The sequence below is a fragment of the Tessaracoccus bendigoensis DSM 12906 genome, from assembly GCF_900141915.1.
Classification (GTDB): Bacteria; Actinomycetota; Actinomycetes; order Propionibacteriales; family Propionibacteriaceae; genus Arachnia; species Arachnia bendigoensis.
The window spans coordinates 1-95,078 of sequence record NZ_FQZG01000007.1; the positions used below are offsets into that span (position 1 = coordinate 1).

The 95,078-nt window shown below is 66.8% G+C and carries 99 protein-coding genes, 2 tRNA genes and 4 pseudogenes; 55 read left to right on the top strand and 50 right to left on the bottom strand.

Translation table 11 applies throughout. The annotated features are described in order from the left end of the window. Nucleotides 1-142 precede the first annotated feature (142 nt). Nucleotides 143-1,360, bottom strand: a complete 1,218-nt coding sequence (locus BUC15_RS02120) for an NAD(P)/FAD-dependent oxidoreductase (protein WP_073185919.1) — start codon at nt 1,358-1,360, stop codon at nt 143-145. Nucleotides 1,361-1,638: 278 nt separating this feature from the next. Here BUC15_RS02120 and BUC15_RS02125 point away from each other — a divergent pair, with 278 nt between their 5' ends. Beyond that, entirely contained in the window at nt 1,639-2,571 is a 933-nt protein-coding gene (locus tag BUC15_RS02125; RefSeq protein WP_073185920.1) for a hypothetical protein, read from the top strand. Here BUC15_RS02125 and BUC15_RS02130 read toward each other — a convergent pair. Then, nucleotides 2,511-2,948 carry a VOC family protein gene (locus BUC15_RS02130; protein ID WP_073185921.1) on the bottom strand — a complete coding sequence of 146 codons (438 nt, stop codon included), beginning with the start codon at nt 2,946-2,948 and terminating at the stop codon, nt 2,511-2,513. The two genes, BUC15_RS02125 and BUC15_RS02130, sit on opposite strands and share 61 nt — an antisense overlap. A 130-nt stretch (nt 2,949-3,078) precedes the next feature. Between BUC15_RS02130 and BUC15_RS02135 the strand changes: the two genes are divergently transcribed. Beyond that, a complete protein-coding gene (locus BUC15_RS02135) occupies nt 3,079-3,657 on the top strand; it encodes a dihydrofolate reductase family protein (protein WP_245787857.1) in 579 nt (192 codons plus the stop codon). A 347-nt stretch (nt 3,658-4,004) separates the two neighbouring features. Further along, on the top strand, nt 4,005-5,066 hold the full coding sequence (locus BUC15_RS02140) for a LacI family DNA-binding transcriptional regulator (RefSeq protein WP_073185922.1): 1,062 nt from the start codon (nt 4,005-4,007) through the stop codon (nt 5,064-5,066). 89 nt (nt 5,067-5,155) lie between these two features. Here BUC15_RS02140 and BUC15_RS02145 read toward each other — a convergent pair whose 3' ends face one another. Genes BUC15_RS02145 through BUC15_RS02160 form a run of 4 tightly spaced genes read right to left on the bottom strand, consistent with a single transcriptional unit; the run spans nt 5,156 to nt 9,700 of the window. Continuing rightward, a complete protein-coding gene (locus BUC15_RS02145) occupies nt 5,156-6,442 on the bottom strand; it encodes a glycoside hydrolase family 32 protein (RefSeq protein WP_073185923.1) in 1,287 nt (428 codons plus the stop codon). 60 nt (nt 6,443-6,502) lie between these two features. Beyond that, on the bottom strand, nt 6,503-7,363 hold the full coding sequence (locus BUC15_RS02150) for a carbohydrate ABC transporter permease (RefSeq protein ID WP_073185924.1): 861 nt from the start codon (nt 7,361-7,363) through the stop codon (nt 6,503-6,505). A 10-nt stretch (nt 7,364-7,373) separates the two neighbouring features. Further along, on the bottom strand, nt 7,374-8,270 hold the full coding sequence (locus BUC15_RS02155; protein ID WP_073185925.1) for a carbohydrate ABC transporter permease: 897 nt from the start codon (nt 8,268-8,270) through the stop codon (nt 7,374-7,376). After that, entirely contained in the window at nt 8,267-9,700 is a 1,434-nt protein-coding gene (locus BUC15_RS02160; RefSeq protein ID WP_073185926.1) for an extracellular solute-binding protein, read from the bottom strand. Before BUC15_RS02160 ends, BUC15_RS02155 begins: the two co-directional genes overlap by 4 nt. Before the next feature lie 111 nt (nt 9,701-9,811). On the opposite strand from BUC15_RS02160, the pseudogene BUC15_RS21060 reads away from it, so the two are divergent. The 4 genes and pseudogenes from BUC15_RS21060 to BUC15_RS02200 form a co-directional block, all read left to right on the top strand. Further along, nucleotides 9,812-9,910, top strand: a pseudogene (locus BUC15_RS21060) (DNA-binding response regulator); the annotation flags it as partial. Nucleotides 9,911-10,099: 189 nt separating this feature from the next. Continuing rightward, a complete protein-coding gene (locus BUC15_RS02170) occupies nt 10,100-11,281 on the top strand; it encodes an FAD-binding domain (RefSeq protein WP_073186008.1) in 1,182 nt (393 codons plus the stop codon). Nucleotides 11,282-11,434: 153 nt separating this feature from the next. Then, nucleotides 11,435-14,410: an Ig-like domain-containing protein gene (locus tag BUC15_RS18965; protein ID WP_084189292.1), complete on the top strand. Its 2,976-nt coding sequence runs from the start codon at nt 11,435-11,437 to the stop codon at nt 14,408-14,410. A 111-nt stretch (nt 14,411-14,521) separates the two neighbouring features. Next, nucleotides 14,522-14,821 carry a hypothetical protein gene (locus BUC15_RS02200; protein WP_073185928.1) on the top strand — a complete coding sequence of 100 codons (300 nt, stop codon included), beginning with the start codon at nt 14,522-14,524 and terminating at the stop codon, nt 14,819-14,821. Nucleotides 14,822-14,913: 92 nt separating this feature from the next. On the opposite strand, the gene BUC15_RS02205 is transcribed toward BUC15_RS02200, so the two are convergent. Continuing rightward, nucleotides 14,914-15,486, bottom strand: a complete 573-nt coding sequence (locus BUC15_RS02205; protein WP_073185929.1) for a hypothetical protein — start codon at nt 15,484-15,486, stop codon at nt 14,914-14,916. Nucleotides 15,487-15,724: 238 nt separating this feature from the next. Here BUC15_RS02205 and BUC15_RS02210 point away from each other — a divergent pair, with 238 nt between their 5' ends. Beyond that, a complete protein-coding gene (locus BUC15_RS02210; RefSeq protein WP_217652081.1) occupies nt 15,725-16,240 on the top strand; it encodes a hypothetical protein in 516 nt (171 codons plus the stop codon). Between the two features lie 18 nt (nt 16,241-16,258). Continuing rightward, nucleotides 16,259-16,633, top strand: coding sequence for an amylo-alpha-1,6-glucosidase (locus BUC15_RS19275; RefSeq protein WP_073185930.1), 375 nt, complete (start codon nt 16,259-16,261; stop codon nt 16,631-16,633). Nucleotides 16,634-16,692: 59 nt separating this feature from the next. Here the strand turns inward: BUC15_RS19275 and BUC15_RS19280 are convergent, their stop codons facing one another. Continuing rightward, nucleotides 16,693-17,286 carry a hypothetical protein gene (locus BUC15_RS19280; RefSeq protein WP_139280058.1) on the bottom strand — a complete coding sequence of 198 codons (594 nt, stop codon included), beginning with the start codon at nt 17,284-17,286 and terminating at the stop codon, nt 16,693-16,695. Nucleotides 17,287-17,565: 279 nt separating this feature from the next. Here BUC15_RS19280 and BUC15_RS21065 point away from each other — a divergent pair, with 279 nt between their 5' ends. Then, nucleotides 17,566-18,072, top strand: a complete 507-nt coding sequence (locus BUC15_RS21065) for an FAD-dependent oxidoreductase (protein WP_073185933.1) — start codon at nt 17,566-17,568, stop codon at nt 18,070-18,072. Nucleotides 18,073-18,232: 160 nt separating this feature from the next. On the opposite strand, the gene BUC15_RS20205 is transcribed toward BUC15_RS21065, so the two are convergent. Next, on the bottom strand, nt 18,233-18,532 hold the full coding sequence (locus BUC15_RS20205) for a helix-turn-helix domain-containing protein (RefSeq protein ID WP_217652082.1): 300 nt from the start codon (nt 18,530-18,532) through the stop codon (nt 18,233-18,235). Next, nucleotides 18,517-19,008: a DUF6597 domain-containing transcriptional factor gene (locus tag BUC15_RS21165; RefSeq protein WP_425443324.1), complete on the bottom strand. Its 492-nt coding sequence runs from the start codon at nt 19,006-19,008 to the stop codon at nt 18,517-18,519. The genes BUC15_RS20205 and BUC15_RS21165 overlap by 16 nt, the downstream gene beginning before the upstream one ends. Before the next feature lie 77 nt (nt 19,009-19,085). On the opposite strand from BUC15_RS21165, the gene BUC15_RS02240 reads away from it, so the two are divergent. After that, nucleotides 19,086-19,592, top strand: a complete 507-nt coding sequence (locus BUC15_RS02240; RefSeq protein ID WP_073185934.1) for a VOC family protein — start codon at nt 19,086-19,088, stop codon at nt 19,590-19,592. Between the two features lie 66 nt (nt 19,593-19,658). Here BUC15_RS02240 and BUC15_RS02245 read toward each other — a convergent pair whose 3' ends face one another. Then, the gene (locus tag BUC15_RS02245) at nt 19,659-20,486 is read right to left on the bottom strand and encodes a TetR/AcrR family transcriptional regulator (RefSeq protein ID WP_073185935.1); all 828 of its coding nucleotides are present in this window, start codon (nt 20,484-20,486) and stop codon (nt 19,659-19,661) included. A gap of 60 nt (nt 20,487-20,546) precedes the next feature. Here BUC15_RS02245 and BUC15_RS02250 point away from each other — a divergent pair, with 60 nt between their 5' ends. From BUC15_RS02250 to BUC15_RS02275, 6 genes are all read left to right on the top strand, one after another. Further along, the gene (locus BUC15_RS02250) at nt 20,547-21,506 is read left to right on the top strand and encodes an ATP-binding cassette domain-containing protein (RefSeq protein WP_073185936.1); all 960 of its coding nucleotides are present in this window, start codon (nt 20,547-20,549) and stop codon (nt 21,504-21,506) included. Beyond that, a complete protein-coding gene (locus BUC15_RS02255) occupies nt 21,503-22,324 on the top strand; it encodes an ABC transporter permease (protein WP_084189293.1) in 822 nt (273 codons plus the stop codon). The genes BUC15_RS02250 and BUC15_RS02255 overlap by 4 nt, the downstream gene beginning before the upstream one ends. A gap of 469 nt (nt 22,325-22,793) precedes the next feature. Next, nucleotides 22,794-23,231, top strand: coding sequence for a hypothetical protein (locus BUC15_RS02260; protein ID WP_073185937.1), 438 nt, complete (start codon nt 22,794-22,796; stop codon nt 23,229-23,231). Then, a complete protein-coding gene (locus BUC15_RS02265) occupies nt 23,228-23,941 on the top strand; it encodes a hypothetical protein (RefSeq protein WP_139280060.1) in 714 nt (237 codons plus the stop codon). The genes BUC15_RS02260 and BUC15_RS02265 overlap by 4 nt, the downstream gene beginning before the upstream one ends. A 104-nt stretch (nt 23,942-24,045) precedes the next feature. Next, nucleotides 24,046-24,795: an ABC transporter ATP-binding protein gene (locus BUC15_RS02270; RefSeq protein WP_073185939.1), complete on the top strand. Its 750-nt coding sequence runs from the start codon at nt 24,046-24,048 to the stop codon at nt 24,793-24,795. A 1-nt stretch (nt 24,796) separates the two neighbouring features. Further along, on the top strand, nt 24,797-25,549 hold the full coding sequence (locus tag BUC15_RS02275; protein ID WP_073185940.1) for an ABC transporter permease: 753 nt from the start codon (nt 24,797-24,799) through the stop codon (nt 25,547-25,549). Between the two features lie 73 nt (nt 25,550-25,622). Here the strand turns inward: BUC15_RS02275 and BUC15_RS02280 are convergent, their stop codons facing one another. The 9 genes and pseudogenes from BUC15_RS02280 to BUC15_RS21170 form a co-directional block, all read right to left on the bottom strand. Next, on the bottom strand, nt 25,623-26,873 hold the full coding sequence (locus tag BUC15_RS02280; protein WP_073185941.1) for an alpha/beta fold hydrolase: 1,251 nt from the start codon (nt 26,871-26,873) through the stop codon (nt 25,623-25,625). Between the two features lie 76 nt (nt 26,874-26,949). Continuing rightward, entirely contained in the window at nt 26,950-27,705 is a 756-nt protein-coding gene (locus BUC15_RS02285) for a helix-turn-helix domain-containing protein (RefSeq protein WP_073185942.1), read from the bottom strand. Nucleotides 27,706-28,373: 668 nt separating this feature from the next. Next, a complete protein-coding gene (locus tag BUC15_RS02290) occupies nt 28,374-28,976 on the bottom strand; it encodes an NYN domain-containing protein (RefSeq protein ID WP_073185943.1) in 603 nt (200 codons plus the stop codon). A gap of 225 nt (nt 28,977-29,201) precedes the next feature. After that, nucleotides 29,202-29,588, bottom strand: coding sequence for a hypothetical protein (locus BUC15_RS02295; protein WP_073185944.1), 387 nt, complete (start codon nt 29,586-29,588; stop codon nt 29,202-29,204). Further along, the gene (locus tag BUC15_RS02300) at nt 29,581-30,012 is read right to left on the bottom strand and encodes an SRPBCC family protein (RefSeq protein ID WP_073185945.1); all 432 of its coding nucleotides are present in this window, start codon (nt 30,010-30,012) and stop codon (nt 29,581-29,583) included. The genes BUC15_RS02295 and BUC15_RS02300 overlap by 8 nt, the downstream gene beginning before the upstream one ends. Next, the gene (locus BUC15_RS02305; RefSeq protein WP_073185946.1) at nt 30,009-30,347 is read right to left on the bottom strand and encodes an ArsR/SmtB family transcription factor; all 339 of its coding nucleotides are present in this window, start codon (nt 30,345-30,347) and stop codon (nt 30,009-30,011) included. Before BUC15_RS02305 ends, BUC15_RS02300 begins: the two co-directional genes overlap by 4 nt. A gap of 7 nt (nt 30,348-30,354) precedes the next feature. Then, the gene (locus BUC15_RS20210; RefSeq protein WP_073185947.1) at nt 30,355-31,605 is read right to left on the bottom strand and encodes a hypothetical protein; all 1,251 of its coding nucleotides are present in this window, start codon (nt 31,603-31,605) and stop codon (nt 30,355-30,357) included. Continuing rightward, nucleotides 31,577-32,452 (bottom strand): hypothetical protein, encoded by an 876-nt coding sequence (locus BUC15_RS20215; RefSeq protein ID WP_245787858.1) that lies wholly within the window; start codon nt 32,450-32,452, stop codon nt 31,577-31,579. The genes BUC15_RS20210 and BUC15_RS20215 overlap by 29 nt, the downstream gene beginning before the upstream one ends. Nucleotides 32,453-32,480: 28 nt before the next feature. Beyond that, nucleotides 32,481-32,843: pseudogene (locus tag BUC15_RS21170) on the bottom strand (relaxase domain-containing protein); the annotation flags it as partial. On the opposite strand from BUC15_RS21170, the gene BUC15_RS20225 reads away from it, so the two are divergent. Continuing rightward, nucleotides 32,825-33,067, top strand: a complete 243-nt coding sequence (locus BUC15_RS20225) for a hypothetical protein (RefSeq protein WP_073185950.1) — start codon at nt 32,825-32,827, stop codon at nt 33,065-33,067. The pseudogene BUC15_RS21170 and the gene BUC15_RS20225 sit on opposite strands and share 19 nt — an antisense overlap. A 148-nt stretch (nt 33,068-33,215) precedes the next feature. On the opposite strand, the gene BUC15_RS02330 is transcribed toward BUC15_RS20225, so the two are convergent. Together BUC15_RS02330 and BUC15_RS02335 are read right to left on the bottom strand one after the other, a co-directional pair. Further along, nucleotides 33,216-33,689 (bottom strand): GNAT family N-acetyltransferase, encoded by a 474-nt coding sequence (locus BUC15_RS02330; RefSeq protein ID WP_073185951.1) that lies wholly within the window; start codon nt 33,687-33,689, stop codon nt 33,216-33,218. A 19-nt stretch (nt 33,690-33,708) separates the two neighbouring features. Continuing rightward, the gene (locus tag BUC15_RS02335; RefSeq protein WP_073185952.1) at nt 33,709-34,404 is read right to left on the bottom strand and encodes a hypothetical protein; all 696 of its coding nucleotides are present in this window, start codon (nt 34,402-34,404) and stop codon (nt 33,709-33,711) included. Nucleotides 34,405-34,592: 188 nt separating this feature from the next. On the opposite strand from BUC15_RS02335, the gene BUC15_RS02340 reads away from it, so the two are divergent. From BUC15_RS02340 to BUC15_RS02350, 3 genes are all read left to right on the top strand, one after another. Next, entirely contained in the window at nt 34,593-34,817 is a 225-nt protein-coding gene (locus BUC15_RS02340; protein WP_073185953.1) for a hypothetical protein, read from the top strand. Further along, complete coding sequence (locus tag BUC15_RS02345; protein ID WP_073185954.1) at nt 34,814-35,314, top strand: recombinase family protein; 501 nt, start codon at nt 34,814-34,816, stop codon at nt 35,312-35,314. Before BUC15_RS02340 ends, BUC15_RS02345 begins: the two co-directional genes overlap by 4 nt. Before the next feature lie 92 nt (nt 35,315-35,406). Then, on the top strand, nt 35,407-35,751 hold the full coding sequence (locus BUC15_RS02350) for a hypothetical protein (protein WP_073185955.1): 345 nt from the start codon (nt 35,407-35,409) through the stop codon (nt 35,749-35,751). A 72-nt stretch (nt 35,752-35,823) separates the two neighbouring features. On the opposite strand, the gene BUC15_RS02355 is transcribed toward BUC15_RS02350, so the two are convergent. From BUC15_RS02355 to BUC15_RS02375, 5 genes are all read right to left on the bottom strand, one after another. Beyond that, nucleotides 35,824-36,597: a TatD family hydrolase gene (locus BUC15_RS02355; protein WP_175558222.1), complete on the bottom strand. Its 774-nt coding sequence runs from the start codon at nt 36,595-36,597 to the stop codon at nt 35,824-35,826. Next, on the bottom strand, nt 36,594-37,880 hold the full coding sequence (locus BUC15_RS02360) for a hypothetical protein (RefSeq protein WP_073185956.1): 1,287 nt from the start codon (nt 37,878-37,880) through the stop codon (nt 36,594-36,596). The genes BUC15_RS02355 and BUC15_RS02360 overlap by 4 nt, the downstream gene beginning before the upstream one ends. A gap of 1 nt (nt 37,881) precedes the next feature. Beyond that, on the bottom strand, nt 37,882-38,400 hold the full coding sequence (locus BUC15_RS02365; protein WP_073185957.1) for a hypothetical protein: 519 nt from the start codon (nt 38,398-38,400) through the stop codon (nt 37,882-37,884). A 263-nt stretch (nt 38,401-38,663) separates the two neighbouring features. After that, complete coding sequence (locus tag BUC15_RS02370; RefSeq protein ID WP_073185958.1) at nt 38,664-40,679, bottom strand: KAP family P-loop NTPase fold protein; 2,016 nt, start codon at nt 40,677-40,679, stop codon at nt 38,664-38,666. A 209-nt stretch (nt 40,680-40,888) separates the two neighbouring features. After that, entirely contained in the window at nt 40,889-41,239 is a 351-nt protein-coding gene (locus tag BUC15_RS02375; protein ID WP_073185959.1) for a sulfate permease, read from the bottom strand. 217 nt (nt 41,240-41,456) lie between these two features. On the opposite strand from BUC15_RS02375, the gene BUC15_RS02380 reads away from it, so the two are divergent. Then, nucleotides 41,457-42,470 carry a DNA-processing protein DprA gene (locus BUC15_RS02380; protein ID WP_073185960.1) on the top strand — a complete coding sequence of 338 codons (1,014 nt, stop codon included), beginning with the start codon at nt 41,457-41,459 and terminating at the stop codon, nt 42,468-42,470. 81 nt (nt 42,471-42,551) lie between these two features. On the opposite strand, the gene mobF is transcribed toward BUC15_RS02380, so the two are convergent. After that, nucleotides 42,552-46,112 carry a MobF family relaxase gene (gene mobF / locus BUC15_RS20635; RefSeq protein ID WP_073185961.1) on the bottom strand — a complete coding sequence of 1,187 codons (3,561 nt, stop codon included), beginning with the start codon at nt 46,110-46,112 and terminating at the stop codon, nt 42,552-42,554. Between the two features lie 290 nt (nt 46,113-46,402). Here mobF and BUC15_RS02390 point away from each other — a divergent pair, with 290 nt between their 5' ends. After that, nucleotides 46,403-47,515, top strand: a complete 1,113-nt coding sequence (locus BUC15_RS02390) for a DNA cytosine methyltransferase (protein WP_073185962.1) — start codon at nt 46,403-46,405, stop codon at nt 47,513-47,515. On the opposite strand, the gene BUC15_RS02395 is transcribed toward BUC15_RS02390, so the two are convergent. Continuing rightward, nucleotides 47,475-48,539 (bottom strand): flavin-containing monooxygenase, encoded by a 1,065-nt coding sequence (locus BUC15_RS02395; RefSeq protein ID WP_073186011.1) that lies wholly within the window; start codon nt 48,537-48,539, stop codon nt 47,475-47,477. The genes BUC15_RS02390 and BUC15_RS02395 overlap by 41 nt on opposite strands. A 60-nt stretch (nt 48,540-48,599) precedes the next feature. Between BUC15_RS02395 and BUC15_RS02400 the strand changes: the two genes are divergently transcribed. After that, nucleotides 48,600-48,917, top strand: a complete 318-nt coding sequence (locus BUC15_RS02400) for an ArsR/SmtB family transcription factor (RefSeq protein ID WP_073185963.1) — start codon at nt 48,600-48,602, stop codon at nt 48,915-48,917. Here the strand turns inward: BUC15_RS02400 and BUC15_RS02405 are convergent. From BUC15_RS02405 to BUC15_RS02430, 6 genes are all read right to left on the bottom strand, one after another. Next, nucleotides 48,914-49,318: an arsenate reductase ArsC gene (locus tag BUC15_RS02405; protein ID WP_073185964.1), complete on the bottom strand. Its 405-nt coding sequence runs from the start codon at nt 49,316-49,318 to the stop codon at nt 48,914-48,916. The two genes, BUC15_RS02400 and BUC15_RS02405, sit on opposite strands and share 4 nt — an antisense overlap. Before the next feature lie 16 nt (nt 49,319-49,334). Continuing rightward, the gene (locus BUC15_RS20640; RefSeq protein ID WP_073185965.1) at nt 49,335-50,327 is read right to left on the bottom strand and encodes a metalloregulator ArsR/SmtB family transcription factor; all 993 of its coding nucleotides are present in this window, start codon (nt 50,325-50,327) and stop codon (nt 49,335-49,337) included. Further along, nucleotides 50,324-51,439, bottom strand: a complete 1,116-nt coding sequence (arsB, locus tag BUC15_RS02415; RefSeq protein WP_073185966.1) for an ACR3 family arsenite efflux transporter — start codon at nt 51,437-51,439, stop codon at nt 50,324-50,326. The genes BUC15_RS20640 and arsB overlap by 4 nt, the downstream gene beginning before the upstream one ends. Continuing rightward, nucleotides 51,436-51,759, bottom strand: a complete 324-nt coding sequence (gene trxA / locus BUC15_RS02420; protein WP_073185967.1) for a thioredoxin — start codon at nt 51,757-51,759, stop codon at nt 51,436-51,438. Before trxA ends, arsB begins: the two co-directional genes overlap by 4 nt. After that, nucleotides 51,756-52,733: a thioredoxin-disulfide reductase gene (gene trxB, locus BUC15_RS02425; RefSeq protein WP_073185968.1), complete on the bottom strand. Its 978-nt coding sequence runs from the start codon at nt 52,731-52,733 to the stop codon at nt 51,756-51,758. Before trxB ends, trxA begins: the two co-directional genes overlap by 4 nt. 145 nt (nt 52,734-52,878) lie before the next feature. Continuing rightward, nucleotides 52,879-53,253, bottom strand: coding sequence for an ArsR/SmtB family transcription factor (locus BUC15_RS02430; RefSeq protein WP_073185969.1), 375 nt, complete (start codon nt 53,251-53,253; stop codon nt 52,879-52,881). A gap of 89 nt (nt 53,254-53,342) precedes the next feature. Between BUC15_RS02430 and arsD the strand changes: the two genes are divergently transcribed. The 23 genes from arsD (at nt 53,343) to BUC15_RS02545 (ending at nt 76,724) form a co-directional block, all read left to right on the top strand. Next, nucleotides 53,343-53,789: an arsenite efflux transporter metallochaperone ArsD gene (gene arsD, locus BUC15_RS02435; protein ID WP_084189297.1), complete on the top strand. Its 447-nt coding sequence runs from the start codon at nt 53,343-53,345 to the stop codon at nt 53,787-53,789. A gap of 12 nt (nt 53,790-53,801) precedes the next feature. After that, a complete protein-coding gene (gene arsA, locus BUC15_RS02440; protein ID WP_073185971.1) occupies nt 53,802-56,345 on the top strand; it encodes an arsenical pump-driving ATPase in 2,544 nt (847 codons plus the stop codon). Nucleotides 56,346-56,386: 41 nt separating this feature from the next. Next, nucleotides 56,387-57,319: a helix-turn-helix domain-containing protein gene (locus BUC15_RS02445; RefSeq protein ID WP_073185972.1), complete on the top strand. Its 933-nt coding sequence runs from the start codon at nt 56,387-56,389 to the stop codon at nt 57,317-57,319. A 203-nt stretch (nt 57,320-57,522) separates the two neighbouring features. After that, on the top strand, nt 57,523-58,623 hold the full coding sequence (locus BUC15_RS02450) for an ArdC-like ssDNA-binding domain-containing protein (RefSeq protein ID WP_073185973.1): 1,101 nt from the start codon (nt 57,523-57,525) through the stop codon (nt 58,621-58,623). Then, nucleotides 58,623-59,546 carry a bifunctional DNA primase/polymerase gene (locus BUC15_RS02455; protein WP_073185974.1) on the top strand — a complete coding sequence of 308 codons (924 nt, stop codon included), beginning with the start codon at nt 58,623-58,625 and terminating at the stop codon, nt 59,544-59,546. The genes BUC15_RS02450 and BUC15_RS02455 overlap by 1 nt, the downstream gene beginning before the upstream one ends. Next, nucleotides 59,543-60,262 (top strand): DUF2637 domain-containing protein, encoded by a 720-nt coding sequence (locus tag BUC15_RS02460; protein ID WP_073185975.1) that lies wholly within the window; start codon nt 59,543-59,545, stop codon nt 60,260-60,262. The genes BUC15_RS02455 and BUC15_RS02460 overlap by 4 nt, the downstream gene beginning before the upstream one ends. Then, a complete protein-coding gene (locus tag BUC15_RS02465; RefSeq protein WP_073185976.1) occupies nt 60,259-60,642 on the top strand; it encodes a hypothetical protein in 384 nt (127 codons plus the stop codon). Before BUC15_RS02460 ends, BUC15_RS02465 begins: the two co-directional genes overlap by 4 nt. A 423-nt stretch (nt 60,643-61,065) precedes the next feature. Beyond that, nucleotides 61,066-61,578 (top strand): hypothetical protein, encoded by a 513-nt coding sequence (locus tag BUC15_RS20645; RefSeq protein ID WP_245787859.1) that lies wholly within the window; start codon nt 61,066-61,068, stop codon nt 61,576-61,578. Beyond that, complete coding sequence (locus BUC15_RS02475) at nt 61,575-62,594, top strand: ParB N-terminal domain-containing protein (protein WP_139280062.1); 1,020 nt, start codon at nt 61,575-61,577, stop codon at nt 62,592-62,594. The genes BUC15_RS20645 and BUC15_RS02475 overlap by 4 nt, the downstream gene beginning before the upstream one ends. A 50-nt stretch (nt 62,595-62,644) precedes the next feature. After that, complete coding sequence (locus BUC15_RS02480) at nt 62,645-63,313, top strand: hypothetical protein (protein ID WP_073185978.1); 669 nt, start codon at nt 62,645-62,647, stop codon at nt 63,311-63,313. 12 nt (nt 63,314-63,325) lie between these two features. Further along, nucleotides 63,326-64,942 carry a M23 family metallopeptidase gene (locus tag BUC15_RS02485; RefSeq protein WP_073185979.1) on the top strand — a complete coding sequence of 539 codons (1,617 nt, stop codon included), beginning with the start codon at nt 63,326-63,328 and terminating at the stop codon, nt 64,940-64,942. 1 nt (nt 64,943) lies between these two features. Further along, nucleotides 64,944-65,210 carry a DUF6112 family protein gene (locus BUC15_RS02490; protein WP_073185980.1) on the top strand — a complete coding sequence of 89 codons (267 nt, stop codon included), beginning with the start codon at nt 64,944-64,946 and terminating at the stop codon, nt 65,208-65,210. 123 nt (nt 65,211-65,333) lie between these two features. Continuing rightward, the gene (locus tag BUC15_RS02495) at nt 65,334-65,603 is read left to right on the top strand and encodes a DUF6112 family protein (protein WP_073185981.1); all 270 of its coding nucleotides are present in this window, start codon (nt 65,334-65,336) and stop codon (nt 65,601-65,603) included. A 33-nt stretch (nt 65,604-65,636) separates the two neighbouring features. After that, nucleotides 65,637-66,995 (top strand): conjugal transfer protein TrbL, encoded by a 1,359-nt coding sequence (locus BUC15_RS02500; protein WP_073185982.1) that lies wholly within the window; start codon nt 65,637-65,639, stop codon nt 66,993-66,995. 6 nt (nt 66,996-67,001) lie between these two features. Next, on the top strand, nt 67,002-68,465 hold the full coding sequence (locus tag BUC15_RS02505) for an SCO6880 family protein (RefSeq protein WP_073185983.1): 1,464 nt from the start codon (nt 67,002-67,004) through the stop codon (nt 68,463-68,465). A gap of 72 nt (nt 68,466-68,537) precedes the next feature. Continuing rightward, the gene (locus BUC15_RS02510) at nt 68,538-69,365 is read left to right on the top strand and encodes a hypothetical protein (protein ID WP_073185984.1); all 828 of its coding nucleotides are present in this window, start codon (nt 68,538-68,540) and stop codon (nt 69,363-69,365) included. After that, complete coding sequence (locus BUC15_RS02515) at nt 69,362-70,849, top strand: ATP-binding protein (protein WP_073185985.1); 1,488 nt, start codon at nt 69,362-69,364, stop codon at nt 70,847-70,849. Before BUC15_RS02510 ends, BUC15_RS02515 begins: the two co-directional genes overlap by 4 nt. A 42-nt stretch (nt 70,850-70,891) precedes the next feature. Continuing rightward, entirely contained in the window at nt 70,892-71,416 is a 525-nt protein-coding gene (locus BUC15_RS02520; protein WP_073185986.1) for a hypothetical protein, read from the top strand. Further along, nucleotides 71,413-73,224 carry a type IV secretory system conjugative DNA transfer family protein gene (locus tag BUC15_RS02525; RefSeq protein ID WP_073185987.1) on the top strand — a complete coding sequence of 604 codons (1,812 nt, stop codon included), beginning with the start codon at nt 71,413-71,415 and terminating at the stop codon, nt 73,222-73,224. The genes BUC15_RS02520 and BUC15_RS02525 overlap by 4 nt, the downstream gene beginning before the upstream one ends. A gap of 74 nt (nt 73,225-73,298) precedes the next feature. Continuing rightward, nucleotides 73,299-73,784 (top strand): single-stranded DNA-binding protein, encoded by a 486-nt coding sequence (locus BUC15_RS02530; RefSeq protein WP_245787860.1) that lies wholly within the window; start codon nt 73,299-73,301, stop codon nt 73,782-73,784. 13 nt (nt 73,785-73,797) lie between these two features. Then, nucleotides 73,798-74,397, top strand: a complete 600-nt coding sequence (locus BUC15_RS02535; RefSeq protein WP_084189308.1) for a hypothetical protein — start codon at nt 73,798-73,800, stop codon at nt 74,395-74,397. Nucleotides 74,398-74,413: 16 nt separating this feature from the next. Next, the gene (locus BUC15_RS02540) at nt 74,414-74,614 is read left to right on the top strand and encodes a hypothetical protein (protein ID WP_073185989.1); all 201 of its coding nucleotides are present in this window, start codon (nt 74,414-74,416) and stop codon (nt 74,612-74,614) included. 166 nt (nt 74,615-74,780) lie between these two features. Further along, nucleotides 74,781-76,724, top strand: a complete 1,944-nt coding sequence (locus BUC15_RS02545) for a recombinase family protein (protein ID WP_084189299.1) — start codon at nt 74,781-74,783, stop codon at nt 76,722-76,724. 99 nt (nt 76,725-76,823) lie between these two features. Here BUC15_RS02545 and BUC15_RS02550 read toward each other — a convergent pair whose 3' ends face one another. From BUC15_RS02550 to BUC15_RS02560, 3 genes are read right to left on the bottom strand one after another with little or no spacing between them, the layout of a single operon-like run. Beyond that, nucleotides 76,824-77,180: a DUF3021 family protein gene (locus BUC15_RS02550; protein WP_139280063.1), complete on the bottom strand. Its 357-nt coding sequence runs from the start codon at nt 77,178-77,180 to the stop codon at nt 76,824-76,826. 10 nt (nt 77,181-77,190) lie between these two features. Then, nucleotides 77,191-77,826: a DUF2812 domain-containing protein gene (locus BUC15_RS02555; protein WP_073185991.1), complete on the bottom strand. Its 636-nt coding sequence runs from the start codon at nt 77,824-77,826 to the stop codon at nt 77,191-77,193. After that, a complete protein-coding gene (locus BUC15_RS02560) occupies nt 77,823-78,149 on the bottom strand; it encodes a PadR family transcriptional regulator (protein ID WP_073185992.1) in 327 nt (108 codons plus the stop codon). Before BUC15_RS02560 ends, BUC15_RS02555 begins: the two co-directional genes overlap by 4 nt. Before the next feature lie 546 nt (nt 78,150-78,695). On the opposite strand from BUC15_RS02560, the gene BUC15_RS02570 reads away from it, so the two are divergent. Both BUC15_RS02570 and BUC15_RS21175 read left to right on the top strand, forming a co-directional pair. Continuing rightward, on the top strand, nt 78,696-79,250 hold the full coding sequence (locus BUC15_RS02570; protein WP_217652085.1) for a TetR/AcrR family transcriptional regulator: 555 nt from the start codon (nt 78,696-78,698) through the stop codon (nt 79,248-79,250). A gap of 468 nt (nt 79,251-79,718) precedes the next feature. After that, nucleotides 79,719-80,753, top strand: a pseudogene (locus BUC15_RS21175) (recombinase family protein); the annotation flags it as partial. Here the strand turns inward: BUC15_RS21175 and BUC15_RS20650 are convergent. The 4 genes from BUC15_RS20650 to BUC15_RS02590 all read right to left on the bottom strand — a co-directional run bounded on the left by BUC15_RS20650 (nt 80,682) and on the right by BUC15_RS02590 (nt 83,629). Next, nucleotides 80,682-81,302: a hypothetical protein gene (locus tag BUC15_RS20650; RefSeq protein WP_245787861.1), complete on the bottom strand. Its 621-nt coding sequence runs from the start codon at nt 81,300-81,302 to the stop codon at nt 80,682-80,684. The pseudogene BUC15_RS21175 and the gene BUC15_RS20650 sit on opposite strands and share 72 nt — an antisense overlap. Nucleotides 81,303-81,345: 43 nt before the next feature. Then, nucleotides 81,346-81,418, bottom strand: a tRNA-Ala gene (locus BUC15_RS02580). A gap of 60 nt (nt 81,419-81,478) precedes the next feature. Beyond that, a complete protein-coding gene (locus BUC15_RS02585; RefSeq protein ID WP_073185995.1) occupies nt 81,479-82,243 on the bottom strand; it encodes a hypothetical protein in 765 nt (254 codons plus the stop codon). Between the two features lie 81 nt (nt 82,244-82,324). Continuing rightward, entirely contained in the window at nt 82,325-83,629 is a 1,305-nt protein-coding gene (locus BUC15_RS02590) for a molybdopterin molybdotransferase MoeA (protein WP_084189301.1), read from the bottom strand. Between the two features lie 18 nt (nt 83,630-83,647). Between BUC15_RS02590 and BUC15_RS02595 the strand changes: the two genes are divergently transcribed. From BUC15_RS02595 to mscL, 4 genes are all read left to right on the top strand, one after another. Beyond that, nucleotides 83,648-84,238: a 5-formyltetrahydrofolate cyclo-ligase gene (locus tag BUC15_RS02595; protein WP_073185996.1), complete on the top strand. Its 591-nt coding sequence runs from the start codon at nt 83,648-83,650 to the stop codon at nt 84,236-84,238. Between the two features lie 29 nt (nt 84,239-84,267). Beyond that, a complete protein-coding gene (locus BUC15_RS02600; protein ID WP_073185997.1) occupies nt 84,268-84,525 on the top strand; it encodes an FmdB family zinc ribbon protein in 258 nt (85 codons plus the stop codon). Nucleotides 84,526-84,595: 70 nt separating this feature from the next. Beyond that, on the top strand, nt 84,596-85,216 hold the full coding sequence (locus tag BUC15_RS02605) for an SAF domain-containing protein (RefSeq protein WP_073185998.1): 621 nt from the start codon (nt 84,596-84,598) through the stop codon (nt 85,214-85,216). 137 nt (nt 85,217-85,353) lie between these two features. After that, nucleotides 85,354-85,719 (top strand): large conductance mechanosensitive channel protein MscL, encoded by a 366-nt coding sequence (gene mscL, locus BUC15_RS02610; RefSeq protein WP_073185999.1) that lies wholly within the window; start codon nt 85,354-85,356, stop codon nt 85,717-85,719. A gap of 650 nt (nt 85,720-86,369) precedes the next feature. Here mscL and BUC15_RS02615 read toward each other — a convergent pair. After that, entirely contained in the window at nt 86,370-86,717 is a 348-nt protein-coding gene (locus tag BUC15_RS02615; RefSeq protein WP_073186000.1) for a hypothetical protein, read from the bottom strand. Next, entirely contained in the window at nt 86,707-88,086 is a 1,380-nt protein-coding gene (locus BUC15_RS02620) for a UTP--glucose-1-phosphate uridylyltransferase (RefSeq protein WP_073186001.1), read from the bottom strand. Before BUC15_RS02620 ends, BUC15_RS02615 begins: the two co-directional genes overlap by 11 nt. Nucleotides 88,087-88,286: 200 nt before the next feature. On the opposite strand from BUC15_RS02620, the gene BUC15_RS02625 reads away from it, so the two are divergent. After that, complete coding sequence (locus BUC15_RS02625) at nt 88,287-89,141, top strand: FAD:protein FMN transferase (protein ID WP_073186002.1); 855 nt, start codon at nt 88,287-88,289, stop codon at nt 89,139-89,141. A gap of 32 nt (nt 89,142-89,173) precedes the next feature. On the opposite strand, the pseudogene BUC15_RS02630 reads toward BUC15_RS02625, so the two are convergent. The 6 genes and pseudogenes from BUC15_RS02630 to BUC15_RS02655 all read right to left on the bottom strand — a co-directional run. Further along, nucleotides 89,174-89,443: pseudogene (locus tag BUC15_RS02630) on the bottom strand (type II toxin-antitoxin system PemK/MazF family toxin); the annotation flags it as partial. 68 nt (nt 89,444-89,511) lie between these two features. Then, complete coding sequence (locus BUC15_RS02635; RefSeq protein WP_073186003.1) at nt 89,512-89,892, bottom strand: rhodanese-like domain-containing protein; 381 nt, start codon at nt 89,890-89,892, stop codon at nt 89,512-89,514. Nucleotides 89,893-89,984: 92 nt separating this feature from the next. Then, the gene (locus BUC15_RS02640; RefSeq protein ID WP_245787862.1) at nt 89,985-92,576 is read right to left on the bottom strand and encodes a multicopper oxidase domain-containing protein; all 2,592 of its coding nucleotides are present in this window, start codon (nt 92,574-92,576) and stop codon (nt 89,985-89,987) included. After that, complete coding sequence (locus tag BUC15_RS02645) at nt 92,573-93,658, bottom strand: hypothetical protein (protein WP_073186004.1); 1,086 nt, start codon at nt 93,656-93,658, stop codon at nt 92,573-92,575. The genes BUC15_RS02640 and BUC15_RS02645 overlap by 4 nt, the downstream gene beginning before the upstream one ends. Before the next feature lie 55 nt (nt 93,659-93,713). Then, a complete protein-coding gene (locus tag BUC15_RS02650) occupies nt 93,714-93,995 on the bottom strand; it encodes a DUF2249 domain-containing protein (protein ID WP_073186005.1) in 282 nt (93 codons plus the stop codon). A 376-nt stretch (nt 93,996-94,371) separates the two neighbouring features. Then, nucleotides 94,372-94,447 (bottom strand) — tRNA-Arg (locus BUC15_RS02655). 180 nt (nt 94,448-94,627) lie between these two features. On the opposite strand from BUC15_RS02655, the gene BUC15_RS02660 reads away from it, so the two are divergent. After that, on the top strand, nt 94,628-94,966 hold the full coding sequence (locus BUC15_RS02660; protein WP_073186006.1) for a cupin domain-containing protein: 339 nt from the start codon (nt 94,628-94,630) through the stop codon (nt 94,964-94,966). Nucleotides 94,967-95,078: the final 112 nt, after the last annotated feature.

The window sequence follows — 95,078 nt, forward strand, 5'->3', positions numbered from 1 at the left end:
CCAATGGCCGATTTTCCCCAGGGTGAGCAGCCGGTCAGAACCAAGCAGTGGCCAATACTCGACCCCAGACACGGCAGAAACGACCACTGGCCGATTTTCCCCGGGGTGGGCGAGGCCGAAACGGCCGCCGCCACCGCCACCATCAGACAGCGACGGCGTCGAGGGGGACCCCCGGATCGCGCAGCTTCGCCGCATCCGCCGGCCGACCGGCCTTCAGCAGGGCATCGATCGCGTCGCCCTGGTCCCAGACGTTGACGTTCATCACCGCCCGCGGGACGCCATCGCCCCGCAGCCAGAACGAGATGTATCCCTCATCGGTGTCGCGGGTCACGAGGGTGGCGCCGTCGGGGATGACTCCCCGGAACTCCATCCCGAGGTCGTACTGGTCGGTGTAGAAGAACGGCGGCAGGTCGTAATGCGCCTCGTCGCCGACTACTCCGCGGGCGGCGATGGCCGGCTGGCTCAGCGCGGTGGCCCAATGCTCGACCCGGATGCGGCCGCCCACCCACCGGTTCTCCGCGTTCGCGATGTCTCCGACGGCGAAGATCGCGGGATCGCTGCTGCGGAGCGAGTCGTCGACAAGCACGCCGCCCTCGACCTCCAGCCCTGCCGCCTGCGCCAACTCCACGCGGGGTTCAGCACCGACCGCGATCAGGACGGCGGCTGCCTCCACCCGGCGTCCGTCGCCGAGCGTCACCGACTTGACGGCGCCACGCTCGCCGTCCCCGTCGATCGACGCGATGGTCGAGTTGAACGCGAACTCGACGCCGTGTTCCCGGTGCATCGCCACGAAGCGTGGGGCGACCTCGTCGCCGAGCTGCCGCAGTACCCGGTCTTCTCGCACCACGACCGTGACGGGGACCCCCATCGTGCGGGCCACCGCGGCGACCTCGAGCCCGATCCAGCCGCCGCCGTAGACGACCAGCGGCCCACCGGCGGTGAGGACGGCGCGCAGTTGGTCCGCATCCTCGAGCGTGCGCAGTGTCTGCACCCCAGAGCGGCCCACACCAGGCAGGTTCAGGGTGCGGGGCCGGGACCCGGTGGCCAGGATCAGGCCGTCGTAGGCGAGGCTTGAGCCGTCCGAGAGGTGAACCAGCCGACCCGCCGCGTCGACGTCGGTGGCGAAGATCCCGAGCCGCGCCTCGACCTCGTTGTCCGCGAACCATCCTGCCGCCAATGGCGTGAACTCCTCCAACGCCTTCCCACCGACGAGATACTCCTTCGACAGCGGGGGCCGCTCATACGGCAGATGGGCCTCGCCGCCGACCAGGACAATGCGGGCCTCACCGTCAAGGTCACGCAACTCCTCGACGGACTTTGCTCCGGCCAGCCCTCCACCAATCACCACATATGTGCTCATGACAGCTCCTATCCTTCTGGGTTCGAGCCTATGTCGGGGGGTCGGCCGCTGGGTCTGATTCGGCAGGCTGCATGCACCTGGCCGACGGTTTCCCGCCTCTGGATCACCGGCGCGCCGGGGAGTAGAATCTCGGGCTATCTCCCCCGGAGCAGGCCGTGCCCTGCTCCCGGGCATTCGCACTTGGCTACGGACGACGACCAGGTTTCGACCCGGCCCCAGAACGGCCCCGGGTTTGACGGCGGGGCATGCGTCAGCTGACGGCAAGGAACGTGCGCTCCATGGGAAACAACGACGAAGACCGCGTGCCGATCATTGAGGCGCGCCTGCTACGCACCGACGACCTGATCGACCTGCGACTCGAGGCGACCGGCTGCACGCTGGAACCGATCGACGGCGGCTCGGAGCTGGTCTGCGGGCCCGACTCCGCGCTGGTGCTCCACTTCCCGCCGCAGCACATCGGCGAGCAGGTCTGGCAGACGATGCCGGCCCCGCCCGCGCCCCCGCCCACGCCGTCGCAGCACGTCGCTGCCGGGCCGACCCGGATCGTCTACCAACTCGCGGAGGGCACCCGGATACCGTTCACGCTCGACGGCGTGCTGGCGGCCCTGCCCGACCTGCCGCTGCGCGTCTCGAAGCTCGCCACCGCGGCTGGTGAAGCGCTGGACGGGGCAGGTCCCGAACCACCGGCAGACGATGAGACCGCCATCGAGGCGCCTTACCACCTGGTGGTCTCCCCCGGCCCACAAGGCGCCTTCAGCCACGCCGTCGCACCCGTCGGCCCGCCCGGCCGGGCAGAGCTGTGGCGCACCCGGCTCACCGTCCGCCGGGATGACGGCACCCTCGACGACGCCGACGCCGGGCGGCGCATCGTCCGGGCACTCTGGAACCGCGATCAGGACCAGGCACCGGCCGACTTCATCCCGGGCAGCGACGATGACCAGCCTCTGAAACCGTTCGACCGGTACGCCATCGTCGCCCAGACCCATGGGGGCATCCCGGAGAATGCCGACACCCCCCTCCTCGTGGCGAATCTCGCCCTGTCCAGCCTCGGCGCCTGGTTCGACTGGAGGCAGACCTGGGAGTTCGGGCAGAGCATCGCTGACTACCGCCACCAGGCGTTCATGGGCCGTGACGGCTACGTGCGCGTCGTCTACCGGCTGTTCAGTTCCTCGGCGAGCATCACGAGGATGCCGCTGGGGCCACGCAGATAGGTGAGCCGGTAGGCGTCCTCGTACGTGGCGACGCCGCGGAGCGGGTAACAGCCGTGCCGGGCGGCAACCGCGAGGGCCGCGTCGAGGTCGTCGACCGAGAACGCCACGCGGTGCATGCCGATCTCATTGGGGCGCGTCGGGTCCGTCTCGATGGCTTCGGGATGGAGGTACTCGAAGAGTTCGAGCATGCCCTGGCCGTCCGGCGTCTGCAGCATCGCGATCATGGCGTGGTTGCCGTCGAGGTCGACGGCGGTGTCGGCCCAATCGCCGCTGACCTCCTGGCGCCCGAGGACGGTGAGGCCGAGGTCGGTGAAGAAGGCGATGGCGGCTTCCAGGTCTCTCACCGCGATGCCGACGTTCTCGAGTTTGATGACCATTGCCCGACTCTACGCTTCGGCTGATGGATCGCCCGCGAGCCCGACGGCGGTCCCGTCAGGAACTGCACCTTGCCGTCGAGACGGAAGCACCACCTGGCGGACTCACGCTGGCGTGTCTCCGCGTGTGCCGATGTCGACCATGATGGGCATCATGACCACCCACTACTTCACCGCCTGCAGCCTCGATGGTTTCATCGCAACCACCGAGCACTCGCTGGGCTGGCTGCTGAAGCAGGACTTCGACCAGGACGGCCCCATGTCGTACCAGGAGTTCGAGCGTTCCATCGGGGCGCTCGCAATGGGGGCGTCGACCTATGAATGGGTGCTCCGGAATGACCCGGACGGTTGGGCCTACCGTCAGCCGACCTGGGTGTTCACCCACCGTCGGCTGCCGATCCCCGAAGGCGTCGATGTGCGGTTGACCAGTGCAGACGTCCGTCAAGTGCATGCCGAGATGACGGCGGCCGCGCAGGGACAAGACCTTTGGGTCGTCGGAGGTGGCGATCTGGCCGGACAATTCTGCGATGCAGAGCTGGTGGACGAGGTGTGGGTGCAGTACGCACCGGTCACGTTGGGTGCCGGAGCACCGTTGCTGCCCAGGGCGTTGGACCTCGAACTCATCGATGTGGCCCGCAACCGGAGCTTCCTCTGCGGCCGCTACCGGGTGCTCGGCCGACCATCGGACGTTCCGGCCGGTCGTGACGGCTGAAGTCGCGGGCGATGGCGCGTTTGGGTCGGGGCCCGCGTGCGTCGTCGGACGTTGTGAGGGACAATCGCCGGGCATTGGCCCATACTCGGCACCAGACCACCCAGAATCGACCACTGGCCGATTTTCGGAGACCCCGCCCGGGGTTCGGGGACCCGCACCCAAACGGCGTCGCAGGGCATTGGCCCATACTCGACACCAGACCACCCAGAATCGACCACTGGCCGATTTTCGGAACCGCGCCCGGGGTTCGGGGACCCCGCCCGGGGAGGGTTCGGGATCCCGCGCCGGTCAGGGACCCGCGTCGGCCCCGTCGGGGAGACCACAGGCCCGCACGGTAGGGTGACCGGATGGGGAAGAAGGTCACGGCCAAACAGGTGGCAGATGCCGCCGGGGTGTCGCGCAGCGCCGTCTCACTGGTCTTCAACGGCCGCGGTGACGACTTCCTTGCGACCGAGACCCAGCAGCGGATCCGTGAGGTCGCCGGGCAACTCGGTTACACCCCGAACCTGGTTGCCCGCAGCCTCCGGAACCAGCAGACCAAGCTGATCGGAATCCTCTCCAACGCCGCCGTGACCGGTCCGTTCGACGGCGAGATCATCGGCGGCGCCGACGCCGTCGCCCGGGAGCACGGCTACCTGACGCTGTCGGCGGACACGGAGAACCAGGCCGACCAGGGGGCCGATACGCTGCGCCGCCTGCTCGACCAGGGCGTGGACGGCCTCATCTATCTGACCGTCGGGCTGCACGAGACGCGGGTGCTGGACGACTTCATGCGGGTACCCGCGGCCCTTGCCAACTGCTTCCCAGGACCGGGGTCACCCGAAGGCGCCGACCTGCTCCCCCGCTTCATCCCGGACGAGGTATCCGGCGGGCGGGTCGGGACCGAGCACCTGATCGGGTTTGGGCACCGTCGCATCGGGCTGCTGCGTGGCGAGCAGGACACGCCCGCATCGGGGTGGCGTGAGGATGGCTTCCGGCAGGCGATGGCCGCGGCAGGGTTTCCGGTGGACGAGTCACTCGTGGCCGAGGCCGGTTTCCAGATCTCGCCTGGCTACCACGGAGCGATGCGACTGCTCGATGTATCGGCCGAGCGACGTCCCACCGCGCTGGTCGCCCCCAACGACCGTGTCGCGATCGGGACGATCCTGGCGGCCGGCCGGTTGGGGTTGAGGGTGCCGGAAGACCTGTCGGTGGTGGGCTATGACGACCAGCGCAACGTCGCCTCGGACATGGTCCCGGCGTTGACGACCGTTGCGCTGCCGCTGTCTGAGATGGGCCGCCGCGCGATGAGGGCGGTGCTCGCCGCCGTCGAGCCCGACAAGTTCGACGCCGCGACAAGACCGGTCGGTGAGGTCAGGTTGGAGTGCGGGTTGGTCGTCCGCAAGTCGACGGCCCCCGTCTCAGGCTGAGCCCCGACGGATAAGTGCGGTCACAACGACCGAATCGAAATTTCGGGCTTTTGCGGAGCATCCAGCCGCACTTATCCGTCGGATTCCCCTCAGACCCGCAGATCCCAGGCGCTGACGCCGACTCCTTCTCCGGCCTCGATCCGGTACTTCTCGGCCCCCTCGGGGTAGGCCCGCAGCGTGTCAGACCTGGCGCCTTGAGGGAACACCTCGATCATCGAGGCGTCGATGAGCAATGTCACGGAGGAGCCGACACCGATCACCCCCTGCCAGATCACCTGGCGGGCCTCGCCGTCGGTGAGCACCAGGGAGGCCTCCCCCGCACCCGACAACTCGACCCACGCACGGTCGGGCAACTCGTCACCGACGACAGGTTCGCCACGGAGCCCCACCAACTCCCTTGCTGGGACGAGCCGCGCGACATCGCCGTCGACGACCACCTCACGCGGGAACGTCAGCGACCCCGTCCAGCCGACGGCGTCACTGTCCTCGAGCGTGCGGCCGCGCACGCCATCGATCCCGGAGGTCTCCCTCGCCCAGCCCCAGAGCAGCACCCGGCCGTCGACCTGTACGGCCTGCGGAGCGTAGAACGACGGGTTGTCCTCGATCAGACCGTGGCTGCGCGGGGTGAACGACGGATGTCCGGTGTCGGCGTCGATGGCAAGGTCGCCGACCAGGTAGCCGACCCCCGTCAGGTCATCCTGGCGCCACAGCGACACCATCAGCACCCAGTCGTCACCGACGCGCACCAGCTGCGGGCACTCCCAGATGTTGCTTGGCGGCAACTGGTCCGCAACCGGATCGTCGCCGTAGAGCAACACCCCCAGCTCGCGCCATGCACCCAGATCGGTCGTGTCGTAGAGCAGGATGGCGCCCCGGCCGTCGGCGAGCCCGGCACCCTGGATGCCCCACCGTCGACCATCAAGCTCGAACAGGAAGGGGTCACGCACCGCGGTGACGCCCTCGGTCGAAGGGAAGGGTGCGGCGACCTCCTCCTGCCGGAGCCACTCGTCGGCGTCGGCGCCGCGGCGCGCGATGACGACCCGCGAGCGGTCGTAGTCGAGGGTAACCCCCGAATAGACGAGCGTCGGCACGCCGTCCTCGACGGTGGCCACGCCCGACCAGCAGCCGGCCGGGTCGAGGCCGTCCGGATCGGGGCGCAGCGCGATGGGATGCTCCTCCCAGCGCAACATGTCAGGGGAACTGACGTGCCCCCAGGTGATGTGGTTGTGCCGCGCCGATTCGGGGTTGTACTGGAAGAACACGTGCCAGCGCCCATCGGCAAAGTGGATGCCGTTCGGGTCGTTCAGCCAGCCGGTGGCGGGTCGGCCGTGCAGGGAAGGGAAACTGCGGTCGGGATGTGCTGCTGCGGAGGTCATGCTCGATTCTTTCGCGTTGCGGGCGGGGCCGGACGGAAATCGCCCGGCCCCGGGGTGGGACTACTTGCCTGCGCCTGCCGTCAAGCCCTCACGCAGGGTGCGCTGGCCGAAGAGGAACACCACGAGCGCCGGAATCATGGACAGCACAACACCGGCCAGGACGACCGAGATGCTGCCGGTGCCCATGTTGCCCTGCAGCGTCACCAGGCCGAGCGGCAAAGTGAAGTTCTGCTCGGAGATCGTCAGGATCAGGGGTCTGAAGAACTCGTTCCAGTGGAAGTTGAACGCGAGGATGCCGACGATCGCCAGGCCGGGCATTGCGAGCGGCGCGTAGATCGACCAGAAGATCCGAAGCGGCGACGCGCCGTCGACGGTGGCGGCCTCGGCCAACTCCGTCGGCAGCCCCAGGAAGTACTGGCGCATCAGGAACGTGCCGAACGCCGTCGGGATCGCGGGCAGGATCAGCGCCAGCAGGGTGTCGGAGAGTCCCATGCCGCGGATCAGCATGAACACCGGCACGATGGTCACCTGGACGGGGATCATCATGGTGGCCAGCACGAGTGAGAACAGCGCCGACTTGCCCTTGAACTTCAGGAAGGCGAACGCGTACCCGGCCAGCGCCGCCGACAGCATCTGGCCGACGGCGATCAGCCCGGTGACCAGGGCGCTGTTGAGCACCAACAGGCCCATGTTGAGTTGGCGGAACACCTCGGCGTACGAGCCGAAGTCGGGGTTGAGTGGGATGAAGGACGGCGGGAGCGTCAGCCCCTCGGCCGGAGGGCGCAGCGACGTCGAGAACGTCCACAGCACCGGGCCGAGGATGAGCGCGCCGACGAGCACGAGGACCAGGATGCGAAGCGCCATTCCCCAGTCGAACGGGCGACGGCGCTTGGCCGTTGCGGTGATGGTCTGAGTGGTCATCTCTGATTCCTCACTGGTAGAAGACGTAGCGCTTGCTGAGGCGGAACTGGAGGGCGGTGACGGCCATGATGAGAAGCATGAGGATCAGGCCGATGGCCGATGCCTTGCCGAACTCGAGCCGTTTGAACGCCGTCTCGTAGATGACCATGACGACGGTGCGGGTGGCATCGCCCGGCCCGCCGCGCGTCAGGACGTATGGCTGGTCGAACATCTGCAGCGCGCTGATGATGGCCATTACGGAGGCGACCAGGGTCGTGGGGCTGATCAGCGGGATCGTGACGTTGCGGTGCTTGCGCCACCCGGTCGCCCCGTCGATCGAGGCGGCCTCGTAGACCTCCTTCGGGATGCCCGCCAGGGCACCCAGGAACAGCAGGAACGAGAAGCCGAAGTTCTGCCACACATACACCAGGATGATGACGGTGGACGCGCCGGTCGGGGTGGTCAGCCACGGCACCGCCGGGATGCCGACGAGGCCGAGGAACCAGTTGACGACGCCGAACTGCTCGTTGAACAGGTAACCCATGAAGATCGACACGGACGCGGCCGACAGGATCAGCGGGAAGAAGAACGCCGAGCGGAAGAACACCCGCAGCCAGTTGGGGAGGCGCTCCTGCACCAGGACGGCCAGGAGAAGGGCCAGCCCGAGTTGCAGCACGACCGCGATCACGACGAACAAGATGGTGTTGCCGAAGCTCACGAGCACCGTCGGGTCCGCTGCGGCCTCAGTGAAGTTCTGGAAGCCGACGAACTCGGGGTTGCTGATGATGTCCCAGCGGAAGAACGCCAGCACCAGGGAGCCGACGATCGGGATGAGGGTGAAGATCCCGATGCCGGCCAGCGTCGGCGCCAGGAACAGGTAGGCCATCAGGGACGACCCACGGGATCTGGATACGGACTTGGCGCTCATGCGTTACTCCTAAGTGCCAGTTCGAGATCGCGCTGCAGCGACTGCAGTGCGCTCTTCATCTGGGCCTCGCTGCCGCTGACGGCGAGCGAGACGTTCTTGATCAGTGCGGTCTCGACCGAGCCCTGCTGCGGCGGCGCCGGGATCGGCCCGGTCGCGGGGAACCGGTCGAGCGTGTCGTAGAACCGCTTCCAGTGCTTCGGACCTTTCACGCCGAACAGTTCCTCGTTGACCATCGAGCGCCGCGACGGCGTCGTGTTCGGGTTGCTGAAGATCAGCTTCATGCCCTCGAGCGAGGCCGAGAACTTGAGCCACTGCCAAGCGGCCTCCTTGTCCTTCGCGGTCTTCATGATCGCGTAGCCGGCGGTGCCGAACTGGTGTCGCTGCAACTCCGAGCCCTCGCCGGTGGCCCAGCGGGGGAAGAACTGGACGTCGTAGTCGGTCGGCTTCATGCCGGCCTCGTGCAACCCCTGGACCCAGTAGCCGCCCGCCGGGGTAGTGCCGACGCGGCCGGATGCAAACTGACCCACCAGCGTGTTGCCGCCGCCGCCCTCGGGCCGGACGCCGAGGCCGTCGACGACCAGCCCACGCAGGAAGTCGAAGCTCTCGTAGACCTCGGGCGCGTCCGCGTTCGGCTGCTGCCAAAGGTAGCCGCCGGACAGCAGCGACCTGGCCGGGCTGTCGCCGTAGAACTCGTCCCAGAGCCATTCACCACCGGGCGCCTTCTCCTCCTTCAGGAAGGAGGTGTTGTTGGCGTACAGCCATGGCACCACACCTCCGAAGAGGCGGTTGGTCCAGTAGTAGGGCACGAAGTCGCCGCTGGCGGCCTGCTTCATGGAGGCGAGCGCGGCCCGGAAGTCCACCTGCGTCCAGTTCTCCGCCGGGTCGGGCAGCCTCGCCGCGTTCCATGCACTGGTGTTGTAGTACATGTTTGCCGCGTTCCAGTCGATCGGAAGCTGGTAGAGGTGCCCGCGGTACATGAACGCCTCGACGAGGCTCGGGTGGACGTCGGCGAAGTACTCGCGCATGTCCTCCTTGTCGCGGGTGACGTACTCGTCGATGGGGTGCGCGAGGCGCTCCGCGAACAGCTGCGCCCCCTCCGTCGCGACGTTGACGATGTCCGGCGGGGTGCCGGCTGCGACCATGGTCAGGATCTTGCTGAAGAAGTCCTGCCAGTCGACCGACTGGATGGCCATGATCCGCACCTTGATGCCGGGGTTCTGCCTTTCGAACTCCTTCACCAGGTTCGCGCGAGCCTCCGCGTCGGCCTGGGTTCCGATGATTGCGATGGTGAGCCGGTCCTCACCACGCCCGGGGATGTCGCTGCCCGTCAGCCGCGGCCAGGCCGCGACGGTGGCGCCGACGGCCCCGAGACCGATCGCGCCGAGCAGGGCACGTCTTGTGACGTCGCCTCTTCTTGTCGAGTCGCCCATGACTCTCCTTCGTTTGGGTTGCGGCCTCACGGACCGGTCCTAACACGTGTTAGTCACACTACGTCGCCCACCGCGCGGTGTCAAGCGGATCACCGGAATCACCCTCCTCCGATCGAGGCCGGGGCCACCGGCTACCTGCTCAAGGATGCATTCCCCGAAGAGCTCATCGAGGCCGTCCGGGCGGCGGCGCGCGGCGAGTCGATGCTGGCGGCCGAGGGCTACCGGCGACGAATCCTGAAATGACGACTAGAATCACCGTCACCCTCAGCTACATCGACGCGTGATGTTTCGGATCGCCAGGCTGGGGGTAAGTGTGTTCCCGGGGGATTTCTAAACGAGTCGGGGGGATAGCCGGACAGGAGCCGACGCCGTGAAGCAACAACTCCCTTGGGAACCGCCGTGCGGGTCCTGATCGTCGGTGCGGGGATCGCCGGCCCCACCCTGGCGTACTGGCTGCAGCGCCTTGGCCATGGCGTCACTCTGGTTGAGAGCGCACCGGAACCACGCCGGGGCGGTTACCTCGTGGATTTCTGGGGAGCGGGGTTCGACGTCGCTGAACGGATGGGGATCGTGCCCCGGTTGATGGACGAGGGCTACCGCATCCACGAGGTCCGCGAGGTCGCCTCCAGCGGCAAGCGGATCACACACTTTGACCCAAGTAAGCTCACCGGGTTGAGCGACGGTCGCTTCGTCAGCATCGCCCGGGCCGATCTGGCCCTGGCCATCTACGACGCGATGGGGCAAGGCGTGGAGACGATCTTGGGCAACACCGTGTGCGCCCTGGATGACGACGGCGAGAGGGTACGCGTCGAGTTCTCAAACTCCCGCTCCAGAGAGTTCGACCTCGTCGTTGGTGCGGACGGCCTGCATTCACGGGTCCGCGCACTCACATTCGGACCGGAGAAGGACTTCGAACGCGACCTCGGAATCGCGGTCGCTACCTTCGACCTGGTCGGGTACCGCCCACGGGAGGAACTCGTGGCGGTGACCCACACCCGGGTCGGGGCACAGGTGCTCCGGGTCCCGATGCACGACGACGCGACGATGTTTTGTCTCATGTTCCGCCACCGCGGGGAACTACCGGATGACCGACGCGTGCAGCACGCGCTGCTGCGTGCACGGCTGGGCCACATCGGCTGGGAGGTGCCAGCGATCTTGGGGGCGCTGCCCCGGGCCCGCTCGTTCTACATCGACCGTGCGAGCCAGATCAGGATGCCCTCATGGTCGCGTGGGCGCATTGTCCTGATCGGTGACGCCGCGGCCTGCCCTTCGCTGTTGGCCGGACAGGGGGCAGCCTTGGCGATGATCGAGGCATACGTCCTGGCATGCGAACTGCGCCGGACCGGTGGAGATCACAGGGCCGCGTTTGCAGGCTACGAGCGACAACTGGCTGGGCTCGTCCGAAAAGAGCAGGACGCGGCGGTTGGTCTTGGGGGTGCGTTCGCCCCCCGCAACCTCACGCAACTGCTGCTGCGTAAAGCGGCAATCGGCCTCATGTCCTTCCCCTTCACGGCGAACCGGATGGCTGGTCGCAGCCTGCGCGACCCGATCATGCTGCCGTCGATTCCCTTGACGAGCTGACCGCACCGAAGGCCTGAGGGCGGAACGGCCAACCCGACGAATGGCGCCATTTTTCGAGGTACTGTGCCGCCAGAGGTTCGTCCGCAACCCCCCACGAGCAGGCCTTCCCCGAAGTCGGCTCGGTGCACCGACGATGATTTGCGAGGCCACGTCATGACCCGAGGAACCCTCCACCCCCGACGAACCGCGCTGGGTCTCCCAGCCCTGACCGTCGCCGTTCTGTTGACTTTGACAATGGGCTGGTTGATACCAGGCCCGTCCCAGGCCAGGGCAGACGGCCCGACGACCTTCTCGAACACCTCTGCCATCGCCATCCCGGCGACAGGATCGCCCAACCAGACCGGCCCCGCTTCGCCCTACCCGTCCACAATCGCGGTTTCGGGCCTTGCCGGAAGCCTGTCGAAGGCGACAGTCACCTTCCACAACCTCACTCATGGCGCACTCAACGACGTCGATGCTCTCCTGGTCGCCCCTGGCGGCCAGAACCTCGTGGTGCTCTCCGACATCGGCGACCCCAACTCCCTGGCAATTGCCAACAACACGACCCTCACCTTCGACGACGCCGCGGCGGGCCCGGTCTCCGCCCCACCGGCGATGGTGCAGAGCGGGACATACCGGCCGACCAACGTTGCAGGCGGCGGTACCGACTCGTTCCCTGCCCCGGCCCCGGCCCCCTCGACCCAGACCACCCTTGCGGGAGCCTTCACGGGCATCAACCCGAACGGCAACTGGCAACTCTTCGTGGTCGACGATACGAGCGGCGACGTCGGGAACATGGCCGGAGGGTGGAGCCTCACACTCACGACGGAGGTCGCGGCGGTGGCGACGGCTACGACGGTCACGTCGTCGAATGCGACGTCGACCACGGGAGCACCTGTGACGTTCACGGCCACCGTCGCTTCTGCAGGCGGGCCTGTCACGGCGGGCACCGTGCAGTTCTCCGACGGCGCCACCGCACTGGGGGCCCCGGTGCCGGTCAGCGCGGGCGGGGTCGCAACGTTTAGCACCTCAGGGCTAGCGGAGGGCACCCATCTGATCCGCGCCACCTACAGCGGCGCCTCGGGATTCCTGACCAGCAACGGCAGCCTCACGCAGCGCGTCGACAACGCGACCGTGGTCACGGGCAACACCTTCTGCAACGCCGGCCCGTTGGCCGTCCCCCTGCTCGGGACCGCGCAGCCGTACCCGTCGAACGTGTTCGTCTCCGGCATCACCGGCACGGTGACGAAGGTGACGGCGACGTTGAGAGGCGTCTCCCATACGGCCCCGATCGACCTCGATGTTCTGCTTTCCGGCCCGACCCCCACCAACAACGTGATCCTGCTGAGCGACGCGGGCGGCATCTCGCCCGTCAGTGGCCTGAACGTTACGTTCGATGACGACGCCGCGAGCGGCGTTCCGGCCGCCCTCACGAGCGGGTCGTTCCGGCCAACCAACGCAGGCGAAGGGCCCGACACGTTCCCCGCCCCAGCACCGTCACCCGCCGTCGGGGCCACCCTTGCCACCTTCGCGGGCGCGAACCCGAACGGAACCTGGAGCTTGTGGGTGACCGACGATGCCAGCGGGGATGCGGGCGGAATCTCGGGCGGCTGGTGCCTGACGATCGAATCGGTGAGCCCGACCACGACCTCCCTGACAGCTTCCCCCAACCCCTCCACCGTCGGCGGTTCGGTGACGCTCAGCGCATCGGTCGCCTCCGGCGGCACGGCCGTCAACTCGGGAACGGTCACATTCAATGACGGATCGACGGTGCTCGGCACCGCGCCGGTGCTCGCGGGCACCGCCACCCTGACCACTTCGGCCCTGGCGGTCGGCACCCACACGATCACGGCCAACTACGGCGGCACCGCGTCGCTCCAGCCGAGCACCGCCACCATCAGCCAGGTCGTGCGCCAGGCCACCACAACCACGGCGTTGAGCTCCAGCCCCAACCCGTCGGTCGTCGGTGCAGCGGTTGCCTTCACGGCCACCGTGGCCTCCGCAGGCAACCCGGTGACGACAGGCACCGTCACCTTCAGCGACGGCGGAACCGCGCTCGGCACCGTGCCCGTCGCCTCTGACGGCACCGCGACCCTGACCACTTCGGCCCTGACAGTCGGCACCCACACCGTCACCGCCAGCTTCTCAGGCACGACGGCACTTCAATCCAGCAGCGACACCCTCGACCAGGTCGTGCGGCCGATCGTCACAACCACGGCGTTGCTCTCCGGCCCCAACCCCTCCGTCGTCGGCGAGACCGTGGAGCTGAGAGCCTCGGTCGCATCGCTCGGGTTCCCCGTCACCACTGGAACGGTCACGTTCAGCGAGGGACCGACCACGCTCGGCACCGCGCCTGTCGCCACCGACGGCACCGCAATCCTCAACACGTCATCCCTGGCGGTAGGCAGCCACTCCATCACCGCCACCTTCAGCGGGACCGCGACGCTCCAGGGCAGCAACGGCACCGTCACCCAGGTAGTCACTTCGGCCCCCACACCAACACCGACGCCCACGCCGTCCCCGACACCCACGCCGTCCCCGACACCGACACCGTCCCCGACACCCACGCCGTCCCCGACACCCACGCCGTCCCCGACACCGACACCCACACCCACACCAACCCCCACACCGACTCCTACCCCCACGCCGTCCCCGACACCCACACCCACGCCGAGCCCGTCGCCCACCCCGAGCCCGTCGCCTTCACCGACCGTGACGCCTCCGAACCCCCACAGCGACCTGTACTCGATTCCGGGGTATCACTTCGTCAACGGTCGCAAGTGGTACACCACGTGCGAGCCGTACTCGCAGACGCAGCGATGCCGCACGGACATCTGGGCGACGCAGGTGGTTCGAGTCCGCGGCGAGTACCGGTGGGTCACCGGCTGGTACTTCAACACGCTGACGTATCTGCCATACATGACCCGAGCCCAGTGGGGAACCAACCCGCTGGCGAACACCGGTGAGTGGACGGCGTCCGACGGGCGGCGGTGGCGCACCGAGTGCGACACGCCGGTCTCCGGCCGCAACGGCTGCCGGACCTGGGTCTGGGTGAGCTACATCGCGTCCGACGGCTTCGACAGGTCGGGCAACCGGACCTACGCCTGGCAGCAGGGTTGGGTGGTGAACAACCTGGTCCGCTTCCGCTGACTTGCGGCCAGCCGAGCAGCGCCCGGACCGAGCCCGGTCCGGGCGCTGCTCACGAACGAGCGGCTCGGGACTGTACCTTCAACGGTGCAACTCCGACCCAGGAGGGACGAGATGACAGTGCAGGACGAGCCGGCGGTTGAGTCGCCCCGGACGGAGGGGCACGTGACGGCCAACATCGCCGCCAAGCCGTTGATGGACAAGGCGTTGATCGCACAGCTGGGCGGCGACGCCAACAAGCAGGGGCTGGGAATCGACGGCGAGGGTGGGGTTGCTCGCGCAGTTGACGAAGCTGGTCGTGGAGGCGGCGCTGGGGGCGAGTTGGCCGCCCACCTGGCCTATGACAAGCATGAGCGGGCCGGTGAGGAGGGGACGGGAACGCCCGCAACGGCGCCCGGTCCAAGACTGTGCTGACCAAGGCCGGCCCGATCCAGGCATCCTGCGAGACCCGGCTCCTCGTCGGCCAGCAAGCCGCCGCGCTCCCGCTCTGTCGCAAGGTGTGGAGGCTACGCCGACGGCAACTCAGCAGCGGAGGCAATGGCAGCCCGTGCTTCGGTGCGACCAGACGCGCCATCTGCGATCACAGTCACCAGGGCATCGATGCTCTCGTGGTCGGCGTCAGCAGGGAACATCCACTGGACATCACTTCGTTCTGTGGTGACGCCGATGGTTGGCCGCACTCGCTCTCCGTGATTTGTTCTCGGACGCACGTACTTCACCTCATCGAGTGGGTACGTGGTGCCAAGCTCGCCACGACGTGGAAGCGCCTTCGGTGTCGCGGTGACGATTCGACGGTCAGTCACCGCGACGAAGGTGCTGGACGTGAGTATCTCGACCATTGCGCCAACCTTTCCGGGGGCGAGCGCGTCCCAGGCCGTATCGACACGCTTGGCCAGGAGCACTGGCACCACTCCTGTGAGGTTGTGCGCGCCGGTCTCGTACGGGAACGCAATGCTGCGGAGTTCTTCACCGTCCTCCAAGAACCACCGAAGCACGTGCAGATAGGGATCAAGATCGAGCCCTTCGGGTGCGCACACTGTGGTCGGCAATGCAGGCATCTCGACTGCTGGCTGGAGCATGACGGCCAGGGCTCGATGGCATCGAGGAGCTGCCTGCAAGTGAGCTGAGACGCCTTTGCGTCCTTCCGCTTCTTCGTGAGAGGCACGGTAGCGCGACCTGGGAGCTCGGCGATGATCCGTAGCTCACGCACGAGTGACTCGGTCAACGAGCGGATTTCGGAGAGTGACTCGTTGATCTCGGCAGGCGTGTTCCGGGCGATCCGGTCGAAGAGCTGCGGAGCACAACCGACCCTTCGAGATGCTCCTCGACCCCCAGGTCAACGCCAACGCGCTGACCTGGGCCGCAGACGCACACAAGGCCCGAACCTCCACCAATGTTTCCATTGGCAAGAGTTCGAGCCTTGTGCGTCTGGTGGACCTGCGTAGAGAGTTTGAGAACCCCTGCCCACCCTTGAAAACCCTGTCTTTGCGTAGGTCACGCGGCTTCTACAAGCAGGACCGCCGTTCGTCGGGGCCGACGGTGGCGCACTCCCGGGGTCGGATGGTGCGGTCACTTGAGATGCCTCAAACCCTTCTGCGCCCCGAGCAGGTCGATGACCTGGTGGCGGAGTATCGGGCGGGAGCGACGCTCGTGGAACTGGCATCGCGATTCGGCGTGATCCGCCGAACGGTTGCCGCGTACTTGACACGCCGGGCGGTCCCAATCCGACGCGGGAGTTTCGACCCTTCCAGCATCCACGAAGCAGCCGACCTCTACCTCAGCAGGTTGACGCTGGTAGAGGTCGGCGGGCGCTCGCATCGCACGGCATCGTGATCTGGCGCGGCGGGCGCCGTGGTTCTCGCATCACTACATCCGTTGCTGCCGCACGTCCTCATCATCGTCGCCGCCAACGGAACACTGACCACGACCGTCGATGGAACACCCTTCCCAGCACCCGACGAGACCGCGTGGACGCGATGTACCACCAGGGCCCGGCCTGGAGCTGGGCTGCTCGGCCCCTTCCTGAGCACTCACCTGCCCACCCATCGCGACCCCGCCGCCGTCCGCGACCTCCTGGACGCCGCCCTGACCGGCCTGACCCAGGGGCGCGTCGGCAGTGTCAGCGAACCTTTCGACGGTGACCCGCCGCACCTGCCGCGAGCCGCCAGCGCCCAGGCCTGGGGAGTCGCCGAGCTGCTGCGCGTCTGGCGCCAGCTCGACGGCTGACTCCGTTATGGGGCCGACTCACCAGGAGCATTGACGCGGCGCTGAGAACTCGCTTCGAGTTAGCGCGGATCGGTGCCGTAAAGCACGGCGGTCGGCGCACCAACGGCGGTGCCGAGCTTCGAATCCGGGTCGTAGGCGCCGACGTGCAGCTCGGTGACCTTGCCCTTGGAGTAGACCTTCTGTCCCGGACCGGCGGTCTTTCCGGTGAATCCCGCCTCCTCGATGGCTGTCCGGATGTCTGCCGCAGTCGTGGTGGCACCGTTACCGGGCCACCACATGGTGAAGCTCGGTTCGCCGGCGTCGTCGGTCCAGGTGATCGTGCACGCGGGCTCGGAGGGCAGCTTCACACCGATCGCGTCGGCGATCGCCCCGGCCTGGTCACTGGCCTCGGCGATGTTCGACAGGGAGGCGAAAACCTCGAACACGGTTGCGGGGCATCCTGCTGACTCGGCAGTCGTCTCCGCGGGTGTGCTTGCGGGAGTCTCCGCGGGCGTGCTTGCGGGAGTCTCCGCTGGTGTGCTTGCGGGAGTCTCCGCTGGTGTGCTGGCGGGCGGAGTCGGCTGCGAGGTCTCCCCGGATCCGCTCGCACATCCCGCGAGTGCCACGGCTATCAGTAGAGCCATCGCCGTCGAGGCGGCCTTGCGTGCGGTCATGATCGATCCTTCCCCCAGGTCCGTGTCATCATCCAGTGCCGACAACGTGTTGCGAGTCTCGCATTCGTCCCGGATCTCTGTCAATGAGTCCGCCGCCCGCCTTGACCTGGGCGGCCGCCGCCTCGCGATCGCCGGCGAAGACCCTGGCCTGGGGTCGTCGCGTCAGGTTCCGGTTCTCGTTGTGGCGACGGCGATCTTTAGCGACTCGATGACCGGATGGCTCCGGGCCAGCAGGTGCCGGACCTCGGGGGAGAGCAGCGCTAGGGCGCAGGAGACGACGTGCGCCTGACGACCTCGGGTTCACTTGGGCACTGGCTGTCGCCCCGCGCGCGTAAGCATCTCGGAGCGGGGATGGAGAGAGTTGGCGTGAGCGTCTACGATCACACCACTCTGACGCGCGTGGAAAGCGACCCACGCCCGAGCCCGCCGATCCGCCGCCGCGCTGTCCTCCATACTGCGAGCGGTAGCCGCATCCCATCCGATCTGACAGTGTGGGCCGGCGGCTTCGCCGTCTCGGCATTGGCGACCGAGGCCGGACTCTCGGTCGATCGGATCGGCAGGGTACTCGTCGACGATCAGCTGAGGTCTGTCAGCCATCCGAACGTCTTCGCTGTGGGCGACGCCGCCGCCAGGACAGCAGGAGGCGCAGTATCCCGGATGTGCTGTCAGACGGCGCTGCCGATGGGTGCAGCCGTAGCGAGGATCATCGCTGCTGACCTGCGAGGCAGACGGCTCGCCGCGCCGCCCTCTCGGTGCGCGAATCCCCGACATGGAAACGCAAAGTGAGAATGACAACGTTAGGAAGTGATCATGGCTCATCTGAACGAGATCGTGATCGACGCGTGGCATCCAGCCGCCCTCGCACGTGGCCCGTGCGGTTTGTCGTGGCGAGCGTCGGGCGGGCTGGACGCGCGTCCGGTCGCAGTGGACACGCCCTCCGACTGCCTCACGATGACTCGGCGCGGTAGTCGCTGGGGGTGAAACCGAGCACGTTGCGGAAATCGCCGGTGAGGTGGGCGTGGTCGGTGTAGCCGAGATCGGCAGCTATCGTTGCGAGGGAAATGTCAGGTTGCTCGCGCACCAGTTGAGCGGCGTCCTGGAGTCGCCGGCGTCGGATAATGGCGGCCGGTGGCAGACCGATGTATCGGTGTGTCATGCGTTGCAGCGTGCGCAGCGACACCGCAAGCCGCACGGCCGCCTCGGTGGGAGTGTTCGCGCCGCCCTCACCGATCAGCACTTCCGGCATCGTGTTCGCGTGCCGAGCAACGGCCGGGACTCACAGGCACGGGCGCTGAGCCATCGCGTGAAAGCGTCGACGGCCTTCTCATGTCGCTCGCTTGCACTACCCATCGCCGCGACAACCTGCGCGTGAAGAGCGGGAGCGTCCAGGGGTTGCTCGGTATCGACAAGCGAGCTCGGATTCGAGGTCAACGTGCGCACGGCCGCGGGTCGCAGAAGTGCACCCACTGCCCAGCCGCTACCGCGCAGCTTCCGTTCGCTCATCCGCGTCGTTGCACCCACGAGCGATACCCCGCGCGGCTCGATGACGAGGTTCAGGGCGGGATAGCTGACGACGGTCTGACGTGATACGACGCCCGGTTCGAGGTCCCACTCCGGTATCCAGAACCACTGAACCAACTCCTCCACCGCTTTTGGGGGCGCGAATCGGTGGAACGCAGGCAGTCGCGACGGAAACAGCACCCCTCGCGACTGGTCGAACATAGTTCCAGGGTAGACGAGCCGACAGAGTGGCGCGCATCTCCAAGCGGCCGGCGCAGTCACGATCGTACGGTGGCTGTATGACAGAGAAAGAAACACCAAGCCGGGGAGTCACCGGCTCATTCACAACCGAGGGTCGGCCTCACGGCATGACCTCACTGACCCCTTTCCTAGCGCTGACGGACGCCGCTGGCGCGATCGAGTTCTACCGCGACGCCTTCGGCGCACGCGTCATCGACGTCACCGAGATGAACGGTCAGCTGGTTCACGCCGACCTCGACTTCGGACTCGGCCAACTCCAGCTGGGTGTTCCCAGCCCGGACTACCAGCTCGTGCCCCCGCCGGAAGACGACAAGGCCTGCTACTCCCTCGGACTCTATGTCCCCGATGTCGATGCCGTCGTCGCGCGCGCGGTCGCGGCCGGAGCAACGATCCGCGAAGAGCTCTCCACCTTCGTCTCGGGCGACCGCTACGCCAGCATCCGCGACCCATTCGGCGTGCGCTGGTCGGTAATGAGCCGCGTCGAGGACCTATCCGAAGAAGAGAGCTCCCGCCGGGTTGCAGAGTGGGCCGCATCGTACTCATAGGACGTCCGCGCGGGTTGGTCAGCTTTGGCACGCACTCGCCGCCTTGGTGTCGGCGTCGTGGACAGATCAACCCGCCGCCGGCGGCTCGTTTGACCGGCTCCTGTCGTGCATCAACTTCTCCACACCGTCCAGAATGGTGCGCAACCCGAAGTGATAGGCACGCTGTGGGTCGGTGGCCGCGTTGTACTCCTGTCCGGCGGCGGCCCCGATCCGGGACGCGTGTGGGTACTTCGAGGAATCAATCAGCGCAGCAAGCACTGGACCGGCCTTGCTCCACCACTCGCCCTCAGAATCGCCCGTCACCTGACTGGTGTCAGTTAGGTCGACCGCTAGGCGCGCAGCGGACCTCACATGCTGAAGCACCAGGGCGAGTGTCAGATCCATCTCGACATCGTTGAGGCCGAGCCCGTCTAGCTGACGGAGCTCGGTGTCGTACTTGGCGATCGTTCCGGGTCCAAGAACGGGCCGCGCCTCATCGACGGCGAGGAGCCATCGATGGCGGGCGAGCAGACGCCAGTTCTGCTCGGCAACTGCTTCGATGGACTGCCGCCAGGTGGCTTGCTCGGCGATACCCTCCGCGCCCTGGTACGCCTCACCGTTGACCCGATCCACCATGAGGTCGATGAGTTCAGCCTTGCTGGGAACGAAGCTGTAGAGCGACATCGTTCCCACCCCCAACCGCTCTGCGAGCTTGCGCATGGACAGGTTGTCGATGCCCGTCTCGTTGGCGAGCTCGATCCCGGCGTCGAGGATGGCGTCCAAGCTGATCCCGGACCGCCCTGTCCTGTTGTCGCCGTGCCAGAGCAGCGCGATGGTCTTCAGCGGGTCTCCTCGTCCCGTGTGTTCAACCACGTCGTCTCGATCCTCCTCGGTTGGGAACAAGTCCTTCGCCATACACAGTACGATACAGTGTACGCTCGTATGGTGTACGATACGGCGTACGGAAGGTGAGGTATGAAGGCTGTCATTGAAGCGGAAGCGGTCGGGAAGACCTATGGACGAGGAGATGGCGAGGTCGGACTACACCGGCTGAGCCTGGAACTGGAGCAAGGCCGCGTGCTGGCGCTGCTGGGTCCCAACGGCGCCGGCAAGACGACCGCCGTGCGTGGGTTGTCCACGCTCCTGCGGTTCGACAGGGGCAACGCTCGAGTTGCCGGGTACGACGTCAGCGCCCAGCCGAAGCAGGTACGCCAGCGCATCGCTTTGGTAGGGCAGTCGGCTGCCGTCGACGAGCAACTCACGGCGATACAGAACCTCGTCCTCTTCGCGCGGCTTCGCGGCCTAGACCGTTCTGCCGCGATGCGCCGCGCTCAGGAGCTGACCGGTCAGTTCGGCCTGACCGAAGCGGCAACCCGAGCCGTCCAGGGATTCTCCGGAGGCATGCGACGCCGACTCGACGTGGCGGCGAGCATGATCGTTCGTCCGCACGTGCTCTTCGTCGATGAGCCCACCACGGGGCTAGACCCAGCGGCACGTCGCGACCTGTGGCGTGCGCTCAGGTCACTCGTCGCGGACGGCACGGCGATCCTGCTGACCACGCAGTATCTCGAAGAGGCCGACAGCCTCGCAGACGACATCATCCTTCTGGATCGCGGATATGCCGTCGCTCAAGGTTCCGCGGACCATCTCAAGAGCATGGTCGGGCCACCCGTGATTCAGCTCCACTTCCAGGATGAGGCTGACGCGCACCGCGCGATACCGCTCCTCCAAGACGTCGATCCTTCCGCCACGCTCGATGACACGAGGACGACAATCACCCTGCACGCAGAAGCAGAAAACCTGACCCGCAGCGTTCAGGTCCTGGCTGGGATAGTCCTCCCCACCGAAGTCACGATGCGTAAGCCATCGCTCGATGAAGTCTTCTTGACCCTCACGGGACACGACACGCAGGCCGCCGAGGAGAAGTCAGCATGACCACCACATCAACTGCGCATCGCGCACCCGTTGTCGCCGCGCCTGGGTTGTTCACAGCAGCATGGATCATCGCCGGTCGGACCATCGGCTCCTGGCGCTCGCAGCTCGGAGCCGTGGTCATCGTCTGGCTCTTCCCTGTCTTCGTGACGTTGCTCTTCCTCGGCCTGTTCGGTGGCGCGCTGCAGGTACCCGAGGGCACAACCTACGTCGACTTCCTGATTCCAGGGATGTTGGCCGTCACGATGCTCTTCGGTCTAGAGACCACGACGCTCACTGCCGCTGCAGACGCAGCGCGCGGAGTCAACGACCGGTTCCGCACCTTCCCGATCAACGCCGCGTCGATTGTCCTCGGCCGCTGCATGGCGGACACGATCAGCTCGCTGGTGAGCCTTGCGGCCATGGTGACCTTTGGGCTGCTGATCGGCTGGCGCACGGCGCTATCGCCTGGGTCCGCGCTGGCGGCCATCGCGCTCCTGCTGCTGTTGCGGTTCTCGCTGCTATGGATCGGGCTCTACGTCGGGTATGGCGCTTCTGTCGAGTCGGTCGCGTACGTGCAGGTTCTCGTCTGGCCCATCGCCTTCTTTTCCAGCGTCTTCGTGAACCCCGCGTCGATGCCAGCATGGCTGGGCACGATCGCGGAGTTCAATCCCGTTTCCGCGACGGCGACCGCCGTCCGAGAACTGCTCGGCGAAACCGCATGGCCGACAATCAGCGTCGCGGGTGAGTTTGCGCTCGGGCTGGCCCTGATCTGGCCCCTTCTTCTCACCGCGACCTTCCTGCCGCTCAAGGCGAGGAGATTCCGAAACGGGGGACAGTGAAGGAACCGGAAGTGATGCAGGAAGTCCACACGGAACAGGCCGCGGTTGAGGCGATGTATCGGCGGCTCGACCGAGACCTGGCGGATGCACGCGATGCATATCGGCAGGCAACGGCGATCCGATTGAAGACCCGCACGACTTGCACGCGCGGGACGTTGAGGTCGGACGCCTGACGCGGATCTTCACGGAACGGCAGGTTGCCGGACACGCACTTGCTTCGGTTGGATCGACACGACGAGCGGGACGTCGATACACATCGGCCGTGTTGGTCCACGCGACGATAGCGGGGTCACCACCTCCACGTCGCGGTCAAGGCCAACTAGCGGCGCTGCTTGTAGATGTCTCTGAGTCCGTTACTCTCGCAGGACTCGCGAGCCACGAGAGCGCGACACAACCGACACCGATTCGGTGTTCGCCCACCAGGTGTAAACTCAGGGGTTACATCGAGTGTCGGAGGAAGGGGCGTGGCATGACAACTGTCGCCGAGCTGCTGGACCATGGCCTGTCCGACTGGAGCCACGTCCTGGCTCACCGTGCAGACGAAGCGGTCATCGACGCGGTGCGAGCCAGATTCATGGGCGCAGGGGTTCCAGTCGAGCTCGTCGCCGACACTCTTCGAGACGGCGGCGCCGCCCTGCATCAGGCGGTGGCGTCCGAACGCTCCGACTGGGCGACTCCGTTCGGCGGTCTGTTGGCCGTGGCGTTGCTGACTGCGGAGGTTGCCGCCTACTGCTCTCATCTGGTTGCGCGGGCCTCGGCCGTCCGGTCAGTTGCAGTGGATTCCCTGCTGGAGGACTTCAGCGCCGTAGCAGTGGCGTCTGAACTCGGCGTGTCACGACAGAAGGTGTACGAGATTGGCCGGGGAGGTGCGAAGCTCCGCGATGCACTGAGGCAGGCGAACCGATGACCAGGAGCACGCATGGGATGGACTTCTCGGCGCCTGATGCCCCGCTGCTGCATCCGCTCGATATCGAGGAGGCGCGGAGCTACTACTTGGTGGCGACACTCCTGCGTGCCTTCGTGTCGCCGGCGGTTCTCACGGCCCTGATGCTGTGCCTATGGGCGGTCAGCAACAATCCCGTAACTCCCGTCCTCGGCCCCGTCGTCGCAGTCACGTTGATCGCCTACGTCGAGCGGAAGTTCCGCACCGACGCGTGGGCGTACGTACCACGTCGCCGTCAAGACGCCGGGCGGGACGAACCGGTCGCCCTCGCTTCGCTGGCACGGGGCGTCGAGGTCGCGCTTCTGGCCGGAGCAATGGTCGGCTTCGTCTCCAGCCTCGGCGTTCGCGCCGTGCCGACACAGGTCGGCTCGATTGCGCTGGGTGTAGTGGTCGGGCTGGCACTGATCGTCGTCGGGACCTGGCTCTGGGATCGTTCCGCCCCTCGCGACCACCGGTTCGCCCTTTCCCCGATAGTGGTCGGCGACCTGTCCGGGGCTCTAACACTCGCGATACTCGCACTGGGCGCATCCGCCATCCTCGGCCGCACAGCAATCCACCTGCCCGAGGCGCTTGGCGGGTTCGCGCTGATTGTGAGCACGACCACGCTGTGGCTACTCCTACGCCTCATTCCCGTCCACATCCGCTGCCTACCCCCCAACATCGACATGCCCTGAACCACCCTTGTCGCCCCTGGGTTGACAGTTCTGGGTGCATGTGTGAAACTAATGTCACCCCAGGGGTGACGCAACGCTTCTGGGGTGAGCCGAGGTGGTAGACCATGCCAATCATCAGTGTCGAGTCGGTTCGCAAGACCTTCGGTGAGGTGCTTGCGATCGACGATCTCACCTTCGCCGTGGACGAGAACGAAATCTTCGGCATTCTCGGCCCGAACGGAGCGGGGAAGACCACGACCGTGGAGTGCATCGCCGGGACGATCACTCCCGACCGGGGCCAGGTCACAGTGCTAGGCGCGGACCCGGCCCGGCAGCGCAGCTTGGTGCGCGAGCGGGTCGGGTACCAGCTTCAGTCGACCGCGTTGCCGCCCGCTTTACGTGTCGGTGAAGCGATGGAGTTGTTCGCAGCGTTCTACGAGTCACCAGCCGATGTCGGCTCGATGCTCGATCTGGTGGGGATGACCGGCGAACGGCGCCGACCGTTCGGGAAGCTCTCGGGTGGCCAACAGCAGCGGCTCTCCATAGCGCTGGCGCTGGTCGGGCAACCACAGGTCGCAGTCTTCGACGAGCTGACGACCGGCCTGGACCCTCAGGGCCGCCGGGATGCCTGGCAGCTGATCGAACAGATCAGGAACCGTGGAATCACCGTCATTCTCGTCACGCACTTCCTTGATGAGGCCGAGCGCCTGTGCGATCGGATCGCGATTATCGACAAGGGACGGTCACGCTTCATCGGTTCACCCACTGAGCTAATGGACGCGACGCCACATGCGTCGACGTCTCCCCATCGACTTGAGGACGCCTACCTGCGACTGCTCGACCAAGACACCGCATCAACGGCCCGGGGGATGTGACATGCGCGCCACCATCGCACTGACGAAAGTCGAGACCCTGCTCCTCCTGCGAAACCCGACGAGCATCTTCATGGCTCTCCTGCCTGCGCTCCTTCTCATGCTCCAGGCCTACGTCATCCCAGGTACCACGAACCCTGTGGGCGGAACCGATCGTGCCCTCGCCGATTTGCGCCCCATCGACTTCTTCGTTCCGGTGGCTGTCGCAGTGGCAATGGCCAGCATCGCCATCACCAACTACCCGTCCTCGGTGGGCTCCTACCGCGAGACCGGCATCCTTCGCCGCCTGGGCGTGACCCCTGTGGGCGCGCACCGAGTGCTGCTCGCGCAATGGGCGGTCAGCGCGTTCTCGCTGGGCGCAGCCATCCTGCTGACGCTGTCCGTCGCCTGGTTCGCCATCGGAACCTCGACCCCACGCAACCCCGCCGCAGCGACGGCCATCGTCCTCGTGGGTGCCATCGCCATGATGGCTCTCGGCTCAATCATCGCCGCAGTCGCCCCCAGCGCGCAGGCAGCCTACGGGCTCGGACTGCTGGTGTTCATGGTGACGATGTTCACCGCAGGCATCTGGACCCCCGGCCCGCTGATGCCGGAGACGATTCGCACGATCTCCGCCTTCACACCAATGGGAGCGATGACACAAGCACTCACAGACGCCTGGTTCACCGGCACCGTGTCACTCCTCCCATTCATAGTGATGACCGTGTGGGCCCTACTCGCTAGCGCCTTGGCCATCAGGGTCTTCCGATGGACGTAGAAGATCACACCTCTTGAACATCACCGACGCCTACGTCGGACTCAACAGTGCACAACGCCGCATCCGGTCGATCTCATGGCTCAGAGTGGCCGAGCCCGGCGAGGAACTGCAGCAGATCCTCCGCGACCAGCCCCGGCTCCTCGAGCGCCGCGAAGTGGCCACCGCGCGGCATGATCGTGAAGCGCTCGACGGCGAAGAAGCGCTCGGCAAGCTCGCGCGGCGCCGTCGCCAGGTCGGTGGGGAACAGCGCGAACGCCGTGGGCACGGTGACGGCGGCGGGCGCCCAGCCAGCGGCATCGCCCCAGTCGGCGGCCTCGGCATCGCCGGGGCCCGCTACGTCGGCGGCCTGCTCCCACGATCCTTCGCCGCCGGCCTCGGCATCGCCCCAGTCGGCGTCGGCCCAGCCGGCGTCGTCACCGGCCTCCCAGCTCATCGCGGGCTCGGAGTAGAGCCGCATCGCCGAGCGCACCGTCGAGGTCAGGTGCATCAGTGCGGCGTTCGCGATCACGTGGTCGTCGGCGATGCGGCTCTCGGACCAGGCGTCGTAGAGGCTGCCGAGCCAGGTCGCGAGGCCGAACGGGGTGTCGGCCAGCACGGTCGCGACCATGTTCGGCTGCATCGTGTTCGCGGTGAGGTACAGGGCCTCATCGCCGAACTTCTCGATCGACTCGAGGTACGCGGCCTCGGCCGGGCCGGCCGTCGCCTTGTCGATCGTGTAGGCGAGGTCGAACGGCACGTCGGTGAGGTGCAGCGCGATGATGCCTTCCGGGTGCTGCTGGGCGATGGTCTGCGCGACGGCGCTGCCCCAGTCGCCGGCGTGCACCGCGTAGCGCTCGTAGCCGAGCGCCTGCATAAGGGCGTGGAAATCGGCGGCGGGGATGTCGCGAGACATCTCCCCTTCCGGCTCGTCGCTGAGCCAGAACCCGGCGATCGCGGGGGCCACGACGTCGTGGCCGGCGGCGGTGAGCAGCGGGATCAGGTCGATAAAGCGCAGTGGCGAGTCGGGCCAGCCGTGGATGAGCAGGATCGGCGCACCGGTCGGCGCCTCGGCGCGCGCGCGGATCGCGGCGATCCTGCGCCCGTCGTCGCTCCTCGTCTCGACGTAGCCGAGACCCGCGATGCGATCCTCTACCTCCCGCCAGTCAAAGCCGCCCCGCCACCGCTCAAGCAGGCTGCGCTGGCGCGACTGGTCGTGGCCGGGCGCCTGCGCGGCCGCGGGCACGATGCGGGGCAGCTGCACCGCCGTCACCCTCGCATCGAGGGCGTCGAGGGCCTCCTGCGAGACGCGGGGCAGCTCGGTGCTGGGGGTGGTCGCGGTGTTCATGAGGGGTTCCTTTCACTCGGTGCATCCAGGATCCGTCGCCCGACCCGCTCACCGATTGGAAGAATCGGCCACGGTTTCAGCCGACCTCGGTGCCGCCGACCTCCCTGCTGTCGAACGGGCTCATGTCGCCGCGCAGGATCTGCCCGGGCGTCGCCCCGGCGAAGAGTCGGAAGTCGCGAGTCATGTGCGACTGGTCGGTGTAGCCGGCGGCGACGGCGGCCTCTGCGGCGGGCAGGCCCGATTGCAGGAGGCGGTAGGCCTCGCGGGCGCGGCGCAGCTGCTCGACGTTCTTGCGGCCGAGGCCGACCGTGCCCGCCATCTGCCGGCGCACCGTGCGCTCCGAGCCGACGAAGCGCCGCTCGCTGAGCGCGCGCTCGACGAGCGGGTCGGCGACGAGAACGCCCTGCGTCGCCAGCTGCTGCACGAGCCGCTCGAGGCCGTCGAGGCTCGGCGCGGGGTAGCGCGTGCCGGCGAGCACGAACCAGCGCCCGTCGGTCTCGAGCTCGCGCAGCTCGTCGATGGGTTTCACGTCCAGGCCGCGCAGAAACGTGTGCGGCGCGAACTCGACGCCCCAGGCCCGCTCGCCCGCCGAGAGCACCAACTCCCGGGGCGCGGTCGACGGCCCGGCCAGGGTCGCGGTCGGCGTGCCGTCGGCGCGGGTGCCGAAGGCGAGGCCCCAGAACTCGTTCGCCGCGTCGGTGTACGTGGAGTCCTCGTCGATCGTCGCCCACCACACCATCGTCGCGAGCGGCACCCGGGCGGGGCGGTAGCCGTAGCCTTCGGGGAGCACGCACGCCTCGGCCCCATCGGGCATCTCGGCGACCTGCGACATGGCCCCATCCTACGAGCGCCGATCGTCTCGGGGTGCGTCGGTCGCGAACCCCGCCTCGGCGTCGAAGGTTCCATGCTTGAGGCATGGCAGCAAACTCTTCGCGCATCGTGGTGCCTATCGACTCCGAGAACGTGAGCGCCGAGCAGATCACGAACCTCCTCGCAAGCCCACGCACGCGCCTACGCGCATTCCGACGACGGGAGCAGGAGGCTGGCGAACCACGCGTTCTACACGCGGCTGGAAATCGTCGAGGACGAGCAGCTACGCCCGCAGCTCGCAGAACCGGCCGCAACCAGCAGCAACGAGGCGAACGTAGGCAAGGAAACCAACGGGAACACTCCGCATCCTCTGATTTCGCGTGCTCCCGTAGGACAACTTGGGTGGACGCAATGGAGCGCTACAGGAACAGGCGACCACGGGTTGAGCGGCTAGTTTCCGCGTGGAATCAAGGGGTTTGCGACGATGCCGACTCTATCGGAGAGCCGGACGACCCTCTGATCGGGGCGTCGGCGGAACCAAATAAACGACCTCGAACACGGCTCACCGACATCGAAGGGACGCTATGCGAACAGCCCGCGCGCAGGGGGTCAGCGTGAACGCGCTGGCGTGCCGGTTCGGGATTCACAGAGGCACGGTGTGGGCGAAGACGCGCCCAGCGTGATCGGTTGCTACTCGTGGATCGAGTAGTCGTAGGTGTCGCGCACCGCCTGGAAGTCGCTCTCGTTCAGGTGGTGACACCAAGGCTGCTGGGTGCCCGGGAAGCGGACGCGATGCGCACCTGACCAGGAGGCGACCTCGACATGGCACTGCGGCATCGTCCAGAGCACTTCGACGGCGGGCATCAGGTCATTGTCGGAGGAGAACAGGATCGCGGTATCCATATAGCCGGACATCCCCAGTCGGATCATGTCCACCGCAATTGCGACGTCGATGCCCTTCTCCGAGGCGCGGGAAGCAGGGTAGTCGGAGGGATACTGGAGGTTGCGGCGGATCACGGTGACCTGATCGGAGCGTTCCCACATGGCCGTCTGCCGGTCGTTCGCGGCGGCAGCACCGGGCTGACGTTCCGGGTTCGGACGGCCACGGTAGACGCGCACTTCCATCAGTTCGCTCTCACGCCGTCGCCGCCCTGCGAGCAGTTCGCCGATCTTGAGCGGGAAGACGTGCCCCTCGCTCGGGTCGGCACCGAACGGGAGGAACTGGCGGCGCGCCCAGCCGTGGACGTTCTGGTAGTCCATGAAGACCACCACCCGATCCACGGTGTCGCTCATCCATCCTCCGCTGGGTAGGAAAAAAATCCCCGCCAATCCCAGGAGGACGGCGGGGCAGAATAAGACAAGCATACCCCATCAAGACCCGCGAGTGGGATCAGTCAGTCAGTTCTCCCGGGCTGCTTCTTGTCTGGCAGTCGGTGCGACGCCAATGCCTGGCCCGCCATGGCTCGCGGTCGGTGGCCCGCGCCCGGGCACCGACCCCGCAGGCGGCGGCACCGAGCGTCATGCCGGTGCGCGTTCGCTGTCTTTGAGCAGTCGCACGCGGAGTGCCGAGAGCGTGGTGCTGTATGAGACTTGCGAGACGGCCTTGAAGCCGTGTTCGGCAAGTTGCACCCACAGGGTGTCACGGTTCATATCGGTCTTGTTGCCTTTCGCGTAGACAATCCAGACCACCCGTGTCTTGGCGAGCGCATCGCCGTGCTCGGCCAGCACCTCGTCGACCTCTGCTTGATTCGCTGCGAAGATGATCGCGACATCCGCTTCGTCAATGTCCGTGCCCTCGAAACCGGAGACAGCCAGGTGCTCGGTGGCGGTGCCGACCGGCCAGATCCAGAGCGTGCTGCCCGGTTTGAGTTGCAGCTTGCGCGCGCGAGCGTCGGTGTCAGTCATTGGTCGTGCTTTCATAGTCGAGTGTCTGCACAACCGCCCGCAGCAGCGGATGCAGCTTGCGCCAGCCCCCGCGCAAGAACATGCGCGCGAACTCGGCGCCCAGGCCGCGGAAGCCGTCTTGCAAGAACTCGAACCGGCATGATGTGGGGCTGAGCTCGGTGATCGTGAACGTCACGATCGTATCGATGGGGCCGCCTTTCCACGACCACGCCATGCGGTGCGGCGGTTCGAGTTCGAGCACTTCGAGGTGCACGGTGCCGTCGAACAGCGGTGCCGGGTCGGTGGTCATTGTGAACTGGTGCCCCACTTCTGGGTGGAAGTCATTCGGCATGAGCCACGTTGACAGCAGTTCCGGCTCGGTGAGCGCGCGCCAGAGAGTTGCGGCTGGAATCGCGAACTCTGCGGTTCGGTAGATGTTGCTCATGTGTCTTCTTCCTGTTGCAGTGTCTGGATGGTGTAGCCGAGCCGCTCGAAGCGGTCGTCCCAGAACGTTTCGAGCGAGCTGAGCCAATCGGTGATGTCGTGCAGCGGTGCCATCTCAAGGCAGTACACGCGCTCGCGGCCGCGTTTGGCGTAGGTCACCAGCCCGACCTTGCGCAGCTGCGCCAGATGCTCAGAGACGGTGGGTTGAGAGCCCCCGACGGTGAGGACAAGCTCAGAAACAGCGCGGTTGCCGGTAGCCAGTGCGCTCATGATCGCGCGACGACGCGGGTGCCCAATCGCACTGAACACATCACGGACTGCAGGAGGTCTGGTCACGCATTCATCATATATAGGTAACTACCGATGAATCAATGCGACCGGCGATAGCTCTACTGCCTGGCTCCTGCTGTACGGTCGCTTCGGTCACGCGAGGGTCGGCGTCGATGCGTGGCCGGGTGACGCGCTCGACCCAGGCCGCATTGTCCTCGTTCCAGCGGGGCGGCTCGCCCCATGCGCTCGTCAGTCGCTGCTCGGCGTCGTGGGCAAGGGTCTGCGCGGTCCGGTGCGCTTTGGTGGCGCGGCGCTTGCCGAACCTGCCGACCGTGCGCAGCCGGTCGCGGGCGGCTCGTTGTGCGGTGTCGGCGGCCTGCCACTCGGCCAACGCCGCCGATGCCTGCTCGGTGAGCGGGGCGGCAACCTCGCCGCGCACGCGCTCGAGCTGCTGGGTCGCGGCATCGCTCGCGCCTGCTGCGTGGTCGCGCTCATAGCGCTGCGGCTCGCGGAGTTCGGCGAGTGTATCGGCTGCTTGCTCCCAGAGTGCTGCCCGCCGTTCGGCGTGTTCGGCCTGCGCGGTGAGGGCTGCTATCTCGGTGTTGACGATCTTCACGGGGCCGTCGTCGACCAGACCCCAAACCGCTTCCGCCGCTTGCTGGGTGGCGTGGGTGCGTCCTCGGTCGGCGCGGTCGCGCTCTACCGCGTCGATGAACTGTTGCCGGGCGTCGGCGGTGTTCTCAGCGATGATGTGCAACTGGTCTTCTTGCTTGCCCCGGGTCATACCGACGTAGACGGCGGCTCCGCTCATCGCGTCGCTGAGGATGGTGTGCGATCCCGGCGCGGTGACGCCCTGCACCCCGTAGGCGGTCGAGGCGTAGGCGAGATGGGTGTGCTCGGTGACGTAGGCGGCAGGCAGGCTGACCGTGTGCTCTCGCTTTCGCCCGCTGCCTGCCTCGACCGCCCACAGCGCCCCGTGGTCGGTGACGTGTTGGACGATCCAGAGTTGCCGGTTCGCCAACCCGAGGCTGGTGTCGTTCTTCCGGGTCTGGATCAGGTCCACCCACTCACCGGGTGCGAGCTGCGAGGCTTTCGGCACTCCGGTGTAGGTGCGCCCGGTCTCGGGGTCGGTGTCGCCGGGTGTGAGGCGTGTCCATACGCCGTCACGGTTCCAGCGCCAACCGTGCGCATGCACAAGCGCCGCGACGGACGCGGTGGGGGTGCCGAGTTCGTGTTGCGCAACATCAGCGGCTTTCTTCGTCGGCGTCACCACCCGCGACAACTTGCCCCGCTCACTACTTGCGGTGATTGCGGTGGCGAGCATCGTCGTCTTCCCCGCTACCCGCTGCTCCCTCTACGATCACGAGCGGGTCGGTGGAAGCGAGGGCTGCGGCGGCCTCGGCCTGGCCTGCGTCGAGGCCGGCGGACTGCGCCAGCTCCTGCACGTCCGGCACCGCCGGCTCATCGTCGGGCACTCGGGCGGTGATGAGGTCGCGGAGATCGGTTTCGGCTTGCATGACGCGCACGCTCGTCCAATGCGCCACATACTCGGGTCGGGGTGCATCGGGTGGGAGGATCGTGAAGCAGTCCTCCAACGCCAGACGCGACACGACCGTGATGAAGTCGCGTATCTCCGCAGGGGTCGCTCGCACACCGTACTCGGTCATGATCCGGGTCGCGTGCTCGGTCACGGTGTGCGCCGTCCACGCCGATGCAGCGGCGGCGCAACGATCCAGCGTGCGCGACGCAACCACCTGCACGCTCAGATCATCAAGCGACACCAACGCAATAGGCGTTGGCCGTTGCAAGGTGTCGGGGTCGTATCCGGCCGCGCGTAGCTCGGTCACCCATGCGGCCTCATCGCCCAGCGTGGTGGGCTTCTTCGCGGGCCGCTCGTACGCCCACGCCTCAGCTCGCAGGCGCGAGGCGACGACCGGCCCGATACTCTCGCCGGGGTGAGCTTCGTGCCATTTCGCTTCGAGGCGGTCGAGGTTGCGGCGCACCTGCACACCCCGCTTGCTCATCAAGGCGTTGAACGGCTGTAACTCGACCACTTCGCCGGTTGCCGGGTCGAGGGTCAGGCCGTGCCGATCCAGCACCTCGGCAAGCTCGGGGCTGGCGGCGATCACGGCAGTACCGAGGGCGCGGATCGCGTCCTGCTGCCGGAACAACGCCCCACCGTTCAACCCGCCACTTGCCCGCCGCCCACACCCTCATCCCGATCTGCATATGGATATGCCGGTGTGGATCGCCTGCCCGCGACGTGCGGTGCGTGATCCCGACGACGTACATCTGCTCGATGGGTACGACCTCCTGCGCCCCCAGCGACCCCACGCGAGTCACCGAGCGGAGAGCGAGCCAGCGCCGAATCTCCGAGAGCGCGTCCTGCTGGGCCGCATGCAGCGCCGCCGACACCTCGGGGTGCAGGGCGGCGGCGATCGACAACGACTTGGGGCGTTGATGACCATTGCCATGAACCGGGGCGAGGCCTGCCGATCCGACCCGGCCCGACGAGGCTTGCCCATCTGCTCCCCGGTGAGCGGATGCGTCCAGTCCACCCACCCCGCATACAACTCGGGTTCAAGACCCACCTCAGCAGCCACCACGCCCGACCCGTCAAGCTGAGCGAACTGCGCGACGGTCGCTTCCGCGCCCAAGTAGTAGTCGTCAGCGCGGGCACGGTCGGCCTCGACATAGCGCAGCGCATCAGCCCCGGTACCCCGGAACGGGAGGACACCGCCCTGCATCACAACCACCACCCTGCGCCTGCCTCACTGGCCATCTAGCGTATCAGCAACTACGGCACTTAAATTGCGTCCATTCTCTGTGAGGGAGGCGAGAACCTGGGAGGTTATGAGGCAGTCGGGCGACGGAAGGGTGCGCGTGGAAGGCGACGGCGGGCGGCGAAGACGGGGTGTTGGTGGCGTCAGAGTTCTATGAGCAGGCAGCCAGGTGTACCGTTCGGTGCGGTTGGAACCCGTGCCGGTTGTAGAGTCGCACGGCAGGGTTGCCTTCCTCGACCGAGAGACTGATCGCCGGAACGCCACGGGATCGGGCTACCTCAGTCACCTGGTGCAGGAGCAGCCCGCCGACGCCTTGGCCCCGGTGCTCGGCATCGACCCAGATGCTCAGCTCCGGGATGGTCGCAGCGACGAACCCGTAGCCGGGGTCGTCTGCGGTGAAGTAGCGGAGCCAGACCGCTGCGACAGCCATGCTGTCGGCGCTCTCGGCGACGAGGCCGAAATCCTGGTCGCTCGGCCAGTTGTCGTAATAGTGGCGAAACTGCCGGGTTTGCTCGACCTCGCGCATCGTGAAGCACGGGCCGTTCCAGTTCAGGTTGTCGAGCATCGCTCGCGCGAGCAAGTCGCGGTCTGCCGCCGTCGCGATCCTCACGGAAACATCAGTCATGCCACACGTTTTCGTCGGGCTATCCAGCGCGGCCTCGGCGTCCGGGCGGGAGGAGCCCTTTGCGGCGGGCGCGGGCGACCCAGCCCTGCGCGGTCGAGAGCGGCACCCGGCTGATCTCCGCCATTTTCGCCGTCGGGTTCACCTCCCCGTCATCCACGAGGCGGGTGTGCTGCAAAGCGACGACCTCGTAGAAGTCCGGGGTTCGTTTCGGGTTCCCGAGCGGTTTCATCACGTCCTCGGCGCGCATGATGCGGCCAGAGGGCATGGTGAGCGTGCCGCCCTCGAAGCGGGTGGCTCCGGTGACGGTGAACTGGCGGCGGTTGATCGCCGCCTCGATCCTCGACGTGGGAAGGTTTCGGAGCATGGGGCTTGCCACCGGGTCACCGGCCTGTTCGGGCAGGTAGATGATCCCCGTGATCCGTACCTCACCCATCGGCTCCTGGTGCATGAGGTACTGCCGTTGCAACCGGAGCAGCACGCGCGTGTAGGACTGGACGTGCTGGATGAGGAACCAGCGACCATCGCGGCCATCGTTGTACCCGGCCAGTTCCCCGTCCGGCCCTGGCGTCGGATATCTCCGCTTGTCGTACTTCAGCGCGGCATCAATGGCGACCGACTCGGCGGAAGATGCGACCACGGGAGGATCGGGCATGACCCAGCCCGGTGGCAGGTCTTCAGCAACCAGCAGCGGAACGTCCTCCACGTCTTGACTCATGCCTCCAGGGTAGTGGAACCTGTGATTCATCTCAAACAATGGCCGTTACGCCAAGAGCGTGCTACCTTGATATGGCGTATCTGCTATCGCATGAGATTGAGGTGAGTGTCCTGACCCCATCCCCGACCCGTCAGCGCCGACCACGCGCGGCGCAAGACCGGGATACGCTCAGGGCAGGGAGTGATCCAGTGCTCCGGCTCCGCACGATCCGCCGTGCGGAGCCGGACGTAGGGAAGCTGGTGGAGTGGGTGCTGAACATCACCCAGACCCGCTACGACGCCTACCGCGACGGCCAGCCCGACCCGTATGGCCTCCCGTCCCCTGAGAATCTGAGCCTGACGTCAGACCGGCGAGGCAGAGTAGAAGACGAACAAGAACGCAAACTGCTGCACCAACGAAGGAGCACCGCATGAGCACCACGACCGCTCCCACCCTCGCTGCGACCGATGAGCGCACGGAGAACAAGCCAGTGCTGCTGGCCGTCTCCTACCTCCGCGTCTCCACCCGCGAGCAGGCCGAACGCGGTGGCACCGAGGAAGGCTTCTCCATCCCTGCCCAGCGGGAGGCGAACCACCGCAAGGCCGATGAGTTGAGCGCGCGGATCGTGCGGGAGTTCGTGGACGCGGGCGAGTCCGCACGCTCCGCCGACCGCGACGGGCTACAGGACATGCTCGCGTTCATCGCCGCAACCCGGGTGCAGTTCTGTATCGTGCATAAGCTCGACCGGCTCGCCCGCAACCGCGCCGACGACGTCGCCATCCACCAAGCACTCCTCAGCGCCGGGGTCACCCTCGTCTCAGCTACCGAGTCGATTGATCAGACTCCTTCGGGGAAGGCAAGGAAGCGAAACGGGAACACACCACATCTTTCGATGTCGCGTGTTCCCGTAAGACACTTTGGGTGGAGTTAGCCCGACAGTGTTCTAACCTCGCCCCCGCGCTTCTCCACGCTTCGTCTGTCCACAAGAGTATCCGTCGACGGTTGCTGCCCGCCAGTGGTGACATGGCTGGCCAGCGGGAGCGGTTGCCCCGTCCGGTTCCGCGTCTGACGGAGTTGATGCTGGATGAGGCGCAGCGCAGGTATGAGGACGGAGAGGTCCTTCGGGTGATCGCATCCGACCTTGGCGTGGGCCGTACCCGTCTATCGGCGCGTCTCCGCGAGCGCGGCGTGTCGCTTCGTCGGGCATCCCCGACTGATGAGCAGGTGCTTGAGATGTGCCACCGCTACGAGCAGGGCCAGTCGCTCGCCAGGGTGGGGGCGAGTCTCGGTCTCAACGCGAGCACGGTACGCATCACCCTTCTTCGTGCTGGCGTCACGCTTCGAGACGCACATGGTCGCGAGCGTTGACTTTCGGCAGTTGAGAGGCGCAGATGGGTCGCTGGGATGTCAGTGCATCCTGGGTACATGCCGCACGGTCGGCTAAGTGATAGCGCCGAGAATCGCTGCCACTCGGGAGGGTAGTAGGTCGTTGGTTCCCGTGGAGGTGACGAGATCGGCGAGGTTACGCCAAGCCTGTATTCGGACCTCTGTAGTGCTGATTCCGCGCGCCTTCGCAAGACTGGCTTCGACATCAGCGACATTGCCGGGTTGCTGTGGACGAGCGCCGCGGCGATTGCCGTCTGGGTGGTCCGTCTCCAGGAGGAGGCGATCGATGGGTATGAGATCAATTGCATCGCTTTGCCGCAGGGTGGCGATGTTGAGGGAGAAATAGGCTCCGAGTTCGAGTGCGCGGCTTGTGGTGGCGCGGTCGCCGAGCCACCAGTGCAAGATCGCGCCAGTCACCGGGGTTCGCTCAAGGTGGTCCACGATCTCGCGGGTCGCGCCGTAACTATGGATCGAGATAAGGCGCGGCTTCTTCTGTAGCTGAGAAAGCAGAGATGCGAGTACCTCGTGTTGCTTGGCGCGGCGAGACGGAGCCCTGGCGTCGAGACCGACTTCACTGACGTATGCGGTTTGGTCGAGTAGCTGATTGAACTCCTCCGGAGCGTAACCGTCGAGCGCAACCTTGACTCCTGGGTGGACGCCGACACCCCAGATCGTGAGGAGATCGTGCTGCTGGCGGTGGAGCGCGAGCCGTGACTCTGCAAGGGTGCGGCTCGCTGCGAAGACCACAGCTCGCAGGTTCAGGAGGTCCTGAGGAGTGACCGTCGTGTCGATGTGGGCATGGAGGTCCAGGGGTGGCCAGTTGGTCACGTCAGCGTCTCCAGTTCGTGGGCACCGCGGATGCACAGATCGCGCGCATCTCCTGCGGAGTATCCGTGAGGTGGGCGCATCGCCGCGATGTCACTGACCCTGACTCCTCGGGCAACGAATCCCCTGATGCTGGGAAGGACCGACGCCTTCTCAAGCTGCGTTTTCGCGGAGTCGTTCGGCGGTGCATCGATGACGTAGTTGCTCCGATCCGCCAGGTGTGAGGCGGCGAATGATGCTCGGCGCACAAGACAGCCAAAGCATGTTCCACAGTGATCTGTCGCTGATACCCCGAGCCATCTTCTGTTCGTGAAGGCACAGGAGTTAGTGGCGCTGAGCAACTCCGACGCGGATTCGTCGCCGATCTCGTCCGCCAGCCACCGGAACATCTCGCCCTTCGTATGGGTGGCGAAGGGATTCGACAGCGTGCCCCAACCACCTGCCAAACCGACGAGGCGAGACAGTTCTGCGAGGAACCAGGGGTGCGTCGTACGTGTGGAGAGGCTGCCAAGTTGATCGGGGCCGAGTGGCGGGTTTAGTGACGCGAACCCGTTCTCTGGAATCCAGAGCTCGACCTCGTTGACCGAGGCAAACGCGAGGCCGAGGGCGAGAAAAAGGAACGACCGTGTGCGCGTCGAGTTCTCGTTCCGGAAGCGGTGACCACCGGGCTGCTCCTTGCGTCGAGTAAACACGACCTGTTCGTGATGCTGTATAGCCTCGTCCGGATAGAGCTCTCGGATACGTCCGGCGATGTCCCTCTGGATTGGGGAGATTGATGTCGCCCCGACGTGAGAGACAAGGAGATGCTGTTCCGGTCGAGTACGGGCAAGAAGCGCACCTGCGGCAGAGTCTGCCCCGCCACTCATGAGCACGACCCGCTGCACATCGGGATAGGAGTTGGGCGTGACGTCCTCACGAGGGACCCGCGAGGTGCGGAACCTGAGCCCCCAACTGTCGCCCGACAAGAATCCCAAGAGGTCTTGCAGTTCTGTCACGATGGCGTTCCAGGGCTCTGGGTCGTGGACAGGCACGATCAAGGAGATGTCACGCCGGGTCCAGTTGACTTTGCCGACGCGCCGAGGAACAGAACGATCTGCTGCGTAGACCATCGCGGCGAGACGGAACAGTTCCACATTCTCCCGCCGCACGGGGCCAAGCTTGCCCAGCCGCGGACCCAACGAAGTGTTAAAGGTTCCGGCGCCACCGGCAGGCCAGTAGAAGTTATTTCCGGCAGCTTTGCGGGTGACAGCCGAGGGGACCTGGAAACGAAGATCGAACTGTTCCATCTCAGTCCGCCTCGTGGATGGTTCTGAGGTACTCCAGACCGTCCTCGATCGCTCGCGTGAACTCGTCAGGGCTAGGCCCGCTCGGGGAGAGGTTCGCGTGCGCGGCGAGTTCTTCTGCGGCCTGGCGAACCCCGTCCTCGAACGCTGCTCGCTGGGCGCCTGTCATGTCCTTGGTGTTCAGGGTTGATGCGGTCTCCACGAGGTAAGCCTCAGCGAGGATCAGTGCGACTGCTTCTTCGGCGATCTGGCCGAGTGTCACGTCTGTCCCGGTGGTCTCGCTCTCAGCAAGCCATTCAGCGAGTCTGCCGACGACTTCCATCTGCTCGGCAGTCTCGATCGTGCCAGGAGGGAGGTCTTCGCAGACCTTCTGAGCGATCTGGTGAGCGACATCGAAGACGTTGGGGTTCGCTCGCAGCGCGTCGTAGTCCAGACCGAGGTTACGGAGGGTCTGTGCGTCGCCGGTCCGGTAGGCGTACGCCGCTGCGGCCCCTCGTCCTGCGGAGCGTGCCGATCCAGACACTGATCGTGTGAGTGTGTCAGTGCTCCGACGGCCCCGGCTGCTTCCTCCGCCGCTCCGAGAGGATCGGAAGAGAGCGGCAGTGGGGAGAATCCTTCCTGCGGGTGAGTTTGGGGATGGCTTCAGCGGTGACAGGAGCGTCGGCTGGCTGCCGACGGGAGCCGGAGCTGTGCTGTCACCGCCAGGGAGACTGGCGAGCCAATCGTCCAGTCCGTCGCGTACTTCGCCCCCGGCGGCGCTGCCGGAATAGGAGCCTTTTGTGCCCATCAGTGCTGCCCTCCCTTGGGTGGCGGCGTCGTGAGTGCCATCTTGATCTTGCCGTCCGCCAGCTGCGCAGCCAGGGCATTGATGACGTCCTGCATGCCCGGGATATCGACACCCGCGAGGATGATCGCAGTGCCGGGCTGGAGATCGGAAGCCGGGAGCCGGCGGAACACGTCGAGAGCGGTCGGTTGCACGGCGGGATGCACCGTCGCAAGCCTGACGATTCCCGCCACAGCGCCGCGCTGCTCTTGGACGCGGTCTCGCGCACGAAGACCTAGATGCCGCAGGAGCTGATCGACATCGTCCGTTGTGAGGGCTTGGAGGCTCTCATCCGTGAGTTGTCGCCTGTCCACCGTACGAGTTGAGGCGAGTTGCGCGGCGAGGTCGCGAAGATGCTGGGGCAATTCTGCACTGAGGAGGAGATCACCACGGAAGGACGCTGCGAGGTGCAGGTAGGGACTCAAATCCAGATCGTGGAGCTCCGGTGGAAGCTTGGCCCATCGGATCATGTCGTCCGCGAAATGTGGGACAACGCTGATCGCAGGAGCCACTGCGGCGACCGGCGGCATTGCGTCGCTCGAAGGCTCGCTGTCAACAGGGTCTGAGGGTCCAGCGACGGTCGATTCGTCCGCCGGAGTGGCAGGCTCGATCATCGTCTCGGTTCCAGGGGCGACCTCTGGAGCACCTTCGGCGGGGGCCAGTTCTTCCTTGGGCCGGTTTGCCTGATTCTCCAGTGCGTCAAGACGATCTCGAAGCTCGCCCGTCCGGAGCCAGGAAAGCACCGACTGGAACTGGTCAGGCAGAAGTACCTCAAGCACCATGAGCTTCGCGACCACATCGAAGTCGAGTTCGATTCCGCGGCGTGCCGCGATGGAACGACGGATGTTCAGATCGTTGAGGAAGCGCTTGATACGACGCGGGTTCCCGCGAAGCTTCTCGTAGAGGATGGTCATCAGTCGGCGCGCAAACGAAAGTTCGCGCTGCACGTCGAGACCGTCCGGTGCCTTGAGGTCATCGAGCGCGCCGGTCGTGCGGAGCCGCTGGCACTCGGCGATCACCGCCTTGAGCTGGGGGTCGGTGAGGCGCTTTTCTACACGGTTCTGGAGCTGTAGCAGAAGCACATAAGACTCGGTGTCAAAGGCGCCTAGCGCGGGGAGCGGAACGGTCGTTTGGACGATCTTGTGCAGATATAGCTTCGACGGTGGCTCGGCCGGGAGCGCATCTTCGTCATCGGGACGCTCGGCGGGCATACTCCACTCTGGTAAGCGAGTGCGGATGGCGTCCGCGACTCTGTCCTCGTCCGCTGCAATGACGAACGCCATGCCGTCCACGCTGAGAAAGAGACGGATCGCTTCCAAGGTCTCCACGACCGTATCGACCAAGCATCTGTCTAGGTCATCGACCAGTACCGCCACGCGCCGAACGTGGGCCATTTCATCGGTTGCCAGGAGTTCGGCGAACTCAGCCTTGAACCCCGCGAGGCCGCGCGGTTCGTCCTTGGCGTCGGTGCCCTCGGGTGCCGATTCTCGGATGAGATTAAGGACATCATCGACTCCGGGAAGCTGCAATGTGAGCGATGACTTGGCGGCGAGTTTGACCGCCTTTGCCCAGTCGACGCGATCTGACAGCTTCTTTATGAGCTTCTTGATCTTCTGGCCCTTGGACTCCTCGACGTTCTTGAGACGCTCGGTGAGTTCCGCCGAGATGGCGTCAAGTACTTCTCCGATGAGACTCTCTTTCGCTCCGACGGCGGGGTCGTATCGCCAAGGATCGGTGCGGACGGTGAGAATCTTGGCTGCCTCAGGGTCGCTCCGCGAGTCGAGGTCAGCCTTGATGAGTTCGAGAACGGTTGTCTTGCCGCTGCCCCAAGGGCCAGAGAGCCCGATTGCGAGAGGGTCGAGCGCATCATCGAGTACAGCGTCTGAGACCGTCTCTGCAATGGCACGTGCGGCGAGGAAGTCGACCTTTGACGGCTCGTCGGACCAGAGGCGACCGCGGAGTTCCTCGGCTGCGCTCATGGTGCCTCCTCATGTTCAGTTTCGGGAGGCTAGACGGCGGGTGGCAGCCCGGGCGATTCGGGGGTAGCGACACCCACGTCCGACAGCTCCAGTCTCTAAGCAAGGTTGCCATCTTCCGACCCAGCACACCGCGCCGACACGCGGGCTACGGCCGATCACCACAGAAGATCGCTGGGCGCGCTCACGCAGCTGCAACCCACGAACCAGGGTCAGCCTCGCACCAGAGCAGTCTCGGCTTCATGATCCTCACGGCGCTGGCCGTGTTCGTGGATGCGGACGCGGGCGAGGAGGATCAGGCTGATGGGGCCGAGCCAGAGCATCTTGATTCCGTTCCAGATGGTCAGGAGGACAACGAGGTTGAGCCAGCCTGGACCGCCGCTCTGGATGTGATCGGCGAGGGTGATGGCGATCAGGAAGTAGGGCACGGCCAGGAGCATCGCGGGGATGCCCCATTTGAGGCCGCGGCGGGTGCGGACGGCATCAATGAGGATGTTCGTCGGCATGTACCGGCGGAGGAACCCGCGGGTGTGGGTGCTGGTGATCCAGATGGAGCGGAACATGATGGGCCTCTTTTCGACACGCTTCGGTTGTACCGATGAAGCGGCGTGTGGTGAGACCCCGTGAGGGGGCGGTCCCGAGGGACCAGCAATGGTTGGGTGAGTCCGCCTCTACTGGCGAGTCTACGCCTGACCTTCGATCTTCGGAACCCTTCGCCCTTCGCTTGCTTCGGCTGGTGCACCTGCTCGGTAGCTCCTGCTACTGGAAGGACGCCCGATCATGGCTTCTCTGTCTGAACACGCCGCTGACGAACGGTCGGCCCGCGTGCTGTTGTCACTGATCGCCGAAGCGGACGACGACCTGACCGGGTTGCTGCTGGGTCATGAGGGCGCGGTGGCGACGGTCGGTATCCTGGACTCGGACGCCCGCGTGCCGGGTGTTGATGCGAACGAGCTGGCGCTACGGCAGCGGCGCGCTCAGGCCCTCACTGCCGGTGTGGACCTCGACAGCATGGTGCCCACGCTGCTAGACAGCCGGTACTCGATCTTGATGCCAGGCGACCCGCACTGGCCGGCGAGCTTGGCCGATCTGGGTGTGGGTGCGCCGTATGTGCTGTGGGCCGACGGCGCGACATCCTTCCTGACCAGCCCCATCAGCGAGATGGTGACGTTCACGGGGATGCGGGCATCGACTTCCTATGGCAACACGGTCACGAGCGAGCTGGTCGCAGACCTGGCCCGCGATGAGATGGTGATTGTCTCCGGCGGCGCGTATGGCATCGACGCTGCGGCGCATCGGGCCGCGCTGGCCGTCGGCGGAACGACGATCGCGGTACTCGCCAGCGGGATTGACCGAAACTATCCGACGGGAAACAGCGGTCTCCTTGACGGGATACGCGGAGTTGGGCTCGTGCTGTCTGAGCAGCCGCCGGGCGCGCTGCCGTCGCGTTCCCGGTTCTTGGCCCGCGTCCGACTGCTGGCGGCCTTGTCATCGGCAACGGTGATCCCCGAGGCGGGACCTCGCTCGGGCTCGCTGCGGGTGGCCGACCAGGCCTACACGCTGGGCCGCGCCGTGGGTGCGGTGCCAGGGCCGATCACCTCCATCGCCAGCACCGGCCCCAACCACCTGATCCACGAGAACCTGGCCGAACTCGTCAGCACCGGGAACGACGTGACCGATCTGATGGAGCGCCACGGAGCCAACGCGAACCGTCAGCCTCCGCAGGCACGGGTTTCGGAGTTCGACTCGGACCCGCTGAGTGCGGAACGCGACAGCACGTCTCGAAGCCTCTGACGTTCCAACTCGTCGCCGCCGATGGCCTCCCGGGCTGTCGGCGGCAGACGCACGCCAACCTGTTCCCACGCCACAAGCCGGCTACAGGACGCGCCCCTGCTGTATCTCGACCGAATGGAGGTCGTCGCGATCGGTCGCCTCGCGGGTGAGTTGCCGGGCACGGCGGATCGCTGTAGCAGCTCGGGCAGCGTCGATCTTCTGGGCGTCGGACTCAGCAGGGCTGCCGAGCGCTTGGTCGGTGCTGATCTGGTAGCGGTCGCGGTACGCCGCGACGATCTGCGCGTGGGCACGCCAGGTCGCTGCCATCGTCGCGTCCACCGGCTCCGGGCCGAGTGTCGTCGTCCAGGCCTTGTGCTCCGTCAGGTCGCGGTGGAGGACGGCGGCGGCGCGCTGCTCGATGAGTTGCTGACGCTCGGTGAGCGCGTCGCGCATGTCCTGATCCATGTCGCCGGCGGCGTATGGGATGAGTCCCGCGATCAGGGTCGGCGGTCGGCGGTCGCGTCCTGAGCCGGCAGGTCGGGCGGTGGTGCGGGCAACGCGGGCGTGCAGGACCGAGGCGATGTCGTCGGCGTCGGCGAACCCGCGAGCGGCGACGAGTCTGGGCAGCAGAGCATCGAGGTCGTGATGGTTGGCTTCGGCGCGACGCAGCTCGGCTGAGAGCGCCCCGAACGTATCCGCTTCCACTACCTGATCGACCTGCATGTCGGTGAGGCCAGCGCGGGTGAGGAGCGTGGCCCAGCGATCGTGTTGGCCGGCTTGCGCGATGGTCTCGTATTCGGCCGCGAGGCGCGCGATCGAGCCCCACGCGTCTTGCTCGGCGGCGATGGTCTCGTGCGCGGACAGTTCCGCGCCGATGTGCTGCAGGACACCGTAGAGCACGGTCTTGGCGTTCGCTTCCGGGCTGTCGCTGGGATGCGGGGCGGCGTGTCCGTCGTCGGGATGGTCCGTGGCGACGTAGGCGTAGTTGCCGTCCCTGCCACGGGTCATCGCGACGTAGAAGTTCTCCCGCGTCGTCTTCGTGGTCACGACGACGTGCGCGGTGTCGGTGGTGACGCCCTGGGCGCGGTGCGCGGTGATGGCGTAGCCCAGATCGACATCTTCAGCGACATAGGCGGCGGGGAGCACCATCGACCCACCGAAGCGGCGATGCTCGGGCCGGATGGTGATCGACCCGTCCTCGCCCACGCGAGTGACCTTCCAGCGGTCACCGTTTCGTACCCATGCGTTGCCGCTCTTCGAGCGCAGGCGCCGCTCGTTGCGGCGGGTGATGATCCGATCCCCGGTCGAGATGCTGCTGCCGTCGTGCAGGATCGCTTCGCGTCCGGGCAGGAGTGTGCCATCGAGGATCAGGTCGGCACGGGCACGCTGGTTGAGCTGGGTGACGGTCTCAATCGTCTCGGCCACCAGGATCGACGCTCGTCCGCGCTCGGTGTCCGTTCGCCACGAGGCATAGGCGGCGTCGACCATCGCGTCTGCTGCGCCACCTTGTATCCGGCCATGCTGGGCAAGGACGTCGATTGCGGTCGCACGGCCATGCCGTAGGTCCAGTGAGGTGGTCTTCTCCCACGCGTGAGTGAAGCGGTGGATGTCGGTGAGTTCGGGCGCATCGTCTCGGTCATGGACGAGCATCGCGAACGCACCGGCGGCGTCGACGGCCTGCAACTGGCTGTAGTCGCCCACCAACAGCACCTTCGCCCCGGCCTCCTCGGCCTGCGCGGTGATGCGGTCCAGCGAGGCCGTGCCGGCCAAGGATGCTTCATCGACGATCACGAGCTGGCCGGCGGTGAAGGTCGTGCCGTGGACAAGGTGCATCTGCCACCAGCGCGCCGTGTTCTGCGCCTCGATCCCCAGCTCCGCGCCGAGCACTTGGGCGGCGGCCTCCGAGGGAGCCAGCCCGACGACGGAACCCGCGCCGTGCTCGGCCTCCCATGCCCGCCGCAAAGCCGACATGGCGGTGGTCTTGCCCGCGCCCGCAGGGCCGACCAATACGTCAACGACCCTGCCGGATACCGCGATCCGGGTGAGTGCGTCGGCCTGATCCGGTCCCAGCAGACGCCCTTCCGCGTCCCGTCGGCCGGTGATCCGTTCAATGACCTCCAACTCGACGGTCGGGGCGTTGCGTGTGCGGGAGCGCTCAAGCAGACGGTCTTCGGCGGCAAGGAGTGCCTCGGTGGAGAACACGACCCGCCCAACCTCACGAAACCTTGTCGTGCCGTCCGGGCGGCGGAACAGCAACGGACTGGACGCGAGCTCGGGTGGGGTCAGCTGCAACGAAGCCTGCTCGGCCGCATCGGTGACCATACCGGTGATGACTTCACGATCCAGGGCAGTGGCGAACCGGACGCCCATGAGCTGGCGCGACGCCTCCGCGTGCAGGTTCCACCGTCGCCACGTCGACCGGCTTTCGCCTACCACATCCACAACCGACCCTCCGAGTTCGGCGATCGTCTCCAGCGAGATGTCATCGGCACGCGGCAACCTGACCGGTTCGGAGACAGCAGCCGCCGTGCGCGCCCACCTCGTCGCGTCCTCACCAACTACTCGACCGGTACGCTCGCGCCACTCGGCGGTCAGGTCAGCAAGAGACCGGACCTGCTTCTCCGGCCGAGTCGCGAGCGTGGCCTGCGCGCGCAACTTCACTACCGTGCGCGCTGATGGCTGTCTGCCGTGCCGGGCAACATAGGAGTCGATCAGGCGGGCCTTCTCCTGCTCGATCTGCCGAGTACGCGAGGAGAACTCCGCCACCAGTTCCTCACTGACGGGCTCAAGTTCCCATGCCGGGTTGCGGTCCCTGCCCCGCTCGCGGACCTCCCATCCCACGCCCAGCAGCCCGGTGATCCGATCTGCCAGCATCGCGTTATACAACTCCGAGACCGCGACCACCGAGGCATGGATCGGCCGGCCGGCCAGCGTGCGCCACTTGCCGTCCTGGACGGTCAGCACCTTGTTGCTGATGACGACGTGCGTGTGCAACTGGGGGTCGCCTGCCCTGCTGTCGTAGTGATCGAACGCGGTTGCGAGGACTCCCGCGACGTCGGCGTGGACGATCGCACCGTCCGGACCAGCAGCCCCAACGCGCGTGGTCGCAATCTCACGTTCGAGGAACGCAAGCACCTCTGCAACTGCCTGGTGGTGCGCGTCCGCAATCAAGGATTGCGTGCCCGCGTCTGCAACGCCCCACAGCACAGATACCGACTTCGGCGGACTGAACGTGAAATCGAACCCCGCAACCGCGCGCCGCGTCCCTCTGGCCGCCTCCTCGGCCTCGATTGCGGCGACTTGTCGTGCGTGGGTGACCGGCCCCATGTTCGGGTCGAGAGCCTGAACTCGATGATCGATGCGCTCAGCCAACGTGGGATAGCGGCGGTATGCCTCGCCCAACGACTGCCCTGTGATCGGGTCGCATCCCATCCCGATGAGCAGCTGGAGCTGAGCTTCCGAGACATGCTCACCGCCGACCAACTCGCCGTTCCCGAGATACGGCAAGCCCGAACCCATCCAGAAACCTGGTGGGGTGCCTTCCTCGGTGTAATACCTCGTCAGCGGGGTCGAGAGCGACCGGTCGCCGTCGCCGGCCGCGACGGTACGCAGCAGGTACTTGTAGCCCTCGCCAGCACTCATCACCCGCATCGAGACCGTCACCAGACCACCACCCTTCCAGTCGGCAGGTGGGCAGCGCAGGCGCGGTCGAGAGGGCTGTGACTTCCGCCGTCACCGAGCGGCACTTCCACGGTTGAAAGACGTGTGATGGCTCATGTGGGAGGGCTGAAGAAGGGGGTGGCCTGACTCGGTACCTCGCGGCGTGGCGACGGTGAGAACTGGCGTCGTACGACAGGTCGGTGGTCGTGCACCTGGCAGGTGTTCAGCCCGGCGAGGCGGTAGCTGCTCGCAGGCATCGCTTGTCCGGGGAGCGCCAAGACTGCGGAGCCCCTATGCACGACCCCACCCAGTACCACCGTCCACTCCGAGTCGGCTCGCTCTTCTCCGGGTACGGCGGGCTCGACCTCGCCGTCGAGCACGTCTTCGACGCCGAGACGATCTGGTTCTCCGAGAACAACCAGCACGTCGCCCGCGTCTTCGCCCACCATTGGCCCGACGCCCCGAACCTGGGCGACATCAGCACCATCGACTGGCACCACGTCGAGCCAGTGGATGTGCTCTGCGCCGGGTTCCCCTGCCAAGACGTGTCCACGGTGGGCAAGCGCGCCGGCCTCGCGCCCGGTACTCGTTCCGGCCTCTGGTCGCACATGGCCGCCGCCATCGACGCGCTGCAACCAGAACTAGTCGTGATCGAGAACGTGCGCGGACTGCTCTCCTCGCCAGCCATCCGCGCACCACTGAAAGGAGACGACGATGCGCAACGCAACCCCGCCGATGCAACCCCGGACCTTGCAGCCCTTCGCGACCTGGAATCCGACCCTTGGGGTCTGGGAAACCTCGCAGCTCGACCTCTTCGCGCGGCCGGCGCCGTACTGGGCGATCTGGCCGACCTCGGGCTGGATGCGCGATGGATCGGCCTACCGGCATCCCTTGTCGGCGCTCCTCACCCCAGGCTCCGCATCTTCATCCTCGCCTGGCGCTCTGTTCCGGACGCCGCTCGCGACCGACTCGACCCGAGGCGGCGAATCACTGGACCAAGTACGGGCGAGGCGCGGAACAATCGCCCTGTCACACCAGATCATCGACCTGGCACTCAACGGACCAACTGGCTCTCAGAACAAGAACGACGAAGCGGAGACGCTGTGGAACCTGATCGAGGACATCTTCACCGCTGGGGACGCTACACCTACGCCATCGCCCGATGGGAACACGTCACCGGACGGCCAGCCCCAGCACCCGCGCTCCTGAGCGACGACACCGGGCCGCGACCGTCACCGGCGTTCGTTGAGTGGCTGATGGGCTTGCCTGATGGTTGGGTCAGCAACGCCGTCCATGGGCTTACTCCGAACCAGCAGATCACCGCCCTCGGCAACGGTGTTCTTCCGCTTCAAGCGAGTCTGGCCGTCAGGTCGATGCTGCATGGTCATTTTGTGGGCGCTGCATGAGGCGGCTGACAACGGCCTGGGCATCGCGACCAACTCCGCGCAGAGTCGCTGAGGCAAAGGAACGCTGGTGTTCGAGGCCGACGAATCCGAGTCCGGGCATCGTCGTAGAGATGCCAGCTCGGTGCCGGGGTAGACCTGTGGAGTCGAGCGCTGGGGTGCTTGCGAGAAGCGAAACGCTCGGTCGGTACCCGGTGGCGAAGAGCAGCACATCGGCCTCGCGGCGCCGCCCGTCCACACCTACGAGTCGTCCGTCTTGGATGCGCACGGGCATCGGGTTCCATCCGACCGCTGCGCGTCGGAGGGCTGCGCGGTAGCGACCGTCGTCCAGTACCGGCGTCGTCACCGGAAAGAGTGAGTCGAGAACTCCTGCTCGGTCGAGGCCTGTACGGACAAGCCACCAATGGAGGTCTTTACCCAGGATGCGCTGTCGTTGCCATCGGATCGGGTGACGTGAGTACATGTTCACCCGAGCCACTGTCCCAAGTTCGGCAGCGATCTGCACTGCGGAGTTACCGGCACCGAATATCGCGATCCGAGCCCCCGCGAACTCCCCGGGGCTGCGGTACTGCGCCACGTGCAGAACGCGCCCGCCGAAAGCGTCGATGCCGGGGATCGGTGGGGTGTAAGGAGCGTCGAAGCTTCCTGACGCAACAATGACGCGGTGCCCTCGCACCTCGAACCCGTCGCCCCGCGCCGCGAGTCCGTTCGCTGTCTGGGTCAGCGACGTGACTCGTCGTTGGTATCGGATGTCCACGTCCAACCGAGATGCATAGCGAGTGAGGTAGTCCACGACCTCATCGCGATGCGGATACCGATCCGGGTCGCCCGAGAACCCGAGGCCGGGTAGCTGCGAGAACCGGGCGGGCGAGAACAGCGTCAGCGAGTCGTAGTACCGAGGCCATGATCCGGCAGGCGAGGCGGAGGCGTCGAGGATCACCGACGCAGTTCCCGCTCTGCCGAGGTGGTGAGCGGCGGCTAGGCCGGCCTGCCCGGCGCCGATCACCAAAGTGTCTGTCGTCGTCATGTCCACGATCGCATCGTATCGTCATTTCCCGAAGTGACGATACGAGACTAGAATGAAGTCATGAGTGGTTCGTTGTTCCTGGCGGAGACGCAGGCGTTCCTGAAGGCGCTGGCCAGCGAGACGCGACAGCAGATCATGCAGGAGTTCGCCACCGGCGCGGCACTGACGGTCGGTGAGATCGCTGAGAGGTGTGGGATCGGGCAGTCCACCGCCTCGGAGCAGTTGACGATCCTGAGACAGGGGGGTCTGGTGACCTCAACGCGGACGGGCAAGCAGGTGCGGTATCGGGCGGACCCGAGCCGGATCAGTGACCAGCTGGAGGTGCTGGGCGACTTCCTTGCACGCTGCTGCCCGCCAACGGGAGCGGGCGATTCCTAGCTGGCGAGAGAGGCGATCAGCCCCTCAATACGGGCACGGATGTCGTCGCGGATCGGCCGCACGGCATCGATGCCTTGCCCGGCGGGGTCGTCGAGCTTCCAGTCCTCGTAGCGCTTGCCCGGGTAGAAGGGGCAGGCGTCGCCGCACCCCATCGTGATGACGACGTCAGAGGCTTGGACGGCCTCGGGCGTGAGCACCTTGGGCTGCTCTGCGGTGATGTCGATGCCCTCTTCACGCATGGCTTCGACGGCGATGGGGTTGATCTGGTCGGCGGGCATAGAGCCGGCGGAGCGGACCTCGATGCGGTCGCCGGCGAGGTGGCGCAGATAGCCGGCTGCCATCTGGGAGCGGCCGGCGTTGTGGATGCAGACGAACAGCACGGACGGCTTGGTGTCGGTCATGGTCGGGTCTCTTTCGTTAGTGGGTGGTGAGGGAGTCGAGCAGGGTGCGGACGCGGGCGGAGATGTCGTCGCGGATGGCTTCGACGCCTTCGATGGAGGCGAGGGCTGGGTCTCCGACCGCCCAGTCCTCGTAGCGGACGCCGGGGATGATCGGGCAGACGTCGCCGCAGCCCATGGTGATGACGACATCGGCGGCGCGGACCGCGTCGTCGGTAAGGGGCTTGGGGAACCGCGCGGTGGCGGCGTCCTCGCCGTCGATCTGGGTGAGCAGCGAGCGCACGTGCGGGTGGACATCTGGTGCCGGTCGTGATCCGGCGGAGCGGGCGACGACCTTGCCATCGGCCATCTGGTTGACCAGCGCGGCCGCGAGCTGGGAGCGGCCGGCGTTCTGTACGCACACGAACAGCACCTGCGGCACACCCGTCCCGCGGTCGCGGGTGAGGTCGGTGAGGCGCTGGCGGGCGAAGCGCTCGGTGAGCGGCACCAGGTGTCGGGCGATCTTCGCGGACCGAAGGAGACCGGCGTAGGACTCCCGCACCATCGTCACCACCAGGTCACGACTCAGCGTGTCGTATTCGTCGGCCAGTTCCTCGGCGAGGCGATCGATGACGTGCGAGTCGACCTCGCGCGGCGATTCGGGACGGTCCTCGGCGGGCTCGGAAACGATGGTGGACGCGAAGCCATCCAGGAGGGCCGTGACGGCCGCCTGTCGGGTGGCGACGATGCGGTAGTACACCCAGGTGCCGCGCCGCTCGGACGCGAGCAGGCCGGTGTCCTTCAGGACCTTCAGGTGATGAGAGATCGTGGGTTGGGAGACGTCGGCGAGTTCGGCGAGGTCGCAGACGCAGGACTCGCCACGCGGATCGGTGGCGATGGCCGACAGCATCCGGAGCCGGAGCGGATCGGCCAGCGCCTTCAACGTGTTGGCCACGGCGGTGGCCGCATCGAGGCCGATCGCGTGCGCCTCGGCAGGTGCGCACATCTCGACCGTTGTGGGTGTTTCGGTCATGGTGTCCTCCTCAGGTCGGTCGTAGCGGTGTCCGGAGCGTAGGGGTCGGTGTGGAACCAGGCGCGTGCGGCCCACAGCGAGACGTAGACGAGGCCGACGAGCACGGGAACTTCGATAAGCGGGCCGACGACCCCTGCGAGGGCCTGTCCAGATGCCGCGCCGAAGGTGCCGATCGCGACCGCGATGGCGAGTTCGAAGTTGTTGCCCGCCGCCGTGAACGCCAGTGTGGTGGAGCGGGCATAGCCCAGTCCGAGACCCTTGCCGAGCAAGAGCCCGACGAACCACATCAGCGCGAAGTAGACCAGTAGCGGCAGCGCGATCCGGGCGACATCGAACGGACTGGATGTGATCGCTTCGCCTTGGAGTGCGAAGAGCAGCACGATGGTGAACAGCAACCCATAGAGCGCCCACGGCCCCACTCTGGGGAGGAATCGGTTCTCGTACCAGTCGCGTCCCCGGCGCTTCTCGCCGATCCACCGCGAGGCGAACCCGGCGATGAGCGGGACGCCGAGGAAGACCAGGACGTTCAGCGCGATCTGCCCCACCGACACTTCCAGACCTTGGGTATCGAGGCCGAGCCAGCCAGGCAGTACGGTGAGGTAGAACCAGCCGAGCAGCGAGAACGCGACGACCTGAAAGATGGAGTTGATCGCAACCAGCACGGCGGTGGCCTCTCGATCGCCGCAGGCCAGGTCGTTCCAGATCACGACCATCGCGATGCAGCGGGCCAGTCCCACGATGATGAGCCCCGTTCGGTACTCCGGCAGATCAGGCAGGAACAGCCAGGCGAGGGCGAACATGACCGCCGGGCCGATGAGCCAGTTCAGCACCAGGGATGAGACGAGGAGGCGCTTGTCGCCCGTGACGGCCGCGATCTTGTCGTAGCGGACCTTTGCGAGCACGGGATACATCATCACGAGCAGCCCCAGCCCGATCGGTACCGAGATGCCTCCCACCTCCAAATGAGCGAGCACATCGGAGACGGCGGGGACGAGACGACCGAGTAGGAGGCCCGCGATCATCGCCAGTCCGATCCACAGCGGCAGCCAACGGTCGAGGGCGGACAGGCGCTTCGGAGTGGCGCGTGTGGGCGCCGTTGCGGTCGCGGTCATGACAGGAGTCCGTCGATCTTCGCGGCGATGGACGGCTTTGGGTGCGCGCCGATCAGCATGTCGACCCGCTCGCCGTCTCGGTAGAAGGAAAGAGTGGGGATCGAGGTGACACCAGCTGTGGTCACGGTCTCGGGATTGGCGTCCGCGTCGATCTTGACGATCTTGACCCGGCCCGCATACTCGGCGGCCAAGTGCTCCAGGATCGGAGCGATGGCCTTGCATGGGCCGCACCACGCAGCCCAGATATCAGCTACGACCGGAAGCTCTGATTCGAGCACTTCGCTGACAAACGTGGCGTCGGTGACGGGGGTGATGCTCATGCGGAAACCTCCAGAGTGGGAATCTCGATCTGGGTGGGCAGATCGAGATTCGACAGATAGTGCTGCGCGTCCAAGGCAGAGGCGCAGCCGGTGCCAGCGGCCGTGATCGCCTGCCGGTAGTTGTGATCCACCAGGTCACCGGCGGCGAACACGCCGGCCACGTTGGTGCGTGTCGTTGGGTGGGCCACGATGACGTACCCCTCGGCGTCGGTGGACACCTGGTCGGCGACAAGCTCGGAGCGCGGGTCGTGCCCGATTGCGACGAAAGTGCCCGCCACATCCAGCACTCTTTCGGTGCCTGTGATCGTGTCGCGCAGGCGCAGACCGGTGACGTTCGCCTCGCCGAGGATCGCGGCCACCTCGCTGTTCCATGCGACCTCGATCTTGGGGTCGGCCAATGCCCGCTCGGCCATGATCCGGGACGCCCGGAACTCGCCGCGCCGGTGGACGAGCGTGACCTTGGCAGCGAAGCGCGTCAAGAACAGTGCTTCTTCCATTGCGGAATCGCCACCGCCGATGACCGCGATTTCCCGGTCACGGAAGAAGAAGCCGTCGCAGGTCGCGCACCATGACAGGCCATGTCCCGAGAGTCGCGCTTCCTCAGGGAGACCGAGCTTGCGATACGCGGACCCCATCGCCAGAATCACGGCGCGCGCCTGGAAGGTTCCGCTGCTGCTGGTCTCGATGACCTTCGTGGATTCGGTGAGTGCAAGACAGGTCGCGTCGTCGTAGATGATGCGGGCGCCGAAGCGCTCTGCCTGGGCGCGCATCGCTTCCATCAGCTCGGGGCCTTGGATGCCGTCGGTGAAGCCGGGGAAGTTCTCGACCTCCGTGGTCGTCATCAGCGCTCCGCCGGCCGTCACTGATCCAGCCAGGACGACCGGTGCGAGGCCTGCTCGCGCGGCGTAGACAGCTGCGGTGTATCCGGCTGGGCCGGACCCGACGATCACTAGTTCCGCATCTTGCATCGACATGTATCTATGTTGAAGGAGATCGAAGCAAGATGCAACCCGGGGGCGGCGGGTGCTGTTCGGACGCCACGGGCAGGCTGGTCGCGCTCCGCGGCGTCGCGGCTTTCGAGGCGGAGTCGGTCGGAAGGGTTGTCGTGGGCCCGGTGGGTCAGCAGGTAATCGACGGGTCCGCCGAGCAGTTGTCCGGGTCCGGCAGTCCGGCGAGGAACGCTCGCACGGTCGCCAGGCCCTGCGGCGTGGCGTGGTAGTGCGCCCACTTGTGGCGCATCTCCCGGCTGATGAGCCCAGCCTTGACCAGCCGGGCCAGATGGTAGGAGAGGGTTGGCTGGCTGATGCCAAGACTGTCGGGCATGTGACAGGCGCACACGCTGGAGCAGCAGTTCGCCGAGATGTGATGCAGCAGCTTGACCCGGACCGGATCGGAGAGTGCCTTGAAGGTGGCGGCGACCCGCTCGGCCTCCTCGTCGGCGAGCGCCGACGCGCCCTGTGGGGCGCAGTCGATGATCGGGAGGTGCTGAACCATGCGCGCCAGCTTACCACCTCAGATTGACAGACGTCGATATGAGCCCTAGCCTTCATATTGACGAACATCAATCCGAGAGAGGCGTCCTCATGATCCAGGTCTTCGAAGGCCCGTTGTGCTGCAACACCGGGGTGTGTGGCCCCGACCCCGACCAGGCGCTGGTCGACTTCACCGCCGACCTCGACTGGCTTACCCGGCAAGGCGTGTCGGTGCGCCGGGCGAACCTGGCCCAGGACCCCGCCGCGTTCGCTGACAGCGCCGTCGCGCGGGCGTTCGTGCAGAAGGTCGGCGCGTCCGGGCTGCCGCTGATCGTGGCCGACGACGTGACGGTTGCCACCGGACGCTACCCCTCCCGTGCCGAGCTGGCCCGGATCGCCGGCGTCGAGGCGCTCGACGAGAACACGGCGACCGGGTGCTGCGGTAGCGCCACGCCCACCCCGGCAGCGTCGGTGTGCTGTGGCGACGAGGCCCCGGTGTCGTCGGGATGCTGCGGTTCGGACCAGTCGGTGACCATCCAGTCCGGCTCTCAGGCGTAGGGCTGATCGGAGATGATCGAGCTGCTGCACAACCCGCCGAGGTTCCTGTTCCTGACCGGGAAGGGCGGTGTCGGGAAGACGAGCACCGCCTGCGCCGCCGCGGTCGACCTCGCCCGCCGGGGCAACCGGGTCCTGCTGGTCTCCACCGACCCGGCCTCGAATGTCGGCCAGGTCTTCGACCAGCGGGTCGGGTACGCGATCACCCCGATTGTCGGCGTTGCCGGGCTCGACGCGCTGGAGATCGACCCCGAGGCCGCCGCCGAGGAGTACCGCCAACGCGCACTCGCCCCGATCCGGGACTTCCTCTCGGTCAAGGACCTCGCCGACGTCACCGAGCAGCTCTCCGGGTCCTGTACCACCGAGATCGCCTCGTTCAACGAGTTCACCGCCTTCCTGGCCGGCAACGACATCGCGCGAGGCTACGACCACATCGTCTTCGACACCGCCCCGACCGGCCACACCGTCCGGCTGCTCAAGCTCCCCGGCGAATGGACCTCCTTCCTCGAAGACGGGCTCGGCGATGCGTCCTGCCTCGGTCCGATGGCCGGCCTCGACAAGACCCGCACCACCTACGCCGACGCGCTCACCGCCCTGGCCGACCCGTCCGTGACGAGACTCGGCCTGGTCGCCCGCCCACAAACCTCATCGCTGGCCGAGGCGTCCCGCACCGCCGACGAACTCGCCGAAGCAGGCGTCCACGCCACCCACCTGGTCATCAACGGCATCCTCCCCAGCGAACCCATCTCCGATGTCCTGGCCGACGCGATCCGCGCCGAGGAGACCGCCGCCATCGCCGCCATGCCCGTCAACCTCGCCGGGCTGACGATCGACCGGCTCCCACTGCGCTCCCGCGACGTGATGGGCCTCGACGCCCTCACCACGCTGCTCTCCGAGGCCCCGGACCACACCCCGGCGTCAGCCGCACCGCGCGCCAACGCCCCCGCCGGCTCGTCGGACTCTCTGGCCGCGACGATCGCGCAGCTGGCGGCCAAGGATCACGGCTTGGTGATGGTCGTGGGGAAAGGCGGCGTCGGGAAGACGACGATGGCTGCGGCGATCGCCGTCGGTTTGTCCGACCGCGGCAAGGACGTGCTGCTGACCACCACCGACCCGGCCGCGCATCTCGCCTGGACGGTCGGCGAAGCGGCGCCCTTCGAGGTCTCCAGTATCGATCCCGTCCAGGCCGTGGCCGACTACAGGCGCCACGTCATGGACACCAAGGGCGCGGGCCTGGACGCCGACGGTCGGGCCAACCTCGCCGAGGACCTGCGCTCGCCCTGCACCGAAGAGGTGGCCGTCTTCCAGGCCTTCGCCGCCGCCGTCGAGCAATCCGCTCACCGGTTCGTGGTCATGGACACCGCCCCCACCGGACACACCCTGCTCCTCATGGACGCCACCGGCTCCTACCACCGCGAGGTCGTCCGCAACCTGCCCGAGCAGGCCGGGCTCACGCCACTGGCCCGACTCCAGGACCCCGACAACACCAGCGTCATCGTCGTCACGCTGCCCGAGACCACCCCCGTCCTCGAAGCCACCGGCCTGGCCGCCGACCTCACCCGAGCCAACATCACCACCTGGGGATGGATCGTCAACCGCTCCCTCACCCCGACCGACACCACCAGCCCCCTGCTGGCCGAACGGATCAACGCCGAACAAACACCTCTGCGAGAGGCCCAGGCGCAGACCGGCCGGGTCGCCGTCGTGCCCTACAGCGACACCCCTCCCGTGGGTGTGAACCAACTTCGCCAGCTCTCCACCGCCTCGGACCGGGACGCCGGTCACGCTGTCCGTGAGCAGGTACGCCTCCGCTACGCGCAAGCCGCAACGGCAGTCCGCGCCGGCGCTCACAACACCGACCTGCTGGCGGACAGTACCTGCTGCTCACCCGCTTCTTGCTGCGGCAATCCCAGCGCTGACATCGGTGGCTTCGGGGCCGGGCTCTACGACGCGACGGAGGCTGCCGAGTTGCCGCTGGAGGCGATCGAGGCGAGTCTGGGATGTGGCAACCCAACCACGGTCGCAGAGCTGTGCGAGGGCGAGCGCGTCCTAGACCTCGGTTCCGGGGGCGGAATCGATGTCCTGCTCTCCGCACGCCGTGTCGGCCAGTCCGGGTTCGCCTACGGCGTTGACATGACCGACGAGATGCTCGACCTGGCACGCACCAACGCCGCGAACGCCGGAGCGACCAACGTCGAGTTCCTCAAAGGCACTATTGAGGATGTACCCCTACCCGACGGCGCAGTCGACGTCGTGATCTCCAACTGCGTCATCAACCTGTCCACAGACAAGCCGGCTGCCTTGGCGGAGATGTTCCGTGTGCTCGCTCCCGGCGGAAGAATCGGCATCTCCGATGTCGTCGCCGAAGACCATCTCACCCCGGCCGAACGAGCCGAGCGCGGTTCATACGTGGGGTGCATCGCCGGCGCGCTCTCCAAGAGTGAATACCTTCAGGGCCTCGCCGCAGCCGGATTCACCGACCCTACCGTCGAGTTCACCCACCAAGTCGCCGATGACATGCACTCAGCGATCATCCGCGCGACGAAGTTGGTGCGTTAGCTTCCGGAACCTTCGAAGAGTGAGCTCGCTGGGGATGAGCCATGGAGGCAAGCAGCGGTGAGATCGACAGCGCAGCGAGCGGCGTGGTTCGGTGGCCGGTGCGCGTCGAGACCGGCCACTACGCGCACCCTGTAGCGCCGGAGGTATATGACTGTGTGAAGTTCCTGCTGGCCCGCGAGGGCTCAGGGACTATCACCGGTGACTGGGGCGAGCGTCGGTTCCGCATGGGCGATCTGATGCTGGTGGGCTCAGGCTTGGCTATCGGTGGCGCGCCGGACGGGACGGCAACGACCTCGACAATCTTTGCCGACAAAGACTACGTAATGGATCAGGTGTACTGGCGCTACGCCGATGTGTTGCAGGACCGGACGGCAGCCGAGACCGTGATGCAACGCGCGTTCGGAACGGGCGCAATCATGATCCGTCTGAACGGCCCGCTGGCAGCCACCTTCGCCGCGAGAATCGATGAGATCGAGCGGGCGCAGACAATGAGAGAGTTCCATCGGATGCAGGCCGCCTTTGCCGAGGTCTTGCACCTGCTCGGGCAGTTGTTGCCGTGGAGCCCGGCGCCGTCGCTACGAACCCTGACACACGGGATCGCGGCGATGGTGGCCCGTCGCACCGCCACGCGGCCCGTGCGCAGCGAGGTGCTACAGGTCCGCAACGCCATCCAGTGTGATCTAGCCCACCGTTGGCTCGTCGCGGAGATGGCCACGACGGCACATCTATCGGTGCGGCAACTACAGCGAGTGTTCGCTGAGTCGCTGGGCGTGTCCCCGATCACCTTCCTGGGCCTGTTGCGCACCAAGGAGATGGCCCGAATGCTTCGTGACACCGAGATGACAGTCGGCGAAATGAGCAGAGCCGTAGGTTGGCGGAGCCGGAGCCACGCTCGGTCAGTGTTCGCGATGTCAACGGGAATGACACCCGAAGGGTACCGGCAGATGGTGCGTGGTCGGGATCACGACGCGTAGCGTCGGTATCGCGCCAATGTGACGCCCGCCGTCTCGCCGCCTGGTCCACGCGTCGGATAGGCAGGGATGACGCCAGGTTCCCTGCCGCCACGACTCTCGGCACCCCTTCTCTGTGTTGCTGACCGTCCCCTCCAGGTTGCCTTGGCGCACCTTCCGGACACCGCCTCCATCCCGGAGGCAGCGCCGGCTGAAGGACGCAAATCATGGTGACCAACGACGAGGGGCGTGCCGCCCGCGAAGCAAAACTCGAATACCTCCACGACACACTCGCTACCACCGTGGAGGCGCTGGTTTCCGCCGAAGACTGGGTGCGGGCGTTGGAGTTCGCGGCCCGGTTCCGGTCGCGCTCGTTCAACAACACGCTGCTGATCTGGGTCCAGCACGAGGCAGCGTTCGAGGCCGGCAAGGTGCCGAACCCGGTGCCGTCTCATGTGGCCGGGTACCGGCAGTGGCAGCAGCTCGGCCGCCAGGTGCAGAAGGGCCAGCAGGGCTACATGATCTTTGCCCCGGTGACCGGCCGGTTCGCCTCATCCAACCCGGCTGATCCGTCGTCGTGGCACAGGTTGGGGCCACGGGAGAAGCACAAGGTCAACGAGGTCGTGCGCACCCGAATGGTGGGCGCCCGGCCCGCCTACGTCTGGGACGTGACGCAGACCGAGGGCGATCCGATCCCCGAGACTCCCGCGCCGAAACTGCTGGACGGCGAAGCCCCGGCCGGGCTGTGGGGCGGCCTGGCGGCCCAGGTCGAGGCGCTGGGGTTCGAGGTCGTGCAGGTGTCGGATGCCGGGCAGATCGGCGGCGCGGACGGCCTGACGGACTACACGACGCGGCAGGTGTCGGTGCGCACCGATGTGACCGAGGTGAACCAGGTGGCCACGCTGGTGCATGAGCTGGCGCATGTGCTGATGCACGACCCCAAGGATGAGGAAGCCCGCCAGCATCGCGGCGTCCGGGAAGTGGAGGCCGAATCGGTCGCGTTGATGATCGGTGCCGCGCACGGCCTGGACACCAGCGGTTACACGATCCCGTATGTGGCGGGGTGGGCGTCGTCGGTGAAGGACACCGAACCGGCGGAGGTTATCAAGGCCACCGGGGAGCGGGTGCGGAAGACGGCGTTGGGCATTCTCGACCGGCTCGACACTTTCCAGGTCGCCAACGGCACTCCACCCGGCCTCACCCGGGAGCTGTCTGATCGGGTGGCACCTGGGACGGATGCGGGACGCGAGCGGCCCACGGTGCCGAGCGTGCCGGTGGTCGAGCCCGAGATCGAGCCCGTGACCGTGTTTGCGGGTCGGGGGCTGTGATGTCTGGCCCGGGCCGCTTGACGGCGGCGATCAACGAGATGGGCCTGGCGACGCCGCTCTCGGTGGCTGCTGCCGGGTTCGCGTGGGCCGGTGTTCCGGTGTTCCCGTGCGCGCCGGGCGGCAAGCATCCGATCACCGAGCACGGGTTCCACGATGCGACCACGAATCTCGCTCAGGTGCGTCAGTGGTGGCGACGGTTCCCGCAGGCGAACATCGGCGTCCCGACCGGTCGGCCATCTGGGGTGGTCGTGGTGGATGTCGATGTTCATGGCGTCAACGGATTCGCGGCCTGCCGCCGAGCCAAGGAGGCGGGCCTTCTCTCGGGGTGGGAGGTGGTCGTCCGGTCGCCCTCGGGCGGGCTGCACGCCTACTACCCGACTCACCAAAGTGCCGAGCAACGGTCGTGGCAGGCGGGCCGGGCCGGGATCGACTTCCGAGGTGACGGTGGCTACATCATCGCGCCACCTTCACGCCGGGCTGTCAACGGCGAATTGGCCCTGTACCAGGTGACCGCTGTCAGCGAGGCGCCGGGCAAGGCCCTGGATGCGACGATGCTGCGGGACTTTCTCGATCCGCCCCGGCCCCCGCGCCCACGTTCCTATCGAGGCAACGGTGAGTTGGACGTGCGGCGGATCGCCGAGTGGGTGGCGCGTCGGCCGGAGAACGAACGTAATCATGGTTTGTTCTGGGGCGCGTGCAAGTTGGCCGAACGGGGGGTCGGGCAGGCGGAGGCGTTTGGTGTGCTGACCCGCGCGGCGATGAGTGCTGGCCTCGGTGAGCGCGAAGCCGCACGGACGGTCCGGTCGGCCTACCGCACCGTCAACGATGGCCATGTCAGTTCGGGCATTGCGGCCGTCGGTACGGAGGAGTTCGCGGTCTCGGTCGCAGAATCGCCGGACGCGATAGTGCGGGGGCTGCCGTGACCAGACTTGTTGGAGCGGGTGGTCGCCGTTGGGCCGTGGTCTCGGCGGCGTCTGGAACTGTGCTGATCGCTGCCGGGGCGTTCTGGTTGTCGTTCACGGCGTTGGCTGATCTGGCGCGTCGCTCGGGCATCTCGTCCGGACAGGCATGGATATGGCCGCTGCTGGTGGACGGTCTGATCGTGGTGTCCACGGTCGCAGTCGTCGCGCTGGATGGTCGGCGGGCTGCGTGGTACCCGTGGGCGCTGCTGATCTGCGGAGCCTTGGTGTCGGTTGCAGCGAACGCGATTCACGCGATCGTGACAGCGGATGCCGATGTCCCCGCGCTACTGGCCGCGTCGGTCGCGGCCGTGCCTCCGGTCGTGCTGCTGGCCAGCACCCACCTGGCGGTCGTGCTCATCCGCTCCACCAGAACCGACCCCGTGCCGGAACCAGACGCACCGGCTACTGCGCATCCGCTCGCTATCGCCGAGCTACTACCACTCAACACCGCAGGTGAGGCTGACGAGCAGGTTGCAGAGTCGAGCGTCGAGGAGTCTGCGCGTAGGGCCGTCTCGCCTGTGGAGCGGGTCTCGCAGCGGGTAGAGGCGGCGCGGCTGCGGGGCGAGGGGTGGTCGAACAAGCGGATCGCCCAAGAGTTGACGGTGCATCCGTCCACTGTGGGGCGTTGGTTTGCCACCGACGCTTCTGAGATTCCCGAAGACAGGAGAGAACGATGACCATTGACCAGCACACCACGCCGGACCCCGAGCCTCCGGCCGCTCCACGCCGCGATCTACCCGCTGAGGGCGGAGCCTCCGCGCCGGAGGCGGTGCAGGCCGCCGATGTCGACCGTGGGAGCAGGGACACGAAGGAGTTGGAGGTTGAGCGGCCAGCGCGGGGGGTGGACTGGGTGCGCCCTTCCGACTTGCTTTCGCGGGCGAGTGGAGCGTTGGCGCGCAGCGGTATCGACTTCCAGGCCGGACTCGCGCAGCGCGCCCGGTCGGGGATCGTCGCCGGGGCCAAGGCGTCGGCTTCGCGCGTGCGGCGGCTTGCCCCGTTGTCTGCCTTCGGGCGAGGCGAGCCCGCTGTTGAGCAGCGTGGCCTGGAAAGGACCTGATCGGGGGTGATCCATCATGCACGCCATCACGTTCGTCATCGGTATCGCCCCAGTTTGGGAGGCGATGCGTACCTGCTTGCCAGGAGGTGCCGAGATGACCACACGCACGATGACTGCCGACGAGGGCGGCACAGAGGACTTCACCACGGGCGAGGGACTGCGCGCCTTGTTGCGACGGCTCCACGAAGCGGGGCCGGATGCGTGGCGCACTGATCCCGTCGCGGCACGTCTGATGGCCTTCGCTGCGGAGAAGTACGAGGCCCTGGCCAGGAAGCACGGCCTTGATCCGTGGGAGGCCGCTACCGCCGCGTTCGATGTGATGCGCACCCGTTCGGCGCGTGAGGCCGTCGACCCCTGGGGTGTGGTGACCCACGCCGTCCGAATTACCTGCATCTTTGAGGAACGCGCCGCCTGCTCTGCTCGGTGCACCAGGCCCGACGTCCGCACGTCTTGGTCTTCCATGACGCCGAGCGCCTTTCGGAGCGCGACAACCCGCTCGATGACTACCACTCCGCTTTCCACACCACCGACACGACGCCCGACGACGAACACGGTGCTGAAGGCCACACGTCAGCGGTCTCGGCCGTGGAGGACGCGATCGCGTTCATGACGCTGCTCGGCTGGCCTGCCGCTGCCGCGCGGGCTGGAGTCGAGCATGTCTGCCAAGCGCTCGCGCGGGCGGGATCACGGCAGTCCGCGTTCGAGGTACTGCGCCGCGACCGGCACGCCCAAGCCCTGCTCGACCTCGACGGCGAGGCATGGTCAGCGCTGCTGAAGACTCTGCTGGGCAACCAAGCTCCTGGCATGTCCGCGACCACGGCAGGCCGGGGCATCCTGCTGCGCCTGCTGATCGGCGAAACGCTACCGGTGCTGCTGCATGATGACGACCTGGTGCTCACCGTTGCCCTCGCCGCTCCAGGGAGTGGACGATCATGAGCGGCGATGGGCGGATCGAGCTCAAACGATCGGTCGATTCCATCGTCATCGGCCACCGGCATCGCACCGACTTGGGCGACCTCGATGCGCTGGCGGCGTCCATCGACCGCGATGGCCTGCTGCAACCCCCGACGATCACGCCTGACGGGGTGCTGGTGTGCGGGCGGCGCCGTCTTGCGGCGATCCAGCAACTCGGCTGGCGCACCGTCAACGTGTGGGTGCGGTCCGGTATCTCGGATCGGCTCGGGCACCTGTTGGCCGAACAGGACGACAACGTGCTCCACAAGCCGCTGACCCCGCTGGAAGCCACCACGCTCTACCGGGAGCTGAAGGAGTTGCTTGCCGAGGACGCCGCCGCACGGCAGGCCGCCACCCGGTTCAGCAGCGGCTACCAGCCCGGAGCGACGGGCGAACCGGCTGACAGCGACGGTGGCGGAAAGTTTCCGGCACCGTCCACGCCGTCGGGCGAAACCCGTCAACAGGCAGCAGCGATGATCCCCGGTGCCGGCTCGTACAAGACGCTCGACAAGATCGAGTACGTCCAGCAGGCCGCGATGCGCGAAGACCTGTCCGCCGAGGCGCGCGCTGAGATCGCGCAAGGCCTGGCAGACATCGAGGCCGGTGGCCCCGTGCATCCGGTCTTCACCCGCGTCCGCGAACTCCTGGCCGACGCACCGGGTGCGGTGGACTTGGAGGCGATGGCGCAAGAAGCACTCGCCCGCGCCAAGCAGGCAGGCTCGAAGACGAAACGACGCACCCCTGCGGTGGCGGCAACCCCGGTGTGGACGACCCGCTCCTTCGTCGTGATCTGGAGCGAGTTGGACGGATGGTGGACTCACTACGACCCCGATACCCTCGCCGATGCCCTGGCTGCCGGTGAAGTGGAGATGTTCCTGACGATCGCGGACGGCACCAGCGAGTTCGCCGCCGCGCTCGAAGCTGCCCGCGCCCGCCAAGAGACGGCCGAAGACGGCGACGGTGCTGTGGAGCCGGTGCGACACCTGCGCGCTCTCTAGACTCCTAGCAGCGTCCACACAGGCTGGTCGGGCAGGCGCACCTGCTCGGCATGAGTCCGACAGATACCCTTTCCCGCCGGCGACTGATCGTGATCGCCGTCTCCGCCGCGCTGCTCGTGATCCTCACCGGGGTCGGCGTGTACGGCCTTCTCTCCGGCCCGCGCACCCAGGCACCGCCCGACGCGCCAGCGCCGTCATCGTCTGCCTCGCCAGGTGATCCTCACCAGGTTCCGGACACGCTGCCCACGATCCCAACGACCCGCGACCCGGAGCGGTTCGCCCGCAACGTCGCGGAGGCGCTGTTCGCGTGGGACACCGGGTCGGGCCTGATGCCGCTGGACTACACCTCCGTCGTGTTGGCGGTAGGCGATCCGAGCGGGCACGAGCAGGCCGGACTGGCCTCCGACATCTCGGGCTACCTGCCCTCGCGGGAAGCGTGGATAGAGCTGCGCCAGTACGCCACGCTCCAGTACCTCGACGTCACCAGCCTGTTCGTCCCGGATGCCTGGGCTGACGCCGTGACGCAGGCCCGGCCAGGCCAGCTCCCAGACGGTGCGACCGCGATCACAGTCGAGGGCATTCGGCACCGTTCCGGCCTGTGGCAGGGCCAGCCCGTCACCAGTGAGCACGAGGTCGCCTTCACGGTGTTTCTCGCCTGCCCCACCGGATCGTCTTGTCATCTGCTGCGGCTCTCCCAGCTCGACAACCCTCTTCGATAGCCGGCGGGACCGATGATGAAGAAGACGGCCATCACCGCGGTGATCCTGATGCTGTTCGGGCCGACGATCCTGCTGCTGAGCGTTGCGGTACTGATGAACCCCGCCGCTGCCGCGTGCGCGACTGGGGCTGGTACCGGGATCATCGTCGGGAACATCCCCGACCAACTCCGAGTGACCACCGCGAACGGCGAGATCTTCACGCTCAATCGTCAGCAGCTCACCCACGCGGCCACCATCATCACCGTCGGCGGTGGAATCGAGGGGGTGGGCCGTCCCGGCGTCAAGGTCGCGCTGATGGCAGCGCTCACCGAGTCAACGTTGCGGATGCTCACGAACACCGGCGCCTACCCCGAATCGGCGAACTACCCCAACGACGGCAACGGCGGCGACCACGACTCCCTCGGCCTCTTCCAGATGCGTCCGCGATCCGGCTGGGGCACCGTCGCAGAACTCATGGACTCCAACTACCAGGCCCGCGCGTTCTTTGGCGGCCCAGGCGGTCCCAACTACCCGAGCCCGCGCGGGCTGCTCGACATTCCCGGTTGGCAGCAGATGGACCCCGGCGAAGCCGCCCAAGCCGTGGAGGTGAGCGCGTTCCCCGACAGGTATCGCAACTACGCGCCGGTGGCTGACCGCATCCTCGATACCCTCACCGGCAGCGGTTCCGGCGCGGGCCGGCCTGCGGTAACGACGGCGGAGTCGTCACGGGTCGTCTTTCCCCTCCCGGAAGGAACCTGGGTACTGACTTCGCCCTTCGGTATGCGCACTCACCCGATCACCGGGGAACGGAAGCTGCACACCGGCACTGACTTCTCCGCGCCCGATGGAACGCCGATTCTCGCTGCGGCGGACGGCACCGTGACCGTCGCGGAGTTCTCCGGTGGCTACGGCGGCCTGATCGTCATCGAGCACACCATCAACAGCACGACCGTTGCGACCGCTTACGCTCACATGTGGCAGTCCGGCATCCACGTCCAAGCCGGCGACCGGGTGCGGGCCGGACAACACATTGGCAACGTGGGGTCCTCGGGCATGTCGACCGGTCCGCACCTGCACTTCGAGGTCCGGCCCGGCGGCACCCACGCAGAAGCCGCCGACGCGGCGAAATGGCTCAACGACCACCACGCAGCGAACCTTCCCGAGGCCACGGTCGGCGTTGCCGGTGGATGCGTGGCCGGCGCGGGAGGTGCGCCAGTACCGTTCACCGGCGACCCCGACCAGATGGTCGACGACCCCACCAGCAACGGGCAGATAACCGCTCGGATGGCCTACATCATGGCCCAGGCCAAAGCCGCGTTCCCCGACACCGGCTGGGGCTGCTACTCACCGCGGCCCGGCACGAAGTCAGAGCACCCGCTCGGCCGGGCCTGTGACATCACCTTCGGCAACCGCATCGGGCAACGTCCCACCGCCGCGCAGTTGGAGGCCGGTTGGAAGGTGACGAACTGGATGAAGGACCACGCCGACGTGCTCGGGGTGGAGTACCTGATCTGGCAAGGCAAAGTCTGGTCGGTCGCCCGCGCCGACCAGGGCTGGCGGCCGTACAACGGCGGCGGGATGCACGACCCGGCTTCGATCACGGGAGGTCATTACGACCACCTGCATGTGACAGCGAAATCCGGGGTCTGAGATGGACGTTTTCCCCGACTTCAACGGCCTCTCGGGCATCACCGAACTCAAGGCTATCGCAGGCGCCCTGTTCATGTTCGTCCTGGTCATCGCCGTGCTCATGGTCATCGTCTCCGCGATCGCCTGGGCGATCGCCGCAGCGCACGGCAACCATGCCACCGCCGCCAGAGGCCGCACCGGGGTGCTGGTCGCCCTCGGCGCCGCCGTCCTCGCCGGAGCCGGTGTGGCATGGATGAACTGGCTCATCTCCATCGGACAGCAGCTCTAGCCGCCGCGGCCCTATCTCGGGCGCTCGTCCCCTTTCGCTCTGGGGCGGGCGCCCTCGTCGTGTTCGGGGAGGGCGGGGCGCACCTCGGGTCAGAAGCAATGGCCTTGTGAAGGGAGCCTCATCGTGATTGACATCGACCCCAACAGCTCGGGTCTGCCGGGCATCGAACAACTGCGCGTGATCGTCGGCGCAGTGATGACCGTCGGCCTGATCCTGTCGGTTCTGGCGCTGATCGTCTCGGCGATCGTGTGGGCTTACGGGGCGAACTCCTCCAATCCGCACCTGGCCGGGCGCGGAAAGGTCGGGCTGCTCATCTCCTGCGGCGCCGCAGTGGTCTGTGGGGCGTCGGTTGCGCTCGTCAACTTCTTCTGGGGCGTCGGGCAGCAGGTCTGACCGGCGCTCGGCGGCAGTGGGAAGGAGAACAAGGTGAGTGTCTGCGATATCCCGGTGATCTCGAACGTGTGCGATGCCGTCGGCGAAGGTACGGCATCGCTGGTTGCCGCTCCTTTCGACCTGCTCGCCTCGGCGCTGGCAGGGGCGGCAGCATGGCTGATGGAGGCGATGTGGGCGGTGCTCGACACGACCACGCTGGTCGATGTCACCCAGCCCGGCTTCGTGTCGGTCTACAACCTGCTGTTCGGGATCGCGGTGTTCGTGGTGGCCATCTTCTTCTGCCTTCAGCTCATCACCGGAATGGTTCGCCGTGACCCGACGGCGCTGAGCCGGGCGGCGCTCGGGGCGGGCAAGTCCATCCTGGGCAGTTTCGTCGTCATCACCCTCACCGCGTTGCTGCTGGAGGTCATTGACCAGCTGTCTATCGGGATCATCCAGGCCGCTGGGGAGACGACGGAGACGATGGGCGACAAGATGCTGTTGCTTGCGACCGCTCTGGGCGGTCTGAGCATCGGCGCGCCGGGTGTTGGTGCGATCCTGACTATCTTCCTCGCCGGACTGATGGTGTCCGCGATCGCCATCGTGTGGTTCTCGCTGTTGATCCGCAAGGCCCTGATCCTCATCGCGGTGGTGCTGGCTCCACTGGCGCTGTCGGGTTCCTCCGGGGATGCCACGCGCGGGTGGATCGGGAAGTGGGCTGCGTTCCTGCTCGCGCTGATCGTGTCCAAGCTCGTCCTGGTCGTGGTGTTCCTCGTTGCCGTCACTCAGATATCCACTCCGATCACCGCCGACCTGACGGCGGTGACGGAACCCATCGCCGGGATCGTGTTGCTCGGGATCGCCGCGTTCGCCCCGTACATGGTCTACCGGGTCATCTCGTTCATGGGCTTCGATCTCTACAACAACATGGGCGCCGAGCAGGACGCGAAGAGCGCGATGAACCGGCCCCTCCCTCTGCCGTCCAAGCCAAGAGGCGAGGCACCCAAACAGGTACTCGACGGCAAGGAGGGCGACGGGGCGGGTGGAGCCCAGGCCCCCGCGCCGAAGCCCGCACCCGCCGGCACCGGGTCGACCGCGAGCGGCACCGGCACGGCAGCGGGAGGGACCGGTGCGGCATCGGGTGGGACCAGCGCGGGCGCGGGCACTGCCAGTGTCGCCGCCCCGGCAGCTGCGGGTGCGGCCGGGGTAGCCGTGGTCGGCGCGCAGGTCGTCAAGGAGGCCGCTACGGCTGGGCCGAAAGCCGGTGCTGCTATCGGTGCCCAGGCCGATCAGACCGCAGCACAAGCTGGCGCCGGCAGTAGCGGCGCCAGCGCGCCGCCGCCCCCTTCGACGCCGCTGCCGCGCACCCCGATTCCACCGAACCCTGCGCCGCCATCGGGCGGGAAGGAGTAGCTCATCATGGCTCGCTCGGAGACAACGACCGGCTCAGAACTGGAGCCGGTGAAGTTCAGCCGTCTCACTCGCCGCGGCATCCTGCTGGGGCTGTCGCTGTCGCAGCTCATCGCGCTCGGCATCGGTGGTGCTTCGCTTATCGCGGCGTTCTACGCCGGTGGCGGCATCCTCCTCGCCTACTCCGCGCCGATCTGGATGCTCGCCGCAGTGGTCGCATGGGTGAGGATCGGCGGGAGGCCGCTCGTGGAGTGGGTGCCGGTTGGCGCGTGGTGGCTGTGGCGCACCACGGGCGGGCAACTGCTGTACCGACGCCGCGTCGTCGCGCCCAGGCCTGCGGGCACGCTCGCGCTTCCCGGGGACATGGCGAGGCTGCGTGAGTACACCGACCCCGAGACCGGGGCTGGAATGATCCATGACCCGCAGGCAGCCACGTTGACGGTGGCCACGGCGATCACGCATCCGGCGTTCGTGCTGCTCGATCCGTCCGAGCAGAACCGCCGCGTCAGCGCCTGGGGTCGGGTGCTGGCGACAGTGTGCCGGTCAGGGCGGATCAGCGCGCTACAGGTGTTGGAGCGAACACTTCCCGATTCCGGGCAGGGCCTCGCGGAGTGGTGGGCCGAGCACGGCACCGATGACGGCACCTGGGCGGCGATCACCTACGCCGAACTCATCGACCGGGCCTGCCCGGCCGGGGAACGCCATGCCACCACCGTGTCGCTGTCGCTGGACATGCGCGCTGCCGCCCGTCAGATCAGAACCGCCGGGGGCGGCATCCGGGGTGCGGCAAATGTGTTGCGCCAGGAGATGACCACTCTGACCGCGGCCCTGCGCGCCGCCGACCTCACCGCGTCGGAATGGCTCGGCGCTGGTCAGCTCGCGGTGATGCTGCGCACCGCCTACGATCCGGCGATCGGCCCCACGCTGGAACGTCACGGCCAGCTCGGGCAAGACCTCGCCACCGCCGGGCCGGTCGCGGTCACCGAGACCTGGGATCGGCTGCGCACCGACTCGGGCTACCACGCGGTGCTGTGGATTTCGGAATGGCCCCGGTCGATGGTGTACCCCGGATTCCTCGCCCCGGTGCTGCTGTCCACCGGTATCGGACGTTCGTTCTCGCTGCTATGCACGCCGTTGCGCACCGATCAGGCCGCCCGAGACATCCGCAAGAAGAAGGTCGAGTACATTTCCGACGCCACTCAGCGGGCCAGGATTGGGCAGATCGAGGACGCCTCGCAGAGCGCCGAGTACCGCGACGTGCTCCGGCAGGAGGCCGACCTCACCGCCGGGCACGGCGTGCTGCGCTATACCGGGCTGATCGCCGTCACCGCACCCAGCACCGACGAGCTGGACACCGCTGTCGCCGCGATCGAGCAGGCTGCCATCCAAGCCTCCTGCGAGACGCGGCTGTTGGTCGGCCAGCAAGCCCAGGCGTTCACTGCCGCCGCGCTGCCCCTGTGCCGCCGCCTCTGAACGACCTGCAACCCGGGACGGATGGCGCACCTGGCCGATGTCCGCACGTCCAGACGACCGGGGAGGCCTGTGATGCCCACGTTCCACGATCCAACCGCTGACTCACGAGAGGCCTATGAGGCGATCCGGGGGCTTGCCCACGCCACCATCTTCATCGAGCAGCCGCACGAGGCCTACGGGGTGATCCTGGAACTGCTCGGCGGTGTCCGCTCGTTGCAGCAGGTCTTCGACCAGCTCGCCGCGATGCACGAGCGCCACCAGGGCCGGGCTTTCAACGACGCTGGCGACCAGCACGCCGGGATGGTCGATGCCTTCACCGCCGCTGATCGGCTCCATGAGACCGCTGCGATGATCCGTCGGGCCGAGAGCCTGCTTGACGCTGCCGCACAGGCTGCAGGGCGGATCGCGTGGCACCCTGCAGAACCCGCCGCGCCCGAGGTGGTGAACAGGCCGGCGTGGGTGAACATCGTGTTTCTCGATGGTGAGGAAGCCGACCGGGTGCTCGACCTGATCGACCGGGAAGGCAGCACGGCCGGGGTGCTCTACCTGTCGCAGTGGGACATGGGCGCCGATACCGTGGACGACGCGATCGCGATCGGGCACACCTACGACGAACTGCCCTCCAGTGCCAGCGACAAGACCGCCACCGTGGATGCGTACACGATGATCTACAACCCGAGCCTGGGCCACGTCGCGCTCTACCGGAACCCCGACGAGCTGCCGAGCCTCACCCTGCTCGAAGCACATCAGCATGTCGAGATCGGCCCACCTCGAAGGGCGCAGGCTGACAAGCCACCGACCGAGCAGTCAGCCGGTCGGCACATGGCGCCGCCGGCCCGGTCGTGGTTCACCCCCGAGCCGATCACCGTGGTAACCGAGCAGCGAGGCTTGTCCCGATGAGCGCGCGCCCAGAACGAGAACGCCTGCACACTGCCGTCCTGGTTGCCCCTGCGAAGGAGAAGCGACGGTTGCGCAAGCAACGCCGTCAGGCTGCCGTCCAGCTCGCCGCCGAGCAGCATCACCGAGAGGCGCAGGCCCAGCGGGAGAAGGCAGCGGCCGAGCGGGCCGAACAGAAGGCGACTCGCTATCTCCCGGCGGCAGGCGAGTCCGGCCGGGCGGCGTTGCGGTCACCGGGCAGGTTCCGGCTGCCGAGACATCAGGACACCTCCGCGATGCTCGCGGGCGCCTACCCCTTCCTCGCTGAGGGTGGGCTCGGCTCGCAGGGAGTGTTCGTCGGTCAAGACCTCTACTCCGGTGGGAGCTTCGTTTACGATCCGTGGGTCTTGTACTCCCGAGGCCTCATCACAGCCCCGAACATCGTGTTGGCCGGGATCGTCGGGAGCGGGAAATCCTCGCTCGCCAAAAGCCTCTACAGTCGGTCGCTGGCGTTCGGCAGAAGGGTCTACATTCCTGGCGATCCCAAAGGCGAGCACACCGCCGTGGCCGAAGCGGTCGGCGGGCGCGCCATCAAGCTCGGTCACGGCCTGCCCTCCCGGCTCAACCCCCTCGATGAGGGATACCGCCCCGCAGGGCTCAGCAACGAGCAGTGGGCGGCGACCGTCGCGTCGCGCCGCCGGGACCTGATCGGCGCGCTGACCGAGACCGTGCTGACCCGGCCAATGACGCCGCTGGAGCACACCGCGATCGACACCGCTCTGTCGGCTGCGGTGCGACAGAACACCGTGCCGATCTTGCCGATGATCGTGGACCATCTGCTCACCCCATCCAACGATCCCGATGGGCGGCTCACCGAAGACGGCCGGATGGTCGGGCACGCGCTGAGGCGGCTGGTCGGCGGTGACCTTGCCGGACTGTTCGACGGCCCAAGCACGGAGGTATTCGATCCGACACTGCCGATGATCTCGCTCGACCTGTCGCGGGTCACCGAGAACTCGACCCTCATCTCGGTGCTGATGACCTGCTCCAGCGCGTGGATGGAAGCCGCACTGCTCGACCCCAACGGCGGCCAGCGTTGGTGCGTCTACGACGAGGCGTGGCGATTGATGAGCCATCCCGCACTGCTGCGGAGGATGGACGCGCACTGGCGCCTGGCCCGCGCCTACGGGATCGCGAACATGATGATCTTTCACAAGATCACCGACCTCGACAACGTTGGCGACCAAGGCTCGGCCATGCGCGCCCTGGCCAACAGCCTGCTGGCGAACGCGGAGACCAGGATCATCTACCGGCAGGAATCTGACCAGCTCGGCGCGACCGCCCGCGCTCTCGGGCTGACCGGCACCGAGCAATCGCTGCTGCCCGGTCTCGGCGTCGGGCAGGGCCTGTGGAAGATCAAGGGCCGCAGCTTCGTGATCGCCCACCAGCTCCATCCCGCCGAGCTCGCATTGTTCGACACCAGCTCACGCGCATCGGCACGCACCTGACAACAGGCTCGGTGCCGGGCGGTATGGGCGCACCTCGCGGACATGAAGCAACCCCATCATCCTGCCGCCCCCGCCGTCCCGGTGTCGATGCCGCAGCTTGTCCTGGACGTGCGCGCCGACGGCACGATGACCGCCCTCCTCGACGGCCAGCCGGTCACACCGCCGGTTGGGGCAGGGCCGTGGCGGCGGGCTGGGTTCGCGCAGATCATCGACCACGCCACCCGCGAACGTCAGATGCCGGTACGGGTCACGGTGCACGAGAGTGACGGGAGCACGTTCACCGACATCCTGCCCGCCACCCGCCGCTCCCGTCGGCAGTCACCGACCCCGCCGTCGGAACCAACCACGATGGCGCGGAGGGCCGAGCCCGTGCCGATCGACGGCGGTCACGGCTTCCTCGCCGGCGAGGACGTGGCGATCGCGCTCGTCACCGGCCACACCGATGCCAGTCATCACGGCCAAGTACGCGCCCTCCTCGATCCCACGATCATTGCCGCCACTCACGCTCACGAGGTCGTGCTGATCGGCCGAGTCTCGGGCACGATCACGATCCGGGACCTGCCGTGACCTCGCCCGTCGGCCGACACGGCCAGGTGATGGGTGACGAACTCACCAACATCGCCCTGGCCGGGATCGGCGGCGTCGTCGCCGTAGCCCTGCTCCTGCGCGCCGCCGGCACCATCGCCGCGTTCCTCACCGGGGCGGGACAGCCAGATGCCGGGATCGCCGCCGGAGTCGGCGTCCTGTTCAACCCCGGCGATCCTGCTGGCGCGCTCGGTGCCGACGGCCTGAGCCCGGTGGCGTACTGGATCGTCGCCGGGCTGCTGCTCGCCACGATCACCGCCGCCGGGGTCTCGGGCTGGGTGTGGCTGCGTCGGCACGCGCGGAAGGCCGCTTCCGATCCACACCGGCAAGCAGGCACCGCCACCCCGCACGAGGCCGCGCAAGTGGCGTCTGCGCGGGCACTGACGCGACGAGCAGGGACGCTGCGCCCGTCCCTGTCGCAGCCCACGCCCGCCGACCTCGGCTACCGGCTCGGAAGCATCGGCAGGCAGGCCGTGTGGGCGAGCGTCGAGGACTCGATGCTGATAGTCGGTCCACCCCGCTCAGGCAAGGGTCTGCACGTCGTGATCCCGGCGATCCTCGACGCCCCAGGTGCGGTGGTTACGACCAGCACCCGGCCGGACAACCTCACCGCGACCCTCGCGGCGCGCAGACGCGCGGGCGGCAAGGTAGCCGTGTTCGACCCCCAGCACTTGGCCGAGGGCATCCCGGCCGGCCTGCGGTGGTCGCCGATCCGGGGATGCGAATCGCCGCAGACAGCGATGATCCGCGCCACCGGTCTCGCCTCCGCGACCGGGCTGTCGGCTGGCGGTGTGGAAGGCGGTGACTTCTGGGAGGGCAAGACCCGTTCCGTGCTCCAATCGTTGCTCCACGCCGCGGCTCTCGATCACCGCAGCCCGACCGAACTGTTTCGCTGGACTTTGGACCCCGTTGCGGCGGCCGAGGCCGTCGCGATCCTCACCAACCACCCGAACGCGGCAACCGGGTGGGCCGACTCGCTGCACGCGATGATCGACGCCGACCCCAAGACCCGGGACTCGATCTGGCAAGGCGTCTCTCTCGCCTTGGCGTCCCTGGCAGATCCGCGCGTCCTCGATGCCGTCTCCCCAGCCGATGGGGAGAGCTTCGACCCAGAGACGTTCATCAGGGAGCGCGGCACCCTGTACCTGCTAGCCACCGGCGCCGGGGCCGGGAACAGTGCCGCCCTGGTGGCCGCGTTCGTCGAAGACCTCGTGGAGACGGCCCGCCGCATGGCCGCCCGCTCCGCCGGCGCCCGGCTCGACCCTCCGCTGTTGCTGGCCCTCGATGAGATCGGGAACCTTGCCCCTCTGCCCAGCCTGCCGACGCTCATGGCCGAAGGCGGAGGGACCGGGATCACGACGATGGCCGTCCTGCAATCACTCGCGCAAGCACGGGATCGGTGGTCCGAGCATCAAGCCAACGCGATCTGGGATGCCTCCATCGTGAAGATCGTCCTCGGCGGAGCATCGAACTCCCGCGACCTGCAAGACCTCTCCACGCTCATCGGAGAGCGCGACGAATACACCGACTCCTCAACCGTCGGGGACTACGGCTCCCGCTCCAACCAGCGATCCGTCCGCAGAGTTCCGATCATGGCGCCCGACCGCATCCGCACACTGCCGTTCGGTACCGCCGTCACCCTGCTGCGCGCAGCCCCACCGATCATCACCGACCTGCTTCCCTGGCCCGCACGTCCCGATGGTCGGCAACTCGCCGCCGACCGCAAGCAGATCGAGGAACAGCTGCAAGCCGCCGCGCCCCGCACCAACGCGACAGCCAAGCGGCCCTGACCCGGGACGCGCACCTGCCTGATGCAACGGCCACCGATCCCCGGAGGCCGGTAACACGAGCAGGAGCACTCCCCATGACTACCGAACCGCACGAGATGACCTCAGAGGCCCCCGATGTGCGCGAAGGCTTCTACGGCTTCGTCGCCTCCACCCCGAGGCTGACCTACTCCGACGACGGCACGCCGCGGCTCTACTTCAAGGCCGGGCAGGAGCACTACCAGTACGACAACGGCACGCGGACCAAGCTCACGACCACATTCCACGATGTCGTCGCGTTCAACGGAGCGGCACAGTGGGGCGCCGACAAGCTCGCCAAGCAGGACTGGTTCCTCGCCCACGGGCGCACCAGCCCCAACGTGAACCCGAACACCGGCGTCGAGGAACAGCAGTTCATCGCCAGCAGGCTCGGCCACGACCTCGCACGCACGACCTACGACGTCGACCGCTCCCAACGCCGCAGCGCAGGACGCGAAGCAGTCGAACGCGGCCAGGACCACGCCGCCGGCTTCGAGGAACCCGAACGCGACGAGCCCTCTCACGCCACCGCGCGGACGATGTGAACGCGGAGCCATGATGAACGAGAACACGCCACGGCCCGACGCCGACGAGCCCGACGATCACGACGACGAGGTGACCCGGCTCGGTAGCGACGAACCTGGGGCCGTACACCCGGTGAACTGGAACCTGCTGTTGTCCCACGACCTCGAACAGGAATGGCTCGCGCTGAACCGTTGGGTCGAATGGCTCCGCAAGACCTACGCTCTCCCGGCATCGGTCATCCCTCCGTGCTGGCACCGCCACCCCGAGTTGCAGTGGGAACTGTCAGCGCTGCACCTGCACTGGCTGGGCGCCTACGATCCCGAACAGAACGGCTCCGCACCCATCGGCTGGCACCGCGACTTCGCCCTCGCCCGGGCACGGCTGCGCGACTGGGTGGCCGCCTCCGGCACCCGCCTCGACCGCGACCGGCCCTCCCGCCAGACAGCCTGGCCAGGCGAGCGGCCGGCAGCCCCCATCGAGGACGCGCCGATCGTCAACCGGCGAGACGATTTCGTGCAGTTCGTCCTCGAACAAGTCGCCCGCCGAAAGGCCGCCGAAGACGCCTTCTTCCTCGGTCTCGACTCCCCGTCGCATTTCGGTACCGCCGACAGCGACGAGAGCAACGACGAGTAGAGCGAAGTGGTCGGGAATGGTGCGGAACTATCAACCCAAGACCCACCGCAAGCCGGCGGACCGCAACCTGCGGGTGCGGTTCATCAAGCGTGAGCAGATCGACGCCGAACAGGTTGCCGAAGTGCTCATCCGTGTGGCACTGCGCGAAGCGGGAACCGGCAGCCCGGAAGGACAAGCCGGAGCCCAGCTCCGACAACTCTTCAGCCCCGAGCGGTAGAATCCGTGGTGTACGTCCATCCACTGGGCGCTACCGGCAAGACCCCACCATTGCCCGAACCCTCAGCGGTTCGGAAGGCCACCCACACTCGTTCTCGTGACCGCCATGTGGTGCCCGCACTCGCCCCTCACCAGGGTGAGCCAGAGCACGAAAGGCAGTCACGAGCATGACTCTCACCGACCTTCCCACCAGCCTCGACCTCGGTGCCTTGCGCGCCCTGGTCCGCGGGCCCAAGCAGACCGCCACCCCGGTCGGGCTCGGCGGGAAAGAGCCCGCGATCTCCTACCTCCGGGTCTCCACCAAGGACCAGGCCACCCGCAACGGCCTCGAAGAAGGCCTGTCGATCCCCGCCCAACGCGAGGCCGCCGACCGCAAGGCCGACCAGCTCGGCGCTGTCATCGTGGCGGAGTTCATCGAACCCGGCGAGTCCGCCAAGACAGCCAGGCGCAAAGCCCTCCAAGAGATGCTGGACTACATCGCGAACAACCCGGTGCGGTACTGCATCATCAACAAGGTCGACCGGCTCGCCCGGAACCGTCTCGATGACGCGATCATCCACGCCACCCTCCGCGAGGCCGGCGTCACGCTCGTGTCCGTCACCGAGAACATCGATGAGACACCCTCCGGGATGCTCATGCACGGCATCATGGCCTCCATCGCCGAGTTCTACTCCCTGAACCTCGCCCAGGAGGTCACCAAGGGTCTCGTCCAGAAGGCATCCCTCGGCGGCACCCCGAACAAGGCGCCCATCGGCTACCTCAACGTCCGCACCATCGACGCCAAAGGCCACGAGATACGCGACATCGCACTCGATCCGGAACGGGCCGAACTGATCCGATTCGCGTTCACCGCCTACGCCAGCGGGAACTGGTCACTTTCCACGCTCGCCCGCGAGCTGGAGACCCGGGGCCTGAACACCCGGCCCACACCGTCGTTCCCAGCAAAGCCCGTCACCACCAAGCTGCTGCACACCATCCTGACCAACCCCTACTACCAGGGCATCGTCACCTACCGCGAAGTCACCTACCCCGGCACCCACGAGCCGCTGGTCACCCCAGAGACCTTCGATCGGGTCCAGACGATCCTGCGTCAGAACAACGTCGTCGGTGACAAGCCCCAGAAGTACGACCACTACCTGAAAGGGTCGATCTACTGTGGCTGCGGCAAGCGACTCATGTACGAGCGGCCCCGCAACCACCAGGGCATCGCCTACGACTACTTCACCTGCACCGGACGACGCCTCAAGCGCAAAACCTGCCAGCGCAGCGCCATCCTCGTCCACCGCGTCGAGGACCACATCACCCACGCCTACCAGCAGCAAGGCGTCACCTCCGACGAGGCCACCCGAATCAAGAGCGTGCTCGGGCGAGTGTTCGACGCTCTCGCAGCCGCGTCCGCCGACGAACGAGCCACCCTGAGCGCGCAGAAGGCCAAGCTCGAAGCCGAACAGGTCAAGCTGCTCCAAGCCCACTACGCCGACGCGATCCCCATCGACCTGCTCAAGACCGAGCAAGACCGCATCCGCGCCAGCCTCCACGCAATCAACAGCCGGCTCGACTCACTCGGCACCCTCTACACCAACGCGAAGATCGGACTCGACGCGATCCTCGACATCCTCACCGACCTGGGAGACCTCTACGCCAAAGCCGAACCCGCCGAACGCCGGATGCTCAACCGGGCACTGTTCACCAAGATCACCATCGATGACGCCGAGCACGTCACCACCGAGCCCGTGCAGACCATCGCCACGATCCTGGCCACCGACACCAGCCCCAACAACGTTCGAACCCTGCCCCACGATGAAGCGGGGCAGGGTTCGAACGTAACCGGTTATGTGGACGCAATGGGGCACTACGGGAACAGGCGACCACGCGTCGAGAGGCTTGTTTCCGCGTGGAATCAGGGGTCTGGCGGCGTCGCTGCGCCTGTCGGTAAGCCTGATGACCCATTCATTGGGGCATCGGCAGAGCCGAGGAGACGCACCCGAACACCACTCACGGAGGCGGAAGTGGACGCTATGCGAACAGCCCGCGGGCAGGGCGTGAGCGTGAACGCGCTGGCGCGCCGGTTCGGAGTTCATCGTGCAACCGTGTGGGCCAAGACCCGCTAGCTCGCATGATGGTGTTCGAGTTCGAGGTCGATGCCGGCCATGACCAGCGCGTTACGGTGGCGGCAGCGAGAACGGGCAGCGTCGTCGAGGGCGGCTCAGTCAGCCGAGGCGCGCCTGCTTCTTTTCCTGAGCCCGATTGACGAGGTAGCCGATAGTCCAGCCAACGACGCCAACTAGGGAGAATACGCCAACGGCTGTTGTCACAGTGAACCAGCCGCTCCAGAGAACTAGCGGAAGAACGGTGACGAGCATCACCAGAAAATGTGCGAGTGAGCGCTTACCGAGTGGCCATGAGTTGATGTCGTAGATTGGTATCGCCGCGATGGTGATGCCCGCGATCAGCCCCGCGCACAGTGTGCCTTTCGCTTGCGTGGGATCTTCGATGAAGAACGAGATCGCCACCATGACTATGCCAGTAATCGCACCCGAAATGAAAAACCGCATAGCCCGTTTCACGTTCACCAGCCTATCGGCGAGGGCTGGTTCGGGAGCGGTAGAGGGCCCATTGGTAGACGGCACCCCCCAGGCATAATACGGTGAAGATGACGAGGATAGCCCCCGCGCCCACGCGCGGGAGTACGACGAAGACTGTCTCGAAGAGAAACGAGCCAACGAAGTCCATGCCGTGTTTGTCCCACAGTCCGGGGGTTTGGTACCAGTCGTGCGGTGGGGGGAGCAGGCTTGCTCCTGCGGCCTGAGTGGCGACGCAGAAGAGCAGCAGCAGGAAGCCGAGGGTGCTCAACGCCGTGATGGATCGCCGGTAGCGACCGGCCCGTGAGTGGGCGTCCGAGAAGATGTCTGCGTCAGGGTCGGCGTCGAAGGAGGCGAAGTACTGCGCACCGCCCTTGTAGTGCGCACCAGCCTTCCGAGAGCCGGAGAGGTGCTGCCAGCCAGAGTCGGCGAACAGGGTCACGTAGTCGGCGTAGTCCGCTTCGCTCATCGAAGGTCGATAGTCGACACGAACCACCGCTGTGCCGGGTTCGATCTCGGTGAACGTGTAGGTGGCGAATGCGGCCTTGGAGAGCAGGTGGCCCTGCGCGGCCAGACGATTCAACCATCGCTCTTCTTTGTCGAAGTCCAGGAAGAACTTGAGTTTTCTCATGGGGTTGTTCCTTCGTTGCTCATGTCATCGAACAGGCCGATCATGTGGGCCATGCGCTGGGTGTCCTCGGCGAGTATCTGGACTCCCTGTTCGGTGATCTGGTAGACCTTCCGGCGCGGATCGTCGCTCGGGACCCGGATGATCAACTTCTGCTTGCCGAGGTTGTCCAGCGCCCCGTAGAGAGTCCCGGGGGCGAGCCTCACCTGCCCGCCGCTCATCTCCTCGACGCGCGACATGATGAGGTATCCGTGCGCGGGTTGGAGCAGGGCGAGCAGGACGTAGTAGACGGTCTCGGTGAGTGGCAAGTGCGGGTCACGGTTCATGACACCTCCTTATACAGTCCTACTGTACAGCGACTCGATGTATCGCGCAACTGTATAGAGTTCGGCTCCGCCGGAATTGGCGTCCTGCAGCGCTACGGAACTACCTGAGTGGAAGAAGTCCCGCATGCGGTGCAGGATCGGCTCGACTCGACATTGCGCACCCGCCGACTGATCGACATGCCAGTTCCCCTGGTGGTCGTACCGGATCGCGACCGGTGATTCGGTCATCAGCCCAGGCTCGGGCCGTCTCGGTTCGGGTCGGTGCGCTTCCGACCAAGGGCTCTGGAGAGTGTCGGCGAAGCCCATCTGGTCGCCAGCCTTGGAGAACGGTGGACAAGGAAAGCCGGCGCTGTCGTGCCAGAGTTCCTGCCCCGTCCAAGCGCTCCATCTGGAAGGTCACGCGTCTTGCAGATCAAGGTCCCTACTACTCTGTATGGAGTTGGCCGGTGCGACCAGAGACGCCGCTCGGCGGTGAGGAGTGTGGTCAGGCTGGTGGTGGAGCGGCGGGGTCCGGGGCGTCCGGCGTTTGACTCGAAGCAGAAGCTCGTGGCTGCGACATGCAAGTTGCTGTCGGAGCGTGGGTTCGAGGCGACGAGCCCGGTGATGATCCAGCAACGCTCGGGTGTCGGTCAGGGCAGCATGTACCACCATTTCCCCGGCAAGGGGAAGGAGGGCCTGGCGTTGGATGCGATCAGCCACATGCGGGCGAGCACCCTGGCGTTCCTCTATGGCACCCCGACACCTGAAGGTGGAGAGGTCGAGGCGGTGCGTGAGCACATCGTCGCCGCGCTGGATCGTCTGTTCGACCGTCGCGAGGGTCAGGCTCTGGTCCGGCTGATGGCTGACGGGGTGGCCGGGGCGATCAAACCGATCGCGCAGGCGACCCAGGACTGGTGCGACGACATCCGCGCGACGATCGTGGTGATGCTCCGCGCCGACGACCCTCACGAAGACTCTGAGGTGGCTGACGCGGCCGCCAGCTTCCTCACTCCCGAGTTCGAGCACATCGCCGAGGAGCTGTTCACGGCGGCGCTCGGGCGCGGGCTGGTCAGGTTGCCGAAGATCGCGTTCCACCTGTTCCCAGACCGAGAAGAAGCGTAGTCTGACCTCAAGACAATTCCATACGGAGTAGTACGGTCCTCGACTTGCAAGAGGCGTGTCCCCTCGGAAGTGCGTCTTGCGGCGGGCGGTTATTCGTCTGGGTGGTCGCGTTTTGGGAAGTGCTGCGCACCTACCTGGCATGAACTCTGATGCGAGGAACCTGCGGCTGCGCGTGACACGGCGTGACGAGCCCGACACGAGAAGGCTCGTCGCGTGGGTGCTCGGGATCGCCGACGCACGGCACAGCGCCTGGGTCAACGGCGAGCCGGACCCCTACGGGCTGGGCCTGCCCGACGGCATCGGACCGGAATCATCGCGTAGCCCGGACGGTTCCGGAAAGTTTCCGGGACCGTCAGCCCCCGAAGGCGACCGCACCCCACGGCACCACGGTGGTGGACATTTTCCACCACCGTCCCTGGGAACTACTCCAGGCGATTGAAGACCCCTCTCCCAGCGAAGGAACCCGCCATGAGCACCACCACCGTCCCTACTGACGCCACCGTTGAGGCGGGCGCTCCGGTGCTGCTCGCGGTGTCCTACCTGCGCGTCTCGACGCGGGAGCAGGCCGAACGTGGCGGCACGGAGGAAGGCTTTTCGATCCCGGCGCAGCGTGAGGCGAACGCGCGGAAGGCCGACGAGCTGGGCGCACGGGTCGTGCGCGAGTTCGTGGACGCAGGAGAATCCGCGCGGTCGGCGGATCGTGATGGGCTCAAGGAGATGCTGGCGTTCATCGCCGCATCCAGGGTGACCTTCTGTATCGTGCACAAGCTCGACCGGCTCGCCCGCAACCGTTCCGACGACGTGAAGATTCACGAAGCCCTCCTCGCAGCGGGGGTGACGCTCGTGTCGGCGACGGAGTCGATCGATCAAACGCCGTCGGGGATGCTGGTGCACGGGATCATGTCGTCTATCGCGGAGTTCTACAGCCGCAACCTCGCTACCGAGGTCACGAAGGGGCTCACCCAGAAGCTTGCTCAGGGCGGTACGCCGATGCGCGCCCCGGTCGGCTACCTCAACGTGCGGCGTACCGACGAGCAGGGCCGGGAGATTCGCACCGTCGAGGTTGATCCCGAGCGTGCACCGTTGATTCGGTGGGCGTTCGAGACCTACGCCAAGGGTGAGACCTCGGTCCCCGGCCTGTTGCGTGATCTCACCGCACGAGGGTTGACGACGGTGCCGTCGCCGAAGCGGCCGTCGAAGCCGTTGGGGAAGAACACGCTCTACAAGCTGCTGACGAACCCGTACTACGCGGGCGTGATCCGCTACAAGGGCGCGCTGCATCCCGGTGCGCACGCGCCACTGATCGAGCCCGCGCTGTTCGATCAGGTGCAATCGCTGCTGAAAGCGCGCAACGCGCGGATGACGAGGCACGTGCAGCACGCGCACCACCTGAAAGGTCTACTGCACTGCGGCTCCTGCGGGTCACGAATGCTACTGGACTTCGCCACCAACCCGCGCGGCACCACCTACGCCTACTTCATCTGCTCCGGTCGCGCCGCGAAGAAGACCACCTGCACCCGCCGCGCCGTCCCCGTCCAAGTCGCCGAACGGCTCGTCGAAGACTCCTACGCTTCCATCACGATTAGCGAGGATGACTACCAGCACCTCGCCGCCGAAGTCGATGCCGCGTTCGATGAGCAGAGCGCCGGTCGGAATCAGGAGTTCGCCGACCTCACCGCCAACCGAGCACGCCTCGAAGCCGAGAGCGACAAGCTGCTGGCGGCGCACTTCGCTGACGCCATCGACCTGTCGACGCTGAAGCGTCACCAAGACCGCATCCGAGCCGGGCTCGCCGACATCGAGCAACGCCTCAGCGAACACGACGAGCACCACTCCGGGGCGCGGGCGTTCCTCCACGACTCCCTGCGACTCCTCACCGACGCGCACCGCGCCTACGCGCACTCCGACGACGGCAACCGGAGGCTCGCGAACCAGGCGTTCTACACGCGGCTGGAGATCAGCGAGGACGAGCAGCTGCGCCCGCGCCTCGCGGAACCGTTCAATACGATCATCAGCGAAGCGCGTGGAGGCAGGGAAGCCAAACGGGAACACTCAACATCTACCGATGTCGCGTGTTCCCGTAAGACACTTTGGGTGGAGCTAGGGGGATTCGAACCCCCGGCCTTCTCATTGCGAACGAGACGCGCTACCAACTGCGCCATAGCCCCATGCTTTTCAGCGTCGCTGAGTCTAGCAGCGTCTCCCGACCGGCCACAAACCCAGGGGGCCTACTCCCCGACCGCCTGGGGCCTGAACTGGGCCACGTTCCCGAAAGACATCGACTCCTCGGCCTCCACGACCTCGTCGGCCGGGTTGTCAGCCGTCGGGACGGCCGGCGCAGCCGCGACCACGGGGGCGGAAAGGTCGATGGTGCGGACGGTGCGAGGCAACAGGGGCTGTGACACGTAGGTGGCAGGCGTCACGGGGATCGGTTCCCACAAGCCCCCGCTGGCGGTCGGCGTGGAGAGGTCGACGGAAATCTCGAGGCCTTCGGTCTTCTCGACCTCTGTCAGGTCGATGACCTCGGTGTCCTCATCCTCATCGAAGCTCGATTCGATCGCGGCAGCCCTGGCGTCGAGGTTGCGGTTCATGGCGACCACCGAGAACCGCGCGACACCCAGGAACGCGACCAGCAGCCCCGCCGGGACCGCGACGCCCCACCACGGGGCGACGCCGATCAGGGCAGACACGACAAGGGTTACCGTGGCCACCGACAGTGCCGAGACCACCGCCAGACGCCGACGCGCTGCCTGCCTCGCGAGCATCCTCAACTCGTAGCGTTCCGCCCTACGGGTCGACGGCGTCGAGACGATGGAGGCATCTTCGTCACAGTAGTCCTCGACCTCCCGGCGCAGGATCTGCACAGAGTTGGAGAACCGTCGCGCAGGGTCGTCCTCGAGTTCGACGTCGGCCGGGCGCTGCGACTGCACCCACGGGACTGCGAGGGTGAGACCGGCGACGACGACAGCGGCGATGAGGATTCCGGCGAGCATGCGCCTACCGTAAACAACAACGGTGTAATCCGTCTTCCGACAGGCCGGGCGCGTCGCCGGATCGGGTCAAAATCGTTGGCCCTATTCCTCGTCCAACAGCCAGACCTTCACGGCCTCCCCCGGCCCAACCTGCTCGACCGACTCATCGACGACGATGAGAGCGTTTGCCGCAGCCAACTCGCCGAGTGCGTGTGGCATCGACACGGGCGCGACGTGACGGACCGAACCCTCCGAGGTGACCGTGCCGCGCAGGAGATGCAGTTGGCCGAGCATCGACCGCACGGGCTGGGTGGCGATCGCCCGCACCGCGGGGTGCTGGGTCGCGGAGCCCATCAGCTTGAGGATGAGGGGGCGGGCGAAGGCATGGAAGCTGACGTAGGCGCTTACCGGGTTACCGGGGAGCATCAGCATCGGCACCTGGTCATCACCGATGAGCCCGAACGTCTGCATCCGCCCAGGCGACATCGCGACGTTGGCTTCATCGACCAGCCCGAGGTCGGCCATGACGCTGACGACCGCCTCGTAATCCTCGCGGCGGCCACCCGTCGTGGAGATGACGAGGTCGGCGCGGATGAGTTGATCGGTGATGACCTGCCTGATGCTGGCGGGGTCGTTGGTGTGCACTGCGACGCGGAACACCGTCGCTCCGACGGCCTCGGCTGCTGCGGCGATCATGAACGAGTTGGAGTCGGCGACCTCGCCATGGCCGATCTGGGATCCGGGGTCGACGAGGTGCTCCCCGGAGCTGATCACGACCACACGGGGCCGGGGGCGCACCATGACCTTGTCGATGCCGGACCCGGCGAGTAGCCCGATGGAGCGGTCGCCCAGCCTGTCTCCTTCGCTGAGCAGGCGCGCCCCGACGCGAAGATGATCGCCCGCCGCCCTGACGTGCTCCCCGACCGAGACCTTCTCGACCAGGCGGACCCTTCCGTCGTCGACGGTGCCGAAGGCCGAGGGCAGCACCGCGTTGGCACCTCGGGGAAGGACGTCGCCGGACGCGACGACGACGGCGCTCCCTTCGGGCAGCCGTTCGACGCTCGCGTCGACGATCTGGAGCGGCTCGGCCAGTTGATCCTCACCGTCGAGGAGATCGAGCGCCCGCACCGCGTATCCGTCTACCTTGGCGGTGCTGCTGGGAGGAACGTTGATCATCGAGTCGATGTCTTCGCACAACACCTGGTTCCAGGCATCGAGGAGCGACATGCCGAAGGGCCGCAACGGCTCGACAAGGCTCAGAAGGTAGCGCGTATGGTCAGCGACGCTGCGCATCCCGGCCGCGTCGAGGGCGGGGGGCGCGGGAAGCCGCGGCACCTCCTCGATCTCCGCCTCGACGGGTTCGGGCACGACGACGGGCTCCTGCTTATTCCGGGTGAACCAAGCCATGCCCCATACGATAGGTCAATGCACCGGGACCGATTCAAGGAGGAGTTGCGCGTCGAGACGCTCGCCGCCCGAGCACGGATGAGCCCCTCCGATTGGGAAAAGAGCGACGCCGCCCGCGACAGCCACATCCTCGACCGGTTGGCGGCCAGGAAGGGGACGGTTGCGCTCTACTCGTCGCGGCCCGGCGAGCCCGGAACCCACGCTCTGATCGACGCCCTGGCCGCGAGTGGCTGGGCGGTTCTGCTGCCGGTGCTCAGGCGACGCGTCGACTGGGCCCTGTTCGACTCCTGGGCGGCCATGCAACCCGCATGGGCCGGCATTGAAGAGCCCACCGGTGCTCGGCTGGGGCCGGACGCGCTCGACGCCGCAGACCTGATCCTGGTTCCCTGCCTGGCGATCGGACGGGACGGCTCGCGGCTCGGAACCGGCGGCGGATGGTACGACCGGGCTCTCCCCCACCGTCACTCCGGGGCCCCGGTGGTGGCGCTGGCGAGGGCCGCCGAGGTCCTCGACACGGTGCCCACACTCCCACACGACATCCCCGTCGACGCGGTCGTCACTGAGACCGAATGGGTCAATCTGGCGACGCGAACTATCATGGACTGGTAAATCCCCATTCACACCGTCCGAAGGTCCCGATGCCCACATACCAGTACCGTTGCCACAACTGCGGAAGCGAACTCGAGGCCGTTCAGAAGTTCTCTGACCCCGCCCTGACTGTCTGCCCCGAATGTGCCGGCGAACTGCGCAAGGTGTTCAGCGCGGTCGGTGTGGTGTTCAAGGGTTCGGGCTTCTACCGCACCGATTCCCGCAAGTCGACGTCGTCCTCCAGCCTCCCGGCGACCGAGAAGAAGTCCTCACCGCAGCCGGCCAAGGTGGAGGCCAAGTCCGCCTGAGGTAATTGCCCCCCGGAATTGCCCTGTGGATAAGGGTGATCCGGCGCCCTGACCGTCGGATAGATGGGGCATGCGTCGAATACTCACCCCCATCGCAGCCTTCGTCTCGTGGCACCGTCGGGCCGTAGGGGCCCTGTTGGCCGCAGCCGCGGTACTCATCGTGGCGACGACGCTACAGACCCCGACCCCGGCCACCCCGGCGGTGGTCACGTCGACCGGCTTGGCCGCAGGCCACATCCTCGCCGAATCCGATCTGGCCTTGCGACAAGTTCCGGACGAGGCGATGCCTGCCGAGGCCATCACCCACTTGGACGACGCCGTCGGGCGTCAGCTGATCGCCCCGGTCGGCCCCGGCACGATCCTGCAACCAGGCCTGGTCGCAGCCGACGAGCCTGCAGGGCCGGGTCGAGCCGTGGTCCCGATCCCCGTCCCCGATGAGGCGCTTCGACAGCTCCTCAGTCCCGGCGACCGGATCTCGCTGGTCGCACAAGGGCCGGAAGGCCTCGAGGTCGTCAGCCGCGACGCCCGGGTGGTCGCCCAACCCGAAGGCGAGACACCCACGTCACAACTGGGTTCGGCCAGCGTTCGGTCATCCGGCACGATCCTGGTCGACGTCGACTCGGCCGATGCTGCGATCGTGGCGAGCCTAGGGCAGGCGGGGGGCCTGAGCATCGTGCTCGGCAGTATCTGACCTCTTCTTGGCTGGGCCTTGACCCATCTGGCCTGTAAGTTCTTCTCCCGATCGCCATGGCCCCGGTCCGGCATCCCGCAGCCCCGGGCCACCCCCGCTCCGGGTGGGCCAATGTCAACGAGAGGTTTCAGGTCAAGATGAACGGTTTCAAGGAGTTTCTGCTCCGCGGCAACCTGGTCGAACTGGCGGTGGCGTTCGTCATCGGCGGAGCATTCGCCACCGTGGTTACCGCATTCACCACGATGTTCATGGACATCCTCGGCAAGCTGGGTGGCACCCCGGACTTCTCCTCCTGGAATCCCGGCGGCATCAGCGTCGGGCCGTTCCTGACCGCGCTGGTCGCGTTCGCGATCCTGGCGGCCGTCGTCTACTTCGGCGTCGTACTGCCCTACAACAAGGCGAAGGCCTTCTTCGAAAGGGAGAAGGTCGAGGAAGTGGCGGCCCCGACTTCGGAGGCGCTGCTCGCAGAGATCCGCGATCTGCTGAAGAACAAGGCCGCCTAACCTGCGCTGACCCGACACCAGCGATATGTCCGGACACCAACTGTATTTCACCGGTATCGAGCACTTTCGCTGGTAACGACGACAGCGAGCAGGTAAGCGCGACACCAACGATAGGTCTCGTCACCAGCAATCTTCACCCGACACCAGCGATATGTCTGGACACCAGCGGTGTTTCGCTGGTGGCGAGCATTTCCGCTGGTAACGACGTCGAGACGGGGCGGGCTCGTCAACGGGTTAGTGCGGGCTGGTGCCGTACTTGGTTCTGGAGCCGCCCAAGCAGTTGGTCGGGCCCCCGAGTATCGACCAGTGGCCGATTTCCACCCGTCAGACGACGAGTATCGACCAGTGGCCGATTTTCACCCGTCAGACGACGAGTATCGACCAGTGGCCGATTTCCACCCGTCAGACGACGACTAACGACCAGTGGCCGATTTCCACCCGTCAGACGACGACTATCGACCACTCCCACAATTCGGCGTCACCACCAAGCACATTGCGCAGAATGGCAACGACCAAGCCGCTCGATGTCGCTCACCGGCCGGCCCGAACACGCAACGGACGGCTCCTCAACCGGCGCGACCAAGTCGGCACGCTCTCGCTCGGGACGATTCCTCACCCGCGCGACCCAACAACTCAACCCGAGCGACCCCTCACCCCCAATGGGGCGGCCGGTCGGCCTCCAACCTCTGCTCATCGCGGTTCAGCGGCCGATGCGCAGAAGAGACTGGGCGCAGGCCGGTCAAGCCCAGCGTCTCCCTGGCGTCGGCCAACGCAGCGTCGAACCGGGCGAACCCCAGCGCCCGACGCTCATCTAGCGGCACGGGAAATGGCCAAGGAGCCTGCGCGATCTGGGCCTCAGCCCGAAGCGCAAGCAATCTGTCAGCATCGAATCCAGCGACGGCCAGGTCATCGACCAGCGACGCGACACCGACGGGGGCCAGCCTGGCACCCGTCAGCGCCAGGGCGAGCGCCGAGGCGACCTCGGCCTCAGTCGCCAAGCCTGGTGCCCGCCGGAACGGTGGTCGGGACCCCTTCGTCGGCCAGTTCGACTGCGCCGCGCACTACGACCCCAGGTTCAAACGTCCAGTCGCCCTTCACCTTGAACGACGTCGCCTTGCGCAGCGACAGGGCGGTCGGGATGCGATGGTTGAAATCGTCGACCAGCTTGAAGTACTTCGAGTCGAGGGAGATTTCCGGCGTCGAGTCCGTCGTGGCGATCAGCTTGCCCTCAGCCGTCAGCGAGTAGACGTCAGAGCGGAGCAGCAGGAGTTCGTTCGTCGTCTTGACCGGCAGGAACCGGTCCCGGCCGACACAGATCGCGGTGGCTCCTTCGAACACCTCGATCGCGGCACCCATCGCCGACTCGACCTGGATCACCGGCGTCGACGATGAGTCGCCCGGGTCGACCGTCTTCTCGTTGCGGATGAGCGGTAGACCGAGCACCGAATTGCGCTCCGTCAAGGCCTTGCGCAGCGCGACGAGGTCGAACCACAGGTTGTTGGTGTGGAAGAACGGGTGCCGGAACTCGTCGGTGAAGTAGTCCATCTCCTCCGGTGCGGTCTGTGCGGTGTCGCGAAGGATCAGCTGCCCGTCGGCCTTACGGATGGCGAGGTGGCCCCCCTTCTTGTCGTTGACGGTGCGACGGCAGAGTTCGGCTGCGTAGGGCGCACCGGACTGCGCGAACCAGCCGGCGATGGTGGCATTGGGGCAGGCACCGAGGTTGTCGCCGTTTGAGACGCAGGCGTAGCGGAAGCCGTGCTCTATGAGTTGGTCGAGTACACCCGATCCTTCGAGCGCCGGGTAGAGATCGCCGTGCCCCGGCGGGCACCACTCCAGCGTCGGGTCGGCAGGCCACTCGACGGGGGTGAGGTCGTCGGCCCGCAGCTTCGGCTCCTGGTTCTGCATGAAGCTCAGCGGCAGCCCCTCGACCTGCAGCTCGGGGTACTTGGCTAGGTGTTCGAGGGTGTCCTGCTCGGTGCGGAAGGAGTTCATCAGCAGGAGGGGCAGACGGGCGTCGTAACGCTCTCGGGCGGCCAGCACCTGGCGCGCGATCAGGTCGAGGAAATTCGCTCCGTCTCGGACCTTGAGCAGCGTCTTCGCCTTGTCAAGCCCCATGGAGGTGCCGAGGCCACCGTTGAGTTTGATGATGACGGTCTTGCCGATCGCCTCACGCGCCTGCGCGTCGGTGATGTCGACGTCGGCCAGCATCGGCGGGTCGAGCAGCGGGTCGATCGTGTCCTCCCGGATGACCCCGGTGGCCCCAGATTCGAGCAGTTCGTAGAACCGTGAGAACACTTCGATCGCGGGCGCGGACACCCCCGCATCCAGCATCTTCTGGCGGGCTGCTTCAAGACCGGCTACGGACACGACGGATTCCCTTCATTCATGGACGCAACCGATCCTATCCGCCAACCGGACCCGACGCGCGGCCGCTCACGCTTGTGCGCACAGGTCACGCACACTCACAAAGGACACTGACCACGTTCACAGGTTGCGCACAGATTCGGCGGGTTCATTGAACACATGCCGGATTCATCCCGGCGGTCTGGCACCGGAAGGAATTCAAGATGACTCGCTACCCGCATGAAGCGACATTCAACGTTGACGGCCTCGACTGCCTGCTCATCACGACCATGCCGCAGGATCTGCTGCCCGCCGTCGACATCGTCATCGAAGAGCTCACCGCGCTTGCCGCTGTCGCCTCGCTCGACCTCCACGACTCGGAGGTCTCCCGCCTGACGCGCATGGCCCGGTTCGCCGACATCACCGTGCCCGCGAGCCCGGTGCTTATCGACTACCTCAGTGCGGCCCTTTGGTCCGCCGACCTGACGGAGGGCCTGGTCGACCCGACGGCACATCGCTCCTCCTCCGGTGGAAGCACGCTACCTGGGCATGGTTGGGAGCGCATCGAGATCGGCGAGACGACCGTCTCGCTTCCGCGGGGCTGTGTGCTCGACCTGAGCGCCACCGCATCCGCGCACGCCGCCGACCTGCTGGCCCTCGCCCTTGCGGACAGGTTCGGCGGCTCTGGGTTCCTGGTCAGCATCGACGGCGACATCGCCGTCGCGGGCGTCTGCCCGGAAGGCGGCTGGCAGATCCCGGTCGTCAACGGCTCCGGCCGCACCCTGCAACTGGTATCCACCACCCATGCGGCGCTCGGCCGATCAGACGAAGCGGCCCGCGGTAAGGTCCTCATCGACCCGCGCACCGGCGACCCGGCCTCCAAGATCTGGACCCAGGTGACGGTGGCAGCCAACACCGCGCTAGAGGCGAACGCCTGGGCGTCCGCGTCCGTACTGCTTGGCGAGATGGCCCCCGCGTGGCTCAGCAACCGGGGCGTGACGGCGCGTCTCGAGCGACGCACGGGCACTACGCGGTTCACCCAAGGTTGGCCTCACCCGGTCGCCTTGACGGCAGCCTGACACCCTCGCACCGGCGAAGGCGGGGCTCCCCGTCAGTCGAGAGACAACACCAGGCGGAGCGCCTCATCCACCGCAGCCATCTCGGACGCGGACAGTCGTCCAGCGAACGCCCCCAACCGAATCTGGGGATCGATGACCGTGACCTGCTGCACCAGGATGCGGGTAGGAACTCCATCGATCTCGATCTCCGGGCGGAAGGACGCCTCGCGCCGGCCGGTGGAAGTCGGCGCGATCACCCATGTGGACAGTGGCAGATCATCTGGCTGCAGGACCACCGCGAATCGCTGCCCCGCTTGTTCATGGCCCCACTGCGCACAGCACGCATTATCCTGGTTGACCCGCCACCAGTGGCCGCCCGCGGCCTAACCCCTCAGCCGGTGACGACCTCCAGGCCGGTCAGCTTGGAAGCATCGGCGACCGAGCCTGCATCGATCACATCAATGAACCCGAGTTCCTCCATCGCGGCCGCGGCCTGGCCCGAACGGTTGCCTGAGCGGCAATACAGCACATACTGGCCATCCTTTGGCAGTTCCGAGACCTCGGCCACGAAACCCTGATCGGACACGTCCACGTTCACGGCCCCCTCGAGGTGCCCCTGCGCATACTCGGACGGCGTCCGCACGTCGATCATGACGGCATCGTCGACCAGGTCAGCCTGAGGCGCATCGGCGCATCCGACCAGCGCCAGGAGCGCGACGACGACAAGGGCCCTGGCCCAGAGCAGGGGTTGCAGGACGGTGGCTCGCGACATGGACTCTCTCCGGTTCAGTGGGACGACAACGCCGTCAGTATACCCCCATGGGTATTTGACCAGCACAGCCCGACCAGAATCCCCAGACCGATTCAGCGAACGTGCACGATCCCGTGGGCCCCCCGCTCTGCGTCGCTCATGATGTGGCTGACCACCGGGTAGTGGCCGGGCTCAGTGAAGGTCAACTCCACGAAACCGCCCTCGGCCGGCTGTAACGCGAGCGCCTGCGCGCCGCCCCCCTCGTTTCCGAACGCGTCCACCCCGTCCAAGAGGTGATAGCCACCCTCGCGGTAGAGCGTGTCGAACTGGCCGCCGACGATGTGGAAGCTTGACGCCCGGTCGGGGCCCGCGTCGAGCACGAAGAAGCGCACCTTCTCCCCCACCGAGGCCTCGAACATCTGCTGGTCGTACTGGTTGGCGACCCCGTTGAACGCGACGAAATCGGGTGCGTCGATGCCGATGCGATCAGCCTGAACGTCGTCGGCGTCCTCGGCTGTGGCCGCTGCCGTCGTGTAGATCTCGGACTGGACCAGCACGTACTCCCGGTCGACCTTCGGCAATCCGGCTTCGGGTTCGATGATCACGGCGCCGTGCATCCCGGCCGCGATGTGGGCGCTCATCGGCATCGTCGAGCAGTGGTACATCCACACCCCTGCCCGTTCCGCGGTGAAGCGGTAGATGAGCGTCTCGCCGGGCGCGATGGTGCGCATCGGTTCGTCGGGAGCGACGGCCCCGGCGTGGAAGTCGATCGAGTGGCCCATCGTGCCGTCGTTGATCAGCGTGATCTCGAACACGTCTCCGACGCGGCCGCGGAGCGTCGGCCCGACCGGCCCGCCGTTGAAGGTCCAGCGCCGCTGCCAGACCCCCGGGGCGACCTCCAATGGCACCTCGGTGACCTTGAACTCGTAGCGGTGGAGGGTTTCATCGGTCAGGGGCGGGGCGACCGGGTCGACGATGTCGGCTAGCTTCGCCTCCGGGTTGACGGTTGGCGCGGCGTGCCCCTGATGGGTCGCGCCCGGCTCCGTCGTGGCCTGCGGCTGGCCGGCGACGACGACATCGAAGACCATGCCCATCTGTCGGTGCCCCACCACGGTGCACCAACCGTTCAGGGACGCCCCGACGACACCGAGGTCGAGCTCGGCGGTCTCCCCGACGGCGAGGCGCGGGCTGCGTACGTCCCCGATCATCAGGTCGTGCACATTTGTCGGGTCCTCGTTGGTCAACTCGATGACGATCCGGTCGCCCGGGTTCACCTCGACCCGGTTCGGCTCGAAGGCCATGTCGTGGGCAGTGACCTCCACCCGCACCGTCTGCCCGGTGGGCGTGACGTCGGTGACGGCGACACTCGCGGTTGGCAGCCCGGCGGCACCGGGATCGATGCCGAACCCGACCGAAAGCGCTACGGCCAGCGCCGCGACCCCGGCGAGCAGTCCGCTACCCGTCAACGCCTTCCTACGTTCGGTCGGTGCGGCGGCGGGCTCCCCCGCCATCGCTCGGCGCTTCTCACGGATCGAGGCGCGCAACCCGGCAACCATGATCGGGAGGAAGGAGGCGAGGGCGACCAGCACCAACGTCGAGACGGTTACCTTCGCCCAGCTGGGCAGCGGCAGCAACCAGAGCAGGAGGCCGCCGTTTATCACGGTGAGCCGCAAGGCGGCAGCCTTGTCGAACCAGACCCCGCCTGCCCGCACCACCCTCGGGCCTCCCCCGAGCACCGAGGGGAGCAGGTAGGACAGCGCTCCGGTGACGAGTTGGACCAGGAATCCGACGACCCACACGCTGGCGAGCATCGGGTAGTCGGTGGCCAGTTCGATGTCGTCGGAGAAGGCCACGTGTACGGCGGTCAGGATGAGGGCCACGCAGGCCCAGAGCGCACCGGCAAGGATCGACGCGGCCGCGAACTCCCGCGGTGGTTGCTTTCGGAGAGGGGCGATCAGGCTGCGCCCGAACCAGACCAACCCAACACCGTAGGCGAGAATCCCGATCGCCGAGACCAGTCGGATCCCGGCGAGCGAGCCGCCGACGACGACGGCGAGCGCGGCGAGCAGGATCGGCATGGCCTGGCGAGCGAGGGCCTCGGCGCGGTCGTCCATCCTGGTGCGCAGCACGGTCGGCCAGAAGGTCACCAGCGTCCCGACGACGGTCAGCCCGACCCAGCCGAGCAACATCGTCATGGAGTGCGCCACAAGCAGGTTGGCGTGCCAGCGGTCATCCAGGCCGAAGGCCAGCGTCGCCCCGAACCCGGCACCGACGGGGACGCAGCACGCGGCGGCCACGTAGTAGCGGATGCTGATCCGGAACCGGCCGGGCAACGCCCGCTTCAGGTCGCGCAAGAGCACCGCGCCGTGCCAGAGGACCGCCGTCGACACGAGGGTCGCGCCGACGACGACCATCGGCCAGATGACGGTCGGCACCCCGATGAACACGAGCAGTGACCCGATGGCCAGCAGGATCAGCCTGAGGTCGGCCCGGCGGCGGGTGACGTCGTCGTCCCTGGTCTTGAGGAGGGCCGCGGTGAAGTGGGCACTCCAAACCATCACCGCGTGGGTGATGGCACCGAGCGCCACCAGGTGCACCATCAGCCAGGTCGCCTCAGGGATCCAGCGGTGCGTCAGGGCGACGATGACCGCGGCGAGGAGCCAGACCAGCAGCAGGTAGTCGCGGAACGACCGCTTGCGCCTCACCCCTTCACCACCGATGCGACGACGGTGACGGCGAACAACAGCACGGCAACCACAGTGACCGAGCCTCCAACCTGATAGAGCGGGGTGATCACGGCAAGGCCTCCGACGATTCGCAGCAGCATGCCGATGTTGAGGATGATAAGGGGTAGCCACATGGTGGGGCGGTACGGCAACGGGCGTCCGAGCACCGCGGGGAAGATGATCGGGGCGTGCGCCATGATCATCATCATGCCGAACCCGAGGAAGACACCGTGGACGACGGCGTCGTAAACCCCTGGTGATGTGGGCTGCCCGGAGACGAGCCACACGACGCCGGACAGCGCCAACCAGACGTTGCCTGCCAGCAGCGCCGCGGCGTTGAAGCGGCGGAGCCCGTCGGTGCGGATCATGCGTCGTCCAATGTCGTCGCGCAACAGCCACACCGCCGTCAGGAGGCAGCCGAACCCGAAGGCCCTATCCCCGACGGTCGGCAGCACCAGGCTGAGCGCGGCGGAAACGCCAAGCAGCGAGGCGAGCACGAGGAGGGTCGGGACGGCGCGCGGCCCCATGGTCAGTTGCGCCAACTCGGCTCGTTCCGATGCGATCGTGACGACCAGGAACGCCGCGAGCATGGGCAGCACCGTCGGGATCTCGGCCACGAGCCAGAGCCCGGCGCCGAGAGCGGCGAACGTGGCGGCGAGGGCCTGGGCGGCGACCAGGCTGAGCGGGGCGCGCCGCCACAGCGCGAGGGTGAGGACGACGAAGGCGAGGGCCCCGTCGAAGAGGAGCAGTTTGCCGAGCGCGACGGGGGCGCCGGCCAGAAGGCTCAACGCCCCTAGCCCGAGGAGGCCGGGCGCGAGGTAGGCCAGCGGGTTGCGCAGCGCTTGGGCCCGTTCGAGCGAGATCAGGGTGCCCATGAACCCGAGGACCATCACGGGGCCATGCAGGTCGGCAATGCGGTCTGATGCGACGGGCGCCCAGACGCCGAGCCGGAGCAGGCCGGCGTTCAGTCCGGTCAGCAGTGAGACACCCGCCAGCACGACGAGCGCGACGCGTAACCCGCGGGTACGGTCTCCGAAGGTGGTCGGCGGGGTCTTGTTCATGGCGGTGGGCCCGCCGCGCCGCCGGGGGAAATCGACGCGACGGAGATCTGGTGGGTCAGACGCGGGCCAGCTTCAGCTTCCAGGCCTCCGGGCCGCGGACGACATACTCGACGGTGATGTCGTCGCCGTGCCGGTCGGCGATCTGGTTCAGGAGCGGGACGGGGTCGTGAGGGGCGACCAGCACGAAGGCGGCGCCGGGCAGCAGCGAGTCGACGACGCCGTGGATGGCGGCATGCCGGACAGCGTGCGGGATCTCCCGGGCGTCGAGTTCCGGGAGGGCGTCATGCGTGGCGCCGCAGCCGCAGGAGGACTTGGGGGTGAGGTTAAGTTCGGTCACGGATCAGATATTACTACCAATAGTTTGGGTTTTTATCGGGGGTCGGTTTGGTGGTCGCCGGTGCGCGACACCAGCGACACGTCCCCGACACCAGCGATATCTCCCGACACCAGCGGTACTTCCCCGATACCAGCGATATGTCGCGTCACCAGCGGTATACGGCAGGTGACGCACCATAGCGCTGGTGACGCCGCAGAAACGCTGGTAACGAGCCCACGGCGGCGACAACGCGCTGGCAGGGAGCCCACAGCCGACGTCGAGCACGCCCCGGCGACGGCGGGAGGCCGTGGAGTCGACACCCAGGGGTAGCGGAGACGACCACGGGGACACCGGAGCGGGCTGGAGGCCCAGCTACGCGTCGCCGGAGGCTGGTCGATGGCGACCCCGGGAAGATTCGAACTTCCGACACAAGGTTTAGGAAACCTCTGCTCTATCCCCTGAGCTACGGGGCCAACCCGACCAAGGATAGCCCCACAGCGCCGGGGACATAATCCGAGGCCACCGAATCTCGCCCATGCACGCATTCGACTGCCCGCAAGCGCGGCCGCCCCCTTGCCTCACGTCCCTGACCGCGGAGCCTCAGGCTAGAATAAGTACAATCTCTTAGTCACAATCCTGACGATCGGAGCCTCATGGCCGCCACCGAACTCGCCCAATCCGTCACACAGCTGTCCGTGCTGGACGACCTTCCCGTCACGAGGGACGCGACCACCTCCAGGGTGTTGGTCAACAACCCACTTCTGCGGGTGGTCGACTTCGCCTTCGACGAGGGCCAACTCCTCACCGAGCACGCCAGCCCCCGTGCGGTCGTCGTCACGCTGCTGACCGGCACGATGGACTTCGACCTCGAAGGGGCGACGCATCAACTCGTCCCGGGCGACGTCCTCTACATGGCCCCGGACGCAAGGCATGCCCTGCGGGCCACGTCCAAGTGCCACATGCAGTTGGTCATGGTCGACGTCGACGCTTGAGTTGGGCGGAGCACTCTGGTCAGAAACTTGAGCAGGATCTGCAACTCATCAAACCCTCGACGGCATCGTCAGCAGACAACACGACGAAGCCGCCAATGAACAGCGGATCCTG

Excerpts from the sequence above, each read along its gene's own strand:
- BUC15_RS02120 (WP_073185919.1), bottom strand. The coding sequence starts at position 1,360 with ATGAGCACATATGTGGTGATTGGTGGAGGGCTGGCCGGAGCAAAGTCC.
- BUC15_RS02125 (WP_073185920.1), top strand. The coding sequence starts at position 1,639 with ATGGGAAACAACGACGAAGACCGCGTGCCGATCATTGAGGCGCGCCTG.
- BUC15_RS02130 (WP_073185921.1), bottom strand. The coding sequence starts at position 2,948 with ATGGTCATCAAACTCGAGAACGTCGGCATCGCGGTGAGAGACCTGGAA.
- BUC15_RS02135 (WP_245787857.1), top strand. The coding sequence starts at position 3,079 with ATGTCGACCATGATGGGCATCATGACCACCCACTACTTCACCGCCTGC.
- BUC15_RS02140 (WP_073185922.1), top strand. The coding sequence starts at position 4,005 with ATGGGGAAGAAGGTCACGGCCAAACAGGTGGCAGATGCCGCCGGGGTG.
- BUC15_RS02145 (WP_073185923.1), bottom strand. The coding sequence starts at position 6,442 with ATGACCTCCGCAGCAGCACATCCCGACCGCAGTTTCCCTTCCCTGCAC.
- BUC15_RS02150 (WP_073185924.1), bottom strand. The coding sequence starts at position 7,363 with ATGACCACTCAGACCATCACCGCAACGGCCAAGCGCCGTCGCCCGTTC.
- BUC15_RS02155 (WP_073185925.1), bottom strand. The coding sequence starts at position 8,270 with ATGAGCGCCAAGTCCGTATCCAGATCCCGTGGGTCGTCCCTGATGGCC.
- BUC15_RS02160 (WP_073185926.1), bottom strand. The coding sequence starts at position 9,700 with ATGGGCGACTCGACAAGAAGAGGCGACGTCACAAGACGTGCCCTGCTC.
- BUC15_RS18965 (WP_084189292.1), top strand. The coding sequence starts at position 11,435 with ATGACCCGAGGAACCCTCCACCCCCGACGAACCGCGCTGGGTCTCCCA.
- BUC15_RS02200 (WP_073185928.1), top strand. The coding sequence starts at position 14,522 with ATGACAGTGCAGGACGAGCCGGCGGTTGAGTCGCCCCGGACGGAGGGG.
- BUC15_RS02205 (WP_073185929.1), bottom strand. The coding sequence starts at position 15,486 with ATGCTCCAGCCAGCAGTCGAGATGCCTGCATTGCCGACCACAGTGTGC.
- BUC15_RS02210 (WP_217652081.1), top strand. The coding sequence starts at position 15,725 with ATGCTCCTCGACCCCCAGGTCAACGCCAACGCGCTGACCTGGGCCGCA.
- BUC15_RS19280 (WP_139280058.1), bottom strand. The coding sequence starts at position 17,286 with ATGACCGCACGCAAGGCCGCCTCGACGGCGATGGCTCTACTGATAGCC.
- BUC15_RS20205 (WP_217652082.1), bottom strand. The coding sequence starts at position 18,532 with ATGCCGGAAGTGCTGATCGGTGAGGGCGGCGCGAACACTCCCACCGAG.
- BUC15_RS21165 (WP_425443324.1), bottom strand. The coding sequence starts at position 19,008 with ATGTTCGACCAGTCGCGAGGGGTGCTGTTTCCGTCGCGACTGCCTGCG.
- BUC15_RS02240 (WP_073185934.1), top strand. The coding sequence starts at position 19,086 with ATGACAGAGAAAGAAACACCAAGCCGGGGAGTCACCGGCTCATTCACA.
- BUC15_RS02245 (WP_073185935.1), bottom strand. The coding sequence starts at position 20,486 with ATGGCGAAGGACTTGTTCCCAACCGAGGAGGATCGAGACGACGTGGTT.
- BUC15_RS02250 (WP_073185936.1), top strand. The coding sequence starts at position 20,547 with ATGAAGGCTGTCATTGAAGCGGAAGCGGTCGGGAAGACCTATGGACGA.
- BUC15_RS02255 (WP_084189293.1), top strand. The coding sequence starts at position 21,503 with ATGACCACCACATCAACTGCGCATCGCGCACCCGTTGTCGCCGCGCCT.
- BUC15_RS02260 (WP_073185937.1), top strand. The coding sequence starts at position 22,794 with ATGACAACTGTCGCCGAGCTGCTGGACCATGGCCTGTCCGACTGGAGC.
- BUC15_RS02265 (WP_139280060.1), top strand. The coding sequence starts at position 23,228 with ATGACCAGGAGCACGCATGGGATGGACTTCTCGGCGCCTGATGCCCCG.
- BUC15_RS02270 (WP_073185939.1), top strand. The coding sequence starts at position 24,046 with ATGCCAATCATCAGTGTCGAGTCGGTTCGCAAGACCTTCGGTGAGGTG.
- BUC15_RS02275 (WP_073185940.1), top strand. The coding sequence starts at position 24,797 with ATGCGCGCCACCATCGCACTGACGAAAGTCGAGACCCTGCTCCTCCTG.
- BUC15_RS02280 (WP_073185941.1), bottom strand. The coding sequence starts at position 26,873 with ATGAACACCGCGACCACCCCCAGCACCGAGCTGCCCCGCGTCTCGCAG.
- BUC15_RS02285 (WP_073185942.1), bottom strand. The coding sequence starts at position 27,705 with ATGTCGCAGGTCGCCGAGATGCCCGATGGGGCCGAGGCGTGCGTGCTC.
- BUC15_RS02290 (WP_073185943.1), bottom strand. The coding sequence starts at position 28,976 with ATGAGCGACACCGTGGATCGGGTGGTGGTCTTCATGGACTACCAGAAC.
- BUC15_RS02295 (WP_073185944.1), bottom strand. The coding sequence starts at position 29,588 with ATGACTGACACCGACGCTCGCGCGCGCAAGCTGCAACTCAAACCGGGC.
- BUC15_RS02300 (WP_073185945.1), bottom strand. The coding sequence starts at position 30,012 with ATGAGCAACATCTACCGAACCGCAGAGTTCGCGATTCCAGCCGCAACT.
- BUC15_RS20210 (WP_073185947.1), bottom strand. The coding sequence starts at position 31,605 with ATGCTCGCCACCGCAATCACCGCAAGTAGTGAGCGGGGCAAGTTGTCG.
- BUC15_RS20225 (WP_073185950.1), top strand. The coding sequence starts at position 32,825 with ATGCGTCCAGTCCACCCACCCCGCATACAACTCGGGTTCAAGACCCAC.
- BUC15_RS02330 (WP_073185951.1), bottom strand. The coding sequence starts at position 33,689 with ATGACTGATGTTTCCGTGAGGATCGCGACGGCGGCAGACCGCGACTTG.
- BUC15_RS02335 (WP_073185952.1), bottom strand. The coding sequence starts at position 34,404 with ATGAGTCAAGACGTGGAGGACGTTCCGCTGCTGGTTGCTGAAGACCTG.
- BUC15_RS02345 (WP_073185954.1), top strand. The coding sequence starts at position 34,814 with ATGAGCACCACGACCGCTCCCACCCTCGCTGCGACCGATGAGCGCACG.
- BUC15_RS02350 (WP_073185955.1), top strand. The coding sequence starts at position 35,407 with ATGGCTGGCCAGCGGGAGCGGTTGCCCCGTCCGGTTCCGCGTCTGACG.
- BUC15_RS02360 (WP_073185956.1), bottom strand. The coding sequence starts at position 37,880 with ATGGAACAGTTCGATCTTCGTTTCCAGGTCCCCTCGGCTGTCACCCGC.
- BUC15_RS02370 (WP_073185958.1), bottom strand. The coding sequence starts at position 40,679 with ATGAGCGCAGCCGAGGAACTCCGCGGTCGCCTCTGGTCCGACGAGCCG.
- BUC15_RS02375 (WP_073185959.1), bottom strand. The coding sequence starts at position 41,239 with ATGTTCCGCTCCATCTGGATCACCAGCACCCACACCCGCGGGTTCCTC.
- BUC15_RS02380 (WP_073185960.1), top strand. The coding sequence starts at position 41,457 with ATGGCTTCTCTGTCTGAACACGCCGCTGACGAACGGTCGGCCCGCGTG.
- BUC15_RS02390 (WP_073185962.1), top strand. The coding sequence starts at position 46,403 with ATGCACGACCCCACCCAGTACCACCGTCCACTCCGAGTCGGCTCGCTC.
- BUC15_RS02395 (WP_073186011.1), bottom strand. The coding sequence starts at position 48,539 with ATGACGACGACAGACACTTTGGTGATCGGCGCCGGGCAGGCCGGCCTA.
- BUC15_RS02400 (WP_073185963.1), top strand. The coding sequence starts at position 48,600 with ATGAGTGGTTCGTTGTTCCTGGCGGAGACGCAGGCGTTCCTGAAGGCG.
- BUC15_RS02405 (WP_073185964.1), bottom strand. The coding sequence starts at position 49,318 with ATGACCGACACCAAGCCGTCCGTGCTGTTCGTCTGCATCCACAACGCC.
- BUC15_RS20640 (WP_073185965.1), bottom strand. The coding sequence starts at position 50,327 with ATGACCGAAACACCCACAACGGTCGAGATGTGCGCACCTGCCGAGGCG.
- arsB (WP_073185966.1), bottom strand. The coding sequence starts at position 51,439 with ATGACCGCGACCGCAACGGCGCCCACACGCGCCACTCCGAAGCGCCTG.
- trxA (WP_073185967.1), bottom strand. The coding sequence starts at position 51,759 with ATGAGCATCACCCCCGTCACCGACGCCACGTTTGTCAGCGAAGTGCTC.
- trxB (WP_073185968.1), bottom strand. The coding sequence starts at position 52,733 with ATGTCGATGCAAGATGCGGAACTAGTGATCGTCGGGTCCGGCCCAGCC.
- BUC15_RS02430 (WP_073185969.1), bottom strand. The coding sequence starts at position 53,253 with ATGGTTCAGCACCTCCCGATCATCGACTGCGCCCCACAGGGCGCGTCG.
- arsD (WP_084189297.1), top strand. The coding sequence starts at position 53,343 with ATGATCCAGGTCTTCGAAGGCCCGTTGTGCTGCAACACCGGGGTGTGT.
- arsA (WP_073185971.1), top strand. The coding sequence starts at position 53,802 with ATGATCGAGCTGCTGCACAACCCGCCGAGGTTCCTGTTCCTGACCGGG.
- BUC15_RS02445 (WP_073185972.1), top strand. The coding sequence starts at position 56,387 with ATGGAGGCAAGCAGCGGTGAGATCGACAGCGCAGCGAGCGGCGTGGTT.
- BUC15_RS02450 (WP_073185973.1), top strand. The coding sequence starts at position 57,523 with ATGGTGACCAACGACGAGGGGCGTGCCGCCCGCGAAGCAAAACTCGAA.
- BUC15_RS02455 (WP_073185974.1), top strand. The coding sequence starts at position 58,623 with ATGTCTGGCCCGGGCCGCTTGACGGCGGCGATCAACGAGATGGGCCTG.
- BUC15_RS02465 (WP_073185976.1), top strand. The coding sequence starts at position 60,259 with ATGACCATTGACCAGCACACCACGCCGGACCCCGAGCCTCCGGCCGCT.
- BUC15_RS02475 (WP_139280062.1), top strand. The coding sequence starts at position 61,575 with ATGAGCGGCGATGGGCGGATCGAGCTCAAACGATCGGTCGATTCCATC.
- BUC15_RS02480 (WP_073185978.1), top strand. The coding sequence starts at position 62,645 with ATGAGTCCGACAGATACCCTTTCCCGCCGGCGACTGATCGTGATCGCC.
- BUC15_RS02485 (WP_073185979.1), top strand. The coding sequence starts at position 63,326 with ATGATGAAGAAGACGGCCATCACCGCGGTGATCCTGATGCTGTTCGGG.
- BUC15_RS02490 (WP_073185980.1), top strand. The coding sequence starts at position 64,944 with ATGGACGTTTTCCCCGACTTCAACGGCCTCTCGGGCATCACCGAACTC.
- BUC15_RS02505 (WP_073185983.1), top strand. The coding sequence starts at position 67,002 with ATGGCTCGCTCGGAGACAACGACCGGCTCAGAACTGGAGCCGGTGAAG.
- BUC15_RS02510 (WP_073185984.1), top strand. The coding sequence starts at position 68,538 with ATGCCCACGTTCCACGATCCAACCGCTGACTCACGAGAGGCCTATGAG.
- BUC15_RS02515 (WP_073185985.1), top strand. The coding sequence starts at position 69,362 with ATGAGCGCGCGCCCAGAACGAGAACGCCTGCACACTGCCGTCCTGGTT.
- BUC15_RS02520 (WP_073185986.1), top strand. The coding sequence starts at position 70,892 with ATGAAGCAACCCCATCATCCTGCCGCCCCCGCCGTCCCGGTGTCGATG.
- BUC15_RS02530 (WP_245787860.1), top strand. The coding sequence starts at position 73,299 with ATGACTACCGAACCGCACGAGATGACCTCAGAGGCCCCCGATGTGCGC.
- BUC15_RS02535 (WP_084189308.1), top strand. The coding sequence starts at position 73,798 with ATGAACGAGAACACGCCACGGCCCGACGCCGACGAGCCCGACGATCAC.
- BUC15_RS02540 (WP_073185989.1), top strand. The coding sequence starts at position 74,414 with ATGGTGCGGAACTATCAACCCAAGACCCACCGCAAGCCGGCGGACCGC.
- BUC15_RS02545 (WP_084189299.1), top strand. The coding sequence starts at position 74,781 with ATGACTCTCACCGACCTTCCCACCAGCCTCGACCTCGGTGCCTTGCGC.
- BUC15_RS02555 (WP_073185991.1), bottom strand. The coding sequence starts at position 77,826 with ATGAGAAAACTCAAGTTCTTCCTGGACTTCGACAAAGAAGAGCGATGG.
- BUC15_RS02560 (WP_073185992.1), bottom strand. The coding sequence starts at position 78,149 with ATGAACCGTGACCCGCACTTGCCACTCACCGAGACCGTCTACTACGTC.
- BUC15_RS02585 (WP_073185995.1), bottom strand. The coding sequence starts at position 82,243 with ATGCTCGCCGGAATCCTCATCGCCGCTGTCGTCGTCGCCGGTCTCACC.
- BUC15_RS02590 (WP_084189301.1), bottom strand. The coding sequence starts at position 83,629 with ATGGCTTGGTTCACCCGGAATAAGCAGGAGCCCGTCGTCGTGCCCGAA.
- BUC15_RS02595 (WP_073185996.1), top strand. The coding sequence starts at position 83,648 with ATGCACCGGGACCGATTCAAGGAGGAGTTGCGCGTCGAGACGCTCGCC.
- BUC15_RS02600 (WP_073185997.1), top strand. The coding sequence starts at position 84,268 with ATGCCCACATACCAGTACCGTTGCCACAACTGCGGAAGCGAACTCGAG.
- BUC15_RS02605 (WP_073185998.1), top strand. The coding sequence starts at position 84,596 with ATGCGTCGAATACTCACCCCCATCGCAGCCTTCGTCTCGTGGCACCGT.
- mscL (WP_073185999.1), top strand. The coding sequence starts at position 85,354 with ATGAACGGTTTCAAGGAGTTTCTGCTCCGCGGCAACCTGGTCGAACTG.
- BUC15_RS02625 (WP_073186002.1), top strand. The coding sequence starts at position 88,287 with ATGACTCGCTACCCGCATGAAGCGACATTCAACGTTGACGGCCTCGAC.
- BUC15_RS02635 (WP_073186003.1), bottom strand. The coding sequence starts at position 89,892 with ATGTCGCGAGCCACCGTCCTGCAACCCCTGCTCTGGGCCAGGGCCCTT.
- BUC15_RS02645 (WP_073186004.1), bottom strand. The coding sequence starts at position 93,658 with ATGAACAAGACCCCGCCGACCACCTTCGGAGACCGTACCCGCGGGTTA.
- BUC15_RS02660 (WP_073186006.1), top strand. The coding sequence starts at position 94,628 with ATGGCCGCCACCGAACTCGCCCAATCCGTCACACAGCTGTCCGTGCTG.